This is a genomic window from Arthrobacter oryzae, assembly GCF_030718995.1.
Classification (GTDB): Bacteria; Actinomycetota; Actinomycetes; order Actinomycetales; family Micrococcaceae; genus Arthrobacter; species Arthrobacter oryzae_C.
Window position 1 is genome coordinate 2098879 of the sequence record NZ_CP132204.1, and the last position, 112765, is coordinate 2211643.

The 112765-nt window shown below is 67.7% G+C and carries 101 protein-coding genes and 3 tRNA genes (1 of these 104 cut by a window edge); 69 read left to right on the plus strand and 35 right to left on the minus strand.

Features of this window, described 5'->3' with window-relative positions; all coding sequences use genetic code 11:
• Positions 1–44: 44 nt before the first annotated feature.
• Positions 45–944: a glycerophosphodiester phosphodiesterase family protein gene (locus Q8Z05_RS09685; protein ID WP_305943248.1), complete on the plus strand. Its 900-nt coding sequence runs from the start codon at positions 45–47 to the stop codon at positions 942–944.
• Positions 945–1026: 82 nt separating this feature from the next.
• Here the strand turns inward: Q8Z05_RS09685 and Q8Z05_RS09690 are convergent, their stop codons facing one another.
• Positions 1027–2679 (minus strand): ABC transporter permease, encoded by a 1653-nt coding sequence (locus tag Q8Z05_RS09690; RefSeq protein WP_305943249.1) that lies wholly within the window; start codon positions 2677–2679, stop codon positions 1027–1029.
• On the minus strand, positions 2676–3584 hold the full coding sequence (locus tag Q8Z05_RS09695) for an ABC transporter ATP-binding protein (RefSeq protein WP_305943250.1): 909 nt from the start codon (positions 3582–3584) through the stop codon (positions 2676–2678). The genes Q8Z05_RS09690 and Q8Z05_RS09695 overlap by 4 nt, the downstream gene beginning before the upstream one ends.
• Before the next feature lie 109 nt (positions 3585–3693).
• Between Q8Z05_RS09695 and Q8Z05_RS09700 the strand changes: the two genes are divergently transcribed.
• The 6 genes from Q8Z05_RS09700 to Q8Z05_RS09725 all read left to right on the plus strand — a co-directional run bounded on the left by Q8Z05_RS09700 (position 3694) and on the right by Q8Z05_RS09725 (position 6784).
• Positions 3694–4152, plus strand: a complete 459-nt coding sequence (locus tag Q8Z05_RS09700; RefSeq protein WP_305943251.1) for a DoxX family protein — start codon at positions 3694–3696, stop codon at positions 4150–4152.
• A complete protein-coding gene (locus tag Q8Z05_RS09705; RefSeq protein ID WP_305943252.1) occupies positions 4149–4949 on the plus strand; it encodes an AzlC family ABC transporter permease in 801 nt (266 codons plus the stop codon). Before Q8Z05_RS09700 ends, Q8Z05_RS09705 begins: the two co-directional genes overlap by 4 nt.
• The gene (locus tag Q8Z05_RS09710) at positions 4946–5257 is read left to right on the plus strand and encodes an AzlD domain-containing protein (RefSeq protein WP_305943253.1); all 312 of its coding nucleotides are present in this window, start codon (positions 4946–4948) and stop codon (positions 5255–5257) included. The genes Q8Z05_RS09705 and Q8Z05_RS09710 overlap by 4 nt, the downstream gene beginning before the upstream one ends.
• A 52-nt stretch (positions 5258–5309) precedes the next feature.
• Positions 5310–5642: a hypothetical protein gene (locus tag Q8Z05_RS09715; protein WP_305943254.1), complete on the plus strand. Its 333-nt coding sequence runs from the start codon at positions 5310–5312 to the stop codon at positions 5640–5642.
• A gap of 166 nt (positions 5643–5808) precedes the next feature.
• Complete coding sequence (locus tag Q8Z05_RS09720) at positions 5809–6432, plus strand: GAF domain-containing protein (RefSeq protein WP_305943255.1); 624 nt, start codon at positions 5809–5811, stop codon at positions 6430–6432.
• 79 nt (positions 6433–6511) lie between these two features.
• Positions 6512–6784 (plus strand): hypothetical protein, encoded by a 273-nt coding sequence (locus tag Q8Z05_RS09725; RefSeq protein WP_305943256.1) that lies wholly within the window; start codon positions 6512–6514, stop codon positions 6782–6784.
• On the opposite strand, the gene Q8Z05_RS09730 is transcribed toward Q8Z05_RS09725, so the two are convergent.
• Positions 6767–7402 carry a TetR/AcrR family transcriptional regulator gene (locus tag Q8Z05_RS09730; RefSeq protein ID WP_305943257.1) on the minus strand — a complete coding sequence of 212 codons (636 nt, stop codon included), beginning with the start codon at positions 7400–7402 and terminating at the stop codon, positions 6767–6769. The genes Q8Z05_RS09725 and Q8Z05_RS09730 overlap by 18 nt on opposite strands.
• Positions 7403–7514: 112 nt before the next feature.
• Between Q8Z05_RS09730 and Q8Z05_RS09735 the strand changes: the two genes are divergently transcribed.
• The 8 genes from Q8Z05_RS09735 (at position 7515) to ppsA (ending at position 17876) form a co-directional block, all read left to right on the plus strand.
• Positions 7515–7889, plus strand: coding sequence for a thiamine-binding protein (locus tag Q8Z05_RS09735; protein WP_305943258.1), 375 nt, complete (start codon positions 7515–7517; stop codon positions 7887–7889).
• 67 nt (positions 7890–7956) lie between these two features.
• Complete coding sequence (locus Q8Z05_RS09740) at positions 7957–8634, plus strand: O-methyltransferase (protein ID WP_305943259.1); 678 nt, start codon at positions 7957–7959, stop codon at positions 8632–8634.
• 83 nt (positions 8635–8717) lie between these two features.
• Entirely contained in the window at positions 8718–9197 is a 480-nt protein-coding gene (locus Q8Z05_RS09745; protein WP_305943260.1) for a Dps family protein, read from the plus strand.
• A gap of 113 nt (positions 9198–9310) precedes the next feature.
• Positions 9311–10435, plus strand: a complete 1125-nt coding sequence (locus Q8Z05_RS09750; protein ID WP_371745954.1) for an acyl-CoA dehydrogenase family protein — start codon at positions 9311–9313, stop codon at positions 10433–10435.
• Positions 10429–11796 carry a bifunctional PIG-L family deacetylase/class I SAM-dependent methyltransferase gene (locus tag Q8Z05_RS09755; RefSeq protein ID WP_305943261.1) on the plus strand — a complete coding sequence of 456 codons (1368 nt, stop codon included), beginning with the start codon at positions 10429–10431 and terminating at the stop codon, positions 11794–11796. Before Q8Z05_RS09750 ends, Q8Z05_RS09755 begins: the two co-directional genes overlap by 7 nt.
• A 1-nt stretch (position 11797) precedes the next feature.
• Positions 11798–12679 (plus strand): glycosyltransferase, encoded by an 882-nt coding sequence (locus Q8Z05_RS09760; protein WP_305943262.1) that lies wholly within the window; start codon positions 11798–11800, stop codon positions 12677–12679.
• Positions 12680–12784: 105 nt separating this feature from the next.
• Positions 12785–15502 carry a cation-translocating P-type ATPase gene (locus Q8Z05_RS09765; protein WP_305943523.1) on the plus strand — a complete coding sequence of 906 codons (2718 nt, stop codon included), beginning with the start codon at positions 12785–12787 and terminating at the stop codon, positions 15500–15502.
• Complete coding sequence (gene ppsA / locus Q8Z05_RS09770; RefSeq protein WP_305943263.1) at positions 15468–17876, plus strand: phosphoenolpyruvate synthase; 2409 nt, start codon at positions 15468–15470, stop codon at positions 17874–17876. The genes Q8Z05_RS09765 and ppsA overlap by 35 nt, the downstream gene beginning before the upstream one ends.
• Here ppsA and Q8Z05_RS09775 read toward each other — a convergent pair.
• The gene (locus Q8Z05_RS09775; protein WP_305943264.1) at positions 17828–19825 is read right to left on the minus strand and encodes a heavy metal translocating P-type ATPase; all 1998 of its coding nucleotides are present in this window, start codon (positions 19823–19825) and stop codon (positions 17828–17830) included. The genes ppsA and Q8Z05_RS09775 overlap by 49 nt on opposite strands.
• 252 nt (positions 19826–20077) lie before the next feature.
• On the opposite strand from Q8Z05_RS09775, the gene Q8Z05_RS09780 reads away from it, so the two are divergent.
• Together Q8Z05_RS09780 and Q8Z05_RS09785 are read left to right on the plus strand one after the other, a co-directional pair.
• Positions 20078–21097, plus strand: coding sequence for a polysaccharide deacetylase family protein (locus Q8Z05_RS09780; protein WP_305943265.1), 1020 nt, complete (start codon positions 20078–20080; stop codon positions 21095–21097).
• Positions 21098–21178: 81 nt separating this feature from the next.
• Entirely contained in the window at positions 21179–24346 is a 3168-nt protein-coding gene (locus Q8Z05_RS09785; RefSeq protein ID WP_305943266.1) for a beta-phosphoglucomutase family hydrolase, read from the plus strand.
• 24 nt (positions 24347–24370) lie between these two features.
• On the opposite strand, the gene Q8Z05_RS09790 is transcribed toward Q8Z05_RS09785, so the two are convergent.
• The 7 genes from Q8Z05_RS09790 to Q8Z05_RS09820 form a co-directional block, all read right to left on the minus strand.
• Positions 24371–25372 (minus strand): zinc-dependent alcohol dehydrogenase family protein, encoded by a 1002-nt coding sequence (locus Q8Z05_RS09790; protein ID WP_305943267.1) that lies wholly within the window; start codon positions 25370–25372, stop codon positions 24371–24373.
• Positions 25373–25429: 57 nt separating this feature from the next.
• Positions 25430–26344 (minus strand): universal stress protein, encoded by a 915-nt coding sequence (locus tag Q8Z05_RS09795; protein WP_305943268.1) that lies wholly within the window; start codon positions 26342–26344, stop codon positions 25430–25432.
• 67 nt (positions 26345–26411) lie between these two features.
• Positions 26412–27545, minus strand: a complete 1134-nt coding sequence (locus Q8Z05_RS09800) for a YihY/virulence factor BrkB family protein (RefSeq protein ID WP_305943269.1) — start codon at positions 27543–27545, stop codon at positions 26412–26414.
• A 76-nt stretch (positions 27546–27621) separates the two neighbouring features.
• Positions 27622–28218, minus strand: coding sequence for a DUF3618 domain-containing protein (locus Q8Z05_RS09805; protein ID WP_305943270.1), 597 nt, complete (start codon positions 28216–28218; stop codon positions 27622–27624).
• Positions 28219–28251: 33 nt separating this feature from the next.
• A complete protein-coding gene (locus tag Q8Z05_RS09810) occupies positions 28252–28674 on the minus strand; it encodes a phage holin family protein (protein ID WP_305943271.1) in 423 nt (140 codons plus the stop codon).
• A complete protein-coding gene (locus Q8Z05_RS09815) occupies positions 28671–29645 on the minus strand; it encodes a hypothetical protein (RefSeq protein ID WP_305943272.1) in 975 nt (324 codons plus the stop codon). The genes Q8Z05_RS09810 and Q8Z05_RS09815 overlap by 4 nt, the downstream gene beginning before the upstream one ends.
• A gap of 175 nt (positions 29646–29820) precedes the next feature.
• Positions 29821–30885 carry an NAD-dependent epimerase/dehydratase family protein gene (locus Q8Z05_RS09820; protein WP_305943524.1) on the minus strand — a complete coding sequence of 355 codons (1065 nt, stop codon included), beginning with the start codon at positions 30883–30885 and terminating at the stop codon, positions 29821–29823.
• Positions 30886–31069: 184 nt separating this feature from the next.
• Between Q8Z05_RS09820 and Q8Z05_RS09825 the strand changes: the two genes are divergently transcribed.
• On the plus strand, positions 31070–31927 hold the full coding sequence (locus tag Q8Z05_RS09825) for a sigma-70 family RNA polymerase sigma factor (protein WP_305943273.1): 858 nt from the start codon (positions 31070–31072) through the stop codon (positions 31925–31927).
• Here Q8Z05_RS09825 and Q8Z05_RS09830 read toward each other — a convergent pair.
• The gene (locus Q8Z05_RS09830) at positions 31885–32862 is read right to left on the minus strand and encodes a glycosyltransferase family 9 protein (protein ID WP_305943274.1); all 978 of its coding nucleotides are present in this window, start codon (positions 32860–32862) and stop codon (positions 31885–31887) included. The genes Q8Z05_RS09825 and Q8Z05_RS09830 overlap by 43 nt on opposite strands.
• Before the next feature lie 106 nt (positions 32863–32968).
• On the opposite strand from Q8Z05_RS09830, the gene Q8Z05_RS09835 reads away from it, so the two are divergent.
• From Q8Z05_RS09835 to Q8Z05_RS09865, 7 genes are all read left to right on the plus strand, one after another.
• Positions 32969–33535, plus strand: coding sequence for a D-glycero-alpha-D-manno-heptose-1,7-bisphosphate 7-phosphatase (locus Q8Z05_RS09835; RefSeq protein WP_305943275.1), 567 nt, complete (start codon positions 32969–32971; stop codon positions 33533–33535).
• On the plus strand, positions 33532–34605 hold the full coding sequence (locus tag Q8Z05_RS09840; RefSeq protein WP_305943276.1) for a glycosyltransferase family 9 protein: 1074 nt from the start codon (positions 33532–33534) through the stop codon (positions 34603–34605). Before Q8Z05_RS09835 ends, Q8Z05_RS09840 begins: the two co-directional genes overlap by 4 nt.
• Positions 34602–35615, plus strand: a complete 1014-nt coding sequence (locus tag Q8Z05_RS09845; protein WP_305943277.1) for a glycosyltransferase — start codon at positions 34602–34604, stop codon at positions 35613–35615. The genes Q8Z05_RS09840 and Q8Z05_RS09845 overlap by 4 nt, the downstream gene beginning before the upstream one ends.
• On the plus strand, positions 35615–36865 hold the full coding sequence (locus tag Q8Z05_RS09850; RefSeq protein ID WP_305943278.1) for a glycosyltransferase: 1251 nt from the start codon (positions 35615–35617) through the stop codon (positions 36863–36865). The genes Q8Z05_RS09845 and Q8Z05_RS09850 overlap by 1 nt, the downstream gene beginning before the upstream one ends.
• 107 nt (positions 36866–36972) lie before the next feature.
• Positions 36973–37608, plus strand: coding sequence for a D-sedoheptulose-7-phosphate isomerase (locus Q8Z05_RS09855; protein WP_305943525.1), 636 nt, complete (start codon positions 36973–36975; stop codon positions 37606–37608).
• Positions 37605–39002 (plus strand): PfkB family carbohydrate kinase, encoded by a 1398-nt coding sequence (locus tag Q8Z05_RS09860; protein ID WP_305943279.1) that lies wholly within the window; start codon positions 37605–37607, stop codon positions 39000–39002. Before Q8Z05_RS09855 ends, Q8Z05_RS09860 begins: the two co-directional genes overlap by 4 nt.
• A 34-nt stretch (positions 39003–39036) precedes the next feature.
• Positions 39037–39753 (plus strand): SDR family oxidoreductase, encoded by a 717-nt coding sequence (locus tag Q8Z05_RS09865; RefSeq protein WP_305943280.1) that lies wholly within the window; start codon positions 39037–39039, stop codon positions 39751–39753.
• On the opposite strand, the gene Q8Z05_RS09870 is transcribed toward Q8Z05_RS09865, so the two are convergent.
• Entirely contained in the window at positions 39707–40900 is a 1194-nt protein-coding gene (locus Q8Z05_RS09870; protein ID WP_305943281.1) for a glycosyltransferase family 9 protein, read from the minus strand. The genes Q8Z05_RS09865 and Q8Z05_RS09870 overlap by 47 nt on opposite strands.
• Before the next feature lie 277 nt (positions 40901–41177).
• On the opposite strand from Q8Z05_RS09870, the gene Q8Z05_RS09875 reads away from it, so the two are divergent.
• From Q8Z05_RS09875 to Q8Z05_RS09885, 3 genes are read left to right on the plus strand one after another with little or no spacing between them, the layout of a single operon-like run.
• Positions 41178–42593 carry an aldehyde dehydrogenase family protein gene (locus Q8Z05_RS09875; protein WP_305943282.1) on the plus strand — a complete coding sequence of 472 codons (1416 nt, stop codon included), beginning with the start codon at positions 41178–41180 and terminating at the stop codon, positions 42591–42593.
• Positions 42590–44167 (plus strand): D-glycero-beta-D-manno-heptose 1-phosphate adenylyltransferase, encoded by a 1578-nt coding sequence (rfaE2, locus tag Q8Z05_RS09880; protein WP_305943283.1) that lies wholly within the window; start codon positions 42590–42592, stop codon positions 44165–44167. The genes Q8Z05_RS09875 and rfaE2 overlap by 4 nt, the downstream gene beginning before the upstream one ends.
• A gap of 33 nt (positions 44168–44200) precedes the next feature.
• The gene (locus tag Q8Z05_RS09885; protein ID WP_305943284.1) at positions 44201–45112 is read left to right on the plus strand and encodes a spermidine synthase; all 912 of its coding nucleotides are present in this window, start codon (positions 44201–44203) and stop codon (positions 45110–45112) included.
• A 222-nt stretch (positions 45113–45334) separates the two neighbouring features.
• Here Q8Z05_RS09885 and Q8Z05_RS09890 read toward each other — a convergent pair whose 3' ends face one another.
• Both Q8Z05_RS09890 and Q8Z05_RS09895 read right to left on the minus strand, forming a co-directional pair.
• Positions 45335–46087, minus strand: coding sequence for a GAF and ANTAR domain-containing protein (locus Q8Z05_RS09890; protein WP_305943285.1), 753 nt, complete (start codon positions 46085–46087; stop codon positions 45335–45337).
• A gap of 176 nt (positions 46088–46263) precedes the next feature.
• Positions 46264–47160 carry a LysR family transcriptional regulator gene (locus Q8Z05_RS09895; RefSeq protein WP_305943286.1) on the minus strand — a complete coding sequence of 299 codons (897 nt, stop codon included), beginning with the start codon at positions 47158–47160 and terminating at the stop codon, positions 46264–46266.
• Between the two features lie 133 nt (positions 47161–47293).
• Here Q8Z05_RS09895 and Q8Z05_RS09900 point away from each other — a divergent pair, with 133 nt between their 5' ends.
• Positions 47294–48676 carry an MFS transporter gene (locus Q8Z05_RS09900; RefSeq protein ID WP_305943287.1) on the plus strand — a complete coding sequence of 461 codons (1383 nt, stop codon included), beginning with the start codon at positions 47294–47296 and terminating at the stop codon, positions 48674–48676.
• A gap of 92 nt (positions 48677–48768) precedes the next feature.
• Complete coding sequence (locus Q8Z05_RS09905) at positions 48769–49518, plus strand: 3-hydroxybutyrate dehydrogenase (RefSeq protein ID WP_305943288.1); 750 nt, start codon at positions 48769–48771, stop codon at positions 49516–49518.
• 33 nt (positions 49519–49551) lie between these two features.
• On the opposite strand, the gene Q8Z05_RS09910 is transcribed toward Q8Z05_RS09905, so the two are convergent.
• The 3 genes from Q8Z05_RS09910 to Q8Z05_RS09920 form a co-directional block, all read right to left on the minus strand.
• Positions 49552–50187, minus strand: coding sequence for a LysE family translocator (locus Q8Z05_RS09910; RefSeq protein WP_305943289.1), 636 nt, complete (start codon positions 50185–50187; stop codon positions 49552–49554).
• 66 nt (positions 50188–50253) lie between these two features.
• Complete coding sequence (locus Q8Z05_RS09915) at positions 50254–50532, minus strand: hypothetical protein (protein ID WP_305943290.1); 279 nt, start codon at positions 50530–50532, stop codon at positions 50254–50256.
• 202 nt (positions 50533–50734) lie between these two features.
• Positions 50735–52249 (minus strand): amino acid permease, encoded by a 1515-nt coding sequence (locus Q8Z05_RS09920; RefSeq protein WP_305943291.1) that lies wholly within the window; start codon positions 52247–52249, stop codon positions 50735–50737.
• 226 nt (positions 52250–52475) lie between these two features.
• Here Q8Z05_RS09920 and Q8Z05_RS09925 point away from each other — a divergent pair, with 226 nt between their 5' ends.
• Positions 52476–54125, plus strand: a complete 1650-nt coding sequence (locus Q8Z05_RS09925) for an HNH endonuclease signature motif containing protein (RefSeq protein WP_305943292.1) — start codon at positions 52476–52478, stop codon at positions 54123–54125.
• Here Q8Z05_RS09925 and Q8Z05_RS09930 read toward each other — a convergent pair.
• A complete protein-coding gene (locus Q8Z05_RS09930) occupies positions 54116–55033 on the minus strand; it encodes an SDR family oxidoreductase (protein ID WP_305943293.1) in 918 nt (305 codons plus the stop codon). The two genes, Q8Z05_RS09925 and Q8Z05_RS09930, sit on opposite strands and share 10 nt — an antisense overlap.
• Positions 55034–55060: 27 nt before the next feature.
• Positions 55061–55399, minus strand: a complete 339-nt coding sequence (locus tag Q8Z05_RS09935) for a hypothetical protein (RefSeq protein ID WP_305943294.1) — start codon at positions 55397–55399, stop codon at positions 55061–55063.
• A 228-nt stretch (positions 55400–55627) separates the two neighbouring features.
• On the opposite strand from Q8Z05_RS09935, the gene Q8Z05_RS09940 reads away from it, so the two are divergent.
• The 4 genes from Q8Z05_RS09940 to Q8Z05_RS09955 all read left to right on the plus strand — a co-directional run bounded on the left by Q8Z05_RS09940 (position 55628) and on the right by Q8Z05_RS09955 (position 60360).
• Entirely contained in the window at positions 55628–56455 is an 828-nt protein-coding gene (locus tag Q8Z05_RS09940; protein WP_305943295.1) for an IclR family transcriptional regulator, read from the plus strand.
• Between the two features lie 210 nt (positions 56456–56665).
• Positions 56666–58369: a urocanate hydratase gene (gene hutU, locus Q8Z05_RS09945; RefSeq protein WP_305943296.1), complete on the plus strand. Its 1704-nt coding sequence runs from the start codon at positions 56666–56668 to the stop codon at positions 58367–58369.
• A complete protein-coding gene (hutH, locus tag Q8Z05_RS09950; protein ID WP_305943297.1) occupies positions 58366–59958 on the plus strand; it encodes a histidine ammonia-lyase in 1593 nt (530 codons plus the stop codon). Before hutU ends, hutH begins: the two co-directional genes overlap by 4 nt.
• Before the next feature lie 165 nt (positions 59959–60123).
• Positions 60124–60360 (plus strand): hypothetical protein, encoded by a 237-nt coding sequence (locus tag Q8Z05_RS09955; RefSeq protein WP_305943298.1) that lies wholly within the window; start codon positions 60124–60126, stop codon positions 60358–60360.
• Positions 60361–60395: 35 nt separating this feature from the next.
• On the opposite strand, the gene Q8Z05_RS09960 is transcribed toward Q8Z05_RS09955, so the two are convergent.
• The 3 genes from Q8Z05_RS09960 to Q8Z05_RS09970 all read right to left on the minus strand — a co-directional run bounded on the left by Q8Z05_RS09960 (position 60396) and on the right by Q8Z05_RS09970 (position 62269).
• A complete protein-coding gene (locus tag Q8Z05_RS09960; protein ID WP_305943299.1) occupies positions 60396–60632 on the minus strand; it encodes a hypothetical protein in 237 nt (78 codons plus the stop codon).
• Positions 60633–60764: 132 nt separating this feature from the next.
• Positions 60765–61790 (minus strand): cation diffusion facilitator family transporter, encoded by a 1026-nt coding sequence (locus Q8Z05_RS09965; RefSeq protein ID WP_305943300.1) that lies wholly within the window; start codon positions 61788–61790, stop codon positions 60765–60767.
• Positions 61787–62269 (minus strand): transporter substrate-binding domain-containing protein, encoded by a 483-nt coding sequence (locus tag Q8Z05_RS09970; RefSeq protein WP_305943301.1) that lies wholly within the window; start codon positions 62267–62269, stop codon positions 61787–61789. Before Q8Z05_RS09970 ends, Q8Z05_RS09965 begins: the two co-directional genes overlap by 4 nt.
• A gap of 119 nt (positions 62270–62388) precedes the next feature.
• On the opposite strand from Q8Z05_RS09970, the gene Q8Z05_RS09975 reads away from it, so the two are divergent.
• Positions 62389–63693 carry a cation:proton antiporter gene (locus Q8Z05_RS09975; protein WP_305943302.1) on the plus strand — a complete coding sequence of 435 codons (1305 nt, stop codon included), beginning with the start codon at positions 62389–62391 and terminating at the stop codon, positions 63691–63693.
• Between the two features lie 118 nt (positions 63694–63811).
• Positions 63812–65785, plus strand: a complete 1974-nt coding sequence (locus Q8Z05_RS09980; RefSeq protein WP_305943303.1) for a hypothetical protein — start codon at positions 63812–63814, stop codon at positions 65783–65785.
• A 30-nt stretch (positions 65786–65815) separates the two neighbouring features.
• Here Q8Z05_RS09980 and hutG read toward each other — a convergent pair whose 3' ends face one another.
• Both hutG and Q8Z05_RS09990 read right to left on the minus strand, forming a co-directional pair.
• Positions 65816–66787 (minus strand): formimidoylglutamase, encoded by a 972-nt coding sequence (gene hutG, locus Q8Z05_RS09985; RefSeq protein WP_305943304.1) that lies wholly within the window; start codon positions 66785–66787, stop codon positions 65816–65818.
• A gap of 161 nt (positions 66788–66948) precedes the next feature.
• Complete coding sequence (locus tag Q8Z05_RS09990; protein ID WP_305943305.1) at positions 66949–68391, minus strand: NCS2 family permease; 1443 nt, start codon at positions 68389–68391, stop codon at positions 66949–66951.
• Between the two features lie 112 nt (positions 68392–68503).
• Here Q8Z05_RS09990 and Q8Z05_RS09995 point away from each other — a divergent pair, with 112 nt between their 5' ends.
• Complete coding sequence (locus tag Q8Z05_RS09995) at positions 68504–69151, plus strand: copper resistance CopC family protein (RefSeq protein ID WP_305943306.1); 648 nt, start codon at positions 68504–68506, stop codon at positions 69149–69151.
• On the opposite strand, the gene Q8Z05_RS10000 is transcribed toward Q8Z05_RS09995, so the two are convergent.
• Positions 69148–69792, minus strand: a complete 645-nt coding sequence (locus Q8Z05_RS10000) for an NAD(P)-binding protein (protein ID WP_305943526.1) — start codon at positions 69790–69792, stop codon at positions 69148–69150. The two genes, Q8Z05_RS09995 and Q8Z05_RS10000, sit on opposite strands and share 4 nt — an antisense overlap.
• 457 nt (positions 69793–70249) lie before the next feature.
• Between Q8Z05_RS10000 and Q8Z05_RS10005 the strand changes: the two genes are divergently transcribed.
• From Q8Z05_RS10005 to Q8Z05_RS10025, 5 genes are all read left to right on the plus strand, one after another.
• Positions 70250–71281 (plus strand): universal stress protein, encoded by a 1032-nt coding sequence (locus Q8Z05_RS10005; RefSeq protein ID WP_305943307.1) that lies wholly within the window; start codon positions 70250–70252, stop codon positions 71279–71281.
• A 30-nt stretch (positions 71282–71311) separates the two neighbouring features.
• On the plus strand, positions 71312–74035 hold the full coding sequence (locus Q8Z05_RS10010; protein WP_371745955.1) for a PEP/pyruvate-binding domain-containing protein: 2724 nt from the start codon (positions 71312–71314) through the stop codon (positions 74033–74035).
• Between the two features lie 127 nt (positions 74036–74162).
• Entirely contained in the window at positions 74163–75344 is a 1182-nt protein-coding gene (locus Q8Z05_RS10015) for a LolA family protein (RefSeq protein WP_305943308.1), read from the plus strand.
• Entirely contained in the window at positions 75341–76318 is a 978-nt protein-coding gene (locus Q8Z05_RS10020; RefSeq protein ID WP_371745956.1) for an ABC transporter ATP-binding protein, read from the plus strand. Before Q8Z05_RS10015 ends, Q8Z05_RS10020 begins: the two co-directional genes overlap by 4 nt.
• Positions 76308–77198, plus strand: coding sequence for an ABC transporter permease (locus Q8Z05_RS10025; RefSeq protein WP_371745957.1), 891 nt, complete (start codon positions 76308–76310; stop codon positions 77196–77198). The genes Q8Z05_RS10020 and Q8Z05_RS10025 overlap by 11 nt, the downstream gene beginning before the upstream one ends.
• A 25-nt stretch (positions 77199–77223) precedes the next feature.
• Here Q8Z05_RS10025 and Q8Z05_RS10030 read toward each other — a convergent pair whose 3' ends face one another.
• The 4 genes from Q8Z05_RS10030 to Q8Z05_RS10045 form a co-directional block, all read right to left on the minus strand.
• The gene (locus Q8Z05_RS10030; protein ID WP_305943309.1) at positions 77224–78618 is read right to left on the minus strand and encodes a C40 family peptidase; all 1395 of its coding nucleotides are present in this window, start codon (positions 78616–78618) and stop codon (positions 77224–77226) included.
• A gap of 269 nt (positions 78619–78887) precedes the next feature.
• The gene (locus Q8Z05_RS10035) at positions 78888–79808 is read right to left on the minus strand and encodes a cation diffusion facilitator family transporter (RefSeq protein WP_305943310.1); all 921 of its coding nucleotides are present in this window, start codon (positions 79806–79808) and stop codon (positions 78888–78890) included.
• A gap of 14 nt (positions 79809–79822) precedes the next feature.
• The gene (locus Q8Z05_RS10040) at positions 79823–80251 is read right to left on the minus strand and encodes a metallopeptidase family protein (RefSeq protein WP_305943311.1); all 429 of its coding nucleotides are present in this window, start codon (positions 80249–80251) and stop codon (positions 79823–79825) included.
• A 9-nt stretch (positions 80252–80260) separates the two neighbouring features.
• Entirely contained in the window at positions 80261–81253 is a 993-nt protein-coding gene (locus Q8Z05_RS10045; protein ID WP_305943312.1) for a DMT family transporter, read from the minus strand.
• Between the two features lie 186 nt (positions 81254–81439).
• Between Q8Z05_RS10045 and Q8Z05_RS10050 the strand changes: the two genes are divergently transcribed.
• Entirely contained in the window at positions 81440–81787 is a 348-nt protein-coding gene (locus tag Q8Z05_RS10050; RefSeq protein ID WP_305943313.1) for a VOC family protein, read from the plus strand.
• A gap of 40 nt (positions 81788–81827) precedes the next feature.
• On the opposite strand, the gene Q8Z05_RS10055 is transcribed toward Q8Z05_RS10050, so the two are convergent.
• Positions 81828–82709 (minus strand): ArgP/LysG family DNA-binding transcriptional regulator, encoded by an 882-nt coding sequence (locus Q8Z05_RS10055; RefSeq protein ID WP_305943314.1) that lies wholly within the window; start codon positions 82707–82709, stop codon positions 81828–81830.
• Between the two features lie 69 nt (positions 82710–82778).
• Between Q8Z05_RS10055 and Q8Z05_RS10060 the strand changes: the two genes are divergently transcribed.
• Positions 82779–83381 (plus strand): LysE/ArgO family amino acid transporter, encoded by a 603-nt coding sequence (locus tag Q8Z05_RS10060; protein ID WP_305943315.1) that lies wholly within the window; start codon positions 82779–82781, stop codon positions 83379–83381.
• 19 nt (positions 83382–83400) lie between these two features.
• Here the strand turns inward: Q8Z05_RS10060 and Q8Z05_RS10065 are convergent, their stop codons facing one another.
• Complete coding sequence (locus Q8Z05_RS10065; protein WP_305943316.1) at positions 83401–84435, minus strand: PHP domain-containing protein; 1035 nt, start codon at positions 84433–84435, stop codon at positions 83401–83403.
• A 162-nt stretch (positions 84436–84597) separates the two neighbouring features.
• Between Q8Z05_RS10065 and Q8Z05_RS10070 the strand changes: the two genes are divergently transcribed.
• The 18 genes from Q8Z05_RS10070 (at position 84598) to Q8Z05_RS10155 (ending at position 102929) form a co-directional block, all read left to right on the plus strand.
• Positions 84598–84670 (plus strand) — tRNA-Glu (locus Q8Z05_RS10070).
• 95 nt (positions 84671–84765) lie between these two features.
• Positions 84766–84839: transfer RNA gene (locus Q8Z05_RS10075), tRNA-Asp, on the plus strand.
• A 48-nt stretch (positions 84840–84887) separates the two neighbouring features.
• Positions 84888–84963 (plus strand) — tRNA-Phe (locus tag Q8Z05_RS10080).
• Between the two features lie 482 nt (positions 84964–85445).
• Positions 85446–86531: a LacI family DNA-binding transcriptional regulator gene (locus Q8Z05_RS10085; RefSeq protein WP_305943317.1), complete on the plus strand. Its 1086-nt coding sequence runs from the start codon at positions 85446–85448 to the stop codon at positions 86529–86531.
• Positions 86532–86609: 78 nt separating this feature from the next.
• Positions 86610–88289 carry an ABC transporter substrate-binding protein gene (locus Q8Z05_RS10090; RefSeq protein WP_305943318.1) on the plus strand — a complete coding sequence of 560 codons (1680 nt, stop codon included), beginning with the start codon at positions 86610–86612 and terminating at the stop codon, positions 88287–88289.
• Between the two features lie 97 nt (positions 88290–88386).
• A complete protein-coding gene (locus tag Q8Z05_RS10095; protein WP_305943319.1) occupies positions 88387–89364 on the plus strand; it encodes an ABC transporter permease in 978 nt (325 codons plus the stop codon).
• Between the two features lie 12 nt (positions 89365–89376).
• A complete protein-coding gene (locus tag Q8Z05_RS10100) occupies positions 89377–90405 on the plus strand; it encodes an ABC transporter permease (protein ID WP_305943320.1) in 1029 nt (342 codons plus the stop codon).
• A complete protein-coding gene (locus Q8Z05_RS10105; RefSeq protein ID WP_305943321.1) occupies positions 90402–91355 on the plus strand; it encodes an ABC transporter ATP-binding protein in 954 nt (317 codons plus the stop codon). Before Q8Z05_RS10100 ends, Q8Z05_RS10105 begins: the two co-directional genes overlap by 4 nt.
• Positions 91352–92392: an ABC transporter ATP-binding protein gene (locus Q8Z05_RS10110; protein ID WP_305943322.1), complete on the plus strand. Its 1041-nt coding sequence runs from the start codon at positions 91352–91354 to the stop codon at positions 92390–92392. The genes Q8Z05_RS10105 and Q8Z05_RS10110 overlap by 4 nt, the downstream gene beginning before the upstream one ends.
• Complete coding sequence (locus tag Q8Z05_RS10115; RefSeq protein ID WP_305943323.1) at positions 92389–93963, plus strand: glycoside hydrolase family 32 protein; 1575 nt, start codon at positions 92389–92391, stop codon at positions 93961–93963. The genes Q8Z05_RS10110 and Q8Z05_RS10115 overlap by 4 nt, the downstream gene beginning before the upstream one ends.
• A 127-nt stretch (positions 93964–94090) precedes the next feature.
• The gene (locus tag Q8Z05_RS10120; RefSeq protein ID WP_305943324.1) at positions 94091–97831 is read left to right on the plus strand and encodes a glycoside hydrolase family 32 protein; all 3741 of its coding nucleotides are present in this window, start codon (positions 94091–94093) and stop codon (positions 97829–97831) included.
• Between the two features lie 398 nt (positions 97832–98229).
• Positions 98230–99822 (plus strand): glycoside hydrolase family 68 protein, encoded by a 1593-nt coding sequence (locus Q8Z05_RS10125; protein ID WP_305943325.1) that lies wholly within the window; start codon positions 98230–98232, stop codon positions 99820–99822.
• Positions 99823–100076: 254 nt separating this feature from the next.
• Positions 100077–100526: a hypothetical protein gene (locus Q8Z05_RS10130; RefSeq protein ID WP_305943326.1), complete on the plus strand. Its 450-nt coding sequence runs from the start codon at positions 100077–100079 to the stop codon at positions 100524–100526.
• 88 nt (positions 100527–100614) lie between these two features.
• A complete protein-coding gene (locus Q8Z05_RS10135; RefSeq protein ID WP_305943327.1) occupies positions 100615–101076 on the plus strand; it encodes an Asp23/Gls24 family envelope stress response protein in 462 nt (153 codons plus the stop codon).
• On the plus strand, positions 101073–101264 hold the full coding sequence (locus Q8Z05_RS10140; RefSeq protein WP_028272905.1) for a hypothetical protein: 192 nt from the start codon (positions 101073–101075) through the stop codon (positions 101262–101264). Before Q8Z05_RS10135 ends, Q8Z05_RS10140 begins: the two co-directional genes overlap by 4 nt.
• Positions 101261–101644 carry a hypothetical protein gene (locus tag Q8Z05_RS10145; protein WP_305943328.1) on the plus strand — a complete coding sequence of 128 codons (384 nt, stop codon included), beginning with the start codon at positions 101261–101263 and terminating at the stop codon, positions 101642–101644. The genes Q8Z05_RS10140 and Q8Z05_RS10145 overlap by 4 nt, the downstream gene beginning before the upstream one ends.
• The gene (locus Q8Z05_RS10150; protein ID WP_371745958.1) at positions 101641–102321 is read left to right on the plus strand and encodes a hypothetical protein; all 681 of its coding nucleotides are present in this window, start codon (positions 101641–101643) and stop codon (positions 102319–102321) included. Before Q8Z05_RS10145 ends, Q8Z05_RS10150 begins: the two co-directional genes overlap by 4 nt.
• Positions 102318–102929: a hypothetical protein gene (locus Q8Z05_RS10155; RefSeq protein ID WP_305943329.1), complete on the plus strand. Its 612-nt coding sequence runs from the start codon at positions 102318–102320 to the stop codon at positions 102927–102929. The genes Q8Z05_RS10150 and Q8Z05_RS10155 overlap by 4 nt, the downstream gene beginning before the upstream one ends.
• 120 nt (positions 102930–103049) lie before the next feature.
• On the opposite strand, the gene Q8Z05_RS10160 is transcribed toward Q8Z05_RS10155, so the two are convergent.
• On the minus strand, positions 103050–104957 hold the full coding sequence (locus tag Q8Z05_RS10160) for a glycoside hydrolase family 13 protein (RefSeq protein ID WP_371745959.1): 1908 nt from the start codon (positions 104955–104957) through the stop codon (positions 103050–103052).
• A 111-nt stretch (positions 104958–105068) separates the two neighbouring features.
• Here Q8Z05_RS10160 and Q8Z05_RS10165 point away from each other — a divergent pair, with 111 nt between their 5' ends.
• The 5 genes from Q8Z05_RS10165 to Q8Z05_RS10185 all read left to right on the plus strand — a co-directional run bounded on the left by Q8Z05_RS10165 (position 105069) and on the right by Q8Z05_RS10185 (position 109738).
• Positions 105069–106355 carry an ABC transporter substrate-binding protein gene (locus Q8Z05_RS10165; RefSeq protein ID WP_305943330.1) on the plus strand — a complete coding sequence of 429 codons (1287 nt, stop codon included), beginning with the start codon at positions 105069–105071 and terminating at the stop codon, positions 106353–106355.
• Positions 106356–106361: 6 nt separating this feature from the next.
• The gene (locus tag Q8Z05_RS10170; RefSeq protein ID WP_305943331.1) at positions 106362–107396 is read left to right on the plus strand and encodes a carbohydrate ABC transporter permease; all 1035 of its coding nucleotides are present in this window, start codon (positions 106362–106364) and stop codon (positions 107394–107396) included.
• Positions 107393–108289 carry a carbohydrate ABC transporter permease gene (locus tag Q8Z05_RS10175; protein WP_305943332.1) on the plus strand — a complete coding sequence of 299 codons (897 nt, stop codon included), beginning with the start codon at positions 107393–107395 and terminating at the stop codon, positions 108287–108289. Before Q8Z05_RS10170 ends, Q8Z05_RS10175 begins: the two co-directional genes overlap by 4 nt.
• An 11-nt stretch (positions 108290–108300) precedes the next feature.
• On the plus strand, positions 108301–108555 hold the full coding sequence (locus Q8Z05_RS10180; protein ID WP_305943333.1) for a hypothetical protein: 255 nt from the start codon (positions 108301–108303) through the stop codon (positions 108553–108555).
• A 118-nt stretch (positions 108556–108673) separates the two neighbouring features.
• Positions 108674–109738 carry a LacI family DNA-binding transcriptional regulator gene (locus Q8Z05_RS10185; RefSeq protein WP_305943334.1) on the plus strand — a complete coding sequence of 355 codons (1065 nt, stop codon included), beginning with the start codon at positions 108674–108676 and terminating at the stop codon, positions 109736–109738.
• Between the two features lie 10 nt (positions 109739–109748).
• Here the strand turns inward: Q8Z05_RS10185 and Q8Z05_RS10190 are convergent, their stop codons facing one another.
• Together Q8Z05_RS10190 and Q8Z05_RS10195 are read right to left on the minus strand one after the other, a co-directional pair.
• Positions 109749–110717: a hypothetical protein gene (locus Q8Z05_RS10190; RefSeq protein ID WP_305943335.1), complete on the minus strand. Its 969-nt coding sequence runs from the start codon at positions 110715–110717 to the stop codon at positions 109749–109751.
• 10 nt (positions 110718–110727) lie between these two features.
• Positions 110728–111534 (minus strand): exodeoxyribonuclease III, encoded by an 807-nt coding sequence (locus Q8Z05_RS10195; RefSeq protein WP_305943336.1) that lies wholly within the window; start codon positions 111532–111534, stop codon positions 110728–110730.
• A 305-nt stretch (positions 111535–111839) separates the two neighbouring features.
• On the opposite strand from Q8Z05_RS10195, the gene Q8Z05_RS10200 reads away from it, so the two are divergent.
• Positions 111840–112765: the 5' portion of a CoA-acylating methylmalonate-semialdehyde dehydrogenase gene (locus Q8Z05_RS10200; RefSeq protein WP_305943337.1), read on the plus strand. It continues 574 nt past the right edge of the window; only the first 926 of its 1500 coding nucleotides appear in the window; it begins with the start codon at positions 111840–111842; its stop codon lies off the right edge, out of view.

Sequence of the window (112765 nt, forward strand, 5' to 3'; positions counted from 1 at the left end):
AGCCTAGTCCCGCATCCGCCGCGGGCGTCCGCTAACGTGTCACCATGACTACCGACGAGTCCGCCTTCACCCGGCCGCTGGTCTACGCCCACCGGGGATCCAGCGCCGCCTTCGCCGAGCACACCCGGGCCGCCTACCTGCAGGCGATTGCGGACGGCGCCGACGGCGTGGAATGCGACGTCCACCTCACCCGGGACCAGCATGTAGTCCTGCTGCATGACGCCAACCTGGACCGCACCTCGGACGGCACCGGACCTGTGGCGGACCGGACCCTCGAGGAACTGCGGCTGCTGGACTTTTCCTCGTGGAAGGGCGCCCGCATCCCGCTTGAATACGGAGGGAAGTTCGACCAGTTGCTGACGCTGCCGGAACTGCTGGACGTCCTCCGGAAGGCGGGACGGGAGATCGGACTCGCCATTGAGCTCAAGCATCCCAGCCCCTACCTGCTGCAGCTGGAGGACCGCGTGCTGGAGGTGCTGGAAGCGGAAGGGTGGGATCCCCTTACCTCCCGGGTGGACAACATCAGCGTCTCCTTCATGAGCTTCAGCCCGGACGCCGTCAAGCACCTGCTCAAGACCGTGCCCGCCGAGTTCGTCTGCCAGTTGGTGGACGACATCAACGCGGAGGAAATCCGTGAGGAACTGGGCCTGGGACTCATCACAGGCGGGGCCGTGGCGAACGTCATGCGGGCCGCCCAGGTGGAAGGCGAACGGATCCTGAATGACTGCGAAGTGAGGCTGGCCGGACCGGGCATCAACTACGTCCGGGAGCACGCCCGCACCGTGAAGCGCTGGCTGGATTCCGGCCGGAGGTTCAGGGTGTGGACTGTCGATTCGGACCGGGACGTGGCGCTGTGCCAGGAGCTGGGCATCCACGAAATCACCACCAACCGGCCGGCGCAGGTGCTGGCCCGGCTCGCCGAGAGCAGCCATCCCGTCGGCTGAACAGCCGGTTCGGCCGCGGGGACTGCCCTGGTCAGCGCAGCTCACGCTTCATCAGCGCAGCTCACGCCTCATCAAGCGCAGCTCATGCCTCAAGGTCGCGGCGCCGCCAGCCGGCGTAGCCCAGCGCGCCAAGGACTGCCGCGGCTACCGTGAGGGCAACCAGCGCCGGAACTGACTCGGCATCCACCGGAAGCAGCGGGGTATGCCGGAACGGCGAGAGGTCCATCAGCCATTCCGGAGCGTTCCAGAGCACTCCGAATTCACCCAGCGCGATGAGCCCCAGCAGGAGCACCCAGACGGCTCCGGCCAGGCGAGGTGCCCAGCCGAACACCGCCAGTGCGGCGCTGGTGAGAACCCAGGCAGCCGGAATCTGGGCCAGCGCCGCCACGGTGGACCGGGCAACAAGGTCCACGTCATTGACGGCGGCGGCAGCCCCGATGCCGATGGAGACGCCGGTCAGCAGTTGCAGCAGCGCAACGCCGGCCAGTGCCACGCTGTAGTGGCTGCTGGCCCAGCGGATGCGGGTGGTGGCAGTGCCCAGCAGGGCCTCGGTGTGCCCGGCAGCCTCCTCGCTGCGGAGGTGGTTGGCCGCGGAGATGCCATACGCGGCCGCGATGACGCCCATGATGCTGATCTCGGCAGCGAGGAACGCATCCGTCAGGGCCTGCGGACCGCCCAGCGCCCGCATCAGGTCCTGGGCGCCGGGGGAACTCAGGAAGTCCGCCACATTGCCGACCAGCGAGCCGATCACCACGCCAAAAAGCACGAACGCCACGCACCACGCCACCAGGACGCGGTACTGCAGCCGCACGGCGAGGCCCAGCACGCCCGACAGGTGTCCGCGTGCGGGGCCCGGCCGCTCATCGCGAAGGCCGGCGCCGAGGTCGCGCCGGGACCGCAGGAAGAACGCGACGGGCACCAGCGCAGCGCAGAGCGCCAAGGGTAGCGAAAGCACCCACCAGTGGTCACCGGCGTAGGCACGGATCTGCTGGTTCCACCCGATGGGTGACAGCCAGGACCATACCGACGGGCCGGGCTCGGCGAGGTCGCCCACCGCCCGCAGCCCGTAGGTCACGGCGATGACTCCGATGCTGAACCCGGTGGCGGCGCGGGCGCTGGCCGTGAGCTGGGCCGCCAGGGCCGCCACCGCGCTGTACGCCATCCCCGTGGCTGCCCAGCCCAGACCGAAGGCGAGTGACCCGTTCCCGGGCAAACCGCCGACGGCGAGGGCAGCCGCAGAAAACAGCCCGGTCAGGATGCTGGCGGCAAAGCTGATGGCCAGTGCGGACACCAGCGGCGCGTCGCGTCCCAGCCGGCCCCCACCCAGCAGTTCCAGCCGTCCGCTCTCCTCGTCCCCCCGCGTGTGCCGGATGGTGAGGATGACCATGAGGACCGCAAGGATGGCCGTCATAAAGGCGGTGTATTTGATGAGGGAAAGGGCGCCGAGCGAGGCGGGGTCGTAGATCCGGCCAAAGAGCGCCACCATGGATGCCGTGGCATTCAGCGCGGTGGAGGCCTCCACCCGGCTGGCCGCGTCCGGGTACAGCTCGGCGCCGGCCACTGCTGTCGAGTAAGCAACCAGAGCGAATCCCGCTATCCAGAGCGGCAGCAGCCAGCGGTCCCGCCGCAGGCCAAGCCGGACCAGGACACCGGTTCCGGCCAGCGTGCCGGTCACGGACCCGGACGGCGTGGTGGCGGGCGTCCGGGCTTTGGTTCCGGGCGTGGTGCCGGTCATCGCCGGGCCGCTTCGAACGATCCTGCCGGGCCGTAGTGGCGCAGGAACAAATCCTCCAGGGTGGGCGGCTGGCTGGTCAGCGACTGCAGACCGGCAGCCGTCAGGGCCTGCAGGAACGGCCCCAGCCCAGCGGGGTCCACCTGGGCGGTGACACGGTGGTTCGTCACCACAACGTCGTGGACGCCGGGAAGGAGGTCCAGGCCAAGGGGCACGCGGACGACGTCGGCCGTGACCGACGTGCGCGTCAGGTGCCGCAGCTGCTCCAGGGGCCCGGACTCCACCACCTTGCCGGCGCGAATGATGCTGACCCGGTCCGAGAGGGCCTCGGCCTCGCTCAGGATGTGGCTGCTCAGCAGGACTGTGCGGCCCTGCCCGCGCAGCTCACGGACGCAGCCCCGGAAGGCATCTTCCATCAACGGGTCCAGGCCGCTGGTGGGCTCGTCCAGCAGGAAGAGCTCGGCGTCCGTGGCCAGGGCCGCCACCAGCGCAACCTTTTGCCGGTTGCCCTTGGAATAGGTGCGTGACTTCTTGGTGGGGTCAAGGTCGAAAGTCTGCAGCAGGGCGTCCCGCCGGGCACGGTCCTGTCCGCCTTGGAGCCGGCCCAGCAGGTCGATCACCTCCCCGCCGGTCAGGTTAGGCCAGAGGGCAACGTCCCCTGGCACGTAGGCCAGCCGGCGGTGCAGGGTGGCAACGTCGTGCCAGGGATCCAGGCCCAGCACCCGGATTGACCCGGAGTTGGCCCGGAGCATGCCCAGGAGCAGCCGCAACGTAGTGGACTTGCCGGATCCGTTGGGACCCAGGAAGCCGTGCACTTCGCCCGCCGCCACACTGAAGTCGAGGCCGTCGAGGGCAGTGACGCTTCCGAAACGCTTCACGACGCCGGCCATTTCCACCACGCTGCTCATAATCACAAAGCTACGCCCGGTTGCCTGTCCCTGACCCGGGCGAAAGGTCCTGTTCCTGCGTGACGCCCGCAGTTACCCGGCGCGTCTGCGGCTGTGGTTGCATGGATCCATGCCATTCACCTGGTCCGGCCGGGCCACCCAGACTCTCTCAGCGGCTGCGATGGGCGCACTGCTGCTGACCAGCGCCATGAAGCACTTCCGCGACCCTGCGTTCTTCCACCAGGTGGTTCCCGATGTCCTGTGCCGTGACGATACCGGCGAACGGCCAAACGGTGCGTTTGCCGTGATGACCAGGGATGAATGGGTGGCGTTCAGCGGACTGCTCGAGGCGGGCGCCGCCGTCGGGCTCCTGATCCCGGCAACCCGCCCGGCCGCCGCGTGGGGCGTTACCGCAATGTTTACGGCGTTCCTTGCCGGGCACGCCGATGCACTGCGCCGCGCGTACGGCCCGGCCGGAACTGCGGCGCAGCGGAAAGTGCATACCGCGCGGCTGCCATTGCAGCTGCCGCTGATCGCCTGGGCCTGGAGCCTGCGCAAACCGGGCCAGGCCGCCCGGCGCCAGCAGTGAAGCTCCTGCAGTCTCCGGCCGTGCGGGTGGGTCTGTCCATCAGCATCGCCACCGGGCTGTACGGGATTTCGTTCGGGGCACTCGGCGTCACGTCCGGGCTGGATTTCTGGCAGACCATGGCTCTGAGCCTGCTGCTGTTCAGCGGCGGTTCGCAGTTCGCATTCATCGGCGTGGTGGCGGGCGGCGGATCAGGAGTGGCTGCCATGGGGGCGGCCACGCTCCTGGGAATGCGCAACGGCATTTACGGCATGCAGCTCAACGCGCTGCTGCAGCCGCGCGGGTGGCGCAAGTTCGCCGCGGCCCACGTCACTATCGACGAATCAACAGCCACCAGCACCGGGCAAACGGACCCGGCCGAGCAAAAGCGGGGATTCTGGACCGCGGGCATCGGCATCTTTGTGCTCTGGAACGTGTTCACTGCCGTGGGGGCACTGGCCGGAAGCGCACTGGGTGACCCCAAACAATGGGGGCTCGACGGCGCCGCGGTGGCGGCTTTCCTCGGCCTGCTCTGGCCGCGGCTCAAGGGCCGCGAGCCGGTGGCCATCGCCGTGGTGTGCGCCCTGGCCACGGTACTGGCCGTGCCCTTCGTGCCTGCGGGAATTCCCATCCTGATCGCGGCCTTCGTGGCGGCCGCGATCGGCTGGTTCAGCCACGGCCGCAGCAACGAGGGACTGGAGCCGGATGTGGACCCCTATGCCGAGCACCGGCACGACGAGCACCAGCACGAGCACCAGCACGGGCACCAGCACGGGCACCCGAACCCCCGCAGGCTTCCGCGTTCGGGAGGTGGACAATGAACCTTTGGCTGTGGCTGCTGCTTGCCTGCCTCCTTGGCTACGCCTGGAAACTGGTGGGCTACCTGGTTCCTGCCAGCCTGCTGCGCAACCCGCGGACGTCCCGGATTGCGGGCACCATGACCATCGGACTGCTGGCCTCGCTCACCATGGTGAACGCTGTGGCGTCGGGCCAGTCGCTGGCACTCGATGCCCGGCTGGGCGCTTTGGCTGCGGCCGGAATCGCCCTGTGGTTCCGGGCTCCGTTCCTGGTGGTGGTCCTGGCCGGTGCCGGCGCGGCCGCCGGGCTCCGGCTGCTTGGCTGGAACTGACCACGGCCAGTAGGCCCTAGTGACGAAGCACGTGGTGTGGCAGGATTCGAATATGAGCGAAGAACAAGCGCCCGCCGTTCCTGCTGCCGAAAAAGACTCCAAGTCGAGGCCCTATGTGCCCTCGCCGGGGTCCGAATCCACCCGTGAAATGCGTGAGATGTCCCGCCGCCGCAGGGACGCCGAAGAGAAGCTCCAGCAGCATCTGCAGGAAGCGGACCACCTGCACGAGGAACACATGAAAGCCCACCAGCGGGAGACGCGAGCTGCCCATGAGGACGGGCAGAATGAGGGCGGGGAGCCCGCAAGCGGGGCCGCTCCGGAGGGTGCTGCCACGGAAAGGGAGACTCCGGACAAGGGCGGGTCCGGCCACAATCCGGCCGAGTGACCCGGCCGGGCCAGTACGTTGCGTAACGACTGCAGGACGTGCTGCATACGTTCGACATGACGCCGGGAGCCGCCCGTTTCCACGGCCGGGGACGTACCCATGGCTATGCTTTAAACAGTTCTAGTCAGACGCGCGAAGGGCGGCAAGCAGTGGAACGTGTCCGGCCATGGCGGTGAAGCTGCCCCTCGCCGATGAGCTGGCGGCGGTCTTTGCCCGTGCAACCGAGCTCCTGCTGACAGAGGAGACGGTCTCCCGGGCCCTTGAGCTGATCACCGCCGCCGCGGAAGCTGCAGTTCCCGGTGCCGCTGGTGCCGGCGTCACGCTGATAGACGCGGACGGCCGGAAACACACGGCGAGTGCCTCCAATTCACTGGTGCAGGCGGCCGACGCGCGCCAGTACGATCTGGGCCAAGGGCCCTGCCTCCTGGCGTGGGCCAGCGGCGAACCGGTGCTGGTCCATGATGCCCGGAGTGATGGGCGCTGGCCCGAATGGGCCGACGCAGCGGCAGGATTGGGGCTCCGGTCCTCCGTCAGTACACCGTTGATCGCCGGCGAGTCCGCCCTGGGCGCCGTCAAGCTCTACGCCCGCCAGGAGGACAGCTTCAATCACGCCACCGTTCGCCTCTTGGAACTCTTCGCAGCGCAGGCCACCATTTTCCTGGTCAATGCCCGGCACGGACTGGACGAGGACACGGCCATGCAGGACCTCCTGATGGAGTCACGGCGGTCGAAAAGGTCGCTGCGTGACGTGTCCGCCGAGCTGGTGTCCTCTACCCGGCCGGCCCGGTGAGCGGGGGTGCGCTTTGGCCCTGGGCAAGGACGAAGATGAGCAAAGACTTCGCTTTGAGGAGTTGCTCCGGAACACTGACATGCGCATTGAAGACCTGTGGCTGAGGTATTTCAGCATTGGCGGCATTGCGGGACAGTTTGAAATTGAGGCCTACATCCATGGCGCCATCGCGCTGCCCGCGTTGCAGCGCGACATCCTGGGCCACGCCCTGAACGAACGCCTGGACGAGATTAAAGCCACCGACGGCAGGGCGCCTTACAGCCGCGGGTCCGAGGATGCCGGCCGGCTGCAGGAAGACCGGCCGCACGAAGACAGGGACCGGCCGGAGGACGAATCAGGGCAGGATGATTGAATCGAAGGCCGTGCCCGGCAGGGGCAACTGGGGCGGCAGCGGCCGGCGGGGGCGTTCCGTGCGGATGGCGTCCTCCACCAGCGCCACGGGGCGCCGCCAGGCGTCGGATCCGGCTTCCATGGTGTCCACAACACCGATCAGCATCGCCAGCAGGCGGATGACGTCGGTCATGGAGATGTCGGTGCGCAGGGTTCCCTGAGCCTGGCCGCGGCCCAGCAGGACGGCCACGGACTCAAAGAGGCTGCCGGTAATTCCGGTCAGCAGGCCGCGGCGTCCGGCAACGGCGCCGAGCAGGTTGGCATCCTCGCTGGCCGCTGCCATCAGCGCATCGATCACGCGGAACAGCCCGTCGGCGGCATCAGGTCCGGCCAGGGCGTCGTCGATCACCGGGTCCACCATCAGGCGGAGCTGGCGGTTGAGGGCGGCCAGGACCAGCTGTTCCTTGTCCGCGAAGTTCCGGAAGAGGGTTGCTGGTCCCACGCCGGCCGTGACGGCGATGGTCTGCAAGGGCACGTCCGGGCCATATTCACGGAAGCACTTGCGGGCGGCGGTAATGATCTTGTCCACATTGCGCGCAGCATCCGCACGGAGGGGCTTGCGTTCCACTGCGAGGTTCATTTTTCAAGGTTAGCAACGCTGGGGCTGAGGGCCCGGGTTACTGATTGGTAGCGGCGAATGTACCCGTATATGACGAATATATCGAGGAATTTCCATGTGGCAGACTGGGTCCATGTTGCTCGCATTCTCCGTTGCGCCGTCCGGCCAGCCGCCCCGTCCGGCCGGCGATTCCGGCGCCGTCTCCGCTGTCGCACCCACCGCCGAATCCGCTTCAGCATCCGCTGATGCCTCAGTCCACGACGCCGTCGCTGCCGCCGTTAAGATTGTCCGGGACTCCGGGCTGCCCAACCATACGGATTCCATGTTCACCACCATCGAAGGTGAGTGGGATGAGGTGTTCGCCGTGGTCAAGGCGGCCACGGAGGCCGTGGGCCGGTTCGGCAGCCGCGTGTCGCTGGTGATCAAGGCGGACATCCGCCCCGGGTATTCGGGCGAGCTGACCGGCAAAGTGGAGCGGCTGGAAAACGCCATCGCCGACGCCGGCTGATTTCCGCTTCACCTTTTCTGCGTCGCTTTCCTTCCCACGGAGCAGCGCCAACTGCGAGACTGTGCCCATGATTGAGCACCGGCCCGAACCCCAGTGGGTGTCCGTGGAGACGTTCCTGACCGACGTCGTGGTCCGTCCCGACAGTCCGCTCACGCGGGCGGTCACCTCCGCCGCCGACGCCGGCATGCCGCCCATAGAGGTGGCGCCGAACGCCGGGAAGCTCCTCAAGCTGCTGGTGCAGCTTTCGGGCGCCCGGCGCGTGCTGGAGATCGGTACGCTGGCGGGCTTCAGCACCATCTGGATGGCGCAGGGACTGCCCGACGACGGCGACCTCGTCACGTGCGAATACCTCCCCAAACATGCCCGCGTGGCGCGCCGGAACGTGGACGCCGCGGGCGTCGGGCACAAAGTGGACATCCGTGTGGGGGCCGCGCTGGACACCCTTCCGGGGCTGCAGGGTGACGGCCGCGGACCCTTCGATTTCGTCTTCATCGACGCTGACAAGGAAAACAACCCGCACTATCTGGAATGGGCCATCCGGCTGGGCCGGCCGGGCACTGTGATCGTGATGGACAACGTGGTGTGGGAGGGCGCATTGCTCGATCCGTCCATGGACGAGATCAACGCACCGGGAATCATCACCGCCCTGGAAATGATGGGCGCGGACCCTCGGCTGGACGGAACGGTCATGCAGACCGTGGGGTCGAAGGGCTGGGACGGCTTCGCGCTGGCGCTGGTCAAGTGACGTCCTCCGGCAAGATGCTAAGTATGCTTAGAATAAGCTAGAGCCGGACGAACCCGTCCGCATCGCACGGAGTGGAGGAAGAAATGAAGGCTTCACCGACCCTTGCCAGCAATCTCCAAATGGTCCTCACGGACCTGATCGAACTTCACGTGCAGGGCAAGCAGGCCCACTGGAACATCGTGGGGACCAACTTCCGCGACCTCCACCTGCAGCTCGATGAAATCGTCACCAGCGTCCGGCTGTTCGCGGATGAAACGGCCGAACGCATGCGCGCCCTCCATGCCCTGCCCGACGGCCGGAGCACCACGGTATCCGGTGAGACCCGGCTGGAGCAGTTCCCGGAAGGACTCACCTCCACGAAGGACGCCGTCAAACTGATCACCGCCCGTCTGGAGCGCACCGTGAAGACCATGCGGGACGTCCATGACGAGGTGGACGAGGAAGATCCCACCAGCGCCGACCTGCTCCACGCCGGGATCTCGCGGCTGGAGCAACTGGCCTGGATGGTCAACGCCGAGACCATGACCGCGGCGGCCTCCGTCACCGTGCCGGACGAGAACTGAACGCAGCGGCAGGCGGAATGGATCCCGATAGGCATGGTTCGAACCAGCGTGTGACGAACCGAAGTTCGTTTCAGCCGCAACCCCAGCAACAGCACGAGCCACCACCCCGGGCGGTGCGGATCAGTGCCGGCCCGGACGCCCTGGACAGCTCGGACGCCGTCGATAGCCCGGACGTCCCGGCTCCGTTGCTGGCGGCGGTGCGTGACGCGGTGGGAGACGTGCCGGCGCTGCTGTCACTGGCGCGGGACATCGGACGGACGGCGCCGCGGCCGGGAGAAGGCAACACGGCCGGGCTGTGGGAACTGCTGGCGTCCGTAACCGCCGTGGACGTGGCCGCCGGCCGGGTGCTCGAACCGCACCTTGACGCCGTCGCCATCCTTGCGCAGGCCGGCGAAGAACCTGGTGACGGAGCCACGGACCGGACCACCGACGGAGCATGGGGCGTGTTCGCCGCGGAGGGGCCGGGCATGCGGCTCGAGGCCACGGCGGACGGCTCCGGGAAGTACATCCTGAACGGTTCCAAGCCATGGTGTTCGCTGGCGTCCCAGCTGGACGGCGCCGTGCTGACCGCCCACCTGGCGGCCGGAGACCCGGCATCCGGCGAAACCGGGTCCGGAGGGCCGTCCGGCGGCAGGGCAGCCTTTGCCGTCGACCTGCACGCGCCCGGGGTCTCCTGCGAGACGCCGCAGTGGACCAGCCGGGGCCTGCGCGAAATCCCCAGCGGCACCGTTCACTTCGACGGCGTCAGCGCCGTGCCCGTGGGCGGGACGGGATGGTACTTCCAGCGCCCGGGCTTCGCATGGGGCGGCATGGGCGTTGCGGCCTGCTGGTTCGGCGGAGCCGTTGCCGTAGCCCGTGACTTCAGCTCCATGCTGGCCGCCGCCGCGGACAACGGGCGGGAACCGGACCAGATCGCACTGGCCCACCTGGGCGAAACGGACCGGATCATCACTGCTGTGGCCGGGTACCTGGCGAAAACGGCGGAACGGATCGACGCCGGCGAACTGTCCGGCTCCGGTGCGTGGAGCGAGGCGCTGCGCGTCCGTGGCACCGTCGCGGCCGCCGTCGAACGCATCCAGGAAGTGGTTGCCCGGAACCTGGGCCCCGGCCCCCTTGCCTTTAACGAAACGTATGGAAAGCGCATGGCGGACCTCTCGCTGTACATCCGGCAGCACCACGCCATGCGGGACGACGCCCAGTTGGGCGCACTGACCCTGAAGGGGGACCGCTCGTGGTGACTTTCTCACACGCGGACACCGGCACTGCCGAGTCCGAATGGGAGGCCAGCGGACTGGCTGTCCTTCCGGAACTTCCGCTGGATCCTGCCGAACTCGCGGCCATGACCTTCGTTGTGCTGGCTGCCCATCCCGATGATGAGACCCTGGGCGCCGGAGGGCTCCTGGCCCGGCTGAACGCCGCCGGGGCCGCCATCGAGGTGCTGCTTTGCACGGCGGGGGAGGCCTCGCACCCGGAGTCTCCGACGACGTCGCCGGACCAGCTTGCCGCCGTCCGGCTCAACGAGTTCAGGGCGGCTGTGTCCGGGCTGGCCCCCGGAGCCACCCGGCAGTTCCTGCACTTCCGGGACGGCCACCTGGCGGCCGACCGGGACCGCATCGCCGCCGCCGTCAAGGAATCGATCGCGGCGGCGGGCCGCCCGGCGGAACAGGTGGTTATCGTGGCGCCCTACCGCTCCGACGGCCACACCGACCACGACGTCCTGGGCGCCGTGGCAGCCGAGATGGCGGCGCAGGACGGCCACGGGCTGCTGGAATACCCTGTCTGGTACTGGTTGTGGGCGTCGCCGGCTGATCCCGCCTGGCAGTCGTGGGTCCGCGTGCAGCTGACGCCGGACGAGCAGCGCGCCAAGGCGGCGGCCCTCCTGGCGCACTCCTCCCAGACGCAGCCGCTGTCCGACCAGCCCGGCGATGAGGCGCTTCTCGCGGGCAGCTTCATCGAGCACTTTTCCCGCCCCTGGGAGACGTTCGCCTGGCACGGTCCCGCCGGCGGACGCAACAGCGCGGAGGACGCCGAACGGATCTTCGATGCCGTGCACGGCGGCGATGCCGACCCGTGGAGCTACACCACCAGCTGGTACGAACGGCGCAAACGCGCGCTCACCCTGGCCGTCCTGCCGGAGGCCGCGTACGGTTCCGGCCTGGAAATCGGCTGTTCCATCGGCACGCTGAGCGTGGAACTCGCCGCCCGCTGTCAGGAATTCGTGGCGGTTGACGCCAGCAGCACCGCCCTGGCCCAGGCTGCCGAGCGGCTCTCCGGCCATCCTGCCGCCCGGACCCTGCACCTCACCGTTCCGCAGCAATGGCCCGAGGGCAGCTTCGACCTCGTGGTGGTCTCCGAGACGGGGTACTACCTGACACCGGAGGAGCTGGCCGGACTGTTCACGCGGGTGAAAGCCTCGCTGAATCCGGGCGGGACCCTGGTGCTCTGCCACTGGCGGCACCCGGTATCCGGTTGGGAACTCGACGGGGACACCGTCCATGCCATGGCCCGTCAGCAGCTCCGCTGGCCCACCGAAGGGCTGTACCGCGAAAAGGACTTCGTCCTGGAAGTCTTCACTGCCCCGGCCGGAATCCAGCAGTGACATGACCGGCGAGATGACGGAGCTGGCAGCGCAGTGCCCTGCCGGGGCGGCGGCCGGCTCTTCGGCCGGCTCTTCGGCCGGGGCCCTGTTCGGGGCTGCGGCGGCCGGGCAGCGCATCGACCGGGTGGAGGTTGTGGTGCCCGCCCACAACGAGGACCTGCACCTTGACCGCGCACTGGCTGCGCTCCGTTCCGCCGCCGACGCGCTGCAGGAGGCACGGCCCGACGTGCAGACGGGCATCACCGTGGTGCTGGACAGCTGCACCGACGGCTCCGCGGACATCGCCGCCGGCTATGTTGCCGCGGACCGGCGGTTTTCGGCCCTGCCTGTACTGCTGGGCAGCACCGGAGCCAGCCGCGCGGCCGGGGCCCGGGCCGCCGGAGTCACCATGGGGGAACCGGGCCCCGCCGTCCTGGCCGCTGCCGAGCTGTGGGCGGGCCGCGTCTGGCTGGCCAACACCGATGCGGACTCCGCCGTTCCGCTGAATTGGCTGCTGCGCCAGGTCGAACTGGCCGACGCCGGGGCGGACGCCGTCCTGGGATCCGTGGAACCGGATCCCGCGGGCACGGATCCTGCGATCCTGCGCCGGTGGCTGGCGCGCCACCCTTTCACGGAGGACCACCCGCACATCTACGGCGCGAACTTCGGCGTACGGGCCTCTGCCTACCTTGCGGCCGGAGGATTTCCCCGGATGCGCGTCCACGAGGACCGGATCCTCGTGGAGAACCTGCGCCGGCACGCGTACACGGTATTGGCCACCGACACCATCCGGGTGCTGACCTCGGGCCGCACGCATGCCCGCGCCCCGCAGGGGTTCGGCGCCTACCTCAGGGCGCTGGCGCCGGACCTGCCGGTACCAGACCCCCGCAGTGGTGACCTTTGACCCTAGGACGCTGACTTTCCAGACCGCATCCTCGATCCATGGGGTTACCCCTCAGGGCCGTGGTTTCGTGTGTCCGGCGCTGCCCGTGAACAACGGGCCGCAGCCGTGATCCCTGGCGCCACATCCCTGCCGGAAACTGCCGGCCTCAGCTCAGAGGAGGCCGCCCTCAGGCTGCGGAAGGTCGGGCCCAACCGCCTGCCGCAAGCCCATCCGGTGCCGCACTGGCGCAAGCTGCTGGCCGAACTGACCCACTTCTTCGCCATCATGCTCTGGGTGGCGGCCGTGCTCGCGTACGTGGCCGGCATGCCGCAGCTGGCCGTCGCGATCGTTGTGGTGATCCTGGTCAACGGCCTTTTTGCCTACATCCAGCAGGAACGTGCCCAGCGGGCCGCCGCGAGGCTCCGCGAGCTGCTCCCCGCCATCGTGTCTGTCCGCAGGGACAACCGGATCCTCAAGGTCCACACCACTGAGCTCGTGCCCGACGACGCGGTGATCCTGGTTGCCGGCGACAGGATCCCGGCCGACCTTCGGCTGGCCATCGCGGCCAGCTGCTCCGTGGACGAGTCCATGCTGACCGGCGAAAGCGAGCCGGTGGACAAAATCCGGGGCGACACCGTGTACGGCGGGACCTTCGTGGTGAACGGCCAGGCAGAGGGCCTGGTCACCGTGACGGGCGCCGGGACCCGGCTGGCGGAGATCGCGGCCCTGACCGGCAAGGTGGAGGCGCCGCCCAGTCCGCTGGCACTGGAACTGCGCAGGATTGTCCGGGTCATTGCGGCGGTGGCCCTGGGGATCGGCGCGCTGTTCTTTGTGCTTTCGCTGCTCGTGGGTATTTCCTGGCGGGATGCCTTCCTCTTCGCCATCGGAGTGGCGGTGGCACTGGTGCCCGAAGGGCTGCTGCCCACCGTCACGCTTTCCCTTGCAGTCGGGGCGCAGCGGATGGCGCAGCGCAACGCCCTGGTCCGGAACCTGGAAGCAGTGGAAACCCTGGGTTCCACCACCTTCATCTGCACGGACAAAACCGGCACCCTCACGCAGAACCGGATGAACGCCGTCGAGGTCTGGACCCCGGCCGGCCTGCTCAGCGTCACCGGTGCGGGCTACGGGCCGGAGGCCGAGGTCACCGGGTCGGGTGCCGGGCAGGCCCGGCACCTCAGCACCGCCGCGCTGGCCGCCTCCGACGGGCGGGCCGTGCTCCACGAAGGGCAGTGGATTGCTGAAGGCGACCCGATGGAGGCTGCCATTGATGCGCTCTTCGTCCGGCTGGCCGGCCCCGGGCAACGGCCCGCGGACCCCGAGGTGTCGCACCGTTTCGCGTTCGACCCCCGCCGGCTGCGCGAATCCGCGATCGTGGGCACCACCCTGTTCGTCAAAGGCGCCCCGGAGTCGGTGGTTCCGCTGTGCGTGGGGAACCACGGCACGGCCGCCCTGGGGATGGTGGACGAAATGGCCTCCCGCGGGCTGCGGGTACTTGCCGTGGCCGAGCGCAGCCTGCCTGGCCTGCCGGGTGCCAGCTTCAGGCTCGAGGAGGTGGAGACCGGGCTGACGCTGCTTGGCCTGATCGGCCTCCACGATCCGCCCCGGGCCGAGGTCCGCTTTGCACTGGAGGCGGCCCGCGAGGCGGGGATCAAGGTGGCCATGGTCACCGGCGACCACGCCTTCACCGCGGCCGCCATCGCCCGTGAAACCGGGCTGATCGGCTCACCGGAGCTGGTGCTGGAGGGACACTCCCTGCCGGAGGACGACGCCGTCCTGACAGCCCTGCTGGACCGCGACGGCGTAGTGGTCAGCCGGGTCACCCCGGAGCAGAAACTCCGGGTGGCCCGCCTGCTGCAGCGCCGCGGCCACGTGGTGGCCATGACCGGGGACGGCGTCAACGACGGCCCCGCCCTCCAGCAGGCCGACATCGGCATAGCCATGGGGTTGAGCGGCACGGACGTGGCCCGCGAGGCTGCGGACCTCGTGCTGCTGGATGACGACTTCGCCACCATCATCGCCGCAGTGGAGCAGGGCCGGGCCACGTACGCCAACATCCGGCGGTTCCTGACCTACCACCTGACGGACAACGTGGCCGAGCTCACCCCCTTCGTGATCTGGGCAATCTCCGGCGGCCGCTTCCCGCTGGCGCTGAGCGTGCTGCAGATCCTGGCCCTCGACATCGGCACGGACTTGCTCCCGGCCCTGGCGCTGGGCAGCGAAGCCCCCAGCAAAGGGACGCTGAAACGGCCGCCGGAGCGCAGGCACCTGATGGACCGGGCCCTGATGGTCCGGGTGTTCGGGCTGCTGGGGCCGGTGGAAGCATTCTTCGAAATGACCGCGTACACCGCCGTGCTCCTCGGTGCGGGCTGGCGCCCGGGCGCCGAACTGCCGGCGTCGGACGTCCTGATGGCCGCCTCCGGGGCGGCCTTCACCACGGTGGTGCTGGGGCAGCTGGCCAACGCCTTCGCCTGCCGCAGTGCCAGCACCCCGCCGTGGCGGCTGGGATGGGCGACCAACCGGCTGCTGGTCTGGGCGGTGCTGGCGGAACTCGGGCTCCTGCTCGTGTTCCTGTTCGTCAGCCCGATCGCCACGCTGCTGGGCCACGCGCCGCCGTCGCCCGGGGGCCTTGCGGTGGCGCTCGCCGCCATTCCCGCCGTCATCGTGGCGGACTGGCTCTACAAGGTGGTCCGGCACCGCCGGACCGGTGCCGTAGCGCCGGCGGTGCCAGCCGTACAGTATTCCGCGCCGCAGCAGCAGTTGAGGTCCAAAGCCTCTGACCCGCGGAAACCCGGCACACGAGGATCAATCCATGGAGGACCAAGCAATGGGAGCAGCCGTGACTGAAAGCCATGTGGTGTGGTTCGACGAAATCGGGATGGAGGACGTGCCCCAGGTGGGCGGCAAGAACGCGTCGCTGGGGGAGATGACGCGTTCGCTCAAGTCCCGCGGAGTGCGGGTGCCGGACGGCTTCGCCACCACGGCGGCCGCCTACCGCACGTTCATCGCAGCCAACGGCATCGACGCCGCCATGCGGGCCCGGATCGGGGAATACCGGGCCGGCGAGACGTCCCTGCGGTCCACGGGCGAGGCCATCCGGGAGCTGTTCCTGGACAGTGAATTCCCCGAGGACATCGCCGAATCCATCCGCAGCCACTACCGTACGCTCGCCGGCCGGGCCGGACTGGACCGGCTGTCCGTTGCCGTCCGCAGCAGCGCCACCGCGGAGGACCTTCCGGATGCCAGCTTCGCCGGGCAGCAGGAGACATTCCTGAACATCTCGGGGGAGCGCGAACTCCTGGACGCCTGCCGGCGCTGCTACGCCTCGCTGTTTACGGACCGGGCCATCAGCTACCGCGAAGTTAAGGGATTCGACCACCTGGAGGTGGCACTTTCCATTGGCGTGCAGCGGATGGTGAGGTCCGACGTCGGCGCGTCCGGTGTGATGTTTTCCATCGACACCGATTCGGGGTTCCCCCGCGCGGCGGTGATCAGCGCGGCCTGGGGCCTGGGCGAAACAGTGGTCCAGGGCAGCATCAACCCGGACAAGTACGTGGTGTTCAAGCCGCTGCTGGCGGACCCGGGCCTGTCCCCGATCATCGAGAAGACCCTCGGCTCCAAAGCCCGCAAGATGGTCTACAGCCGGGGCGGCCATGCGCGCACCAGGATGGTGGATACGTCCGCGGAGGAGCGGAGCTCGTTCGTGCTGGCCGACACCGAAATCCTGGACCTTGCCCGCTGGGCGGTGACGGTGGAGGAGCACTACGGCCGCCCCATGGACATGGAATGGGCCCGGGACGGCGCCACCGGTGAGCTGTTCATGGTGCAGGCGCGGCCTGAAACCGTCCAGGCGCTCAAGAGCGGGACGCGCTTCACCATCCACCACCTCCGCGGCACGGGCAACGTCCTGGCCACCGGCGCGGCGATCGGGGATTCCGTCGCGCAGGGCACGGCGTGCGTCATCCGGAGCACCCGGGACATCGACACCTTCCGCGACGGCGCCATCCTGGTGACCGAGATGACGGATCCCGACTGGGTGCCGGTCATGAAACGGGCCTCGGGGATCGTCACGGACCACGGCGGGACCACCAGCCACGCGGCCATTGTGAGCCGGGAACTGGGCGTCCCCGCCGTCGTCGGCACCGGCAACGGGACCAGCGTCCTGGGCGAAGGCCTGGCCGTGACGCTGAGCTGCGCGGAAGGTGACACGGGCCGGGTATATGAGGGCACGGTGCCGTTCGACACCGAGGACGTGGACCTCGGCGCCCTGCCCGCCACCCGCACCGCCATGATGGTGAACATCGCCAGCCCGGGAGCCGCCTTCCAGTGGTGGCGGCTCCCCGCGGCCGGGGTGGGCCTGGCCCGGATGGAATTCATCATCAGCAACCTGATCCGGGTCCACCCCATGGCGCTGGTCCATCCTGAGCGGGTCACGGACGCGGACGAAGCCCGGCAGGTCAAGGAGCTGACCAGCGGCTACGCGGATCCCCGGGAGTACTTTGTGGAGGCGCTGGCGCTGGGCATTGCCAAGATCGCCGCGCCGTACCACCCGCACCCGGTGATCGTCCGGCTCAGCGATTTCAAGACCAACGAGTACGCGCACCTCATTGGCGGCGGCTCCTTCGAACAACCCGAAGAGAACCCCATGCTGGGCTTCCGCGGCGCGTCCCGGTACTACGACGAGCGCTACCGGGAGGGTTTCGCGCTGGAGTGTGCCGCGTTGAAACGTGTGCGGGAAACCATCGGCTTCAGCAACGTCATTGTGATGATCCCGTTCTGCCGCACCCCCGACGAAGCGGACCGCGTGCTGGCGGTCATGGCTGAGAACGGCCTGGTGCGGGGCGAGAACGGGTTGCAGGTGTACATGATGTGCGAGATCCCCTCCAACGTGGTCCTGGCCGAGAAGTTTGCGCCCAAGTTTGACGGCTTCTCCATCGGCTCCAACGACCTCACGCAGCTTGTCCTCGGCGTGGACCGGGATTCGGAGCAGCTGGCCGCCTTGTTCGACGAACGCGACGAGGCTGTCACGGCGATGATCAGCGAAGCCATCCGGAAGGCCCACGCGGCGGGAATCAAGATCGGAATCTGCGGCCAGGGGCCCAGCAACCACCCGGACTTTGCGGCCTTCCTGGTGCGCGAAGGCATCGATTCCATTTCGCTGAACCCGGACAGCTACCTCAAAACGGTCCGGGTGATCGCGGACGTGGAGGGCTCCGCCTGACCTGCGGGCGGTGGCGCCTTGCGGCCAGGGCTCAGCGCACGCAGCGCATTGAGGATGGTGGCGAGGTCCACCAGCTCCTGGGACAGGGCGCCGGCGATGGCCGGCACATAGCCCGCGGCCGCCGCCACCATGAGCCCCACGCTCAGCACAATGCCGATCCAGATGCTTTCCATCGCCACCCGGACGGTCCGCTGCCCGACGCGCACCGCATGCGCGGCCTTGGACAGATCGTCCAGGATGATCACGACGTCGGCAGACTCGCCCGCCGCGGTGGAACCGCGGGCACCCATGGCGATTCCGACGTCGGCCACGGCCAGGACGGGGGCGTCGTTGACGCCGTCGCCCACCATCATCACGGGACGGCGCTTCAGGGACTTTACCGCTTCCACTTTGTCCGGCGGCAGGCACTCGGCACGGACGTCCGTGAGCCCCACCTCGGCCGCGATGTGCCTGGCGGTGGCCAGGGCGTCGCCGGTCAGCATCACCGTTTCGGTGACACCGAGCGCGGACAGCTCAGCCAGCGTCCGGCGGGCCTCGGCGCGCAGGGGGTCGCTCATGACCAGGGCGCCGACGTACACCCCGGCAACTCCCACGTAGATGGCCAGCTGGCCGCTGTGCAGGTCCGTCTCCACCACGCCTGGCGCATATTCGGCCACGAAGGAGGGCTTGCCCACCACCACTTCCCGCCCGTCGAACACGGCGCGCACCCCGTGGGTGGCATGTTCCAGCGCCTCGCTGGCCGTCTCGAAGCGCAGGTCGCGGGCGGTGGCGGCCTCCATCACGGAGGCGGCCAGGACATGGGAGGAGTACTGCTCCGCGGAACCCGCCAGCCGGAGCAGCTCGTCCTGGCCCATGGAGTCTGCCGTCACCACCGCCACCAGCGAAGGCCGGCCGTAGGTGAGCGTCCCCGTCTTGTCGAAGGCTGCAGTGCGCACCTTCCCAAGCTGCTCCAGGACCCCCGCGTACTTGACGATGATCCCTGATTTGGCCGCCTGGCTCATGCCTCCCAGGAAAGCCACCGGCGCCGCGATGAGCAACGGGCAGGGCGTAGCTACCACCAGGACTTCCGCGAATCGGGTGGGGCTGCCGCTGACGATCCAGGCGACGGCACCCAGCGCGTAGGCGAACGCGGTGAAGGGGATGGCGTAGCGGTCGGCCAGGCGCACCATCGGTGCCCGGCTCTCCGAAGCCTCCTTCACGAGCGCCACGATCCGGCTGTACTGGGAGTCCTCCATGACGGCCGTGACGCGCATGCGGATGGCTGCCTCGCCGTTGACGGAGCCGCTCATGATGCCCTCGCCCGCGGTGCGTTCCACTGGCATACTTTCGCCCGTGAGGGACGATTCGTCGAAGGTGCCGGCGTCGGAGAGCAGTACGCCGTCCAGCGGTACCACCTCGCCCGGTTTGACCAGCAGGATGTCTCCCACGCGGACGTCGGTTGCCGCGACGTCTTCGTGGGCGCCGTTTTCCGCTGTGCCGGCCTGGGTGCCGTTAGCGGCGGTGCTGGCGGCCTCGGTGCCATTAGCTTCGGTGCCGTTAGCTTGGGTGCCGTGGCCGGCCGTGTTGTTATTTGCGGTGCCGGTGCGCTCCCGGTGGGCGGTCTGCGGTACCCGCGCCAGCAGGGCGCTGAGTTCGCCTTTTGCCCGGCCGGCCGCGAAGTCTTCGAGGGCGGTGCCGCCGGCCAGCATAAGCACGATGATCATGGACGCAATGAACTCGCCCACCAGCACCGTGCTGACGATGGCGGTCACGGCAAGAATGTCGATACCCCAGTGCCCGCTCCGCAGCCTTCGGATCATGCCGACGGACAGGTACGCCGCCACGGCGAGGGCGTAACCGCTCGCCGCCAGTTGGGCGATCGCCGGCTGGCCGGACATCAGCAGCAGGACGACAGCCGCGAGGGCCAGTACCGTGCCCGTCACGAGCGGATACCGGAGTACTAGCTTCACGGGCAGACCCCCTCCTTCTGGTTAGCTGGCTCGCTGGTGGCCGATTCGCTGGTTGGCTGATACACAGGGCACACGGGATGGGCCCCTGGCTAACACTCCATTCAACTCCGGCTGCGAAGCTAGGGGAATAGGTCCCTGATGGTCCTCCGGCGGGGATGGTCCGCCGGCGCGCGGGGAGGCCCACTGGCAGGGAGGCCGCCGACGGGCCTTTCAGCCCTAGCAGCGGTGCTGCCGCTGCTGTCATGGTTGAACATGGCAGAGCCCTCGGGTAGTTCGGACAATCGGGATCCACGGGCCCGCCGCCGGATGGCGGCACTTGCCCTCGTGGCCGTGGCTGCCATCGCCATGGTTGTCCTCGCGGTGATCCTGGCTGGCCAGCCGTGGAATGCGGACCCGCAGACAGGCCCGCCGTCGGAAAGCCAGGCATCCTCCACCTCGCCGCCTTCGACGCCGGCCAGCCCCGCCCCGTCAGATACCCTGCCGTCGGAGCCCCAGCCGTCTGAGCCCGGACCGTCAGGGCCTCCCGAAACTGCGGGCGGGCCGACCCTCCCGGGCCCTGTTGCCCCGGGCCCCACGCCGCCGCCGCCGGAAACGTTGCCCGCTCCGCAGGACCCGCCGCCCGCCGCTCCGTTCCCCCTTGCCCTGGCCGGCACGGATGTAGAGGTGGTCCCCGGAGCAGGACCGTCGGTGGCTTTGACGTTCGATGCCGGGGCCAACTCTGCTGCCCTCCCCTCGATCCTGCAGACCCTGGCGGGCGCCGGAATCCGCGGGACGTTCTTCCTGACCGGTGCGTGGGCGGCGGCCAATCCTGCCGGAGTGGCCGCCATCGTGGCCGGCGGACACCGCGTGGGCAACCACTCGCAGAGCCACCCGGATTTCACCGGCCTGCCGGACGCCGTGATCGGGGATGAGGTGCGTGCGGCGGAGCAGGCCATCATGGCTGCCGGAGCGGATCCCCGTCCGCTGTTCCGGTTCCCGTTCGGTGCCCGTGACGCGCGCACCATTGCCGCCGTGAACAACCTGGGCTACGTCCCGGTGCGCTGGTCAGTGGACACGCTCGGCTGGAAAGGAACCAGCGGCGGCATTACCGCACAGCAGGTTGCGGACCGTGCGCTGTCTGCCCTGCAGCCCGGCGAAATCGTGCTGATGCACATCGGCTCCAACCCGGACGACGGCTCAACCCTGGACGCTGACGCCCTGCCACAGATGATCGACAGGATGCGCCAGGCGGGCTACGGCTTCGTCACGCTGGACATTCTGCTCGCAGGATAGCCAGCAGGACAGCCAGTAGCCCGCGGCAAGACGGGTCCAATGTCACTGGGCAGGCCGGTGCATGGCTGGTAGGACTGAGCCATGACTGAGTCGCCAACCGTAGCCGCCGCGCTGGCCCCGGTTGACGCCGTGGTGTTCGATCTTGACGGTGTGGTCACGGACACCGCCGAGCTTCACGCCGCCGCCTGGAAGCAACTGTTCGACGCCGTCCTGCAGGACCCGCGGATTCCGCGGGCCGCACGGCGGGATCCCTTCACGGACGCCGACTACCTGCGCTACGTGGACGGCCGCACGAGGGAGGACGGCGTGGCCGCGTTCCTCAGCTCCCGCGGGGTCGCAGTGCCGGCAGGCGCACCCGGGGACGGCCCTGCGGAGTGGACCGCGGTGGGGCTGGGGGCACGTAAGAACGGGATCTTCGAAAAGCTGCTGGGGCTCCGGCCCGTCCCCGTATTCCCCGGGACGCTGGCCCTGCTCGAAAGGCTCCGGGCCGGGAAGGTCCCCGTAGCGCTGGCGACGGCGAGCCGGAACGCCCGTGCGGTCCTCGCGTCCGCGGGCCTCCAGGATGCGTTCGACGTCGTGGTGGACGGGAACACCGCAGCGCGGGTGGGGTTGCCCGGCAAACCGGATCCTGCCCTGTTCCTCCACGCTGCCTCGGAACTCGGGGTGGAGCCTGATCGGGCGGTGGTCATCGAGGATGCCGTAGCAGGAGTGGCGGCCGGCCACCGCGGCGGCTTCGGCCTGGTGGTGGGGATTGACCGCACCGGGCAACGCGCCGAGCTGGAAGCCGCGGGCGCCGACGTCGTCCTTGAAGACGTCAGTGAACTGGACCTGGGCCTGGTCATCGCGGACCCCTGGCAGCTGGTGTACGAGGGGTTCGACCCCGCGCACGAAGGCCACCGGGAGGCCCTGACCACCCTGGGCAACGGCTACATGGCAACGCGCGGGGCGGCCCCCGAGCACCGCAAGGACGGCGTGCACTATCCGGGGACCTACCTGGCCGGCGTCTACAACAGGCTCACCAGCGTGATCCAGGGGCAGGAGACCGAAGACGAGCACATGGTCAACATGCCGGACTGGTTGCCGCTGGATCTCTGCGTGGAGGACGGCCCGTGGTGGTCCGACGGAGGGCTGCGGCTCCGCAGCGAGCGGCGCACCCTGGACCTGAAGCGCGCCCTGCTGACGCGGGAAGCGGTGTTGGAAGACGGCGCCGGGCGGAAGCTCAATGTGGTGCAGCGCCGGCTGGTTTCCATGGCGGAACCGCACCTCGCCGCGCTCGAGATGACGCTGACCGCCGTCGGGTGGGACGGCCGGGTCAGCATCCGCAGCGGCTGTGACACGGACATCACCAACTCGAACGTCCCGGTCGAAGCCCTGCTGTCCAACCGGCACCTGACCGGAGTCACGGTTTCCGGGGCCGACGACGGGCCCGGAGCCGCCACGCAGGTGGTCCTTGCCAGGACGAGCCAGAGCCGGATAGGCATCGCTGTGGCGGTGAGGACAGAAGTGCCCGCCAGCCTGCACCCGGCCCGGCCCGAAGAGCTGGGCGGTCTGTTCGTGCACCGCTTTGACGTGGCGCTGCGTGACGGCGAACCGGCAACCGTCACCAAAACCGTGGCGGTGGTGACCTCGCGCGACCACGCCATATCCTCGCCCCGGACCGCGGCCCTCAACGTCCTGAACCGCGCCAGGGGCGGGTTCGGGGGGCTGCTGGCCAGCCACGAAGCGGCCTGGGCGGGGCTGCTCACGCCCTTCATCATCGAGTTCGACGCCTCTACCCAGGCCGAGCTGATCATGAACCTGCACGTCTTTCACCTGCTCCAGACCATTTCCGCCCACACCGCTGAGCTGGACGCCGGTGTCCCCGCCCGCGGCCTCCATGGCGAGGGCTATCGTGGCCATATTTTCTGGGATGAACTTTTCGTCCTGCCCCTCCTGACCTCCCGGCTGCCCGCCGTGACGCGGGCGCTTCTGGACTACCGGTGGCGCAGGCTGGGGACCGCCCGGGATGCGGCCCGGGACGCCGGGCTCAAGGGGGCCCTCATTCCGTGGCAAAGCGGTAGTGACGGCCGGGAGGAGACCCCCAAACTGCTGTTCAATTCCCGCTCCGGCCGCTGGGTCCCGGACTACTCCCACCTGCAACGCCACTCGGGCCTCACGGTGGCGTACAACGCCTGGCAGTACTTTGAGGCCACCCAGGACCGGGCGTGGCTGACGCACCACGGTGCGGAAATCATCGTCGAAGTGGCCCGGCTGTTCGCGTCGATGGCCGAGCACGATCCTGCCGAGGACAGGTTCCATATCCGGGCGGTGGTGGGTCCCGACGAGTACCACACCGGCTACCCGGACAACCCCGGCGGCGGCCTGGACGACAATGCCTACACCAACGTCATGGCGGCCTGGGTGTGCGACCAGGCGGCGTGGATCATGGGCTCCGTGCGCGGCTTCGACATGGACGATTTCCGGAAACGGCTCAGCGTCACGGACACCGAAATCGACGGCTGGGTGCGGCTGGCGCGCAGGGTGTTTGTGCCCTTCCACGCCGACGGCATTATCAGCCAGTTCGCCGGCTATGAGAACCTCCAGGAGCTGGACTGGGAGCACTACCGCCGCACGTACCGGGATGTGCAGCGCCTGGACCTCATCCTTGAAGCGGAGGGCAGCAGCACCAACCACTACCAGCTGGCCAAGCAGGCGGACGTCCTCATGTTGCTCTACGTTCTGGGCGAGGACCAGCTCCTTGCCTTCCTGGACCGGCTCGGATACGCCGTGACAGCCGGGCAGATCGCCAGGACCGTCGATTTCTACCTGGCCCGGACCGCGCACGGTTCCACTTTGAGCAGGGTGGCACACGCGTCGGTGCTGGCCCAGACCGATCCGGAACGGGCGTGGGAGACGTTCCGCGAAGCACTCGATGCTGACCTGGACGACACCCAGGGCGGCACCACCAGCGCGGGCATCCACCTGGGCGCCATGGCGGGATCCATCGACGTTGTCCAGCGCAGCTTTGCCGGTCTGCGCATCACGAGGGACGCCCTAGTTTTCGCGCCCCGCCTTCCCCGGGAACTCCGCCGGGTCACGTTCAATGTGCGGTACCGGGACCAGCTGCTGGCGGTGTTCCTGGAAAAGGGACGGCTCCGGGTTTCCGCGACGCCGGGGGACGCCTCGCCGGTGATGGTGCGGCTCGGGCAACGACAGGTCCTGCTGCACGCCGGGCAGGAGCACGAATTCCCGCTCGGCACCGGAGCTTAGGCCTCAACCCGGGAGCGTATGGGCCTACGCCATATGCAGGACGGCCGCCCCGGTGATGCGGTCCTCGGCGAGGTCCTGCAGGGCATGGCCGGCAGCCTCCATCCGGTAGGGGACTGTGGTGGGGCGCAGCGGAATGTCCGCCGCGACGCGAAGGAACTCTTCGCCGTCGGACCTGGTATTGGCGGTGACGCTGCGCAGCTGCCGTTCCTGGAACAGCTCGGACCCGTAGTGCAGCGGCGGGATGTCGCTCAGGTGGATGCCCGCCACCGCCAGCGTGCCTCCACGGTCCAGGGCGCGCAGCGCCTGGGGAACGAGCCAGCCCGCCGGGGCGAAAAGGATGGCCGCGTCGAGCGGCACAGGTGGTTCGTCGTCGACGTCCCCGGCGAACGCCGCCCCGAGCTCCAAGGCGAGGCGCCGGGCTTCCTCGGAGCGGGTCATGACGTACACACTGGCTCCGCGGTGCATGGCCACCTGGGCGGCCAGGTGGGCAGAGCCGCCGAAGCCGTAGATTCCGAGGCGGCCGCCGTCGGGAACCTGGGCCCGCCCCAGGGCGCGGTAGCCGATGATGCCCGCGCAGAGCAGGGGTGCTGCCTGCTCGTCCGAAAAGACCTCCGGTATCCGGTAGGCAAAGTCCTCATGGACCGTCACACGGTCCGCGTAGCCGCCGTCCCGGTCCCAGCCGGTGAAGGTGGGGGAGAGGCAGAGGTTCTCCTGCGAGCGGAGGCAGAAACGGCAGTGCCCGCACGTGCTGCCCAGCCAGGCCACCCCCACGCGTTCGCCCATCCGGAACCTGCCGGCGCCTTCACCGAGTGCTACCACTTCGCCCACCACTTCGTGGCCCGGAATAACGCCGGGCCGCCGGGGTGGAAGGTCGCCTTCGGCCAGATGGAGGTCCGTGCGGCACACTCCGCACACACGGACGGCAAGCAGGACCTCACCCGGCCCGGGGCTGGGATCGGGGCGTTCGCCGAACACCAGCGGATGCCCCGCCACGGGACCCGGCTTGCCAACCCACCAAGCACGCATGGCACACTTCCTGTTCTGTTAATCCGGAACGGGCGCCACCCTCATCCGGAGCGGGCCTCAGCGCACGATCAGCACGTTGCACAGCGCCCGCTCCAGCGCCGAGGAGACGGTGCCGCCCGGATGGCCCTCCCGGTGATGGGCGCCCAGGACCAGAACATCGGCCTGCGCGGCGGCCGTCAGGAGGTCCTTGGGCGCGGGGTGGCGCTCCAGGAGGATTCCCTCCACCGGAACGGCGGGGGCGAGGTTCCGGGCCAGCTCCACGGCCTGGTCCAGCAGTTCCTTGCCGTGGAGCGGTGCATGGCGGCCGTGTGGCGCGTGCTGCTGGTCTTCGGTCATGTGGATCAGCTGCAGCGGCACGTTGAGTGCGGCCGCCATGCGGGCAGCCTCGGCTATAACTTGCTCACGCCGCGGTTTCTCGTCTATTCCCGCCGCTATGGGCTGGCCGGGCCGCCCCGGGTAGCGGACCACCATGAAGGGGCACGGCGCATGGACGGCGAGGTCGAGGCAAGCCGAACCCACGAGCTGGCCCAGGAAGCGGCCCATGCCGCGGTGGCCCACGGCGAGTACGCTCGCGCCCTCCGCTGCAGTGCGCAGAACCCGGGCCGGAAGCCCGGGCTCGATCACGCCGTCAATACTCAGCCCGGCGGCCGGCCCGCTTTTCAGCCCGGCCGCGAGCCCGGCTTCCCGGCCGTCATCACGGGCGGCCTCGAGCTCGGCCGCCACAGAGCGGGCGAGGTCCAGACCCTCCTGAAGCGTGGCCTCGGCGGCGTGGCGCAGGCCGCTGCCCTCAACGCCCTTGACGGGGCCAAGGTTCTTGGTGAAGACGGGCCATACCCATGCATGGATGACTTTCAGCTGCCGTCCCGTGGCGGCGGCGTACCCGACGGCCCAGCGGACGGCCAGCTGTGACGGTTCGGATCCGTCGTAGCCTACCGCTACCGGTCCGTCCGGATGTGGTGTTGCAGCCGGCATGCTGCCTCCCCTCCTGGGCGGTGGCGGCGCAATGTCCACCTAGTAGAGTCCGGAGCGGGAGTTCGCGCTAGGGGCTTTGGTCCCGTTCCCTGTCCCGGCGCGCGCGATCGTGGCGTTCGCGGAGGTCGCGTCCCCGCCGGATGTCCTCTTCTTCCTTGACCTGCAGCTTGTCGCTCTGCTTGGTGTCCCTTGGCGGGAGCTGGATGGTTTCCTCGGCTTCGATGCCTGCTTGAAGCTGGCGGCCACGCTCGGTCTCGGCGTCGAACTCGGCGCCGAAGAGCAGCGACATGTTCAGGATCCACAGCCAGAGCAGCGCGATGATGACTCCACCGATTGCGCCGTACGTCTTGTTGTAACTGTTGAAGTTGGCCACGTAGAAGCCGAACGCCAGGGAAGCCAGCAGGAACGCCACAACAGCGATGGCGGATCCCATGCTCATCCAGCGGAACTTGGGCTGTTTAACGTTGGGGGTGGCGTAGTAAAGGATGGCGATCGCCGCGATGACCAGCACCAGCATCACCGGCCACTTGGCGATATTCCAGACAGCCAGGAATGCACCGCCCAAGCCGATGACGTTGCCGACGGACTCTGCCACCGGTCCGCTGAGTACGAGCATCGCGGCCAGCACGACGACGATCAGCAAATTGACGACGGTGACGCCGAGCATTGTCCCCCGGAGCTTGAGGAAGGGCCTGCCCTCATCGACCTCGTAGACCCGGTTCATGGCCCGGCCGAAGGCTCCCACGTAGCCAGAGGCGGACCAGAGTGCCGTGAGGAGGCCGAGGACCAGGGTGAAGCCGGCAGCCGAGGAGCTTGCCAGATCTTCAACCACCGGGCGCATCGTGTTTACCGTGTCGCCCGGCGCGATGCCCTGGACGATGTCGAGCAGTGCGGCGGTGGTTTTCTGGGCGTCTCCGAAAATGCCAAGGAGGGACACGAGCGCCAGCAGCGCCGGGAAGATTGAAAGCACCGAGTAGTAGGTCAGGGCGGCGGCGAGGTCCGGGCACTGGTCTTTGGTGAATTCCCGGAACGTCTTCTTCGCGATGTACTTCCACGATGGCTTGGTCACATCCGTGGGGCTGTCAGGTTTGCGGGAGTCGTCCGGTGCTGGCGCCGTGCGGGCTTTGGCGGTGCTGCTCTCGTCCGTTTCAGCATCGGCGCGGGACGCGGTGCCGTTGTCGGTGGCGGGGTTCTTGGCCATGGGAAATATCCTCAAATCTGCCGGGGCCGGGCCGCCCTGCCGTATGGCGGGGCGGCCCGGCCAGGATCCGGTGTCGTTACACCTGCCGGACGTTGTCCTTGGCGTCTGCGGTGCGGTACTTCACGTCGTCGACGGCGCCCTGGCCTTCGGCCTTAACGTGGTCGCTGGCTTCGGCGGCCGTGGCCTTGACGTTTTCCATGGCGTCCTGCGCGGGGGCCTTCAGGCCTTCGGCGACGTCCTTGGCGGCTTCAGTCAGCTCCGTGGTGAGCGGCTCGGCCTTGGCCTTGAGTGCATCGGCGGCCTCACGCTCCTTCTCACTCGCCGGGATCAGGGACGAGAACAGCATTCCGGCACCGAAGGCGATCAGCCCTGCGGCGAGCGGATTACCCTGCGTCTTGGTGCGGACCTGGCGGGGCGTGTCCCCGATGGCCGACCCTGCGTCCGACAGGTGGGCCCCTGCACTGCCGGTGCCGGAATGCACCCGGTCGGTGGTGTGCTCCGCTGCTCCCATGACTTTCTCCTTCACTCCGAACACGGCGTCCTTAACCTTGTCCGTCTGGCGGTGGACGATGTTCGACGGGGTAACCTTGTCCGCCACGGCGTCGACATTGGTGCCGAGCCGCGCGCGGGTTGCTTCGATGTCGGCGCGGATTGCGTCCGGGTTTTCACTCATCGTGTGTACCTCGAGCTCTCTTTGTACCTGGGTCTAGTGACTGGGTTTGAGGGTGGGGGGTATTTCCTGGAGCGTCTCCGCGGTCTGCGGCATGCCCTTGATCGCGTTGAGCTGCTTGCGGCCAACGGCTGCCAGGACGGCGGCGATGATGCCCCAGAGAACGGCGAGGACGACGGCGGACCAGCCGAGTCCGATGACCGTTCCCAGTGCCCACCAGAGGGCCAGGGAGAGGAACAGCAGGACGAAGTGGCCGGCCACGCCGGCCCCGGCCAGCATCCCGGTGCCTTTTCCGGCACGGCTGGCCGACTGCTTCAGCTCGGCCTTGGCAAGGTCCACCTCCTGGCGCATCAGCGTGGAGATGTCCCGGGTTACGTCGCCCAGCAAATCACCGAGGGACGTGTTATCAGCTTTCGCGTGGGCCGCCGTCGGGGGCGTTTCGGGATACTGGCTGCTCATCGCTGCCCTCCGCGCAGGGGATCGTCACGGTACGGATCGTCGGCGAGGGGGTCCGTGGCCAGAGGATCCTTGGCCAGCGGATCTGCCGCCCACTGGTCCGTCTCGTCACGGCGCGTTCCGTCGTCGTTCAAGGGGTTGGGCGGGTAGGTGTCCGCCTGGTAACCGCCGGTGGTCCTAGCGTCGTCATAAGCCCCAGTGCCTGCATAGGCACCAGCGCCGGCTCCGGCGGCTGACAGGCCCGCAGTGGTTGCGTCGGGGGCCGGCATCTGCACCGGCGGCGGCGGAACCGCAGTTCCGGTGTCGGGAACATAGCCGGGAACGCTGGAGATCGGCGCCGGCGCCGTTCGGGCAGCGGTTGCTGAGCCGCCGGTTGCAGAGCCAAGGGCGGAGTCCGGCGCTCCCGCGGCGAGGCTGCGGGTCAGCCGACCGGCCAGTATTCCTGCTCCTGCTGCCAGCATCAGGAAGGTACCCGGGCGCTGCCGGGCGAAGGACTTCACTTCGTTGAGCAGCGAGCCGGGATCCCGGCCTTCCAGCCAGGACGCCACGGAGGCGGACCGGTCCGCTGCCTGGCGGATCAGGTCTGTGGCCACGCCGGGCTGGTCGGAGGCATCAGCCATGGTGCGCAGTTCCCCGGAAATGGAGTGGAGGCCCTGGGCCACCTTTTGCTGCTGGGCACCTGCCTGGTCCGTGAGGTCTGTCCGTGCCTGGTAGAGCAGGTCCTTGGCGTTTGCCTTGACCTCGCCGGCGACGTTGGCTGCCTCGGCTTTGGCGGTCTGCGCCACATGCTGGGCGGAGTCGGTTGCCTGGTGGGCGATGTCCCCGGCCTCGTGTTTGGCCGCCTCGGTCTTCGACGGTGTGCCTTGCGTTGCCGGATAGGCGGCATCGGTTCCCAGCGTCGCCGGTGCGGTCGGCTGCTCTGCGACCCCAGGGGTGCCGTAGCTACCGTCCTGAGGCCATCGGTTCTCTGTCATCTTCGCGCTCTCTTTCTAAGAAGGTCGGCTGCTGATCAAGAACCAGCAATAACTGGCCCTTAGATAGTAAGCATGATTACTATCAAATAGTAAGCACCCTTGGTGTTTTATTTTTTGGACCCGGACTTCTTCGGCGTTTTTCCGAGGCTTTTGGTTTTTCGATCCGGCTCGCGGATCAGGCCCTCGGGTGCAGCGGCGGAGATCCTGCCGTCCCGCGCCCGGCTCCCATCCCCGCCAGCACCTCCCGGAAGGCGTCAGCAGAGGACATGCGCGGCTCCCATCCGAGCAGCTCCCGCGCGCGGCTGGTATCCATCACGGGGGCACCTTGGGCCATGGCAATCCAGCCGGCGTCCGTTGGCTGCGCGCGAAGCCGCCAGCTGAGGTCCACGGCCGCCCGGATCAGCCCGAAGGAGACGGGCAGCCACCGCCTCGCATGAAGAATCCGCGCCAGTTCCGTCCCTGTGATGACCGGTTCGGCGGCAATGTTGAACGCACCGGCGGCGCGGCGGTCAAGGACGCGCCAGTATGCGTCCGCGACGTCGTCGGCGTGCACCGCCTGAAAGGCCAGTCCGGGGGGAAGCGGAATGATCGGCAGCCTGAGGTTCGCCGGGAGGAGCCGGGGGATCAGCGGGCCGAGGAAATATCTGCCGATCTCGCTGCCCGCCTCCGCCTGGAACGTGAGCGCCGGACGCAGCCGTGAGACGGTGATGGCCGGATTTTCGGCTGCGAAACGGTCCAGGAGGGCTTCCTGCTCGGCTTTGTGCCGGCTGTAGTGCGAGTCCTGGATGCCGCCGGCCGGCCAGTCCTCCGCCCTGCGCGTTTCCTTGCTCGAGCGGCTGTATGCGCCTACGGAAGAGGCGCATACCACGTGTCCCACGCCGGCTTCCTTGGCGGCGCGGAGTACGTTGGCCGTTCCCGTCACGTTGGTCCGGTGGAGGGCAGCCAGGTCGTGGTTCGGCTGGAGGATCCACGCGAGGTGCACCACGGCGTCCGCTCCCGCGAGCGCCGCGCGCAACAGTCCGCCGTCGTCGTCCGCAATGTCCACGGCATGCCATTCCACGCCGGCGTACGGCGCGGCCGTCTGGTTGGGCGGCCGCCGGCCGATGCCCACGAGTTCCAGGTTGTTCGGGCTTGCCGTGTCGGGGTCTTCTGCACCAGAGCGTGGCGCCGGCTGTTGCTGGAGGCGCCGCAGCAGGGCCGTGCCCACATTTCCGCTGGCGCCAGTGATCGCAATCCGCATGTCCATCCGCCCTTCCGAGGGGCTGGAAAGCACCCGACCAACCTTTCCGGTCGGAGCCGGCCAGCGCGTTTGGTTAGGTTTTAAGGCTACCGGCCGTTGTTTAATAAGCAACCTTATGGTTTTCTACTGGTCTAAGTCTTGCCACAGGCTTTCGGTCGCTCCACGGGCAAAGGAACGAGCCAACATGGCGGAATCCCAGCACGCGTTACAGATCCGGCAACTGGACCAGCAGAACAACCACCACGGCCGGATCCGGCAAACTTTCGAAAACCAACTGGTACTTGATTATTTGGACCTCGCTGAGGCACTCGCTGCGCGCTTCCTGGCCCGCGGGCGGGAGCGGGCGGACCTCAACCAGGTTGCGTATCTGGGCCTGGTCAAAGCTGCCCGGGGGTTCGACCCCGGCCGCGGAGCCAGCTTCCCGGCCTACGCGGCGCCAACCATCACCGGGGAGCTCAAGAGGTACCTGCGGGACCGGTGCTGGGTGGTCAGGCCGCCGCGCCAGGTGCAGGATCTGCGTTCGGAGCTCCTCCGGTCGGAACCGGCGCTGGCCCAGGGAATGGGCCGTCCCCCCACGGTTGCCGAACTTGCTCAGGAGCTGGATGTTTCCCCTGACGCCGTGCGGGAGGCAATGGTTGCTGCGGCCAGTCTGCGTCCCGACTCCCTCGACGCCGTTGACGTGCACTCTGACGCTGCCCCGCTTGCCGAAACGCTCCCCTCGGAGGAGGACCCGCTGGACCGGCTCGAGGAACTGATCTGCCTCAACCAGGCCATCCACGAGCTTTCTGCGGAGGATCAGGAGCTGCTGTACCGGCGCTACTTCTGCGAGGAAAGCCAGGCCGAGCTGGGACGCCGGTTCGGCGTCTCGCAGATGCAGGTGTCGAGGCGGCTTTCGCGGGTCCTGGTGCGCCTACAGCGGCTACTGCAGGATTGCGATGAGAGTGAAAACGGCTTGCGGAAAACCTGCGTGCAGGAAAACGGCATGCGGGAAGGGGCCGCTCAGAGCAGTCCCAAGCCGCGAAGGGCAGCGAGTACGTCCTGAACGCCCACCCCCAGCAGGGCAGGGTCCGGCTCGTCTGCGAAGACATCCCCGCGGCGCAGCTCCGCCCGGGTCAGCACCACATGCGGGCCTGCGGGCGGTCCCCAGCGCTCCGGCGGTGCCGGGCCGAAAAGGACAACCGACGGACGGTGGTAGGCGGTTGCCAGGTGTGCCGCGCCGGTGTCCGCGGACACCACCACTCCGGCGTCGGCCACTGTCGCTGCGAAGTCCGCCAGGCGCTGCGTTCCTGCCACGACGGCCGAGTCCGGGAGCCTGGCCTGCCGTGCCACGCGGAGGGCCCGGTCCCGTTCGTCGGCGCTGCCGGTAAACACCACATCGTGCCCGGCCCCGTCCAGGGCCGAAGCGACTGCTGCGAACCGTTTTTCGGGCCACAGCCGGCTGCCGAAGGCCGCGCCGACATGCACCACCGCCGCCGGCCGCGGGCCGGTCGCCTGCACCCCGGATGCCTGCGCCTCGGTCCCTTGCAACCCCGACATCTTAGGTCGCTCCAGGCGGACCTCCCGGGGATCGGCTTCGATGCCGTGCCAGCGCAGGAGCCGGGTCCAGCGTTCCCGTTCATGCATCTGCTCCACCCACGGAGGTCCGCTGGCGGTGCCGTGGGCAATCATCCGGCGGGGCCCTGCGGACTCCAGCAGCGAGGTGCTTTCCGGTCCGCGGCCATGCAGGTTGACGGCAATGTCCACGGTGCCCTGTGTAACGGCGAACGGCTTGTCCAGGGCGGCCGGAAGGAGCTCGAAACCTCCCACCAGGCCAACGATGTCCGCCAGCCACGCCGGACCGGCGTACACCAGCCGGTGGGCCGGGAAGGCCCTGCGGAGGGCATGGAGTGCGGGGACCGCCACCAGGAGGTCACCGAGTTTGAGGGCGCGAAGTACCAGCAGCGTTGGCCGGGCGTCGGCCGCCCCTGTGGACTCCATGTAGCCCCTCCCTTCCGGTTCGCGCTGGCTCCTTGGTTCGGGAGTCTAATCCCGGAACCTGCCCGCAGGGTGTTTGAGCGGCCCCTCGGAGGGGAACAGGGTGGGTATGGGACCTTCCAGCAATCCACCCAAGGCTGTGCTCTTCGACCGGGACGGCACCTTGATCCATGATGTCCCCTACAACGGCGATCCCGGCCTGGTGTCGCCGATGCCCGCTGCGCGGAAGGTGCTGGCAGGGCTACGCCGGCAGGGCATTGCCACCGGCGTGATCACCAACCAGTCGGGGATAGCCCGCGGGCTGCTCACCCGCAGCCAGGTAGACAGCGTCAACCTTCGCATTGATGCGCTGCTGGGTCCCTTCGACATCTGGGAAATTTGCCCGCACGGCACCGAGGACGGCTGCGGCTGCCGCAAACCCGCACCCGGAATGATCCTCAGCGCCTGCCGCCGTCTTGGCATCGCCACGGCTGACGCCGTTTACATCGGCGACATCGGCAGCGACATGGAAGCCGCAGAAGCCGCCGGGTTGAGGGGGATTTTGGTGCCCACCCCCCTCACCCGGCACCAGGAAGTGCACGATGCCCCGGAAGTCGCGACGGACCTCTCCGCCGCGGTGGCGCTCGCGCTGGGGCAGGCGCCCGCGGGGCAGGCGCCGGTGGGGAGCAGGCGATGACCCGGGTGCTCGTGGCCCGGCTGGACAGCGTGGGGGATGTCCTGCTGGCCGGACCGGCGGTCCGGGCCGTTGCCAACGGCCGGCGGACGGACGGAGGTGCGACGAACGACGTCGTGCTTCTTTGCGGCCCGCAGGGCGAGGCCGCCGGCGGCCTGCTGCCCGGCGTGTCCGAGGTGTACAGCTGGGCGTGCCCGTGGATCATCAACCCGGCCCCTGCGGTCGCCACGGAGAACGTGGACCGGCTGGTCAGCTTCATCAGGAACTCCGGGGTCGCAGAGGCGGTGATCCTGACGTCGTTCCACCAGTCACCCCTGCCGCTGGCCCTGCTGCTCCGGCTGGCAGGGGTCCGGCGCATCACCGGCGCGTCCGTGGACTACGCCGGTGCGTTGCTGGATGTCCGGCTCAGGCCCGGGGAGGACTTTGCCGAAGACCAGCCGGAGGCCGAGCGCGCCCTGCTGATCGCCCGGGCCGCCGGATTTGCCCTGCCGCCCGGCGACGACGGCAGGCTCCGGATCACAGACCATCCGGACGCCCGTGAACTCGTGGGCGACGAACCCTACATCGTGGTGCATCCTGGCTCGTCGGCGCCGTCCCGGACCTGGCCCCCGCTGCACCATGCCGCCGCCGTCGAGCTCCTCGAAGGCGCGGGCCACCGGGTGGTGGTCACCGGCGGCCCCGGGGAGACGCAGCTGACGGCCACCGTGGCCGGCCCGTCAGCGCTGGACCTTGGCGGACGGACGGACCTGCGGACCCTCACCGGCGTCATTGCCGGGGCACGCGCCCTGGTAACCGGGAACACCGGTCCCGCCCACATCGCGGCCGCCGTCGGCACTCCTGTTGCCTGCCTGTTTTCCCCGGTGGTTCCTGCCGTCCGGTGGGCCCCTTACGGCGTCCCCTTGGAACTGCTGGGCGACCAGAACTCGCCCTGCAGGCTGAGCCGGGCGCGCGACTGTCCGGTGCCGGGCCATCCCTGCCTCGCGTCAGTTTCCCCGGACGAGGTGGTGGACGCCGTGGAGCGCCTCATCAACGGGGTTTCGTCACTGTCCACCCGGCGGAAGGTTCACAAATGAGAATCCTGCTGTGGCATGTCCACGGGTCCTGGACTGATTCGTTCGTCCGTGGACCACACGACTACCTCCTCCCGGTCCTTCCCGGCGGCGGCACCTGGGGGCTTGGCCGTGCGGGCCGGAACTGGCCCGCGTCGGTCCGCGAGGTGGCCCTGGACAGCCTGGACGCGGACAGCATCGACGCGGTGGTGCTGCAGCGGCCGGAAGAAATGGCCGAGGTGATCCGCGCCCTGGGCCGGCGGCCGGGGCGTGAGCTCCCCGCGGTGTACGTGGAGCACAACACCCCGAAAGGTGACGTGCCGTTCACGGTGCATCCGCTCGCGGACCAGGAGGCCATCCCGGTAGTGCACGTCACGCATTTCAACGCCCTGTTCTGGGACAACGGCTCAGCCGCCACGACAGTGATCGAACACGGTATCCCCGACCCCGGCTACCTGTACAGCGGGGAGCTTCCGGAGCTCGCCGTGGTGGTGAACGAACCCGTCCGGCGCGGGCGCGTCACCGGAACGGACCTGCTCCCGCAGTTCGCCACTGCCGCACCCCTGCAGGTTTTCGGCATGGGCGGGGACGGGCTTCCCGTGCACACGGGCCTGCCGCCCTCCCGGCTGACCGTCCGCGGTGACCTCGCCACGGCCGCGCTACACCGCGAACTGGCACGCTGCCGCGTGTATGTCCACCCGCTCCGCTGGACCTCGCTGGGGCTGGCGCTGCTCGAAGCCATGCACCTTGGTATGCCGGTCCTGGTGCTGGCAACCACCGAAGCCGCGCGGGCGGTTCCGCCCGGGGCCGGTGCAATCTCAACGGATGTCGGGGAGCTGGTCCGTCAGGCCGGGATCCTGGTCGCGAACCCGGACGAAGCCCGGGCCCGGGGACAGGCTGCCCGCCAGGCAGCCCTGGAACGTTACGGCCTGTCGCGGTTCCTCGACGCCTGGGACGCCCTTCTTGATGACCTGGTCTCGCCACGGTTCCGAAAATCCCGGATCCTCATTCCTGCGCACGAAAGGAAGCTCTGATGAGAATTTCCATGGTTTCCGAACATGCCAGCCCCCTGGCGGCGCTGGGAGGGGTGGACGCCGGCGGCCAGAACGTGCACGTGGCCGCGCTGTCCACAGCACTGGCGCGGCTCGGCCACCACGTCACCGTTTACACCCGGAAGGACGACGCCGGGCTCCCGCCCCGCGTCCGCATCCTGCCGCGGCTTGAGGTGGTGCACGTTGCGGCGGGCCCGGCCTGCCACGTTCCCAAGGATGAGCTCCTGCCCCATATGGACAGGCTCGCTGAGGGGATAGCCGATGACTGGGGCGACCGGCCGCCGGACGTAGTACACGCGCATTTTTGGATGTCCGGCCTGGCTGCGCTGGACGCGGCCCGGCGCAGCGGGACGAGTGTGCCGATGGTGCAGACCTTCCATGCACTGGGCACGGTCAAGCGGCGCCATCAGGGATCGGAGGACACCAGTCCCCGGCAGCGGCGATGGCTGGAACCAGCCGTGGGCCGTGCCGCGGACCGCATTATTGCCACCTGTTCGGATGAAGTGTTCGAGCTGAAGGCGATGGGCATCGACACCCCCAAAATTTCCATCGCTCCCTGCGGCGTGGACCTGGATCTGTTCCGCCGCTCCGGGCCTGCCGAACCCCGGCGCCGCAGCCACCGGATCCTCTCCGTCGGCCGTTTGGTCCCGCGCAAGGGCGTGGACCTGGTGATCCGTGCACTGCCCCTGCTTCGTGAGGCGGGATTCGACGACGTCGAACTTCTGGTCGTGGGCGGCGGGGGCGGAGCCGCGGTGCTCGGCGCGGATCCCGAGGCGCGGCGTCTCGATGAACTCGCCCGGGAACTCGGCGTCAAGGACCAGGTGACCCTCCGCGGCCAGGTGCCCCGGGAGGACATGCCCGGCATCCTGCGCAGCGCGGACGCTGTGGTGTGCGCGCCCTGGTACGAGCCCTTCGGCATCGTTCCACTGGAAGCAATGGCCTGCGGCGTCCCTGTGGTGGCCGCCGCCGTTGGCGGACTCACCGACACCGTGGTGCACGGGGTAACCGGCCTGCACGTCCCGCCCAGGGACCCGGCGGCTATCGCGCGCGCCGTCGGCGAACTCCTCGCCAGCCCGGAGCTCCGGCAGGAACTGGGACGGGCCGGCCAGCGGCGGGCGCGCTCCCGCTACTCGTGGGACCGCGTGGCCGCCGAAACAGAAAAGGCCTACCAGCAGGCCCTTGCCGCCACTGCGGATGCCCGGCTGGAACCGATGGAGGGGGCGGCACTGTGACTACTGAATCGCGTCTCCGCGCGGACGAACGTCCGGTCCTGTCGCACCGCGTTGTCCCTCCACCCGCCGCGGCAGCCCCTAACAGGGCCGGATCCGGCAGCACTACCGTGTACGGACTGGCGGCTCAAAACACCCGGCCCGACTCGGTCTACGCCGTCCAGGAACACCTCGACAACCTGGTTCCGGCGCTGGTGTCCCTGCGCAGCCAGGCCTACCATCTGGCGGCCTGGGGCGAGGAACTGGCACGCAGGCTGCTGCGGGGCCAGCGGCTGCTCGCAGCCGGCAACGGCGGCTCGGCCGCGGAAGCCCAGCACCTGACGGCGGAACTGGTGGGCCGCTTCGACGGAGAACGGGTGCCGTTCTCCGCCATCTCCCTCCACGCGGAGACCTCCGCCGTGACCGCGATAGCGAACGACTACGGTTTCGAGGAGCTTTTCGCCCGGCAGGTCCGGGCCCACGGGCGCTCGGGCGACGTGCTGATCCTGCTGTCCACGAGCGGAAAGAGTCCCAACCTCCTGCGCGCCGCCGAGGCCGCCGCGAGGCTGAATGTCACCACGTGGGCGCTCACCGGGCCGGGACCCAACCCCCTGGCGTCCCGCTGCGACGAGGCCGTAACCATTGACGCTCTGTCCGCCAACGCCCAGGAAGGCCATCTCATTGCCCTGCATGCCGTCTGCCGGGCCTTCGACGCGGAGGTGGCCGCGCGCGCCCGGATCGGGTCCTGCCCCGGGAGCATGCCATGAAGATCGTTGTAGTGGGAGATGTGCTCCTGGACGTCGACATCGACGGCGAGGCCACCCGCCTCTGCCCTGACGCGCCGGTTCCCGTGGTGGACGTTTCGAACGTCCGACGGCGGGCCGGCGGCGCCGGGCTTGTGGCCCGGATGCTGGCCGGTGACGGGCACAGTGTCACCCTCCTGACTGTCCTCGCTGACGACGACGCGGCCTTGCATCTCGAACGGGCCCTTGAGGGCATCACCGTGGTGGCAGGAGCGTCGGGGGCACCCACCCCCGTCAAGACGCGGGTGCGGGCCGAGGGCCACCCGGTGGTCCGGTTCGACGAAGGATGCGCCCCGCCGCCACCCCCTGGTGTGTCGCCCGCCATGCTGCACGCACTGGAACGCGCTGCGGTGATCGTGGTGGCGGACTACGGCAGGGGCCTTGCCGCCAATGCGGAGCTGAGGGCCGTGCTCGCTGAGCTCGCCGGGCGTATTCCCATCGTGTGGGATCCCCACCGGGCGGGCGCGCCACCTGTGCCCGGTGTGGCCGTGGTGACGCCCAATCTCGCGGAGGCGAAAGCCTTTGCCCGGACCTTCGCCTTGGCGGCGGGCGGGGCAGAGGGAGGCAGTGACCCCGGAAACGCAGACCCCGGGGCACTCGCCCGGTCCCTCCGGGAGCGCTGGCACAGCAAAGCAGTCATGGTCACCCTGGGCAGCCAGGGCGCGATGCTGGTCCACGACGACGGCCAGCCTCCCTTGCCCATACCGGCGCCGAAAACCACTGTGACCGATCCCTGCGGCGCCGGGGACAGGCTGGCGGCCAGCCTTGCCGTGCACCTGATGGAAGGCCACACGCTCGACGTGGCGGCGGTGGTGGCCGTCCGGGAGGCCGCGTCCTTCCTCCGGCTCGGCGGCGTTGGCGCAATGGCCGGAGAGCCGAAGCCGGTCAAGCTGCACGGACGGTACACGGACGCACTGGCACTGGCCCGCAACGTGCATGAGGCAGGCGGGATCGTTGTGGCCACGGGCGGCTGCTTCGACCTGCTGCACGCAGGGCACACACGTGCCCTGGCCGCGGCCCGCAGCCTTGGCGACTGCCTCATTGTTTGCCTGAACTCCGATGAATCGGTGCGCCGGATCAAGGGCCCGGACCGTCCCATCCTCAACCAGGAAGACCGGACCGAACTGCTGCTGGCACTGGAGTTCGTGGACGCCGTGATGGTGTTCGACGAGGACACGCCCGAAGCCTGCCTGGCCGCGCTGCAGCCCGATTTGTGGGTGAAAGGCGGCGACTATGACGTCACGCAGCTGCCGGAAACAGCCCTGGTGGAAAGCTGGGGCGGACGCTGCACCACTGTGCCCTACCACCCCTCCCGTTCCACCACCGACCTCGCCGACGCGCTCTCGCGCGTCAGCTGAATTCCGAACAGAACTCCCGAATGAAAGGAACACCATGACTGACGAGACTTCCCGCCAGGCTTCTTTCCGTCCCGGGCGGGTGCTGGTGACCGGAGGAGCCTCCGGCCTTGGCGCCGCCGTCGTCGAGGCTGTACTGGGTGCGGGCGGCACGCCCGTGGTGCTGGACCGGGACATCCGCAACGTCGCGGCCGCCAAAGCTTTCGAGGTGGACGTCGCGGACCGCGTTGCCGTCAGCGCGGCAGTGCAGGAAGCGGCCGAAACGCTGGGAGGGCTGGACGCCGTCGTGACTGCCGCCGGAATAGACCGCTGCGGCAAGCTGGAGGACGTCCCGGCCACAGACTGGGAGCAGGTGGTCCTGGTGAACCTGTTCGGCACGGTGTCCGTGGTGCGCGCGGCCCTGCCGTACCTCAAGGCTTCCGGCGGCCGGGTGGTCACCGTGGCCTCAACCCTGGGCAAGCGGGCCCTCCCCGAGGCATCGGCGTACTGCGCTTCGAAGTTCGGGGTGGTGGGCTTCAGCCACGCGCTGGCCGCCGAAACAGGGGGCGAGATCGGCGTGACCACCATGATCCCCGGCGGCATGAAGACCCGGTTCTTCGACGATCGCGCGGAGAAGTACAAGCCCCAGGACGATTCCCGGCTGAACGACCCCGCCAACGTGGCCCGGGCGATCCTTTTCGCACTGTCCCAACCGCGGGGTTGTGAGGTCAGGGAAATGCTGGTCTGCCACGAAGATGAGGGCTCGTGGCCATGAGCAGGCGCACGTCGCTGTAGACATTCTCGGGGCGGACCCCGGCCACCAGCGAACTGTCATGGGCGCAGCGCGGAGCGGTCCAGCCCACCTGCGTAACGTCCGCCCCGCACTCCGGGCAGTGCGTCACCCAGGAGAGGTGGACACGATGCAGGCTCCTGCCCAGGGGGCCGGCGTTGATCAGGTTCCCTGCCCAGTAGATCCCAACGGTGGGCGTTCCCAGGGCCTGGGCAAGGTGGCGCGGACCGCTGTCGTTGGCCACCATGACGTCAGCGCGGACCAGCAGCGCCGCCAGGGTGCCGAGGTCCGCTTCGCCGGCAATCGACCGGACCAGGCCTGCCCCGGCGCCGGCGGACTCGGCGCCGGCCACGATGTCGGCTGCCAGCTGGCGCTCGCTGTGGTCACCCGTTACCAGCACCTGGCAGCCATCGGCAGCACAGGCCGCTGCCAGTTCGGCGAAATGCCCGGCGGGCCAGCGCCGGCGCGGATCCGTCGCACCGGGATGGATCACGACGACGGGACCCGCCTTCCGCCCGGCCGTCCCGGCCCGGGCGTTTGCTGCCTGATCCAGCAGCCCGTCGGCCGCGGCGGCGAACCGGGCCAGGGGTTCTAGGCTTGCCTCCAGCCCCACCGGCGGCGCACCGGCGAGGCCTGCCACTTCGAGCGCCCGCAACGGCTCGTGCTGGTAGTACGCGTAGGGCAGATTGCGCTCCAACGGTGTGGCGTCCGGCGTTTGCGTGCCCACGGTGTGGCGCGCGCCCAGCCGCAGGAGGAACGGATTGGAGTGCCGGCCGCCGCCGTGCAGCTGGAGCGCCAGGTCGAAAGCCTCCCGCCGCATGTCGGCAAAGAAGGTGTCCACGGCGGCCGGATCCTCCTGCCCGGGACGGACGCCCTCCGCGTAGGGCAGGATCCGGACGTCATCGACCGGCCCAGCAGTTCCCTGCACCAGCGAGGCATGCAGCGGGGTCCCCAACACAGTCACGGTGGAACCCGGGTAGGCGGCCTTCAGCGCGGAGACCGCCGGGAGGGCGAACATCAGGTCGCCGAGCCCGCCGCCGCGCAGCACGGCGATGCGGGAAACGCCGTCGAATTTCCCGAGCACGGGGCCCACGCCCCTGCCCGCCGCGTGGTCCCTGATTGTTCCTTCCAAGGCGTTCCCCTCCTGCCGCCGCACGCTGCCGTCCACAGCCCGGAGCGGTGATCCTGTGTGGGGGCCACCATAGTTCGGATCAGGGCGCGTGGCTATCGCCGCTATTGGGCCCCTGGGCAAAACCCGCCGGGGATAACCGCCGGCCAAAATCCGGGGCGTCCGACGGGTGTAAACGGGGCTGCTGCGGGGTACGGGACTGCTCATAGGGGCCGGTTCGCCCGTCAGGCCCTGCAGCTGCCCGGCAGGGTGCCACGGCCGTCTCTTCGGAAGGAGTTCCATGTCCGCGATCGTCCAGCGCATGCACCACAGCGCCAGTGAACTGATAGTCATCCGCGACCCCCGCACCGGCGAGGAAGTGGGTGCAGTGCCCGAAGCTTTGCCCCGCCACGTCCGCACGGCCGTCAATGCCTCGCGGGCAGCTTTTCACAGCTGGGCCGCCACCCCGCCGGCCGATCGGGGTTCGTTCCTCCGGGCAGCAGCGCGTGCCTTGGCTGAAGCAGCCCCGGAACTGGCAAGGATGAACAACCGGGAGACCGGGCGCCCGGTGGACGAAGCACTGGCCGGAATCGAGGCAGGCGTCGCCACCCTGGAACAATACGCGGAACTTGGGCCGGTCCACCGCGGGCACAGCCTCCGGGGCCACCCTCTTGCGTCGGACTACACCGTGGCCGAGCCCCGCGGGGTGGCCGTGGTGCTGACGCCGTGGAATGATCCCGTGGCCGTGGCCTGCGGGCTCATCGGCGCTGCCTTGGTCACCGGTAACACCGTGGTGCATAAGGCCAGCGAGCGCTGCCCGCACCTGGGGACCATGCTGGGGGATGTGCTGGGCGCGGTTTTCCCGCCTGATGTGCTGATTTCGCTGACCGGCGGCTCCGGCGTCGGCGCCCTGCTGACCGAACAGTCCGGCGTGGATGTGGTGGCGCACGTCGGCTCCAGCGCGGCAGGCGCGCGGATCGCCAGAGCCTCGAACCTGACTGGGGCGCATGTCATCCGTGAAAACGGCGGGAACGATCCGCTGGTGGTGGATGACGACGTGGACCCGGACTGGGCAGCGGAGCAGGCGGCCGTGGGCGCGTTCAGCAACAGCGGCCAGATCTGCACGGCCGTTGAACGGATCTACGTGCACCGGGCCATTGCCGGCGCCTTCTGCGAGGCCCTGGAACAGGCAGCCCGCCGGCGGAACCGGGAGGGCGGGCTGGCGCCCCTGGTTGACGTCCGCCTGCGCGACGAAGTCCAACGCCAGGTCTACAACGCGCTCCAGGCGGGTGCGCGCGCCGTCGAAGGCGGGTCAGTGCCGGCCGGGCCAGGGGTTTACTATCCAGCCACGGTGCTGGTGGACTGCACTGCGGACATGGACATCATGGTGGAAGAAACGTTCGGCCCGGTGGCGCCCGTGCAGGTGGTGGACAGCTTTGACGAGGGACTCCTGCTGGCCGCCGAGGGACGCTACGGACTGGCCGCAACGGTCCTGACGGGCAGGATCGCCCACGCGCAGCAGGCCATCGCCTCGCTCCCCGTGGGCACCGTGAAAATCAACGCTGTGTTCGGCGGCGCGCCCGGAGGGGCGGCCCAGCCGCGCGGTGACAGCGGACACGGTTTTGGGTACGGGCCCGAGCTGCTGGACGAGTTCACCCGGGTCAAGGTGGTGCACATGGCGGCGCCGCCCGCGGGCGGCGGAAGCGGCAGGCCATGAGCAGTCATTCGCCCGGGCAGGCGGACGGGACCACCCGCAACGACCGGCAGGACTTGGCAGGGCAGCGTGCCCTGGCGGACTGGTTGCCGGGCCGGCTGGCATCCATTGCGCCGTCCGTAACGGTGGTTGGCGACGTCATGCTGGACGGCTGGTGGCACGGGTCCATCGCCCGCCTCTGCCGGGAGGCTCCGGCTCCGGTCGTGGATATCAGCCGGCGGGCATTTGCACCTGGCGGGGCCGCCAACACCGCCATGAACCTGGCCGCCCTGGGGGCACGGGTCCGCATCGCCGGAGCGGTGGGCTGCGACGATGCCGGCCTGGAGCTGCGGCGGCAGCTCCATGCCGCCGGCGTCAACGTCAGCCACCTCCAGGAACACCCCGGCATGGTCACCACTACCAAGACCCGCATCAGCAGCGCCGGCCAGGTTTTGCTGCGGTTCGACGACGTCGCGCAGCAGGTTCCGCAGGACGCGCTCGCCGCGTTGGCCGTCACCCTGCCCGCAGCCCTGCGGGGACAGGACGCCGTGGTGGTCTGCGACTACGGCCTTGGCGCCCTGGCCGGACCGGTCCGCAGTGCCCTCATTGATGCTCTCGGGGGTGCCGCAGGCAGGCGTCCAGGCTCTCCGCTGACAGTGGTTGACGCCCACGACCCGCGGCCATGGGCGGTGCTTCAGCCGGACCTGGCCACCCCGAATGTGCAGGAAGCTGCCAGGATGCTGGGCCAGACGCTGCCCGCCGGCGCGGACCGTGCAGAGTTCCTGGCAGCGCGCCGGGACGAACTGGCCCGGGCCACCGGTGCGCACGCGGTGGTGGTCACGCTGGACCGGGACGGGACGCTGCTGCTGCCCGCTGCCGGCGATGTCCACCGCACCTGGGCCAGGCCGGCCGCCGAGAAGCAAGCCTCCGGAGCGGGGGACACGTTCGTTGCCGCCTTGACCGTTGCCAGGGCGTCCGCTGTGCCACTGACTACCAGCGTGGACCTTGCCCAAGCAGCGGCTGACGTGGTGGTGCACCACCCCGGCACGTCCGTCTGCAGTTCCGATGACCTCGCCCGGTACCTGGCGAGTTTCGCGGACACGGCCCTCAGCGCCGACGAACTCGCCCGCCATATCGAGGGCGACCGCGCCGAGGGCCGTCGGATCGTGCTGACCAACGGCTGCTTCGATGTGCTGCACCGCGGCCATACCCGCTACCTCAACCAGGCCAAGCAGCTGGGTGACATCCTGGTGGTGGCCCTGAACAGCGACGCGTCGGTGCGGCGGTTGAAAGGTCCGGAGCGGCCCATCAACTCCGTGGCCGACCGCGCAGCCGTCATCGCCGCACTCAGCTGCGTGGATTACGTGACAGTGTTCGACACCCCTGCCCCCATACCGCTGATCGAGAAGATCCGGCCGGAAATCTACGCCAAGGGCGGGGACTACACGCCGGAGATGCTGGCCGAAACCGAAGCGGTGGAACGCTTCGGCGGCAAGGTCACCATCCTGGACTACGTTCCGGACCAGTCCACCACCGGCGTCGTGCAGCGGATCCGCAACGGCGAAGGCGCCGCAGTCGGTGAGTCGCAGGTCAACTAGGGTTGATGCATGACTAACGCGGTGGCCGGCTAAGTGGCGCGGAAGGGCCGGTCTGCCGGCAGGAACGCTGAACGTTCGACGCCGGGAGTCGTGGAAGTGCCGAAGGGAACCCGCCCCGACGGGCCGGCGGAGGGCGTGTACTACATCGACACGGGGGACTGCGAGCTGATCGCGGACCAGGACAATTCGAACGGCTGGCTCCTGCGCATCAACGGCGTGATGAGCTCGCACATTGACCTGGCGGACCCGCTCTTCCTCGATTTCGAGTACATGCGGTGGATGTCGGCCCTGGTGGAATCCCGGTGGCCCCGCGAGACCAGGCCCAAGCTAAGGGCTCTGCACCTGGGCGGGGGTGCGTGCTCGCTGGCGCGCTACTTCCACGCCGCGTACCCGGAAGCCCGCCAGGTGGTGGTGGAACTGGACGGCAAGCTTGCCGAGTACGTCCGCGGCTGGTTCGACCTGCCCAAGGCACCCCTGCTGCGGCTGCGGGTGGGCGAAGCACGCGAGGTCACGGAGTCGCTGACGCCGGAGACGCGGGATGTGATCATCCGCGATGTGTTTGCCGGTGCCCTCACTCCGCGGCCCCTGACCACCGCGGAATTCAACGGGCACGCCAAGCGGGTGCTTGCTCCCGGCGGGATCTACGTGGTTAATTCCGGCGACGCTCCTGATCTGAAGAATGCCCGCGAGGACGCGGCCACCATTGCGGCTGTTTTCGAGCACACGCTGATCATCGCCGACCCCGCCATGCTCAAGGGCCGGCGCTACGGCAACATGGTGATGGCGGGCAGTGACCAGCCGTTCGACGACGACCCCCGGCTTGCCCGCAGGCTCCTGGGCGGTGGCGTGCCGGCCCATATCTGGGATGACGCCAAGGTGCGCGCCTTTGCTGCCGGCGCATCCGTCCGCCACGACCCTGCACCGCCGCCGGGTCCAGTGGACTAAGACGTCCGCCCGTCCGCAACATAAGCGCAACGTTGCCTCAAGAATCGGCTTTTGCGGCCGTTTTTGCCGTTCGCACCCCGAGCACGCTGTAAGTTGGTGGAAGCTCTCCGCTTTCCCCCAAGACCGGAGGGCGTGAAGCCCCCGCGCTTGAGTTCCCTGACTCGCGCGGGGGCTTCCTTCAGTCCTAGCTCTGTTCTGATGATTCCGGCCCTTATTCTGACCCTATTTTGACCTGTATTCTGACCTTCGGTCCTCTCGGACCTCACCGCCTGGCACTTCGGCGCCGGACAGGATATCGGAGGCAATCGTGTGCAGCCTGGCGTTGGTGGCTTGTGCAGCCAGGTGCAGGAGTTCCATCGCATCGTCCCTGCTGCTGCGGTTCTGGAGCATCACCAGGGAGACTGCTGCGTCGATAACAGCCCGCGACTTGAGGGCCGAGCGGAGATGCTCCGGATAGATCTCCGCAGGATGCACGCGGAGCGCCAGGCGGAGGATCCGCGAAATCGAGTCCGTGTGGTCCTCGACGGAGGCGACGGTGGCGTCGTCGAAGGCGTCCGTGCTTCGCGAGTAGCAGTTCAGGGCGGCCGCGGAGCCGGGGTCGGTGCGGATGGGAACCGCCAGGACGGACCGGATGCCTTCTCCCGAAACGGCCTCCGCGTAGCGCTCCCACCGGCTGTCATTTCCGAGGTCGGGGACCAGCACGATGTGCTGCTGCCGGAGGGCTATCAGGCACGGGCCGTCGTCGAAGTCGTACTGCTTCTCGTCCATCCGCAGAGCCTCCTCATCGCTGCTGGCCACCGTTGCCGGGCTGCCGTCCCGCTCCACCGTGATGGCGCACAGCATCGGATGGCGCCCGCCCAGGCGGGACGCGGAGATGGTGGTCAGGCCCAGGAGGAATTCAGTGAACCCCGGGCTTTCCAACAGCAAATCCTGGAGGTTCCGGGTGGTTGGGGTGTCGCCTGTGCCGGGAGCCATGACGGCCTCGATCCTTGAAATGCCGGGTCCTTTGAGGCCGGGCGGCGGCGGCGGACTCTTGATCGCCCGCAGCCACGATGGTGAATGTACACAGATTCGACGCGCTCACACCAGCGAAGGCTCTCCGACATCTCCTACCTTCGACACTACGCCGTGCCGGGTCGTGAACATAGCTCTCAGCGCCTGCCCAGCAGGGATTCCCGGTGCTCCAGCGTCTGGTCCTTGAGGGCCTGCACCACGGCAGCGACAGCCGGGCGCCGCATGGAGTCGGGCCGCAGTACCATCCAGTACGGCAGCCGTTCCGAGAAGACGTCCGGCAGCAACCGGACCAGGTCCTGGTGCAGGTCGCCCATAAAGCAGGGCAGGAATCCGATGCCCGCCCCGGCGCGGGTGGCCTCCACGTGGACAAACACATTGGTGGAGCTCAGCCCGTCCTTCATGGCGGGGACAAGCCTGCGCGGAGCGTCGAGGTCGTCCACCTGAAGCATCGAGTCCACGAAATAGACCAGCGGATGTTCGGACAGTTCCTCCACCGTTGCCGGCGTCCCGTTTTCGGCCAGGTATGCGCGTGAGGCATACATGCCCAGCACGTATTCGCCCAGTTTGAAGGCCTCGGCTCGGTGTACCTGCGGCTCGCCCACCACGACCTCGATGTCCAGTCCGGAGCGCTGCTGGAGGGCCCGCCGGGTGACGGTCACGATCTCCACGCTGAGCCCGGAGTGCTTGCGGCGCAGCCGTGCCACCGCGGGCGCGGCGATGTAGGCGCTGAAGCCGTCTGTGGCGGTCATCCGGACGACTCCTGTGATGGGGTCCGGCGCCTTGCCGGGTTGGCCCAGGCTTTGCACGGCCTGTTCCACCTGCTCGGCCACCAGCACCGCCTCCGCACCGAGCTCCGTCAGTTCCCACGCGCCGGCAGACCGGGAGAGGACGCGACCGCCCAGTGTCTTCTCCAAGGCCGCTATCCGGCGCGAAACAGTGGTGTGGTTCAGCCCCAGGGCCTGCGCCGCCGTCGTGAATTTGGCTGACCGCGAGACGGCCAGCAAGACCAGAAGGTCATCAGGATTAGTGTCCATATCTGCAATTCTGCACACAAGGGGTGCCGGTTTGGCCATTGAACCGCACAGTTTCTGCGGCAATACTCATCTGAGCCCATTCAGTGCTGTGGATCACAGCGCGTGTCGACGTGGACACTAAGGAGAACACAATATGAGCGTAGAACAACGCTCTGCATCACCGGCCGCTTCCGCCCCACAGGGCGCCGGCCTCAAGAAGATCGTCGCAGCCTCCATGGTTGGCACGGTAGTGGAATGGTATGAATTCTTCCTCTACGCCACCGCAGCAACCCTGGTGTTCGGCAAGTACTTCTTCCCCGCCACCGGCAACGAACTGGACGGCATCATCCAGGCCTTCATCACGTACGCCGTGGGCTTCGTGGCCCGGCCCCTCGGCGGGATCGTCTTTGGCCAGATCGGCGACAAACTGGGCCGCAAGCCCACCCTGCAGCTGACCATCGTGATCATCGGTGTGTCCACCTTCCTGATGGGCTGCCTCCCAGGCTTCGCCGAGATCGGCTACCTGGCACCTGCGCTCCTGGTGTTCCTGCGCTTCATCCAGGGCTTCGCACTCGGCGGTGAGTGGGGCGGCGCCGTGCTTCTCGTCGCCGAGCACAGCCCCAACAAGTCCCGCGGATTCTGGTCCAGCTGGCCCCAGTCCGCCGTTCCGGTAGGTAACCTGCTGGCCACCCTGGTGCTGTTTGTGATGTCCAACATCCTGAGCAGTGCCGACTTCCTCAGCTGGGGCTGGCGCGTGGCGTTCTGGCTCTCCGCCGCGATCGTGTTCGTCGGCTACTACATCCGCACCAACGTCTCCGAGTCGCCGATCTTCCTCGAAGCCAAGGCGCAGCTGGAGCAGGAACAGGCCGTCAGCTACGGCGTCGGCGAGGTCATCCGCAAATACCCCAAGGGAATCCTGCAGGCCATGGGCCTCCGGTTCGCGGAAAACATCATGTACTACCTCGTGGTCAGCTTCGCGATCGTGTACCTCAAGAGCGTCCACAAGTACGACACGTCCTCGCTCCTGCTTGCCCTGCTGATCGCGCACCTCATCCACTTCCTGGTCATCCCGCAGGTGGGACGGCTCGTGGACAGCTGGGGCCGGAAGCCCGTATACCTTGTCGGCGCCATCACCGGCGCCACGTGGCCGTTCTTCGCCTTCCCCATGTTCGACACGAAGAACGCGGTGGTCATTGTCCTGGCCGTGACCATCGGCCTGTGCCTGCACGCGTTTATGTACGCCGGCCAGCCTGCCATCATGGCGGAACTCTTCCCCACCCGGATGCGCTACGCCGGGGTGTCGCTGGGCTCGCAGGTCACCTCGATCTTCGCCGGTTCGCTGGCGCCGCTCCTGGCCACCCAGTGGCTCAAGGACACCGGATCGTGGGTTCCCACCGCCATCTACCTGGTGGTGGCGTGTGCCGTCACCACGGTGGCAGTGTTGAGCCTCAAGGAAACAAAGGGCATTGCCCTTGAAGAAGTGGACAGGGCCGACGCCGAACGCGAAGGCCTGGCGGTAGCAGCAACCTCGCGCTGAGCCGATTGAGCTGAGCTGCTTGGATATTGGCCGGCTCCGGCGCTGCTGGAGCCGGCCGGTTCGATGAAAATCTTTGAACTGGAAGGCTGGTTATGGAAAACACGCTGAACGGCCGCAAGGCGCTGGTCACCGGAGGAGCCGGCGGAATCGGGGCTGCCAGTGTGCGGGCCCTCGCCGCACGGGGCGCCAAGGTGGTGATCGCGGACGTCGACGAGGCCGCCGCGGCCGCACTCGCCGATGAAGTAGGCGGCACCGTCTGGGCCGTGGACCTGCTGGACGTCGATGCCCTCGCAGCCCTCAGCCTGGACTGCGACATCCTGGTCAACAATGCCGGGATCCAGCGCATCAGCCCCATTGAGGACTTCGAACCGGCCGATTTCCGCCGGCTCATCACCCTCATGCTGGAGGCGCCGTTCCTGCTGATCCGGGCTGCACTGCCGCACATGTATGCGAACAACTTCGGCCGCATCATCAACCTCTCGTCGGTACACGGAATCCGTGCGTCCCCGTTCAAGAGCGCGTACGTTTCCGCCAAGCACGGCCTGGAAGGGCTCAGCAAGGTGACGGCCCTGGAGGGCGGTCAGCACGGGGTCACGTCCAACTGCATCAACCCCGGCTATGTGCGCACACCGCTGGTGGAATCGCAGATCGCCGACCAGGCCAAGGTCCACGGCATTCCCGAATCCGAGGTGCTGGCCAAGATCATGCTCACCGAATCCGCCGTCAAGCGGCTCGTGGAGCCGGAAGAAGTCGCCTCGCTGGTCGCCTGGCTCGCCTCGAACGACGCCGGCATGGTCACCGGCGCCAGCTACACCATGGACGGCGGCTGGTCGGCGCGGTAGTTTGCTGCCGCCCGCAGTTGCGGGCGGCACAATCTAGTTCTTGGTGCCAGTTAAGGCGAGGGTTCCGCCCAGGGCGATCATCATGGCTCCGCCTGTGCTGCTGAGCGTGGAGATGCGCCTGGGGGAGCGGGCGAACCACTGGCGGGCGGTGCCTGCTGCCAGCGCCCAGATGCTGTCCGAGACGAGGGCGATCAGCAGGAACACCGCCCCCAGGCTGGCCAGCTGCAGCGGTATTCCGCCGGCGGAATACTCTACGAACTGCGGCAGCACCGCAACGAAAAACACCAGCGACTTCGGGTTGGTGGCACCCACGATGAATCCTTCCCGCAGGATACGGAAGGGCGAGCCGGAGCGCGAGGGACCGGCCGCCGTCGTACTTCTTCCGCGGTGCCTGATGGCTTGGATGCCGAGGAACACGAGGTAGGCGGCGCCGGCGAATTTCACCATGGTGAACAGCAGGACCGACTGCGCAAGGGCGACGCCCACACCGAGCGCCACCGCGGCGATCTGCGGGATCATGCCGAGCGCATTTCCCAGGACACTGAGCAGTCCGCCCTTGCGGCCCAAGGCCAGGCTGCGTCCGATCACGAACAGTACGCTTGGCCCGGGGACGGCAATCAGGATGGCCGCGGCCAGGGTGAAAGCCAGGAGATTGCTCAGCGGAACCATGACTGATCTTAGCGCCGCCCGCCTGTGGTGCCGCCCGCCTGTGGTGCCGCCTGCCTGTGGTGCCGCCTAGTCCGGCGTCCTCACCTGGCGGTAGTCGTAGTAGACCACCGCGGGCTCCAGGTCAGGATGGGCGTCAGCGGCCGTCCGCAGGCCCAGCGAGGTGCCTCTGATGACCGTCACCACGCCGAGCCTGCGGCCGTTGAAGGGGTCGTCACCGAGGACAACGTCTCCGATCCTGAACGGTACAGCGGCCGTGCGGACTCTTTCCGCTGCGTCGTTCAGCCAGGAAATCAGGCGGCGCCGGTCGCGGGGGAAGGCGGGCCGGGAGGCTGGAAGATCCTTCATCAAAACCACTCCTTTGAAGTACCTGGATAAGCAGGACTCGCTGGCGGCCCGGAAGCCTCGGTTTGGCGATTAAATCGTCCGGTCTGCGCCTGTTGTCCAACCTAAAGGCCAAACCCCATGCGTCGCATGCGTAACTCCTACCCCTTCTGTACCGTCCAACACTCGAAATTTTTGCTGGACTACTTGCTCCGCCCGCGCGGTCCTACGCCGTTTCGTCCACCAGTTCTGCCCGGGCACGGCCGTGACCGCGGACCCACAGGCGGTAGGCCAGCACCAGGACACCAAGCCACACCGCGCCCACGTAGAGGGCGATCCGGGAGTCCTCGAACGCGCCCAGGACCACGATCACCATGGCCATAAACGCGATGGTCAGGACGGAGGCTGCCGGCCACCAGGGCGACGGGAATTCCGACGCCGGCAGTCCCTTACGTGCGATCTCCCGTTTCATGGCCACGTGTGACGCCAGGATCATGACCCACACCCAGACGGTGGCGAAGGTTGCGATCGAAGCGATCAGCAGGAAGACATCCTTCGGCATGACGGCGTTCAGGACCACGCCCGCCAGCAGGACGACGGCCATCATCACCACGGTCATCCACGGCACCCCGTGACGGGAAACCTTGCCGAAGCTGGCCGGAGCGTGGCCCTGGCGGGCCAGTCCGAAGAGGATGCGGCCGGCACCGAAAATGTCGCTGTTGATTGCAGAGAGGGCTGCGGTAATCACCACGGCGTTGAGGATGTGTGGCGCGGCGGGAATGCCCAGTCCGCTGAAGATCTGCACGAACGGACTGCCGTTGGTTCCCACTTCGTTCCAGGGGAACAGGCTCATCAGGACGGCAAGGGTCAGCACGTAGAAAAGGAGAACGCGCACGGGCACGGTGTTGACTGCCTTGGGGATGACCTTCTTGGGATCGGCCGCTTCACCGGCGGTGACGCCGATGGTCTCGATGCCGCCAAAGGCGAACATCACAACGGCGAATGAAGCCAGCAACCCCTCGAAGCCGTTGGGGAACAGGCCCCCGTGCTCCACGAGATTCCCGATTCCCGGCGTGACAGTTGACCCGCCTGCCTGGAAACCGAAGATGATGATGGCGACGCCGCCGGCGATCATGGCGATGATAGCGACCACCTTGATCAGCGAGAACCAGAACTCCAGCTCGCCGAAAACTTTGACGCTGAGCAGGTTCAGGGCGGCCAGGAAGAAGATGATGGCGAGGACCCAGATCCACCGTTCTACGTCCGGAAACCAGAACCCCATATAGATGCTGAAGGCGGTAACGTCCGCGATGGCCACGATGGCCATCTCGAAGACGTACGTCCAGCCGGTCACGAACCCCGCCAGCGGCCCAAGATAGCGGCTGGCGTACTGGCCGAAGGAGCCGGAGACGGGATGCCGCACCGCCATCTCGCCGAGCGCCCGCATCACCATGAACACGGCGGCGCCGCCGATCATGTACGCGAGGAGGACCGCCGGGCCGGCTTTCTGGATGGCGGATGCCGAACCGTAGAACAGGCCGGTGCCGATGGCTGACCCCAGGGCCATGAAGCGGATGTGGCGGACATTGAGTCCGCGGTTCAGGACGGTGTCGACGGCGGCGCCTGCAGCGGCGCGGACACTGCTCCCGGCGGCTCCGGTGGCGTTAATGCCGTTTACCGCGGTGGTGGTTTCGGGCGCCGTTTGTTCTGGTGCTTGGCTTGCTGTTGGGGCTTGTTGCATGCGAATACCTTCTCGTCATTGGGAGGGGGATCGCTATCCAGCAGACCATTTTCGAGCCTTACGTGATGAGCCTCACGGCGCTTTGGTGTCTTTCATTTCAGACTGTCAGTCGGCGCGAGCGGACAGTTGCGGCCCCGGTGCCGGCGCCGGCCCGCGCGAGCGGACAGTTGCGGCCCTGCTGCCGGCGCCATCATTAAATGTCGGTGCCTGCTGGGATGCTTTGGGTATGGATAGCAGGGCAGTTGCGGAGGCGTTGGAGGCCATCGGGGCTTCCTTCGCTGCGCTGGCTGCGGGGGTCCGCCGCGGTCTGAACGGTCCGGGCGTGGATGGTGCTGACCTTCTTCGGGACCGGGCGGATGCGTGCCTGGACGGGATGGCTCAGCTAGCCGGGATGGAAGCCGGAATGGCCGCCCTGAAAGTCCATCTCGCCGCCGGATACGCTGAAACAGCCGCAGCCCTCGCGCCGCCGGCCGTGTCCCCGCAGGAGCACACCGTCCGGGACATGGCGATCAGGGCTGAGGTCGCGTGCGTTTTGACGGTCAGCGAACGCACGGCCGGGGCGTTGCTGTCCGAGGCGCATGCCCTGACCACCACCTTGCCGCTGACGCTCTCAGCGCTGGGGGCCGGGAGTATTTCGTGGCAGCACGCCAGGGTCCTGGTGGATGAAACCGCGAACCTGGACCGGGCTGGAGCCGCCGGCTTGGAGGCACATTTCCTGGACGCCGACGCACTAAACCCAGCCCGCGGATGCCCGGCCGGGGACCTCGTCCCGTCCCGGTTCCGGGCCAAGGTCCGCACGTGGCGGGAACGCCACCACCCGGTCAGCATCGAAGAACGCCATGCCCGGGGCGTCGCGGAGCGGCGGGTGGAGTACACCCCGGACCGTGACGGGATGGCCTGGCTCTCGGCCTACCTCCCGGCCGACACCGCTGCCGGGATCTGGGACCGCACCACCAGTGCCGCCCGTGCCCTCCAGGGCCCGGACGAGACCAGGACCCTCACCCAGCTCCGCGCCGACGTCGCCGCGACCTGGCTCCTGACGGCCGGCCGCGGACAGGCTCCGGACGCTGTTCCGGGCGGGGACGGCGTGTCTGACGGTCTTGCCCCGGGTGGTGGTGTTCCGTCCCCGGCGGCGCAGGTCCTGATCACCGTTCCGGTGTTCTCGCTGCTCGGCGTGACCGGGGAACCGGCCATGTTGGACGGCTACGGTCCGGTGCCGCCGTCGATGGCGCGTGCGCTCGTGGCCGACGGGGCGTCGTCGTTGCTGAGGGTGCTGACTGACCCGCGGGACGGTTCGCCGTTGGAGATCGGCCGGGCCGCCTACCGGATTCCCAAAGCGCTGCGGCAGTGGTTGCGGCTAAGGGACGGCAAATGCCCGTTCCCGGGCTGCAGCAACCCTTCCCTGGATAACGAGGCAGACCACCTCCTCGCCTGGGCGAACGGCGGGACCACCGGGATCAGCAACCTCGGCCAGCCCTGCCCCAGGCACCACCGCCTCAAGCACGCCACGGCCTGGACCCCCACCGGGGCCAGCGCCAACGATCCGCCCGGCTGGACCTCACCAACAGGCCGCTCCTACGCCAGCGAACAACCCGACTGGGAACCACCCCACTGGCCACCCGAAGCACCGCTACACGACGTCCCGTGGCCCGAAAACCTGCTGCCCGAAAACCTGTGGCCCGAAAACCTGCTGCCCGATAACCTATGGGCCGAAAACCCGCCGCCCGACCTCGAACTAACGGATCAACCATTACCCCAGGACCCGTTCAGCGACTGGGGCACTGTTCTTAACCTCCGAGGCAAACGCGGCCGCCTAGGAAGGGGAGGGACAGGGCGCAGGCGGCCCTGGGAAATACCCTCCGAACCTCAGCGGTAGCCCTTGGCGTCTGCGGGGAGCCCTGCCTCCTGGACCTCCACGAGGTAACGCCAGCAGTCCGGCCGCGAGCCGTCGGTGTCGGTGAAGCCGTATTCTTGTGCCAGCCCGCCTGAGGAAAATGATCCGCCGGAGCGGCGCTGCACGTCCGGGTCGGCAGCCAAGGCGGCAACGGCGCGGCCCACAAAGCGCGGGCTCTCAGCGATGGCGGCGAAGTGGGGCTGGGTCGCCGCGGCCTCCCGCCAGGTCGCTTCAGTGACGCCGAAATGCTCCAGCATCAACTCGGAGCGCATCCAGCCCGGAGTGAGGGCCACCGCAGTGCAGCCAAACGGTTTCAATTCTTCCGCCTGGCTGAAGGCAAGCCGCAACACCGCATTCTTGGCGAGGTCGTAGAACGTCGAAACCCGGTAGTGAACGGCGTTGTACTCACGCGTGCCGTCGGTCATCTCCACTACCAGGCCGCCGGGATTCCGGATAAGCAGCGGCAGCGCGAAGTGGCTGGTAATCAGGTGCGTGTCGACCGCGGTGTGCAGCATCCGCAGGCCGGAACCGAGGTGATGGGACCACACTGGGGCGTCCCATTCAATGAGGCTTTCCCCGCCCCAGATGTCGTTCACCAGGATGTCCAGTCGGCCGTGGTCGTCGTCGACCATGCGCACGAGCGATTGCACGGCGGCCGGATCCAGATGGTCCACTCCCACCGCGATGCCTACTCCGCCGGCGGAACTGACCAGTTCGGCTGTCTCCTCGAGGGTTTCCGGCCGGTCGTAGTCGGACCTGAGTCCCCCGGCGCTGCGGCCGGTGCAGTAGACGGTCGCTCCCGCTTCACCCAGGGCGACGGCGGTGCCCCGGCCTGCGCCGCGCGTGGCCCCCGCCACCAGGGCTACTTTTCCCGCGAGTGGTTTGGTCATGGATGGCTTCCTCGCCCGTTCTTGTTCCTAACCAATTTGCTGCAACGACAGCACGATGATGGCGGCGTTGATGCCGAGCGCGATGAGCCACCACTTATTGAAGGTCAGCAGGAGCAGCGCCGCCGAGATTGCCGCTCCGGCTATGGTCACCGGCGCCCACCACGATGCCCCGCCGATAAGTCCGAGGCCGCCGGCCGCCAAAACAAGGGCGGCAGCCACAGCCAGGACCGCCGCGAGTCGTCTGACGTTGCCCGCGAACGGGGAGTGCCCGGCGTCGAACGGTACTTTCTTATCAGGCTTGGGGAGCCAGATGGCGAGATGGAGCAAGCCGTGGGCGATCAGGAAGAGCCCGGCAATCCAGTGCATGGTGGCCTCCTCGAGCAGTCCGTGCCCTCCATCGAAGCACCGCACCGGGATTCGGGCTAGGGGCGGAAGTCCCCCGGCAGCGGTGCGGAGCCTGTCGGGCAAGGGGGAGTCTGGTATCCCGGACTTCAATGTGGTTGGATGTCGTTCCGGGCGCTGGAGAGTGGGGGACCCTTAAGTACGGGATACCGGACACCACTCATTCGTCCGGCGGCGAACCATGGAGGAAAAATGGCGGACGGCGAGTCCCCCGCACGTGCGGCGCCAAAGACGGTTGCGAAGGTGACGTCGAAAGTGCCGGCGGCAGAAAATACCCTGCGTATCCTGAAACTGCTGGCCTCCAAGCGCGGACCCATGGCGGCGTCGAACATTGCCACCGCACTAGGCCTGCCGCGCTCCAGCGTCTACCACCTGCTCGGCGTCATGGAGGCCAACGGCTTCGTGATGCACCTGCACGAGGAACAGCGGTACGGGCTGGGCATCAGCGCCTTCGAGCTCAGTTCCGCGTATTCGCGACAGGAACCGCTCTCTCGGCTTGGCCGGCCCATGCTCGCCTCGCTGGTGGACGTCATCGGCGAGAGCGCGCACCTGGCGGTGCTCCACGGACGCGACGTGCTGTACATCGTGGAGGAGCGCGCCAAGAACCGGCCGTCCCTGGTGACCGACGTCGGCGTGCGGCTGCCCAGCCACCTCACCGCCAGCGGCCGCGCCATCCTCGCAGCGCTGCCCAAGTCGCAGGTCCGCGCGCTCTACCCGAATGCCGCTGCCTTCACGGCCCGGCATGACGTGGAAGGCGCCATCATGAAGTACTCGGCGCTGTCCTCGCACCTGGACCAGGTCCGGCAGCGCGGCTACGCCACCGAACACGGCGAGGTGACCCCCGGCTTCGGCTCGATTGCCGCCGCGGTGACGGACCACGTGGGATGGCCGACGGCGGCAGTCGCCGTCACTTTCCTCGAGGACAAATTGCCGGCGGACCAATGGCCGGCCCTCGCCGCGCGGATCCGGAAAGTGGCCGACGAACTCTCCGTCCGCATCCACGGCCGCCCGACCAAGTAGGCGCCATCAAGTAGTTCGGCCCAACTAGGTAGCAGCAGGTGTCGTTTTGAGGGCCGAAAACGACACCTGCTGCTACCTAGCCGGGAACATGGGGTGCGTCTGGAATCCCGGACAGCACCCCCTCCAAAGCCCTGTTTCCGGGGCTTCGGACAGGCTTTAGTTGATACAGAACCACATTCCCCGGAACCACCAAGACACGAAGGAGCCCCCATGGCACCCGCCGATTTCACCACCGGTGCCCGCCCGGTCAAAGCAGCCCGCGGCACCGAGCTCACCGCCAAGAGCTGGCAGACGGAAGCCCCGCTGCGCATGCTCATGAACAACCTGGACCCCGAGGTGGCCGAACGCCCCGATGACCTGGTGGTCTACGGCGGCACCGGCCGCGCCGTCCGCAGCTGGGCCGCGTTCGACGCCATCACCCGCACCCTGGAAACCATGGAAAAGGACGAGACCCTGCTGGTCCAGTCCGGCAAGCCGGTGGGCGTTTTCCGCACCAACGAATGGGCGCCGCGCGTGCTCCTGGCCAACTCGAACCTCGTGGGCGACTGGGCCAACTGGCCCGAATTCCGCCGGCTCGAGGCCGAGGGCCTGATGATGTACGGCCAGATGACCGCCGGGTCCTGGATCTACATCGGTACCCAGGGCATCCTGCAGGGCACCTTCGAAACCTTCGCCGCGATCGCCCGCAAGCTTACCGGCGACGAGAACGGCACCCTCGCCGGTACCCTGACCCTCACCGGCGGCTGCGGCGGCATGGGCGGTGCCCAGCCGCTCGCCGTCACCCTGAACGACGGCGCCTGCCTGATCGTCGACGTCGACGAGACCCGCCTGCGCCGCCGCGCCGGCAAGCGCTACCTCGACGAGGTGGAAACCGATCTCGACGCCGCCATCGCCAAAGTGCTCAAGGCCAAGGAGGAGCGCCGCGGCTGGTCCGTGGGCTACGTGGGAAACGCCGCCGAGGTGTTCCCGGAGATCCTGCGCCGCCACAACGCCGGCGAACTCACGGTGGACATCGTCACCGACCAGACCTCCGCGCACGATCCGCTGAGCTACCTCCCCGAGGGCATCTCCGTGGCGGAATGGCACCGCGAGGCCGAGGCTGATCCGGAAGGCTTCACCAAGAAGGCGCAGGCCTCCATGGCCAGGCACGTCCAGGCCATGGTGGAGTTCCAGGACGCCGGCGCCGAGGTGTTCGACTACGGTAACTCCATCCGCGACGAAGCCCGCAAGGGCGGCTACAACCGCGCGTTCGAATTCCCCGGCTTCGTCCCGGCCTACATCCGCCCGCTGTTCTGCGAGGGACTCGGCCCGTTCCGCTGGGTTGCGCTGTCCGGCGACCCGGAGGATATCCGTGTCACCGATGAGGCCATCAAGGAGCTGTTCCCGGAGAACAAGCACCTGCACCGCTGGATCGACGCCGCCCAGGAACGGGTCGAGTTCGAAGGCCTGCCGGCCCGTATCTGCTGGCTCGGCTACGGCGAACGCGCCAAGGCCGGCCTGCTGTTCAACCAGCTGGTCAAGGAAGGCAAGGTCAAAGCGCCCATCGTGATTGGCCGCGACCACCTCGACTCCGGCTCCGTCGCCTCGCCGTACCGCGAAACCGAAGCAATGCAGGACGGCTCGGATGCGATCGCCGACTGGCCCATGCTCAACGCCCTGCTCAACACAGCCTCCGGTGCCACCTGGGTTTCGCTGCACCACGGCGGCGGCGTGGGCATCGGCCGCTCCATCCACGCCGGACAGGTCTCGGTCGCCGACGGCACCGACCTTGCCGCGCAGAAGCTCGAACGCCTCCTCACCAACGATCCCGGCATGGGCGTTATCCGGCACGCCGACGCCGGCTACGACCGCGCACTCGAGGTCGCCAAAGAGCGCGGCGTCCGCATCCCGATGAACGAAGGAACCACAAAGTGACCATCACGACCCACGAACCGCTTACCGTCACCCTCGGCTCCAGCGGCGTCACACCGGAGGACGTCGTCGCCGTCGCCCGCCACGACGCCAGGGTGAGCATCTCCCAGGAAGCCCTGGACACGGTGGCCAAGGTCCGCGCGCACATCGACGACCTCGCGCACAGCGAGACACCCGCCTACGGCATCTCCACCGGCTTCGGCGCGCTGGCCAACCGGCACATCCCCAGCGAGCTGCGCACCCAGCTGCAGAAATCGCTGATCCGCAGCCACGCCGCCGGAATGGGCCCGGCAGTGGAGCGCGAAGTGGTGCGCGGCATCATGTTCCTGCGCGCCAAGACCCTGGCCTCCGGCCGCACGGGGGTCCGCCCGGTGGTGCTGCAGACCATGGTGGACGTCCTCAACGCCGGAATCACGCCGGTGGTCCGCGAATTCGGCTCACTCGGCTGCTCCGGCGACCTCGCCCCGCTGTCCCATTGCGCGCTGGTGCTGATGGGGGAGGGCGAAGCGGAAGGTCCCGACGGCGTGACGTACGGCGGGCGGGGCGAACAACCTGTCGCCGTACTGCTCGCCGAGCACGGGATCGAGCCGGTCACGCTCGCCGAGAAGGAAGGGCTGGCGCTGGTCAACGGCACCGAGGGCATGCTGGGCATGCTGCTGATGGCCATCGCGGACATCCGCCAGCTGCTGACGACGGCGGACATCACCGCCGCGCTCAGCGTCGAGGCGCTGCTCGGCACGGACCAAGTGTTTCTGCCGGAGCTCCACGGGGCCCTCCGCCCGCACCCTGGACAGGCTGCAAGTGCGGACAACATGCTCCGCGTCCTGTCCAACTCGCCGATCGTGGCCTCACACCGGGTGGGCGACTCCAAGGTCCAGGACGCCTACTCGCTGCGCTGCGCACCCCAGGTTGCCGGAGCCGTCCGCGACACCGTGGACCACGCGGCCCTGGTCGCCTCCCGGGAACTTGCCGCAGCCATCGACAACCCCGTGGTGCTGCCGGACGGCCGGGTGAGTTCCAACGGCAATTTCCATGGCGCCCCGGTGGCATATGTTTTGGATTTCCTGGCAATAACGGTGGCCGATTTGAGTTCCATCGCGGAACGCCGCACCGACCGCATGCTGGACCCGGCGCGCTCGCACGGGCTGCCGGCATTCCTTGCGGCTGATCCGGGGGTGGACTCCGGCCTGATGATTGCGCAGTACACGCAGGCCGGACTGGTTTCGGACAACAAGCGGCTCGCCGTCCCGGCGTCGGTGGACTCGATTCCGAGCTCGGCCATGCAGGAGGACCACGTGTCCATGGGCTGGCACGCTGCCCGGAAGCTCAGGAAAGCCGTGGAGAACCTGCGCCGTGTCCTGGCCATTGAGCTGGTGACGTCGGCACGGGCCATTGACATGCGGACCCAGCTGTCCGGGGGAGAGCTGGCCCCAGGCCCGGCCGGCACCGCTGTGCTCGCGGCGCTCCGGAACGTCGTGGAGGGGCCGGGGACGGACAGGTTCCTGTCGCCGGAACTGGAAGCGGCGGACCGGCTTGTCGCCTCAGGCGAAGTCCGCGCGGCAGCCGAATCCGCCGTCGGGATACTGGCCTGAAAGTGAACATTCTGCAGTAAAAATGCGAATTTTCCGGGGCCCCCGAAATACTAAGCGACACAACGCACGGGGCCCCGGAATTTGTAGTAGAACTAAAGATGTAGTGATGAAGTCCACACCAACGATGTTGTGGCGAACGAACATATACAAAGGGGTAGAAGTTCAATGAAAGCACGGGGGACGGTTCTGTCCAGGCGGATGGCATTTGCTGCCACGGTTTCCGACTGGAGGACCCTCAAAGCAGGCGATCGGGTTGAAATCCTCAAGCATGCGCATGTGGTGGCCGCAGGTGAGGTTGAGGAGATTTCCGTCAGCGGAAACGTGCTCTGGCTGGTGCCCTCAGCCCCGTCGGAAACCCAGCTCTTTATGAAGTCCGACGGTGTCCAGGTCCGCAGGACCTAAGCCCTAGGCCATCCAGCAAAGCCTATGCCGCGGTGCTAGGCGGCGATGTCCTCGTAGGTTTCACCGAAAGGGACGGATTCGTCGAGGGCCACGGTGTAGGCTCCCGGCTCGACGCGGGTAACGCGGATGCCGCAGTTGCCGTCTTCGACCGCAGCTTCGATCAGTTCCTTGACGGCGCTGTCCAGGCCGTGGTGGATCTCTTCGGCGGAGGAGAAGGTCAGGTGGATGGACCGAACGTCGGTGGTCTGGGATTCCATGGTTGCTGCAGTCATTGGGGGTCTTTCTCTCAAATAAATGCCAATTGGCCTCAGCCCAGTCTACCGGTGCTGTCAAGAAACATAAGATGTCTGGCATTTGTCCCTCCGGGGTTCGGTGATTCCGAAACCCGGAGGGACAGCCTTTTTTCAGCGCTCGCCCCCGGAAGTGGCCACGCCGGGCAAGTACTCCGAGGGCAGATCCGAGACTGGAATAATCACCATGTCCTGGACCTTCCAGTCCAAGTCGATGCAGGCCTGCCGGGCGTCCTCGAGCTGCTTCATGGAGGGCATCTTCCCGTCCACCGGGACCACGAACGATTCGACATGGAACACGTGGCCTTCGTCGCGGATCCGGGACCTGGCTGTCCCGGTCCAGTCCAGGCTGGAAAGGTAATCGTCTATCTGGCTGCCCAGCGGGTGGGGCTCGGCATCGTCAAAAGTCCTGGCCCGTTTGTCCATCAGGGCGGAAATGGCGGCGCGGGTGTTGCGGATGCCGTCGTGGAGGATGCTGGCTGAGATCACCAGGGCGGCCACCGCGTCAGCCCACCACCAGCCGAGGCCGATCCCCGCCACACCTACCGCGGCCGCCACTGCGGTCATCCAGTCAGCCTTGTTCATGTCGGCGTCCGCGTACAGGACCTTGTCGTGGAGCTTCTCGGCGAGCTTCATTTTCACGTGGCCCAGATAGACCGGTGGTCCTGCCGTCAGGATCATGGCAACGATCATCACCCAACCCAACCAGATGGTCTGGCCGAAGAACTCAAAACCGCCAATCGTTGGGTGCTCGCCGTTCAGCAGGCCAATGCCTGAATCCGCAATCAGGTAGGCGCCCATAACCGTCAGGGCAACCGCGGCCACCACGTGGGCAATGCCCACGGCCCTGTGAAAACCATAGGGGTGTTCTTCGCTTGGGCGCTTGCGGATAGCGCGGGATGCAACCAGGAAGGACAGCGGCGGAAGGAAGGACAACAGATCCTCCACCCAGGCGGCTTTCATCGCCTGTGAGTTGCCCAGGACCACGTACACCAGCGCGGTAGAGGCGGCCAGGAAAGCGAGGGTGATCCACTCAAACTTCACGGCCCTGCGCAGGGCGTCCTGCTGTTCCTGGGGCAGGGTGGTGTGGCCGAAGCGGACGGGTTCGCGTTTCGGTGCGTGGCTCGTGGAAAGTTTCATTTCGCCGTTCCGGAAGCCATGAGGAACCTGTCCAGCTCGAGCAGGAACGCGTTCTCTCCCTTACCCACGAGCATGACGTGTTTGTGGATCTTGCCGCGCCCGTCTGTGGATTCGGCGTATGCACGCGTCAGGCCGGCATCTTTCTCCCACGGCGTTTTGTCATTGAGGCCGCCGACCACCAGGTCCAGCTCGCCGTGTTTGAGGGCTTCAGCCAGCACATGCTCAGTGCCGTCGGACCACTCAATTTCCGCGCCAAGGCGTGCCGCGAAGGCTCTGACGAGATCAGGCTCGCTGCCTTGGGGTTCCCCGCCGTCCGGGAGGATCACCCACTCGCCGTTGGCGCTGGCCCCAACCCGCAGCGTCCCGCCGGTAACGCGGTTGAGTGTTCCTTCCGGATCGGCGGGAAAGGAGTTCCCGCAGGCCGTCAAGGCTAGTGCGCAGGCCAGCAGCGCTGCTGCCAAGCTCTTGGGGATCTTCATGCCTCCGGCCTCCGCCACATGGTTTTGCTGTTTCAGACAGCCTACTTACCGTTTGCCCGATAGGGTGGACAGCAACATCCGGTCTTGTGCACCGTGGCGCAAGCGGAGAGAAGGCGACGATGTTCGAACCTCCCAGCATCATTTTTGTCGCGGCCGGACTCGCTGTCCTGACCGCCGCCGTGTTGCCCAAGCTGCTCCGGAATGCCCCGTTTTCCATGCCCATGGTGTTCCTCGGTTCGGGCATGGTCATCTTCAGCGCCCTCGGTGACCTTCCGGATCCGGATCCGCTCCGGTACGGGACATTCACCCTCCACCTCACCGAGGTGTGCGTGATTATTTCGCTGACCGGTGCGGGCCTGGCCCTCGACCGGCCCGTGGGACGCAGGCGGTGGGCCACCACCTGGCGGATGCTGGGAATCGCCATGCCGGTGTGCATCCTTGCGCTCACCCTTCTGGGGATGTGGCTGCTGGGCCTCGGGCTCGCCGCGGCGCTCCTGGTGGCAGCCGCCGTCGCCCCCACGGACCCCGTCCTGGCCTCGGAAGTCCAGGTGGGTGAGCCTGCGGACAGTGACGAAGAGTCCGACAAGGAAGACGAAGTGCGGTTCGGGCTCACGTCCGAAGCCGGACTCAATGACGGCCTGGCGTTTCCATTTGTCTATCTGGCCATCGCCATCAGCGCAGCCGGCGCCTCGCCGTCCGGGTGGTTCCCGGAGTGGTTCGCCGTGGACGTGCTCTGGCGGATCGGGATCGGCCTCGTGCTGGGCTTCGGCACGGGCAAAGTCCTGGCCCGGCTCTTCTTCTCGTCACGGCACGACAGCATCAGGTTGTCCGAACACTCCGAGGGTTTCGTGGCGCTCACGGCGACATTCCTGGCATACGGAGCAGCGGAAATGATCGAGGGATACGGCTTTGTCGCCGTGTTTGTCTGCGCTGTCACAATCCGCGCCGCCGAGCACACGCACGGGTACCACCGGGTGCTGCACTCCTACGTCGAGCAGCTCGAACGGCTCATGACGGTGGTCATTCTGGTGCTGCTGGGCGGAGCCATCGCCCGCGGCCTGCTTGAGGGCATCGGCTGGGCGGAAGTCGCAGTGGCAGTGGTCTTCCTGGTGCTGGTCCGGCCGCTGTCGGGCGTGCTGGCGCTGGCGGGAGGAAAAACCGGTCCGAGGGAACGGATCGCCATTTCGTTTTTCGGCATCCGCGGGATCGGCTCCCTGTATTACCTCGCCTACGCCCTGGGCAAGGGCCAGTTCACGGACCAGGCCGAGCAGCTGTGGGCCATCGTGGGCCTGGTGGTGGCCGCGTCCGTGGTCCTGCACGGCGCAACCACGGCTCCCGTGATGAACAGGCTGGACCGGCTGCGCCAGCGGAAGGCCGCGGAGAAGTTCGGCGATGAGGACGAGGCGCCGAAGACGGCGGTCTGAGGAGCACGCCCGGTTTCGCGGCCATTGAGCCCCCGCGCCTCTTCCGATATGGTCAAATCCACAGGACCGGCCCAGGGTCAGCTGGGCGCAGTCACCAGCCACCAGAGAGCAGCCTCCCGTGTCTACCGACCACTCCGCAACACTGCACTCCGAAACACTGTCCGCCCAAGCGGTTTCCGACGACCGTCCGCCGCTGGAACGGCGCCTTGATCCGCAGATCCGCAAGCTCGGCGTCGGCGTCTGGACAGCGGAACTGATCGGGGACGAACTGGCGAACATCAGTTACGGGGGCCGGCCCGTGCTCCGCGCCATCAAGGCGGTGGTGCGGGACCACGAATGGCGCACCCTGGCGCCGTCGGTGCGGGATATTGCGGAACTGAAGGACGACGACGGCATCAGCCTCCGCATCCACGTTGACTACGCAGCACCCGGCGCTGAGACGACCGGCGCTGAGACACCCGGCGCTGAGGCGGCGGCCTACGAAGGCATGCTGTTGCTCCGGATTACGCCTGCCATCGTCGAGGTATCGTTCTCCGGCCGGGCCAAGGCGGCATTCCGGCGCAACCGGATCGGGCTGGTGGTCCTTCATCCCACCAGCGAAGCGGGCCGGGACGTCAGTGTAGTGTCGCCGGACGGAGCCGTCACCAGCGGGGCCTTCCCCGCGGACATCAGGCCGGACCTTGTCTTCTCGGACATTTCCTCCATGGAATGGGCCGACGCCGGGACCGCCTTTGATCTCGGCTTCTCCGGGGACATCTTCGAAACCGAGGACCAGCGGAACTGGAGCGACGGTTCTTTCAAGACCTACAGCACGCCCTCCGCGCTTCCCATCCCGGTGGACGTGGCGCCGGGGGACACCGTGAACCAGTCGGTCAGCATCGAGGCCCTCAGCATCGAGACGCCGGACAATCCGCTCCGGGAAAGCCATGAACCGGCAGCCTTCACGGTGGGTGAACCGGCCGGAACCGTTCCCGCGCTTGCGGTGTCCGTGGACTCGCCGCAACCGCCGGCCGGGAATAAGGGGGAGGGGCCGCAACTGCCCGGCCTCGACGCCGTCCTGGTGGAACTCTACGAACCACGGGAAGTGTGGCCCGCCAAGCTGGCCGCCGCAGCCCGGGAAGCGGACCGGCACGGCGCCGCGCTGGACGTGCGGGTCGTCTCCGATTCCGCCGACGGCGTGGCCGAAGCACTCACCGACGCCCTGGGCGGGCAGCTGTCCCGGATTGCCCGGATGGGACTTTTCCACCCGGAGACCGAGTGCACGGACCCGGCGGCCTTCGGCGTGCTGAAAGTGTCGCTGGCGGAAGCAGGGTTCACCGGACAGCTTCTGGCCGGAACCCGCTCACATTTCACGGAACTCAACCGCTGGATTGCAAGCGGCAGCGACGGCAGCGGCACCCCTGTTCCGCAGGATGCCGACGCCGTGACGTTCAGCCTCGCTCCGCAGGTCCACAGCACGGAAGTCCCGCACATCACGGAGACCGTACCGGTCCAGCGGCTTGCCGCGGCCAACGCCGCGAAGCTCGGAGGCGGGCGCCCCGTCCACGTCGGCCCCGTCACGCTCAAGCCCCGCCTTCATGCCCCGGGCCAGCAGGCCCCCGGCGACGAACTCCAGGACCACAGCTTCACCGCCGCCTGGACGTTGGCCAGCCTCGCTGCCCTTACCGTTGACGGCGTCGCCTCCGTCACGTACTTCGAAGCGGGACCGCCCCGCGGCATCGCCACTGCCGAGGGCACGCTGAACCCGGCCGGAGAGCTGCTGCAGAAGCTCGCTGCCTGCAAGGGCGATCCCGTGCTGGCCGCCACGGAAGCCCCAGGGCACCGGCCGGCAGGCAAAAGTCCTGTGACGGTCTACCCGGTGCAGTCGGCTGCCGGCCTGCAACTCTTCGTGGGCAACCTCAGCCCCCGCGAGGTCGTTGCCAACGTCACGCTCCCCCCCGGGACAGCGGAAAGTACTGCTGCGGGACCGGCCGACGTGACAGTCATCGGGGCCGCCGCAAGCGCCCAGGAGCAAGCAGCCCCAGCGAACGACGGCGTCCTGTCGGTAACGCTGGGACCGTGGGCCACCGCCGTCGTCAGCTTCCGGAACTAACGGCGGGCAACAGGCCTGGCCCGGCAGGGCCTAGCCCAGCAGGGTGTTGACCAGCCGCGCGGCCACCCTGGCCGTGCGCTGGTCGATATCGAACTTCGGGTTCAGCTCCGCCACGTCCAGGTGCAGCAGCTTTCCGCTGGCCGCCACCTGCCGGCACACGGCGCTGATCACGGCAAGAGGAACTCCGAACGCGGCCGGGGCGCTGACCCCGGGGGCCACCGCGGCGGGCAGCACGTCCAGGTCGATGGTCAGGTACAGGACGTCCACGCCCGCCAGGAAGTCGGCCACGAACTGTGCGGTGGCCTCCGCCGTGCAGTCCTCGTCGAGAAGATACTTCACGCCCAGCCGTTCGGCGGTCTTGAAGAGCACACGGGTGTTGTTCGGCTCGGAGATTCCGACGACGGCGTAGTCCAGTCTGCGTTCGGCGGCCTCCTCGGCGCGGGCCATCTGCAGGAACGGCGTGCCGGAGGACGGCTCGGGCGCGTCCCGCAGGTCGAAGTGGGCGTCCAGGTTCAGCACCCCCAGCCGCTTGCCGCTGCGGACCGCCTCGGAATTGGCCACGCCAAGGTAGCTGGCGAACGCGGTCTCATGGCCGCCGCCCAGCAGCACGGTGAGGTTGCCGGCGTCGAGCATTTCAGACACGGCCAGCCCGGCACGGGCCTGGGCTGCCTCCAGCGCACCGTCCTTGACGGTCACATCGCCGGCGTCGAACACCTCGCGGGGGAGGTGGAATGCGAGCGGCGACAGGGCTGCCCGGATGGCGCCGGGGCCTGCGGCGGCGCCCACCCGGCCCTTGTTGCGCAGGACGCCGGCATCGCTGCCGAAACCGAGAATGACGGCGGGCCGGCGAAGGGACTCCGGAGCATCGGCACCCGAAGCGGCGTGTCCGTGGCGGTACGGCGTGACGGCCTGCCACCAGCGGCGGTGCTCGGCGCTGTCGCCGTCGAAGCGGCCCCTCCAGGTGAGCGGCGGGATATCGACTGTGAGTGCTGTGTGCGGCATACTCCAAGCTCACCGCAGCCGAGCCTCGAAAACCAGCCCCGCCGCCGCCGGGCTGTCCCGGATCCCGGACACCTTGCTTAAACAGCACCGAGGTGGCATTTCGCGGCAATGTTTTCGAAAAACACTGCCGCGAAATGCCACCTCGGCGGAAGAAAACCGGGCTAGTGGATGCCGAGCGCCTGCTCGATGGGGCCGATGCCGAAGAACAGCAGGAACGCGGCGGCCACGGCCCACATCAGCGGGTGGACCTCCCGGACACGGCCCTGGAAGGTGCGGATCAGCACGTAGGCGATGAATCCGGCTCCAAGGCCGTTGGCGATCGAGTAGGTGAACGGCATGAGGGTGAAGGTCAGGAACGCGGGAATCGCAATGCCCCAGTCCTGCCAGTCGATCTTGCCCACCTGGGCCACCATCATGAAGCCCACCACCACGAGGGCCGGGGCCACGGCCTCGAACGGGACCAGGTTGATCAGCGGCGTGAAGAACATGGCCACCAGGAACAGCAGGCCGGTGACGATCGAGGCGAGGCCCGTGCGGGCACCCTCGCCGATGCCGGCGCCGGATTCAACGTAGATCTGGTTGGAGGAGACGGACGCGCCGCCGCCCACAATTGCACCGAGCGCGTCGACCTGCAGTACGCGGTCCACGTTGGGGATGTTGCCGTCCTTGTCCACGGTGCCGGCCTCGTTGGCCAGGCCCACCATGGTGCCCATGGCGTCGAAGAAGATGCTGAGCAGGATCACGAAAGCCAGCAGCGTTGCAGCGACGAAGCCGAGGTGCTCGAATGCCCCGATGGGGTTGGCCTTGCCGATCAGCGACAGGTCCGGCGCGGCCCACTCGGTGAACTTCGGTGCCACTAGCGACCAGCCCTGCGGGTTGAAGTTCTTGCCGTCGAAGCTCGGACCGATGTGGAGGGTGAATTCAAGGATGACGGCCAGGATGGTGGAAGCGATGATGCCGATCAGGATGGCGCCCTTGACCTTCCGGACCAGCAGGCCGATGGTGAGGATCAGTCCGAAGACGAACACCACGGTGGGCCAGCCCAGGAGCTTGCCGTCGAAGCCAAGGCCCACCGGAACCGTTGTGCCGGCGGCGTCCGGGATGCGCCGCACGAATCCGGCGTTGACCAGGCCGATCAGGGCGATGAACAGGCCGATGCCCACCACGATGGCCGTCTTGAGGCCATCCGGGACAGCCCTGAACACCGCGGTGCGGAAGCCGGTGAGGACCAGGATCAGCATGGTGATGCCGGAGAGGACCACCAGGCCCATCATGTCGGGCCAGGTCAGGCCCGGATTGGTTGCCACCGTGACCGCCACGAAGGCATTGACGCCCAGGCCGGTGGCCATGGCGAACGGGTGCTTGGCCCAGACGCCCATGAGGATGGTCAGGATGCCGGCGGCGAAGGCCGTGACGGCCGCGACGGCGGGGAAGCCCAAGGTTGCACCGCTGGAGTCGGGTCCGGAGAGGATCAGCGGGTTCAGCACCACGATGTAGCTCATGGCGAAGAACGTGGCAAAGCCTCCGCGGATCTCGCGGGAGAAGTTTGACCCCCGCTCGGATATCTTGAAGTACCGGTCCAGTGCAGAGCCCTGCTTAAGCATTAGTCCTCCGGGGAGAGTGTTGGGGGTTACTTGAATCCTAGTAGGTTGCCGGGATGCGACCCCGCGATTTCGCCTAGTCTGTAAGGAAGCCAACACACAGGAGTAACCCCGCATGCGTCCCATCCGCCACTTGCTGAGAGCCCTCATCGGGGCGCTGTTTTTCACGGCCGCCGTGCTGACCGCTGCGGCCCCGGCCTCAGCCCATGACGCCGCCGAGTCCAGTAGCCCGGCGCAGGGCGCTACCGTGGCCGCTCCTCCGGAGACTGTTTCCGTGACCTTCAACAAGGCCCCGCTGGCCCTGGGTTCGCAGTTCCAGGTGAAGGATGCCGCGGGCACCGACTGGGCGGAGGGGCCCGTGGAGATCGTGGACAACGTGGCGTCGCAGAAGCTCCGGACCGGTGCTCCCGCCGGGGAGTTCACCGTGTTGTGGCGCGTGGTCAGTTCCGATTCGCATCCGATCGAGGGCACCTTCACGTTCACAGCCACCGCCGCAGCGGCGGGCGGCCCGGCGCAGAGCACTTCAACGCAAAGCAGTTCAACGCCGGGAAGTACGACGACGGCGGGCCAGGTCCCCACGGCCGGCACCGCCCAGCCCGGCATCCCCGCCGCGCCTGAGCAGGCGCCCGACGCTTCAGAACCGTTCCCCTGGAGCCTGGTGCTGTTCGCCGGAACCGCCCTGGGCATCCTCGTGGCACTGGGTGTGCTGGCGAAGCGGAACCTCAAGTCGACCGACAGTGAGACCAGCGGGCCTGAGGCCTAGGCCGGGGCCCAGACGGGCGCTGGCAGAGCTGCGAAGCTTCCCGTCAGGACTGAGGGAACACTGTCCGGATAGACCTTCGCCGAGATTGCCTGCCCCACCACCTTGGCCTGGCGGAGCACTTCCTTGGGCGTGGGAGTGATGAGTTCCCCTACCCCCACTAGGTAGATGCCGATGGCCCGCATCGCGGCGGCCAGGTTCTGCCCCAGTGCGAGCCCAAGGTCTGCGAGCATGCGGCGCAGCTGGCTGTGCGCGCCGCGGGTCAGGACAATGTGGTGGGCCAGCAGGATGCCGTCCGGTGTGTGGACGGCCCACTGGTGCAGGGATGGCTCGGCGGCCCCGCCTGCCAGCAGGTTGATCTGCACGGCGCGGGTATTGTTGCGGATGTCCAGGTTGTGGCTACTGGCGTAGTTCCTCAGGTGGCGGAGGATTTCGTTCCGCTCCTGCATGGTGGCTGAATTCGGCGCGTCACAACGTGGCAGGGACACGGTGTTGGGGGACTGGATTCCGCCCAGGGTTTCGAGCGCATCCACGGTGATGGAGTCCACGCCGCGCCGCCGGAGTTCGCTGGCAATTGCCAGGCCCGGAAGCCCTGATCCGATGATCACCGCAGTGGTCTGCTCGGTCCCACCATAAATTGGCATGCTCGACACTGCTCGTTCCTCCTCGAATGGTTCACAGTGCAGACCTGGTTCTCCTGCACTCTCCGTAACCCCCAAAGTCCGGCTGCGCGTTAAGCTGGATTGTGTTCTGAAACACATATCTCAGTTTCGCAACGCCTCGACAATACAGAACTTTTCGAGCTCTGGATAGCCCTTGCCGGACAATGGCTACCCCCACGATCTCACACTTGTAATTTGGCTCATCGGAGGTGGGATCTCTATGTTTCAGCGGCGTAAAAAGTGGTAGCTGGCTCAGGTGTCCAAAGCCTCTCAAGGCGTGGTTTTAGGCCGCTTGCTTACTGTTCGGCAACCGAGAATAGTGGTCTAAAAGAGCGGAATTTCGGCCACCACCAGGTCCTTGTCCCCGGTTCACCCGGTGGACGGCCACTTCTGGCAGAATAGCGGCAACATCAGGCAGTATCGCGAGGAGGCGGACCCCATGGGCCGAGATCAGGTGCACCCGTCAAGGGATGACGACGGCGGTTCCGCCGCCCCCGAGGGGATCGTCGTGGGTGTGGACGGTTCCGACCATAGCCAGTGCGCGCTCGTCTGGGCCGCCCGCGAAGCTGAACGCCGCCGCCGCCCCCTGCATATCGTGACCGCTTACTCCGTGCCGATCTTCGCAGCGTCCGGCCTGGACGGCGGCTACGCCACTGTGGATGACTCGGTGATCCGCGAGGGCGCCGAAGCCATCCTCAAGCAGGCTTTGGACAAGGTGGCCCCCTACGACATCGACGTTGACGCCTCCGTGGAGAATGGCGACGCCTCCGGTGTGCTGCTGGAGATGTCCGAAACCGCCGAACTGCTGGTCTTCGGCACCCGCGGCCGGGGCGGCTTCGTGGGCAGGCTCCTGGGCTCGGTCAGCAGCGCCCTCCCGGCTCACGCGAAGTGCCCCACGGTCACCGTGCCGTTGATCTGCGCCGACCGCCTGGGGGAGACCACTGACGACAAACACGTCAAGGCCGAGCAGGCCAAGTCCGGCCACCAGCCTGTTGAACACGTTGTGGTGGTGGGCGTTGACGGTTCGGAACAGGCCCGTGTTGCCGTGCTGGAGGCCGCGGACCAGGCTGAGCGGCTCGGAGCGCCGCTTCGCGTCGTCTGCGCCGTGCCGCAGTACAGCGGATCGCTGGCATGGGTCCCTGCTCCCATGGACCGGGAGGCACTGTTCGCGGACATCCGGGTCCAGCTCGACGCCGGAGTGGCCTGGCTGAAGAGCCACTATCCCAAGCTGACCGTGGAGACCCAGCTCGTGGACGGTTCCCCGGTGGACGTCCTGGTTGAAGCCAGCCGCCACGTGGAACTGGTGGTGGTGGGAACCCGCGGCCGCGGCGGCTTCACGGGAATGCTGCTGGGGTCGACGTCGGACGGCATCCTCCATCACGCCAAGGGGCCGGTGCTGGTGGTTCCGGACCGGGACGACCCCCGGCTCGCGGACCGCGCCAGCTTCGGGCCCATGCTCGGCGCAGCTTAACCCTCCGGCGCGCGAACCGGGGAGGCAGCGGTGAACCAGGTCAGCACTCCGGACGCTTCGGCGGATGGACTGGTGCTGGGCCTGGAACTGATCGATGCCGGCATGCTGGCACGCGTGGGCGGCAAGGCAGCCAACCTGGGCGAGACCACACGTGCCGGGCTGCCGGTGCCGCCGGGCTTCTGCCTGACCACCGAGGCCTACCGGCGGGCCGTGGGCCCTGCGGGGCTCGAAGACGTGCACGGCGCGCTGGCCGCCACCGGTGACCATGACCTGGCGGCCCTGGCCACGCTGGCGGCCCGGGCGCGGGAACTCATCCTGGGGGTGGATGTCCCGCCGGAGATTGCCGCTGCGGTCCGGGAGTCCTACGCCGCACTGGGGACAGACGTACCGGTGGCCGTCAGGTCTTCCGCGACCGCCGAGGACCTGCCTTTGGCGAGTTTCGCGGGGCAGCAGGACACGTACCTCAATGTCGTTGGCGCCGACGCCGTGCTTGACGCTGTCCGGCGGTGCTGGGCGTCGCTGTGGACGGACCGGGCGGTGGCCTACCGTGCCACGCACGGGATCAGCCCGTCAACGGTGGCCCTCGCAGTGGTGGTCCAGCGCATGGTCGATGCCGCCGTGGCGGGCGTCCTGTTCACGGCCAACCCGGTGACGGGACGGCGTCATGAGGCAGTCATCGATGCGAGCCCTGGCCTGGGGGAAGCGGTGGTTTCCGGGGCGGTGAATCCGGACCACTTTGTGGTTGATACGGCCACCGGCGCGATCCCGGAGTGGCGGCCCGGGGACAAGGCCATTTCCATCAGGCCGCTGCCCGGAGGGGGCACGGAACGGACGGTCCTCCCACCGGATTCCGGCCCTTCCCTGGACGATGCACAGGTCCGTGAACTGGCAGCGCTGGGCAGCACGGTGGAGCAGCACTACGGGGCGCCGCAGGACATTGAATGGGCCATTGATGCCGCGGACAAGCTGTGGCTGGTGCAGTCCCGGCCCATCACCACGCTGTATCCCCTGCCGGACCCCCGTCCCGGCCTGCCGGAGCCTGACGGCATACGGGTCTTCCTGTGCTTTAGCCTTGCCCAGGGACTCACCCGCCCGCTCACACCGATGGGCCTGGCCGGGTTCCGGCTGCTCGCCGGTTCCGTGGCCCGCTCCGCCGGCTTTGACCTGCCCGAGCCGCGCAACGGTCCGGCACCCTACCGGCAGGCGGGTCAGCGCCTCTTCGTCGACCTCACCCCGGTGGTCCGCAGCAGCGTGGGCCGCGTAATCGTCCCCCGGGTCTTCGACATTATGGAGGCCAGGTCCGCCACGGTGCTCCGCCGGCTGTTCGCCGACCCCCGGTTCGCCGTGACCACCAGGTCCCCGTGGCGGCTCCTCCGGCACGTGGTTCCGGTGGCGGCGAAGGGGAGGGTCCCGGAGACGTTGCTCCGGGCACTGCTTCGGCCGGAAGCGGCGCTTCAGCGCGCGGAGAGTTTCGGCGGCCGGCTCCGCGCCTCCCTGGCGGTTCCCGCCGACGCCACGGCGTCGGAACGGCTGGACCATGCCGAACGCATCCTGGGCGGGAAGCTTTTCCCGATCGTCCCGGCAGTGCTGCCACTGCCTGCCCTGGGATTCGCGTCCCTGGCTGTCGCCGGGAAGCTGGCCGGGGCCGGCACGAACTCCGGCGCCCTCCAGGCGGTGCTCCGCGGGCTCCCCAACAACGTGACCACGGAAATGGACCTTGCCCTCTGGCACCTCGCCACGGCCATCCGCGCCCAACCCGCCGCAGCCGCGATCTTCGACGGGGCCTCCCCGAAGGAGCTGGCGCGGCAGTACCGCTCCGGCGGGCTTCCCGCCGTCGTGCAGTCCGGGCTGGCGGGCTTCCTGGCACGGTACGGCCACCGGGCAGTGGCGGAAATAGACCTCGGCATGCCCCGCTGGTCGGACGATCCCACGCACATCCTCGGAGTCCTGGCGAACTACCTCAAACTCGACGATCCGGCACTGGCGCCGGACCGGCAGTTCGCCAATGCCGCCCGCGAGGCGGAAGCCCAGATGGAGCGGCTGGTCGCAGTCGCAGGAAGCCGGGGCGGCCCGGCGGGCAGGCTGCGCGCCCGGCTGGTGCGGGGCGCGCTGAGGCGGACGCGGATGTTTGCCGGGTTGCGCGAACTGCCGAAGTACCACATCGTGGAGGGCCTGGCCGCGGTCAGGAAGGAGCTCGCGGCGGTCGGCGCGGAGCTCGCCGCAGACGGGCGGGTCGTCGAGGCCGACGACATCTTTTTCCTCGACTTCGCCGAAGCGCACCGGGCCCTGGCCGGGGCGTCGTTCCGGGAAGTCGTGGCGGAACGCCGGGAAGCCTACGACGCCGAACTGGGCCGCCGCCGCATTCCCCGGGTCCTCCTTTCGGACGGGACGGAACCGGAGGCGCTGCAGGCAGCGGGCACGGGCGCCGCGGCAGGCGTCCTGTCCGGCACACCGGCATCTGCCGGGACTGTCACCGCCAGGGCGCGCGTCATCCTGGACCCGCAGGGTGCTGCTCTGGAACCCGGTGAAATCCTGGTGGCTCCGTCCACTGATCCGGGGTGGACACCGTTGTTCCTTACCGCCGGCGGGCTCGTGATGGAAATGGGCGGACCCAATTCGCACGGTGCGGTGGTGGCCCGCGAGTACGGAATTCCCGCCGTCGTGGGCGTCCCGGACGCCACCGCCATCATCAGCAGCGGGCAGGTGATCACGCTCGACGGCGGGGCCGGCACCGTGGTGCCGGCGGGGGACTGAACCCGCCCGCGGCAGCGTGCTGAGCCGCCCCGGCAACGCCCGCCCGGCCATATCCCAAGGGGGTGTACCGGGCGGGTCCGAGGCGTACTCTGGAATCAATAAGCTGCAAAGTTGGAGCGGAGTTGTCATGACCAAAAAGTGGCTGCGGTGGATGCCTGCCGCTGCCGTGCCGGCCGTTATTGCCGCCGCTGCTTTGGCGGGGTCGTTGCCCGCCAGTGCAGGGGACCCGCTGCCCGCCAAAACGCCCCAGGAAGTCCTGGAGCTTATGGCGCAGCACACGGCTCCGTCCCTCTCCGGGACCCTGGAGCAGACCTCCCAGCTTGGCCTGCCCCAACTCCCGACAACCGGACCGTCGGCAGGGAGCGACGCAGCCTCCGTGCTGGAGTTGTTGAGCGGCCCGCACACTGCCCGGGTATTCCTCGACGGACCGGCCAACGTGCGCGTCCAGGTGCTGGACCGGCTGGCTGAACGCAATGCGGTGCGCAGCGGTGACCAGGTCTGGCTTTACAGCTCCAAGGACAACACCGCCACGCACCTGACACTGCCCGCCGATGGTGGCCAGCACAAGGATTTCGGCCAGTACAAGCATCCGGGTGCCGGCACGGACGGCGTCATGCCGACGCCGGCGGACCTGGCCGCGCGGCTGCTTGCCGCCGCTGATCTCACCACCGAAGTCACAGTGCTTCCGGAGGTCAACGTTGCCGGCCGGGCCGCCTACAACCTGATGATCACCCCACGTACGGAAGGCACCCTGATCGCGTCTGCCGCAATCGCTGTTGACGGCCAGAGCGGACTGCCGCTCAGCGTTGAACTGAAGGCCCGCGGCCAGAACGAACCGGCCTTCACCCTGGCGTTCACCAGCCTGTCACTCGAAGCGCCGGACGCCTCGCTGTTTGCCTTCAGCCCGCCGCCGGGTGCAACCGTCAAGGAAATTGACGTGCCTGCCCATGGCACGGGCGGCTGGCCGGCACACAGTACGGAAAGCGGCGCGGTACCTGACGCGGAGGCGCCGGATGCTGCCGTTCCCGGTGCGGTTCCCGGCTCGAGGGATCCGGACATCGGAAACCCGCGGCCCACGGTGACCGGTACCGGCTGGGAGAGCGTGGTTGAATTCCCCGCCGGCCCCGCGTCCGCGGAAGCCGGGGCGATGGTGTCCAGTGATCCGCTGCTGCAGCAGGCCGCTGTTGCGGTGCCGGGCGGACGGCTGTTCAGCACCGCCGTCGTGAACGTGCTGTTGACCGACGACGGGCGAGTCTTCGCAGGGTCTGTTCCCGCGGAGCGCCTGCTGACCGCTGCTGCCGCGAGGTGACAGCCGCGGGCCGGGGCGTGGAACTGGCCATAGAGACGCGCGGGCTCAGTAAGAAATTCGGCCATCAGCTGGCCGTGGACGGCGTTGACCTTGCCGTGCCGAAGGGCTCCGTGTTCGGCTTCCTGGGCCCGAACGGCTCCGGCAAAACCACCACCATTCGCATGATGCTGGGCCTTGCCGGCGCCACGGAGGGTTCCGTCAGCGTGCTGGGGCTGGAGATGCCGGCCCGCTTCCACGACGTCCTGCCGCGGGTGGGCGCCCTGGTGGAAGGCCCGGCGTTCTACCCGTTCCTGTCCGGGGAAGCCAATCTCCGGAGGCTCGATGCCGCGGACCCCCATGCAGCATCGGCAACGCGGCGTGCGCGCGTGGAGGCTGCGCTGGAACGCGTCGGCCTGACGCACGCCGCCGGAAAGAAGGTCCGTGCTTATTCGCTCGGCATGAAACAGCGCCTGGGCATCGCCAACGCACTCCTCTCACCCCGGGAACTGCTGGTGCTCGACGAGCCCACCAACGGCCTGGATCCGCAGGGAACCCGTGAAGTGCGCTCGCTGGTGCGGTCCCTCGCGGCGGACGGTGCCACGGTTTTCGTCTCCAGCCACCTGCTGGCCGAGGTGGAGCAGATCTGCACCCACGCCGCCGTCATGAGCGCGGGGCGGCTGGTGGCGCAGGGAACGCTCGCAGACCTGCGCGATGCCGGCAAGGCCCGGATCCGCCTGGTAACGCCCGACGCCGGCCTGGCCGACGGCGTCTTCGCCACGTTCGGCATGACCCCCGAGGGAGGCCGGAACAACGGGGCGCTGGTTTACGGGGCACCGCCCGGAAGCCGCGCCGAAGGCGATGGCGTGGAGCCGGAAGCGGTGGTGGCCGCCCTGGTGGCGGCCGGGGTACGGGTCCGCGGCTTCGCCGTGGAGCAGGGCAGCCTGGAGGACCGTTTTGTGGCGCTGACGGGGGAGGGGTTCGACATTGCCCAGTAAAGGCGCGCCCAGCAAGGACCGAGCCGCTGACGTCGGAGAACGCCCGACGCCGGCCGGAAGGCCAACGTCGGGATGGCCGCTGCTGGCTTCCGAACTGAGCGTCCTGTTCCGCCGGCGTCGGACCTGGGCGATGCTGCTGGCGCTCGCCGCCGTTCCGGTGCTGATGGCAGTCGCCGTCCGGCTTTCCTCGGCCGTGCCGCCCGGGCGCGGACCCGCCTTCCTGGACAGGTTCACGCAGAACGGGCTGTTTGTGGGGGTGACGGCGATGCTGGTCTGCGTGCCACTTTTCCTGCCCCTCACCGTGGGGGTGGTGGCCGGCGACACGATCGCCGGCGAAGCCGGCCTGGGCACCCTGCGTTATCTGCTCGTGGCACCGGCCGGCCGCGTGCGGTTGCTGCTGGTCAAATATGCCGGCGCCGCGGCGTTCTGCATCGTTGCCCCGCTGGTGGTGGCGCTGGCCGGGGCGGGCATCGGGGCGGCGCTGTTTCCGGTGGGTCCGGTGACGCTGCTGTCCGGCGACGTGATCACCCCCGGGGAGGCGGTGGTCCGGCTGGTGCTCGTGGCCGCCTACCTCACCGTGTCGCTGCTGGGGCTGTCCGCCGTCGGGCTCTTCCTCTCCACCCTGACGGATGTACCGGTGGGCGCCATGGCGGCCACGATTGTGGCCTCGGTGGTGTCCCAGGTGATGGGGGAGCTGCCCCAGCTGGAATGGCTGCACCCCTGGCTGTTCAGCCATTACTGGTTCGGGTTCGCGGACCTGCTGCGACAGCCCATTGCCTGGGATTCCTTTGCTGCCAACGCGCTGTTGCAGGGTGGATACATCGCGGTCTTCGGGGCGCTCGCCTACGGCAGGTTCGTCACCAAGGACGTGCTGTCCTAGGCGTGCTGTCCTACGACGAAGCCGGCTAATACCGCGCAACGGTGGGGTGCAGCTGCATCCCGGCCATCCAGGCCAGATCCGTCACCGTGATGCCGTCGTCCGGGCTGAGGGCCTGGACCACCCGGCCGCCGCCGAGGTAGATGCCCACGTGGTAGAAATCGGGCGCAGATCCCCAGACAAGGAGGTCGCCCGGCTGTGCCTGCGAGAACGGCACGTGCACGGGTGCCTGCGCGTACTGCTGTGCCGCGGTGCGGGGAAGGTACTTGCCGGCAGCGGCGAAGGCGTTCTGCACCAGCCCGGAACAGTCGAACCCGAGCGGACCGGAGCCGCCGTACTTGTAGAAGTACGGGGACCCGACCTTGCTGAGTGCCACCGAGATGGCGGTCTGGTTTGAGCCGCCCGGGGACGGTGCTGGAACCGGTGCCGGAGCGACAGGCTGGGGTGCCGCGGGCGCCGGCGCCGCTGGAGCAGGAGCCGGCGGCGCGGGCGCCGCTGGAGCAGGAGCCGGCGGCGCGGGCGCCGCTGGAGTAGGAGCTGGCGGCGCCGGGGCGGGTGCGGCGGGCCTGCCCTGCGCGGTGGAGCCCTGCGTCGCCGCGCCGGATGCCGCTGCGGCAGTGACGGCCGCCAGCCGTTCCTGGGCGCGTTGGCGGTCCAGGGCATCAACCCGGGCGGACTCGAGGGCCACCGTGGTGTTTTTCAGGCTGGCAAGTTGGTCCACCAGGACGGTCCGCTGGGCCTTCGCCTCGGACACGGCCCTGGCCTGGGCGGCGTTGGCGCGTTCGGCGTCCAGCTTGCGGTCTTCGGCCGACCTGGCCGCGTCATCCGCGGCCCGGTTGGCGTCCTCCGCAGCGGCCGTCAGTGACTGGGCGGCGGAGGCTGCGTTGTCGGCCGCCTCGAATGCCCGGCTGCGGCTGGCGGAGATGGCCTCAAGCGTGGCGGCCTGCTTGAGCACTTCGCCGTTGCCGCTGACGAAGGTGCTGAGCGCAGGATTGAGGCCGCCGTTTCGGTACAGGTCACCGGCCAGCTGCCCCACCTGTTTGCGCGTCTTTTCCTGTTCGGCCCCGGCGGCAGCCGCTTTCGCCGCAGCGAGGGTGGCTGCGTCCCGGCGGAGCTCGAGCGTGACCAGGGCGTCGCCGTAGGCGTTGTTGGCCTGCATGGCGGCAGCAAAGCTGGCTTCCTGGGCCGCGGCGGCGTCGGCAAGGATCCGGTCGATCCGGGTGACCTGGTCCGCCGTCGCGCTTTCGCTGGCTTTGGCTGCCGCGATCTCTTCGGCGGAGGGGATCTCCGGCGACGCCGGAACGCTGACAGCGGCCACGGAGCCCGGCAGCGGTGCGGCGCCGGCGGGCAGGGCGAGGGATCCGAGGAGTACGACGGCGGTGCACAGCACAGCCGCTTTGCGGCCGGATCCGGTCAAACCCATCAAGTTACCTCGCAGCAGTCAGGCTGGAGTGAGCGAGGAGTTGAAGATTGTCACCCGTGATTTTCACAGGTAGATGCCCCGCCGCGGACACCCAGCAGACACGAGGCTACGTGCCAGGTTGCAACTTTGGCAACACTGGTCACATCAATAACATAAACAACAAGCATGTGATTCGGTCACATTGAGGCACGGCGTGTCGGGATTCCGGGGGCTTGCGGTCAGACGGGATTCTGCGGGCAGGCTGGATGCGGGCCCCCCGCTTCCCAGGCTCAGGCGTGCTGGTGGGACTCGTGCTCGGAGTGGCTCACGGGTTCCAGCTGGAAGGTGCAGTGTTCAGTGTCGAAGTGGGAGCCCAGGCAGGTGCCCAGCTTGTCCAGCACCTGGTCGGCGCCGCTGGCACTCAGCACGGCGTCCTCCACCACCACGTGGGCGGAGAAGACCGGCATGCCGGACGTGATGGTCCAGATGTGGATATCGTGCACGGACACCACGCCCTCCACGGACAGGATGTGCTCGCGGATCATCTGGACTTCCACGCCCTTCGGGGTGGCTTCCAGGAGCACGTCCACCACATCGCGGAGCAGGTGCCAGGCGCGGGGGAGGATCATCACGGCGATGACCATGGATGCGATGGTGTCCGCCGCCTGGAAGCCTGTCAGCATGATCACCACCGCGGCGGCAATGACAGCGAAGGAGCCCAGCAGGTCGCCGAGGACCTCAAGGTACGCGCCGCGAACGTTGAGGCTCTCCTTCTGGGCGCCGCGGAGGATCAGCAGGGACACCACGTTGGCCACCGCACCCAGGACGGCGGCGTAGAGCATCACGTCGGTCTGGACCTCGGGTGCAGAACCGATCCTCCGGACGGCCTCAGTGAAAATCACCACCGAGATGACAATCAGCACCAGCGCATTGGCGAGGGCGGCCAGGACTTCGGCGCGCTGGTACCCGTACGTCCGCAGGTCGCTAGCGGGCCGGGTGGCGATCCACGCCGCCAGGAGCGCGATGAAAACGCCGGCGGCATCGGACAGCATATGGCCGGCGTCGGCCAGCAGTGCCAGGGAACCGGAAATCACCGCGCCGATGACCTGGATCAGGACCACGGCCAGCGTGATGCTGAGGACGGCGATCAGGCGCTTGCGGTGCTTGCCGGTGGCCGTGATGCCGTGCGAATGGCTGTGGTCGTGTCCCATGCGTACAAGGCTAACTAGTCCCAGCCGAGTTCGTGCAGCCGTTCGTCGCTGATGCCGAAGTGGTGGGCAATCTCGTGCGTCACGGTAATGGCCACCTCCTCGATGACTTCCTCACGGGACGAACAGATTTCCAGGATGGGCTGGCGGTAGATGGTGATCCGGTCCGGCAGCGATCCCGCTCCCCACCAGGCATCGCGCTCGGTCAGCGGCACGCCTTCGTAGAGTCCCAGCAGCACGGTCTCCGGGTCCTCGCCCGGCTGCGGGATGTAATCGTCCTCGATGAACACCGCAACGTTGTCCATGGCCCGGGCCACTTCCGGCGGAACGCGTTCCAGGGCGTCGCTGACGGCCGACTCGAAGTCTTCCTCGGTCATGGGGAACGGAACATGATCGTCCGCGCCGTCCGGGACGATCGGCAGGCCGGGCGGCAGGTTGGCGGGCATACCAGCACTCTAGCGGGATTTGCGCCGCGTCAGCCCCACTCCCACCAGGCAGATCGCGCCGCCCACAAGCCCCCACATGGTAGGCACTTCGCCGAGCACCAGCCAGGAGATGAGGATGGTGGTGCCGGGGACCAGGTACGTGGTGGCGGCCAGCTTTCCGGCGTCGATGAGGGACAGGGCGTAGGCCCACGTGGTGAACGCGATGGCCGTCGGGAAGATCCCCAGGTACACCAGCCCGAGGGTGGCCGGAAGCGGGGCCGCCTGGAGTTCGGCCACCAGCTGTCCGCTGAACGGCAGGCAGCAGGCTGCGCCCACCATGATGCCGAACCATGTGGCCTGAGCCGCGGGGAACTTCCGCAGCACCGGCTTCTGGACGATCACGCTGACGGCGGCGAGCACGGCGGCGAGGAGGCAAAGCAGCACGCCGGCCACATCCGCCGTCGAACGCTGGCCCGAACTGAGCGCAATCACGGCGACGCCGGCGAACGCTATCAGGCTGCCGATGATCAGCCAGCGCGGGAAGCCTTCCTTGAGCAGTACGCCCGCCATCACGGCCACCAGGATGGGGTTGACGTTGATGAGCAGGGCTGCGGTGCCGGCGTCCAGCAGGTGTTCGGCGGCGTTGAGGGCCACGTTGTAGCCGCCGAACCACATCACGCCGTAGGCGAGGATGGGCCACCACTCCCGGCCCCGGGGCAGCATCCGGAGCTTCGGCAGCACCACCACGCCAAGTACGACGGCGGCAATCGCCAGCCGTCCCAGCGTCAGGGAACCGGGCGAGAAGCTTGGCCCCACGGCGCGGATGCCCACAAACGCGGAGGCCCACAGGACCACCGTGATAACGACGGCGGCGACGCCGAGCTTGTTGACCGGTGTCCTTCCGGACGAGGTGCCGGCGGCGGACGCTGTGCGTTGGGTCAGAGGTTGCGGACTGGGTGCGTGCGGAGACCCTTCGTGGGAGCCTGCGGACGGCGTGGGGCCGGATTCGGCGGTGGTTGCCATGCTGCCAATCTAGCCCGTGCTGCGGCGGTGCAGCTGGCGGAAATCGGCCACGTCTAGTCGAGATCCTGCCAAAGTTTGCGAGTTGCCCAAGGAGCGCAAGTCCAAACGGGCGCGACCTAGAATCGAGCCAACATGTCGAAAACGTCCATCCCGTGACTGGCAGGTCATGGATGCGGAAGGAGTCCCATGAATCCGATCACGCCGAGAATTGGCACGGTCTTTGTTCCGGTCAGCGATGTGGAAGCTGCCAGGGACTGGTACTGCCGGCTGCTGGGTGTACCGGCCGACGGTGAGATTCTCTTTGGCCACCTCTATGTACTGCCGGTCGAGGGTACCGGGCTCGTCCTGGACAGCAGGATCTACTCACGGGACGCCGTTTTCAAGGTGCCCGCCTTTCATCTCGACACCCAAGACGTCCAGGCAGCGCACGCCTATGCAGTTGAACTGGGCGCCGATCCGGCGGCCATCCAGTATGGGCAATGGTTCAACTTCCGGGATCCTGACGGTAATGCCCTGATGGTCTGCCAGTGCTAGCGTTCTGCTCCGCTGTGGTGTGCTTGCGTAGTTGTATCGTTCACCTCAGCACGCGCGCAGCGTCCTGGATGGCGCCGGCAACGCCGTCCAGCACCGCCGATCCGTAGCGCCACTGCTGCCAGTGCAGCGGGACGTCCACGAAGGATTTGGCGGCCAGGGTCTGCAGTGTTCCCTGGTCCAGGTCGTCGCCGATTTCGAGCTCCGGGAGCAGGCCCCACCCCATCCCGAGCCGGATCGCCTCGCCGAACTCGTGGGCCGCAGGCACGTAGTGGCGCGGCGGCTGGAGGGATTTGCGGCTGAGCCGCCGCAGGTAGCGGTCCTGAAGGTCGTCCTTGCGGTCGTAGATGATGACGGGGGCCTTTGCCAGCGATTCGGCCGTTGCGCCGCCGTCGAGCCAGCGTGCCGCGAACACCGGCGTGCAGACGGGAAGGTAGCGCATCACGCCGAGCCGGCGGGACGTGCAGCCGGGGGCCGGCTTGGCGGTGGCGGTGATGGCAGCCGCCGCAGCGCCGCTGCGGAGGAGCTCCAGCGAATAATCCTGGTCCTCGCGCAGGATTTCCAGCTGGACCGTCCCGGCCACGGCAGCCAGCCCGGCGAGTGCCCACGTGTGCAGCGAGTCGCTGTTGATCACCAGCGTCAGCCGGGTGTCCGGGTGCGCGGTGCCCGGCTGCAGTTCATCGGCGAGGTCCGCCGACAGCATCTCAAGCTGACGGGCGAAGCGCACCACGGCCTGGCCGGACTCCGTGAGCTCAATCGGCCTGGTCCTCCTCAGAACGGGACGGCCCACCGCGACCTCCAAAGCGCGGATGCGCTGGCTGACGGCGGAAGCCGTGACGGACAGGTGGCTGGCGGCGGCGTCGAAGCTTCCCTGCGAGACGATGGCCGCGAGCGTCCGGGCCTGGTCGGGATGAATGTCGATCATTAGCTGATCTTATCTCCCCAAAGAATCTTTAACTGGTTTCATGATCTTCATCCACCTACCGTTGAAAGCGTGATCCTTCCCGTGCTTTCAGGCCTGGCCAGCGGCCTGTCCCTCATCGTCGCCATCGGCGCCCAGAATGCCTTCGTCCTGCGCCAGGGCATCCAGCGCTCGCATGTGGCCCTTGTCATTGCCGTCTGCGCCGTCTCGGACCTCGTACTGATAATCCTCGGCGTCGCCGGCATCGGCGTCCTGATTGAGCGGGCGCCGGGTGTGCTCGACGTGGTGCGCTGGGCGGGAGCCGCATTCCTGGCGGGCTACGGCGCCCTCGCCGCCTGGCGGGCCGTCCGCGGCCAGGCGCTCGGGCAGCTCGGTCCGGCGCGTGCTGCTAGCTGGATGGCCGTCCTGGGCACCGGGCTGGCCTTCACCTGGCTGAACCCGCACGTGTACCTGGACACTGTGCTGCTGCTCGGGTCCCTCGCCAGCACCCACGGCCCGGACGGCCGCTGGTGGTTTGCCGCCGGAGCGGGCGCGGCCAGCATCGCGTGGTTCACGGCCCTGGGGGTCGGCGCACGGTTCCTGGCTCCGGTCTTCCGGCGCCGGAGCGCCTGGCGCATCCTCGACGCCGCCATCGCCGTCGTGATGTTGACGATGGCAATATTCCTGGTGAGCTGAGCATCACTGCCCAGCCGTACTACTTTCCGCGCCCCGCCCACTCCAGCAGCCGGCCCAGCGGCCAAGTGGTCACGATCCGTTCCGCGGGAACTCCGTTTGCCGCAGCGCGGGCTGCGCCGTACTGGAGGAAATCCAGCTGACCCGGGGCATGGGCGTCACTGTCGATACTGAAGAGGCAGCCCGCATCGAGTGCGAGCCGGATCAGGTCGTCCGGCGGATCCTGCCGCTCGGGGCGCGAATTGATCTCGACGGCCACATCCTGTTCCGCGCACGCCGCGAACACCCGCTCGGCGTCAAAATCGGATTGAGGCCGCGTTCCCCTGGAACCCTGGAGCAGCCGGCCCGTGCAATGGCCGAGGACGTTCATGTGCGGATCGCTGATGGCGCCCAGCATCCTGGCGGTCATGGTGCTCCGGTCGGAACGGAGTTTCGAGTGGACGCTCGCCACCACAACATCCAGGCGGTCCAGCATGTCCGCGGACTGGTCCAGGGTCCCGTCCTCCAGGATGTCCACCTCGATGCCGGCCAGCAGGCGGAAGCCTCCGCCGCCGTCGTCGTCGAAGCCGCTGTTGATGCCCGCGACAATATCCAGCTGCTCCGTGAGGCGTTCGGCGGTCAGCCCGTTCGCGATTTTGAGGCTGGGGGAGTGGTCCGTCAGGGCGAGGTACTCCCGGCCCAAGGTGCGGGCGGCGTCCGCCATCAGTTCAATCGGGGACCCGCCGTCGGACCAGTCGCTGTGGCTGTGGAGGTCCCCGCGAAGTGCGGAGTGCAGTTCGGCGCCGCCGTCTGCCAGCGGCTGCTGCCCGCGCTCCCGGAGGCCCTCAAGGTAGTCGGGGACGGCGCCGTCGACCGCCTGCCGGATCACCTCGAAGGTTCGGTCCCCGATTCCCTTCATGCTTTTCAGCCGGCCGTTGCGGGCGCGGGCGGCAACATCTTCCGGATCCAGGGCGGCGATGATGCCGGCGGCCTTCCGGAAGGCCTGGACCTTGAACGTGGGGGCCAGTTCGCGTTCCAGCCAGAACGCGATCTCATTGAGGGCGGCGACGGCATCCATCAGTCCATCTTGCACCGAATCTTGCACCAGTGCGGTGCCGATTTTGGATATTCCCAAGGTCTGCCCTACACTTTTATAGTCCAGTTCGGAGCAACTCGAAAGGGCGGAAACGAAAGGCTTCGGCCCTTTATTTTTGCCCTGAATGAGCCGGATTGAGTTCAGGCCCCCATCGTCTAGCGGCCTAGGACACCGCCCTTTCACGGCGGCGGCACGGGTTCGAATCCCGTTGGGGGTACGCAAGGAAGTGGTCAAACCGGATGAAAAAGTCTGGTAGGCTAAAGGCCTTGAAAAATTGCAGTAGCGATACTGCAGACAGCAAGAAAATAGCAAGGCCCTGTAGCGCAGTTGGTTAGCGCGCCGCCCTGTCACGGCGGAGGTCGCGGGTTCAAGTCCCGTCAGGGTCGCTCTGAGCGCCGGAAGAAATTCCGGTTCTCAAGGTGACATGTCACCTAGGCTCTGTAGCTCAGTTGGTAGAGCGTTCGACTGAAAATCGAAAGGTCACCGGATCGACGCCGGTCGGAGCCACCACTGGGAAGCATCAGTTCTTCGGAACTGGTGCTTTTCTTCTTTAAGCGCATTTGCCGCCGGCTGACTGGGCCTGCGTCACCTATGGCGGAGCCTGGCAGCCTCCCCGCCCATGCAGTTTCGACGCGCAAATGTCCCTGTGACGCGCAAATGCTCCCGCGCCCCCCGTATTCCGGTGTCGCCGGGTAATTTGCGTGTCGCCAAGCGATTTGCGACTCGTGAGGATCAGGCCGGGCCGTATCCCGTGGTGATATTCCTGCGGCTCGGGCCCCGCACCGCGGAAGGGGCCCAACGGGCCCCCACGCAACGGGCCCCAAAAGTCGCCCGCGGGGGAGTAGGCCGTCCCGCGGGAACTTCCCGAAATTGCCCGTTGACAGCAACCAAGTAACGCGCGTAACCTAAATCACACGCTCGAAGTAACGCGCGTTAGTAAAAGATCCCAACTGGCCACGGCGGCCAGTCCCGGCAGGATTTCGGAGCATTCGATGGCGAACAGCACCCCCACAGCGGCGGGCACGGCTCAAGGGCGGAAGCCTGTCGCGGCCACTGCCCAGCGCGGTGTCACCATGGCGGACGTGGCCAAGGCTGCCGGTGTATCCCGCACCGCGGTGTCCTTCGTCCTCAGCAACCGCGGGAACGCCAGCATTTCCGAGGAAACCAGGCAGCGCATCCTCGAAGCCGTCCAGGCCCTCGGGTACCGGCCGAACGCCGGAGCCCGGGCCCTCGCCTCGCAGCGCAGCGACTGGTACGGCATCGTGACCGAGATTGTTACGGCACCGTTCGCCGTCGACATCATCAAAGGCGCCCAGGACCAGGCCTGGCTGGACCGCCGCTTCCTGCTCATCGCGCCCTCGGACCAGGCCGACGCTGCAGGGCCCAACCGGGGCATGGAAGACGCCGCAATCGAGAAGCTGCTGGAACAGCGGGTCGAAGGGCTTCTGTATGCGGCCACGTACCACCGTGGCGTGCATGTCCCGAAGATCGCCAGGGAGGTGCCCACGGTCCTCATCAACTGCTTCGATGCTGACGGAATACTGCCCTCGATCGTCCCGGACGAGCGCGCCGGCGGCCGTGTCGCCGTCGAACGTTTGCTAGAAGCCGGGCACCGGCGCATCGGCGTCATCAACCTCGACCCGGACATTCCCGCAGCCGTCGGGCGGCTGGAGGGGTGCCGCGAGGCGCTCGCCGCCGCCGGGCTGGAACTGGACCCGGAACTGGTCGTGAGCGGGCATGCGACGGCGGACGGCGGCTACGAGGCCGCGTGCCGGATCCTTGACCGGAAGAACAGGCCCACCGCGCTGTTCTGCCTCAACGACCGGATGGCTATGGGCGCGTATGACGCCATCAAGGAGCGCGGGCTCGCCATCCCCCAAGACATCGCCGTGATCGGCTTCGACAACCAGGAACTCATTGCGGCCTACCTCAGGCCAAAACTGACCACGGTTGCGTTGCCCTTCGAGGAGATGGGTGCGCTGGGTGTCCAGACACTCGCAAGCCTTACAGCCGGACAGCCGATCACCGCACATCAGCAAATGGTCGACTGTCCGCTGCTAGAACGCTATTCAGTCTGACGGCAAATCAACTACTGAACAGCAACCCCAACCACACCTTCACCTTCAACAGCGAAGACGAGGAAAGAGATATCCATCATGACACAACCACGATTCCTGAGGTCTGCCCGCATCGCGGCGGCCGGCCTGGCCATAGGCGCTTTGGCGCTCACGGGATGCTCCGCCACTGCGGGCAACAGCGGGTCCGCCAAAGCTGACGCCTCGGCCCAAAGCGCGCTCCTGACCATTCCCCGCGAGGACATGGGCACGTTTGTCCGCAACTTCAACCCGTTCGCCCCCACCGTGGCGCCCATGACCCAGCAGGCCATCTACGAGTCCCTGCTCATCTACAACCCGGCCAAGGGTGACACCACCCCGTGGCTGGCCAGCGAATGGACAGCGGCAGAGGACGGCAAGTCCATCACGTTCACCCTCCGCGACGGCGTGAAATGGTCCGACGGCCAGCCACTGGTTCCGGCCGACGTGGTCACCACTTTCGCCCTGCAGAAAAAGATCAAGGGCGGCTACGACTACCTGGACACGGTGACGGCCGAGGGCACCAACCAGGTGAAATTCAGCTTCAAGACGGCCTGGTCCCCGGCACTGTTCGACCTCGGCCAGCTGAGCATCCTGCCGGACCACGTCTGGTCCAAGATTGCGGACCCGGAGAAGGACGCCAACGAAAAGCCGGTGGGCACCGGACCGTACACCGAAGTGGACACGTTCCAGGCCCAGTCCTTCGTGCTGAAGAAGAATCCCAACTACTGGCAGCCGGAGAAGCAGAAGATCGCCGGCATCAAGATGCTCGCGTTCGCCGGAAACGACGGCGCCAACCTCGCCGCCGCCAACGGCGATGTGGACTGGGCTCCGCAGTACATGCCCAACATCGAGAAGACCTTCATTTCCAAGGACCCGGACCACCGCAAGTACTGGTTCCCGCCCACGGGTTCCATGATCAACTGGCAGCTCAACACCGCCAAGGCCCCGTTCAACGACACGGACGTCCGTAAGGCCCTCAGCATGGCCGTGGACCGTGAGCAGGTCACCAAGATCGGCATGAGCGGCTACACCAAGCCGGCGGACTGCACCGGCCTCTCCGGGAACTACGAAACGTGGAAAAACAAGGACGTCCAGGACAAGTGCGACTGGACCAAGCTCAACGTCGATGAGGCCAACAAGCTCCTGGACAAGGCCGGCTACCCGAAAGGCTCGGACGGCAAGCGCACCTTGAAGGACGGCAAGCCCTTCGAATTCAAGATCTCCGTGGGCGCAGCGTCCTCCGACTGGCTTTCCGTAGCCAACGTGATCGCGCAGAACCTCGCCGAGGTGGGCGTCACGGCCAAGGTTGATTCCCCGGACTGGGCCGCCGTCGTGGCAGGCTACGAGACCGGCGATTTCGATTCGGGCATTGTGTGGAGCGCCAACGACCCCAGCCCGTACAAGTACTTCGCCGGCATGATGGGTACCGCCACGGTCAAGCCGGTGGGGGAGAAGACCTTTGAGAACTACCACCGCTTCGGCGACCCCAAGGCCGACGCCCTGCTGACCGAGTTCGCCGCCGCCGCTGACGAGGACACCCAGCACGACATCGTGGACAAGCTCCAGGAGGAGTACAGCGCGGTTGCCCCGGCCATCCCGCTGTTCGCCGGCCCGGAATGGGGCGCCTACAACAACACCCGCTTTACCGGCTGGCCCACGGAAGAAAACCCGTACGCCACCCTGTCGGTCCGGGCGCCCACCACGGTGCTGGTCCTGACCTCGCTGGAACCGGCCAAGTAGGGCCCCGCAGGCCTCCCGCCAAACTGCACACCCGGCGCTGTTCCCGGCGCCGGGTGTGCTCCCCAAACTTTCCGCACTTCCCGAATGGAGGGAAACCGTGCGCTTTATCCTGCGCCGCCTGGGTTTCTACCTGATCGCCTTCTGGGTGTCCATCACTTTGAATTTCCTGCTCCCGCGCTTTATGCCGGGGGACCCCGTATCCCGCATGTTCGCCCGCACCCAGGACCGCATGCAGCCCGAACAGATCGAGGCCCTGCGCAAGCTGCTCGGCGTCGACGACCGGCCCATCTGGGAGCAGTACGTCGACTACCTGCACAACATGATCACCGGCCAGATGGGCGTCTCCATCTCCCGCTTCCCCACCCCGGTCACCGAAGTGATCGCCTCGCAGGTGGGCTGGACGCTCCTGCTGGGCGGGACCGCACTGGTGATCGCCGCCGTCGTGGGCAACCTGCTGGGCATCCTGGCCGCCTGGCGGCGCGGAGGCGCCATTGACTCCGCGCTCCCTCCGATCCTGATCTTCATCGGGTCCTTCCCGTACTTCTGGCTCGCCATGGGCGCGCTGTACCTGTTCGGCGTCACGCTGGGCTGGTTCCCCATCCGGCATGCGTTCAGCGACACCATTGAGCCCGCCTTCAGCTGGGAGTTCATGTCCGACGTCGGGATGCACCTGGTGCTGCCCGCCCTCACCATCGTGCTTGTTTCGGTGGGCGGCTGGATGCTCGGCATGCGCAACACCATGATCGCCACCAACGCCGAGGACTACATCACCATGGCCGAAGCCAAGGGCCTCCGCCCGGGCCGGATCATGTTCCGCTACGCCGCCCGCAACGCCATGCTGCCGTCCGTCACCAGCTTCGGCATGAGCCTGGGCTTCGTGGTGGGCGGCGCGCTGCTGACCGAGGTGGTGTTCGCCTACCCCGGCGTCGGCTACCAGCTCCTCAACGCCGTGCAGGGGCTGGACTACCCGCTGATGCAGGGCCTCTTCCTGACCATCACCGCGGCCGTGCTGCTGGCCAACTTCCTGGTGGACATCCTCTACGTCCGCCTCGACCCGCGCGTGCGCGCCAACTAGGAAGGACGGACCATGACCACGTCCATCGCAACCACCGCTTCCACCGTTCCGGGGGAGACCCTCGCCGGCGTGCCGGGTAACGCTGGCGGAACGCACGACGGCGGCGCCGGGCTCCCGCCCGAAGCCTCCGTCCGCAGACCCAACCGCAGCCTGCTGCACGGGCTGCTGACGAACAAGAAGGCCATGACCGGCGCGGCCATCCTGTTCATTTTCATCGCCCTCGCGCTCCTGGCCCCCGTCCTCTACCCGGACAACCCCTCCAAGATCACCGGCATGGCGTCCCAGGAGCCCGACGCCGAATTCTGGCTGGGCACCACGGCCAAGGGCCAGGACGTCCTGGCCCTGACCATCCACGGCGCGCGCAGCTCGCTGCTAGTGGGCCTGACCGTGGGCTTCGCCTCCACGTTCATCGGCATCCTGGTGGGCCTGGCCTCGGCGTATTTCGGAAAATTCATCGACGAAGCGCTGTCCCTCACCACCAACGTGTTCCTGCTCCTGCCGGGGCTCCCGCTCCTGGTGATCCTGGCCGCGTTCCTTCCGCCCGGCCTCGGCACCGTGATCCTGGTCCTGGTGGTCACCGGCTGGGCCGGATCCGCACGGGTGCTGCGCTCGCAGGCCCTGTCCATCCGTTCCAAGGACTTCGTGGCTGCGGCCGTGGTCACCGGCGAACGGCCCCTGCGGATCATGTTCCGCGAGATCCTGCCCAACATGGCCTCGATCGTCATGGGGACGCTCCTGGCCTGCATCATCTACGGCATCGGCGCGCAGGCAGGCCTGGAGTTCCTGGGCCTGGGCGACGTCAGCACGGTCTCCTGGGGCAACAACCTCTACTGGGCAGGCAACGAAGGCGCCCTGCTCACCGGCAGCTGGTGGGTCTTTATTCCGTCCGGCCTGTGCATCGCGCTGGTGGCGTTCTCGCTGTCGCTGATCAACTACGCGGTGGACGAGGTTACCAATCCGCGCCTGCGGAAAATACAGGTGCGGAAGATTCGCAAGCCCGCCTCCAAGTCAGCCAAACCCGGAAAGCGAGCATCGGCATGACCGTCTCCCAGACCTCCTTTGGTTCCCACGAACCGGTCCTGGACATCAAGGACCTCACCGTGAAGTACCGCGGCGACACCCGCTCCACCACCGCCGTCGACCGCGTGTCCTTCAGCATCGGCACCGGCGAAATCTTCGGCCTGGCCGGGGAATCCGGCTGCGGCAAATCCACCATCGCCAACACCATCATGCGGCTCCTGCGCGATCCGGCGGAGATCGCCGGCGGCAGCATCAGCTTCGGCGGCAGGGACGTCCTGGCCATGGGCCCGGAGGAGCTGCGGCGCTTCCGGTGGCAGGACGTGGCCATGGTGTTCCAGTCGGCCATGAACTCGCTCAACCCGGTGATGACCATCGGGGACCAGATCGTGGATATCTACACCACCCATGCCGGCTACACCCGGAAGGAGTCGCTGCGGCGGGCTGCCGAGCTGCTGGAGCTGGTCCGCATCGACCCCGCCCGGCTGACGTCCTACCCGCACCAGCTCTCCGGCGGCATGCGGCAGCGCGCAGTCATTGCCATGGCCGTGGCGCTCAAGCCTTCGCTGCTGATCCTGGACGAGCCCACCACCGCGCTGGACGTGGTGGTGCAGCAGGAGATTATGGCCCAGATCAAGGAGCTGCAGCGCGAACTGGGCTTCTCCGTCCTGTTCATCACCCACGACATGTCGCTCATGGTGGAGCTTTCGCACCGGATGGCCGTGATGTACGGCGGCCGGATCGTGGAGACCGCCAGGGCCAAGGACATCCACGCTGCCCCGCTCCACCCCTACACGCAGGCGCTTATGGGTGCGTTCCCTCCGCTCACCGGACCCCGTGTTCCCCTGACTGGCCTGGCCGACGGCGTGAAGTTCAGCAACATCGCCGACCTCCAGGAAGCCTCGCCCGGGCACTTTGTTTCGCCTCTTCCCCAAGACCAGAAGGCCGCCGTCCTCCAAGGAGCATCATCATGAGCGCGCACACAGAAGCTCCGGCCCTCGAGGTGAAGGGCCTGGTCAAGGATTTCTCCAGCGGCGGCCTGTTCTCCCGCGCCTCGGTCCGTGCCCTCGGCGGGGTGGACCTTGCCATCCGGAAGGGCGAAATCGTGGCCCTCGTGGGGGAGTCCGGGTCCGGCAAGAGCACCCTGGCGCGCTGCATTGCCCGGCTGGATAGGCCTACCGAGGGGCAGATCCTGCTTAATGGCACAGACGTGCTAAAAAGGGACCGCTTCCAGGCGTCCCGGGAATACCGCTCTCAGCTGCAGATGGTGTTCCAGGATCCGTTCGGCTCGCTGAACCCGGTGCACCGGATCGAGCACTTCCTCACCCGTTCACTGACCCTGCACGGCAAAGCCGGGACGCCAGTCCAGCTGCGCACCCGCCTGGATGAGCTGATGACCACCGTGGGCCTCACCCCGGACATGCTCAACTCCTACCCCCACGAACTCTCCGGCGGGCAGCGGCAGCGCGTGGCCATCGCCCGGGCACTCGCTGTTGAACCCGACGTGATCCTCGCGGATGAACCCACGTCAATGCTGGATGTCTCCGTGCGGATCGGCATCCTGAACCTGATGCGCCAGCTGCGGGACCAGAAGGGCATTTCCATGCTCTACATCACCCACGATCTCGCTTCGGCCCGCTACCTGGCAGACCGGATCGTCGTTATGTTTGCCGGGGAACTCGTGGAGGAAGGCGAATCGCTTGACCTGCTGGCCAACCCCGCCCACCCCTACACCCGGTTGCTGGTTTCGGCCGTGCCGGACCCCGCCCGCACCGGCTCCTACGATCCCCGTGAGCGTGCGGCACTTCGCGCAGCGGTGATGGAGTCGGCGTCGTGCGCGTTCGACGGCGACGCGGAGCAGCGCTGTTCCGCCACCGAACCCGTCCGGCACCGGGTGGGCGATCCCGGCCACGAACACTGGGTGCGCTGCCACCTCTACCGGCCCCCGGCCACGGCGGCAAGCCACGCGCTCTCGGTCGAACCCCTCACAGAAAACAAGGCTTCCGCATGACTGAACTGACCCACCCCCTGGCCACGGTGCCGCAGGACGAACTCGTGGGCCGCGCCGAGGCAGACCCGCACCGGCCGCGCTTCCACTTCGTCTCGCCCGCCGGCTGGCTTAACGACCCCAACGGTGTCAGCCAGTGGAACGGCACTTACCACCTCTTCTACCAGTACAACCCGGCGGGCGCCTTCCACCACCGCATCCTGTGGGGCCACGCCACCAGCCCGGACCTGGTCAACTGGACCGACCAGCCCGTGGCGCTGGAACCGTCCGAGGGGCCGGACGCCGACGGCTGCTGGTCCGGGGTGCTGGTGAACGACGGCGGTACGCCCACGCTGGTGTACTCCGGCCGGCACGGGGCGCGCGAACTCCCCTGCGTGGCCGTCGGCTCGCCGGACCTCCTGAGCTGGACCAAGGCACCGGAAAACCCCGTCATTCCGGCGCCGCCGGCCGGCGTGGACATCACCGCCTACCGCGACCACTGCGTGTGGCGGGAAGGTGCTCGCTGGCGCCAGCTCGTGGGGTCCGGCATCCGGGGCCGCGGCGGTACGGCGTTCCTGTACGAGTCCGCCGACCTCCGCCGCTGGGACTACATCGGCCCGCTGTTCATTGGCGACGCCGCCTCCGGGGATCCGGCCGCCGCGGACTGGCAGGGCACCATGTGGGAATGCGTGGACCTGTTCCGTGCGGGCGGCGGGGTGCTGGGTGATCCGGTGCCGGGTGACGAAAGCACCGGCCCCGAGGCCAGCACCGACGTCCTGGTCTTCTCTGCCTGGCACGACGGCGACACCCGCCACCCGCTCTACTGGACCGGCCGCTACGCCGGGGATTCGTACACGCCGCGGGACCTCCACCGGCTGGACTACGGCGGCCGCTACTTCTATGCCCCGCAGTCCTTTGCGGACGAGTCCGGTCGGCGGATCATGTTCGGCTGGCTGCAGGAGGGCCGGACGGATGCCGCGATGGTGGAGGCCGGCTGGTCCGGCGTCATGAGCCTGCCCCGGGTGGCCACCCTGGATCCGGACGGGGGGCTGGCCTTTGCTCCCGTTCCCGAGCTGGAATCGCTGCGGCGGGACCACGTCCGCGTCGGTCCGCGCACTCTGGGCGGCAGCGAGATCCTGGCCGGGGTGTCCGGAAACCAGCTGGACCTGGAGTTGGACCTCGAACTGGAGCCGGGGAGTGTCTTCCGGCTGGGCGTGCTGGGAAGCGGCCGGGGTCAGGACCCTGAACCAGCCGAGGAAACGCTCATCGAGGTGGGCTGCGAGGTGGGCAGCGGCGGGTTCGCCCAGTCGTATGTGCTCCTGGACCGCTCCCGCAGCAGCCTGGACCGGACCCTGGACACCGGGCAGAAATCCGGCCCGGTGAACCTCCCCGGCGGCAGGCTCCACCTGCGCGTGCTGGTGGACCGCTCGGCGCTGGAGATCTTCGCCAACGGGAAGCCGCTGACCGCGCGCGCCTACCCGACCCTCGGTGGCGAAGCGGTCCGCCTCTCAGCCGCCGGCACGGTCCGGCTGCTGCGGATGGACGCCTGGCGGATGGAAGGAGTCTTCGTCGGCCCCCGCCCGCTGTTCCCCTGACATCACACCCCTGACATACCCGTCGATTGCTCCCCAACGGCCCTTTTGGGGCTCCATAACGGCCGTTACGGAGCAGTCGATGGGTCCAATCCACCCGAAGCACTATCCGAGATCAAAGGCGATCTGAATGTCCACAAGGTTAGTTGCAGGCTTTACCGCGGCCGCCCTGGGCCTTGGCGTCCTGGGTGCCGGCTCTGTCCTCACCCCGGCCATGCTGGCCTCACCCGCCCAGGCCGTCCCACCAACAGCTCCGATCACGCTGGGCAGCACCACCAGCCCCTTGCCGGACACGGTGCCGGTCAGCGGAAGCTGGACCCGGACGTCCGACGGCGGGCAGACCGCCGTCGCTCCCGCGGACCACAACGCCGCCGCCATCAGCGAACAGCGCATCGACGGCACTGCAAGGTACACCGCGGACGTCACCGTGGACTCCGGCAGCCCCTACGCCGTGGGGGCGCTGGTGTTCCGCGGCGCGGCCGATGCCAGCAGCGGCTACGCAGCCACCATCGATCCGAACCTGGACCGGGTCCGGCTCTTCGACCTGGCCACGGGGGAGGACGTGGCGCCGCCGGTCCCCGTGCCGCTGGACACGGGAAGAGCGTACTCCGTGGACATCCACGTGGACGGTGCGCGGATCTACGTGGCAGTGGACGGCGTTGCCCGAATCGACACCTCGGACCAGCGGTACCAGGGCGGCCACGTGGGCCTGCACGCCTACAACGGCTCGGTGAGCTTCAGCCAGCCCCGGGTCCGCACCGTCGACGCCAACGTCAGCGGCTGGCAGGCGGACGGGACCGGGTGGACCGCCACGGCCACGGGCTTCCGGGGTGCTGCTCAGGATGGCGCCAACCTCAGGGCAGTCGCCACGGACCAGGCGCCCCGGGTCACGGACTTCACGGCCGACATCCAGGTGACGTCCGCGTACGCGGTGGGCGCCGTCCTGTTCCGTGCCAACGGCGCAGGAACCGCCGGGTACGCCGCCGAAGTGGACGCCAACGCCGGCAGGCTGCGGCTCTACCGGATCGAGGACAACGCCACCCTGGGCACCTACGCCACGGACATCACCGTCAACGCGGTGTACCGGCTGCGGGTGACGGCCGACGGCGGGCAGCTCGCCGTGCACTGGCAGACCGACCTGCTGGACCCGAACGGCTTCGCCCCGGCCATCACGGCGGCGGACACAGCCCATGGCTCGGGCCACGTCGGCCTCCTCGCCTTCAACGGCACCACCCTGTTCCAGGGCATGACACTCAAGGGCCTGGACACCTCCCTGCAGGGCTGGCGCACCGCCGCGGGCAGCTGGGAACCCGACGTCCGCGGCGTTCGCGGCGCGTCGGACGGCCTGCCTGCGGGCGCGGACGCCGCGCGTTTCGTCCCGGCGGTAGCGTCCGACGTCGTCGCGTCCCTGGACTTGGACGTCGCCGCCCCGGCAACAGCCGCCGTCGTGGTCCGGAGCGCGCCGGACGGCACCGGCGGTACCGAACTCAGGGTGGACCCGGGCGCCGGGACGGTGCTTCTGGCAGACCGCGGCACGGGAACCGTCCTCGCCAGCGGGGCCGTGCCTCCGGACAGCTTCGCGACTGGGCAGCTGAACCGCGTCCAGTTGACCGTCCGCGGGGCGCAGGCCACGGCGCTGATCAACGGCGTCCAGGCCGTCTCGGGACCCGCCGGATTCGCGGCAGGCACCGGTTTCGGGCTGCGCGCCAACGGCGGGGGTGCCTACTTCCAGAACGTCCGCGCGGACGACGTTGCGACGTACATGAACGGCCTCTACCAGCCTGGCTACCACTACAGCCAGAACTCCGGGAACAGCTCCGACCCCAACGGCCTGGTGTATTTCGACGGCGAATACCACCTCTTCCACCAGGACCGCGGACGCTGGGCACACGCCGTCAGCAGCGACCTGCTGCACTGGAAGCAGTTGCCCATCGCCCTGCCACATTTGGCGGCGGGTGAGTCGTGGTCCGGCTCCGCGGTAGTGGATGCCACCGATTCCAGCGGACTGTTCGACGGCGGGCAGGGGCTTGTTGCGTTCTACACGAGCTTCAACCACGATGCCCCCAACGGCAACCAGTCCGTGCGGGCGGCCTACAGCAAGGACCACGGCCGCACGTGGTCAATCGTGCAGGCCCCGCCCGTGGTGGAGAACCCGGGCGGGCCGGGCGGCAGCTGGGACTTCAGGGACCCGAAAGTCACCTGGGATGCCGCCGCCGGCAAGTGGATCATGGTAGTGGCGGGCGGTGACCACGTGCGTTTCCACACCTCCACAGACCTCATCAACTGGACGTTCACCAGCTCGTTCGGCTACGGCGACTGGGTCCGCGGCGGGGTCTGGGAATGCCCGGACTTCTTTGAACTGCCGGTGGACGGCCAGTCGGGCATGAAACGCTGGGTGCTCTGGTGGAGCACGGGTGCCGTCAGGCCCACCAACGGCTCGTCGGCACAATACGTGACGGGGACGTGGAACGGGACAACCTTCAGTCCGGACACCGGCCCGGAGCAGGTGCTGCAGGCCGATTCAGGCCGTGACTACTACGCAGCCATGAGCTTCTTCGGCGCTCCGGACGGTCGGCGCATCATGCTGGGCTGGATGAGCAACTGGGACTATGCCTTCAGCCCGCCCACCGGGCGCTGGAACGGGCAGTTGAGCGTCCCGCGGCAGCTCGGCCTGAAGGACATTCCGGGCTCCGGGCTCCGGCTGGCGCAGGAGCCGGTGGCCGAACTGGCCGGGCTGCGCACGTCCACGTGGCAGGCGTCGGACATCACCGTTACGCCCGCATCAGCCAACCCGCTGGCCGCAGCCTCGGGGCGGTCCTTCGAACTGGAAGCCGAGGTGGCAATCCCGTCCTCCGGCGGTGCCTCGGCCTTCACCTTCGGGCTTCGGAAAGGACCGGCCGACGACGCATCCGGGGGCACCGCCCAGGAAACCCTGCTCCGCTACGAGGCAGGCTCCGGCGCCATGACGCTGGACCGCGGACAATCCGGCCGGAAGGACTTCACCCGGTACTTCGCCGGAACCGGTGCGGACAACTCCGGCGCACCGTGGAGTTCCGAGACCGTGCCGGCTTCCGGCGGCGGCACCGAGCGGCGGGTCAGGCTGCGGGCGCTGGTGGACGCATCCTCAGTTGAACTCTTCGGCGGAAACGGCACGGCAGCCATCACGTCCCTGGTGTTCCCGGATCCGTCCTCCACCGGGCTGTCCTTCAGCACCAGCGGCGGCAATGCCCGGCTGGTGTCCGTCAAAGTCCACCAGCTGGCGGACACCTCGCGCCTTACCGCCGCGCCGCCGTCGGGCGTCCTGCCGGCAGCTGCCGGCGCCGCACGTCACAACCTGGGTTCCTACTCCGTGGTTCCCGGAGGCCGCTGGGAAAGCACCGGGGCCGGGCTGGCCGGCACGTTCGACAAGGATTCCACTGCCATGAGCGCCGCCACGTACTCGGACGTCCGCGTGGCTGCCACCGTACGTTTCGGCGGCGGGCCCTACGCCGGGGCCATGCGCTCCAGCGACCAGGTGCCGGGGCGCGGCTACGGCGGCGCCGGCTCGGTGCTGCTGCGTGCTTCGGACGACGGCGCCACGGCGTACTACGTCAACCTGGACCCGAACCTGCGGCTTGCCCGGATCTTCAAGCTGCAGAACGGAGTGTTCAATCCCGCCGGCAGCGTCCTGGCCAGTGTCCCGCTGCTGCTCAGCCACGGGGTCAGTTACCGGCTGGAGGTTGCGGCGGCGGGGGAGCGGCTGACCGTGAAGCTCGACGGCGCCGACATCCTGTCCGTCGATGACGCGTCACTGTCCTCCGGCAAGGTGGGAGTGAACGTCTTCGACGGCCGGGCAGCCTATCAGGATGTCCTCGTGACCAGCTCGGGATGAAGGGCGCGGGGCCCGCAGCGGAAGGTGAATTGCGCGTGGCCGGAGGGTGACATTTCACACTAAAGCAGATTTATGATGCAACATTTGACTCGCAGAATTGGCTGTGGCACGCGCGCGCAATGGGCAATGTAAGCGCTTGCACTTTCGGAGCGAAACTCGGTTTTCGGAGCCTCGAAACACGGTTTGATAAGCCTGCTTCAGCGTGCCAGCGTAGAAACCGGCGCAGGAAAGGAATCCTTTCCGGTCCGCCGTCCGGGGCCCTACCCAAGCCCCGTCCCCCTCGACACAAAGGCGTCCTCGATGACGCCTGCCGTGTCGTCGGGAGCGTCGGAGTATCGGGGAATGAGGGCACACGCCCGTCTTCCACGAATGGTCTCAACTCCGCGAGAAGAGCAAAAATGCACAAGCACCCCAATACCCCCCGGATGCTGCGGTGGCGCCCTGCCGCCGCAGCACTGGCGGCGGCCGTGGCGGCCTCCGCTTTCCTGGCAGTTCCGTCGGCCCAGGCCAACGAACCGTCGGACCCGCCCGCCACCGAAATGCCGGCACCCACCCCCGGCTTCCCGCTGCCCACCGAACACAGCCAGAAGGCCTACGACCCGGCAGCGGACTTCACCTCCAAGTGGACCCGCGCCGACGCCAAGCAGATCATGGCGCAGAGCGACTCCACGGTGGCCCCCGGCGAGAACTCCATGAGCCCGGATGTCACCATGCCGGAAATCCCCGAGGATTTCCCCACGATGAACGACGACGTCTGGGTCTGGGACACCTGGTCCCTGACGGACGAGAACGCCAACCAGATCAGCTACAAGGGCTGGGACGTCATCTTCTCCCTGGTCGCCGACCGCAAGGCGGGCTACGGCTTCGACCAGCGCCACTGGAACGCCCGGATCGGCTACTTCTTCCGCAAGACCAACGCCGACCCGGCCAAGGACAAGTGGAACTACGGCGGACACGTCTTCGCTGACGGCGCGTCCATCGGCAACACCGAGTGGTCCGGTTCCACCCGCCTCATGCAGGGCAACCAGGTCAACGTGTTCTACACGGCCACCACGTTCTACGACGTTGCCGAGCGCAACGCCGGCGGCGGCGGCATCGCCCCTGATGCAGCCATCGCCAAGGCGCTGGGTAAGATCCACGCCGACCAGAACGGCGTGACCTTTGACGGCTTCAAGCACACCAAGCTGCTGGAGCCGGACGGCAAGATGTACCAGACCAAGGCACAGAACCCGGGCTTCGCTTTCCGCGACCCGTACACGTTCGCTGACCCGGCCCACCCGGGCAAGACTTTCACGGTCTTCGAAGGCAACACCGGCGGCACCCGCGGCGAATACGAATGCAAGCCCGAGGACCTCGGCTACAAGGCCGGCGACCCGAACGCTGAAAGCCTCAACGAGGTCAACAGCAGCGGCGCCTACTACCAGACGGCCAACGTGGGGCTGGCAGTGGCGGACAACAAGGACCTGACCAAGTGGTCCTTCCTGCCGCCGATCCTCTCGGCCAACTGTGTCAACGACCAGACCGAACGCCCGCAGATCTTCATCCAGAATGAAGGCGGCAAGAACAAGTACTACCTGTTCACCATCAGCCACCAGTTCACCTACGCGGCCGGCATGCGCGGCCCGGACGGCGTCTACGGCTTCGTTGGCGACGGCGTGCGTTCGGACTACCAGCCGATGAACAACAGCGGCCTGGCCCTGGGCTCGCCCACGGACCTGAACCTTCCGTCCGAATCCCCGGAGGCACCCACTCCGAGCCAGAACGGCCGGCAGTTCCAGGCCTACTCGCACTACGTGCAGCCGGGCGGCCTGGTGCAGTCCTTCATCGACAACGTGAACGGCGTCCGCGGCGGATCCCTCTCGCCCACGGTGAAGATCAACTTCCGCGACGGCGTGTCCCAGGTGGACCGCAGCTTCGGCAAGAACGGCCTCGGCCCGTTCGGCTACCTGCCCACCAACCTGAAGGTCGGCGGCGAGGGCCTCTACAAGTAGCCCTCACCGCGGAACTCACCACCCGCAGTAGCCTCAACACCCGCAAGTAAAGCAGGGGCGCCCGGAACTCATCCGGGCGCCCCTGTTTTTTGTACCTCTATATAAGGACAAATCCACAGAGGGACAAATTGCGCGATGCCGCGTGGAATCCCGCAGTCCATCCGGGCTAGACTCGCACGCCGGGGACAGAACGCCATTGCCGCCCGCGGCCGGATACGGATCGGGCGGCGCAATCTCAACCAGAAAAGTGACCTTTGAAAAACCTTTCACGCCCTCTGACCGCAGCCGCCCTCTTCGCCGCACTGGCACTCACCGGATGCTCCGCCCCGGAAGCCGGCAGCGCGCCGTCGTCGTCCGCCCCGGAAACAGCCGAAGCAGACGCGACGCCGAGCCCCAGCAAGAGCTCCGGCCCGTACGGGGACTTTCCGTCCGCCGCTGAGGCGTGCACCACCATCTCCGAGCAGGCCACCGGGGCTTCCCTGTTCCCGCTCTCGGCCGCGCAAGGCAAAACCGCTGAACTGGAACAGCTCAAGGCGGAGCTCAGCGAAACCGCGGAACGCGTCCCGGACGACCTCAAGGCCGACTTCGCCAACCTCAACGAGGTGGCCGTCGCAGGGCTGAGCGACCAGACAGTGTACTCCAGCGGAAAGTTCGACGCCGCCATGACACCGGTTACTGCGTGGCTCGCCGCCAACTGCGCCTAGCACTTTTCGGCCCGGCGATTTTCCCTGGCGTCCGGCCGCTTGTCGCAGCCAAGGGATAGGGTGGTGTTCAAGAGAAGGGGAGTGCTTGATGGAATACCAGAATCCACATCCCGCGCCGGGGGCCCACGCTGATCCAGCCGTTGCCCTCACGGCCGGAACCGGACGAACCGTCATTTCCGAAACAGCTGTCGCCAAGGTTGCCGGCATCGCAGCCCGCGCCGTTCCGGGGGTGTATTCGCTCGGCACCGGTCCGTCCCGTGCCCTCGGAGCCATCCGGGACGCCGTCGGCAGCTCGGACCACGCCGCCGGAGTCCACGCGGAAGTCGGCGAGACGCAGGTGGCCGTGGACATCAACCTCGTGGCTGTCTACGGGACGCCGCTGCATTCCTTGGCGGACCAGGTCCGCGCCGCCGTCTATGCTGCCGTGGAGGAGCTCGTGGGCCTGCAGGTCATCGAGGTCAACGTGGAGATCAACGACGTCTACGTGGCGGGGCCCGCAAAGCCCGGCCTGCCCGTGGAAGCCCCGGTTCAAAGGGAGGCCCTGCAGTGAACCTGACCGTGGTGGGAATAGCGGTAGGCGCCTTCGTGGCGTTTATGTCTTTCCAGTTCGGCGTCTGGGGCTTCCTGGTCTCGCTGCTGTTCATGGGGATCGGTGCCCTTTTTGGCCGCGCTGCGGAAGGAAAGCTTGACCTGCGCAGCGTGTTCGATGCCATTACAGGCCGGCGCTCCTCCTCATGAGCAGCACGGCCGGAACCGTGGCCGGTGGCTCCGTGATGGCCGGGCACAACCGCATCAGTACGCAGGCGCTCACCAGCCTGGCACGGGCCGCCGCCGCTGAAGCGCTGGGCGTCCCGGCGCATGACGTCCGGGCTGAGTGGTCCGACGACGACGGTCTGCTGGCCCTCTCGCTGGTCCTTCCCGTCAGGATCCCGCCGCTGACCACGGTCCTGCGCGACCCTGGCCGTGTCGCCGGCTTCGGCGGGTCCATCCGGGACCGCGCCCTGGCCGCCAGACCGGTGATCCTGCACCGCGTTGCGGAACTTAGCGGGGCGCAACTGAGCCGGGTGGATATCCGGGTCAGCGGCGTCGCCATCAGCGAAGGGGGAAGGGTCCAGTGAACAACGCCACCGACGTCCGCTTCAAGGGTAGCCACGCGGCGGGAAACGGCGGCTCCGGTCCTGCTGCTGGTTCCCTTTCCGGCGCGGGAACCCCGGACTCCCGGGGTGCCGGCATGCGCCGGATCCTTGACCGCGAAACCCGCTCATCCCGTGCCGCCGTGTCGGGGATCGCCGCGGTCCTCGTGATCATCCTGTGCGGATACGGGCTACTCGAAGCCGCGGTGCGCGCTATCGGCCAGCCGCCGTGGCTTATCGATCCGCAGACCGCGGCGGAACGCATCATCGCCCTCCCGCAGGGAATGCCGCCGCTGCTGCTCGGCGTCATCGGAGCGGTGACGGCCATGGCGGGCCTGTTCTTTTTCCTCAACGCAGTGCTGCCCGGCCGCCGCGCCAGGCACCTGCTTCCGGACCGCCGCGCGGGGGTGGTGGTTGACGATGAAGTGATCGCCTCGGCCCTGGCCCGCTGTGCCCGGCTCGCCGCGAACGTCACACAGGAGCAAGTGATGGTCATCGTGGCGCAGCGCCAGGTGACCGTCAACGTGCGGCCCACCTCGGGCGTCCCAGTCAGCGAGAATGCTGTCCTGGCAGCCGTCCTCGACGAACTGCGCGAGATGGCTCCGGAACCCATGCCCGAAGTGCGCGTCAACGTGGCTGCGTCAGGGGTGATCGGAGCATGAACAACACCCCCAGAACACTGAACAGGATCCTGATCGGAATCCTCGGACTGAAGCTGCTGGTCATCGGGCTGCTGCTGGTGCTGCTGGCGGCCGTCCCGCCGGTGGCGCAGTGGTGGCAGCAGTGGTCAGCCGGTGTGTGGAGCGGAATGAGCCAGCTCTTCCAGCGCACCGCCGTTCCGGGCCGCGGGGAAAGCTGGCTGTGGGCCGTCATCGCCCTGCTGCTGGCCGTGGTTATTGCCCTGATGGTCGCCTGGGTGGCCCAGCAGGGCAAAGGCCGCGCCAGCCTGATCCTCGCCGAGGACGACGCCGAAGGATTTCCCGGCAACGTGCGGATCGGCGGCGGTGTTGCCGAACAGGCGTTGCGGGCGGCGTTGGCCGGGCGGCAGGACCTGGCCGGTGCCACGGTGGCAACCTACGAAATCCGCGGCGAACCCGCCCTGAAGATCCGGCTGCAGCCCCGCCAAGGCGTGCCCCCGCACCTGCTCGCAGCGGAGGTATCCGCCCTCGTGGAGGCGCTGGACGCCGTGGTCGGAAACCGGATTCCGGTGCTGATCCATATTGGCGTGGGTGCACGTTCGCGGTTCAGCCGGGCCGAACGGGTGCGCTGAGTGCAGCCGTAGCAGCACCGTTCCAACATCAAGGGCAGGGGCGCCTCCTTCCTTCCGGAAGGGGGCGCCCCTGCTGTACCGCGGCCCCTGCTCTGCGCGGTCGAGCCGCCTGCTCGCGGGTTAGCCGGCTACAAGGTAGGCCGCCGAGTTCGGCGCGAGGTTCCGGGTGTTACCCGTGCCCGGCGCAGCGTGGGCCGGTCCGCCCGTGACGGCCTCCCGGCTGCTTGCGAGGGCAACCCGGTAGCCCTCCGGCAGGGGTGCGGCAGCAAGGCCCATGTTGGCGACCACCAGCACGTCCCCGTTGTGGAAGGCAAGGACGCCGTCCGCAGGCGCGTGCACGTCAGCCCAGCGGAAGCTTCCGGCGCCCAGCCGGTGTTCCTTGCGGAGCGCCAGGGCGGAACGGTACAGCTCCAGGGTGGAACCTTCGACGCCGTCCTGCCGGTCCGCGGCCAGTTCGCCGAAGGACTCCGGCTGGGGGAGCCAAGGGGCGGCCGGCGCGCTGACTGCGGACACGGACGCGAAGCCGTAGCCGGGCTTGTCGGCTTTCCACGGCAGGGGCACACGGCAGCCGTCGCGTCCCCGCTCCACGCCGTTGGTCCGGAAGAAGGTGGGGTCCTGGCGGGCCTCGGCAGGGACCGTGGTGTGTTCCGGCAGGCCCAGTTCCTCTCCCTGGTAGAGGTAGGCCGAACCCGGGAGGGCCAGCGAAACCATGGTGGCGGCGCGGGCCCGGGCCAGGCCCAGCCGGGCGTCGGGCTGCTCGTCCTCGGCGGCAATGCCCTTCGGGAAGGTGGTGGGGTCCTTCAGCCCGAAACGGGTGGTGTGCCGGACCGTGTCGTGGTTGCTGAGGACCCAGGTGGTGGTTGCCCCCACCGTGGCGGCGGCGCGAAGCGAGTCCTCAATGGCCACAGCCGTGCGTTCCGCATCCCAGCCGGCCAGCAGGAAATCGAAGTTGAACGCCTGCTGCATTTCGTCGGGCCTTACGTACCTGGCCAGGCGTTCGGCCGGTTCAACCCAGGCCTCGGCCACCATCATGCGGTCGCCGTCGTATTCGGCCAGCACCCGGTGCCAGTCCCGGTAGATGTCGTGCACGCCGTCCTGGTCAAAGAAGGGCGACGGCGGGTAGAGCGGCGAGACTGCCTGGTGTTCGTCGTCGGCTGCTGCTGCGGGCGCGTCGGCGCCAGCGCCGACTGCTGCAGTGGCCGGTGCAGGGTGCGCGCGGTGCGGCTCCTCGGCTTCGGAGTGGCCGCCATGGGCTTCGCCCGGAAGGTCGGTGGCTCCTTCCACCATGGCTGCCGAACCGTCCCAGTCCGGCAGGCCCGCTTCCTTGACCATGCCGTGGGCCACGTCCACGCGGAAGCCGTCCACGCCGCGGTCCAGCCAAAACCGCAGCACCGAGCGCATTTCCTCTTGGACCTCGGCGTTGTCCCAGTTCAGGTCCGGCTGCTTGGTGTCGAAGAGGTGCAGGTACCATTCGCCGGGTGTGCCGTCAGACTCGGTGACGCGGGTCCAGGCCGGTCCGCCGAAGATGGATTTCCAGTTGTTCGGCGCCAGGGCTCCGTCTCCGGACCCGGGGACGGAATCTTTGCCGGGACGGAACATGTACCGGTCCCGTTCGCGGGAACCCGGCGGCGCAGCGAGGGCTTCCTGGAACCAGGCGTGTTCGTCCGAGGTGTGGTTGGGAACGAGGTCAACAATGACCTTCATCCCCAGCCCGTGAGCTTTCTGCAACATTTCGTCGAAGTCAGCCAGGCTGCCGAAGAGCGGATCCACTTCGCGGTAGTCGGCGACGTCGTACCCGGCGTCGGCCTGCGGCGATTTGTAGAAGGGGGACAGCCAGACGGCGTCCACCCCGAGCCGGTTCAGATGGTCCAAATGCGCCGTCACACCGCGGAGATCGCCCATTCCGTCGCCGTCCGCATCGGCAAAGGACCGGGGGTAGACCTGGTACACCACGGCCGTGGCCCACCATGCCGGGATTGAGGAGCCGTCTGTCGGTACTGGGCTGTGTGCCACAGATATCCTTTCCATAAACTTCGGTGTAAACGCTTGCATTTCTCACCGCAACGTTACTAGTGTGATGGGCACCACTTCAACCGCACCGCCGAATTTTGCTCGACACTCAGCGAGGAGTCTCTTCCTATGAAAACCCCTAAGTTCTTACTGCCGGTAGCCACCGCCGGTGTCCTGGCGTTAACCCTTTCCGCCTGCGCCGGCGGAGGCGGTGGCGGCACCACGGCCGGCGGCGGCGACGCTGAACAAGGCCTCGACGGCCGCGGCCCCATCACCTACGTCCAGGGCAAGGACAACAGCAACGTCGTCCGCCCGCTCGTGGAAAAGTGGAACGCCGCCCACCCGGACGAAAAGGTCACGTTCAAGGAACAGACCGACCAGGCAGACCAGCAGCACGATGACCTGGTCCAGAACTACCAGGCCAAGAACCCCAACTACGACGTCGCGAGCGTCGACGTTGTGTGGACCGCGGAATTCGCCGCCAAGGGCTGGCTGCAGCCGCTCAAGGACAAGATGAAGGTAGATACGGCGGGCATGCTGGAGCCCACCGTTGCAGCCGGCTCCTACAAGGGCACTCTCTACGCAGCGCCGGTGTCTTCCGACGGCGGCATCCTGTACTACCGCAAGGACCTCGTTCCCACCCCGCCCAAGACGTGGGAAGAAATGATGGAGATGTGCTCCATCGCCAAGGAAAACAACATTGGCTGCTACTCCGGCCAGTACAAGCAGTACGAAGGCCTCACGGTCAACGCCTCCGAGGCAATCAACTCCTTCGGCGGTTCCGTGCTGGACAAGGACGGCAAGCCCAGCCTGAACACCCCCGAGGCCAAGGAAGGCCTGGAGAACCTGGTGAAGGCGTTCGCTGACGGGAACATCCCGAAGGAAGCCATCACTTACCAGGAAGAAGAAAGCCGCCGTGCTTTCCAGGACGGCAACCTCCTGTTCCACCGCAACTGGCCGTACGTCTACAACCTTGCCACCACTGAAGGATCCTCAAAGGTCAAGGACGTTCTCGGCATGACGGCCCTCCCGGGCAAGGACGGCCCCGGCGCGTCGTCACTGGGCGGCCACAGCGCAGCTATCAGCGTGTACTCCAAGAACAAGGCAACGGCCCTTGACTTCGTGAAGTTCCTGGTCGAAGAAGAGCAGCAGAAGTTCTTCGCCACCCAGGGCTCGCTGGCCCCCGTGATCGGTGCGCTCTACGAGGACCAGGAACTCGTTGCCAAGCTGCCGTACCTGCCGGTACTGAAGACCTCCATCGAGAATGCCGTGCCGCGTCCGGTCACGCCGTTCTACCCGGCTGTCACCCAGGCCATCCAGGAAAACTCGTACGCTGCGCTCAAGGGCGAAAAGTCGGTGGAACAGGCTCTGTCTGACATGCAGAAGTCCATCGAAACCGCCGGTGCGGGATCGTAGCCAACCATGGCAACCGAATTGGGCCCGACGCCGGTCAAGCCGGCGTCGGGCGGTACCCCGGTCCACCACGGCCCTAAGGGCGTCGGGGAGGACAACAAGATCCTGAGCCAGGGCAAATGGGCTTCCTGGCTCCTTGCCCCCACCATCATTGCCCTCGCGGTGGTGATCGTTTACCCGATCATCAGCGCAATCGTGATGTCCTTCCAGAAGGATGCCGGGCTGGATCCCGTCACCGGGCTTTTCACAGCCGGCGGCCCCGCAGGTGTCCAGAACTACGTCAACTGGATCGCGCAGCAGTGTGCGGCTCCCGGCGGCGGCACGGTTGCCTGCCCGCCCGGAACCCTTGGTGCCCAGTTCTGGTCCGCAACGGCCACCACGTTCCTCTTTACTGTCATCACGGTGACGTTCGAGACCATTCTCGGTTTCTGGATGGCAATGATCATGGCCCGCACGTTCAAGGGCCGCAGCCTCGTCCGGGCAGCCGTCCTCGTTCCGTGGGCGATTCCTACGGCCGTCACCGCCCAGCTGTGGCTGTTTATCTTCGCCTTCGAGGGCATCGCCAACAAGATGTTCAACGCCAGTATCCTCTGGACCGGCAGCGAATGGCCCGCAAAGTGGGCAGTGATCATCGCGGATACCTGGAAAACCACGCCGTTCATGGCGCTTCTGATCCTCGCCGGCCTGCAGATGATCCCGGCCGAGGTCTACGAAGCAGCCAAGGTGGACGGTGCCACTGCCTGGCAGCGGTTCCGCCTGATCACGCTTCCGCTGGTCAAGCCGGCGCTGATGGTGGCCGTGCTGTTCCGTACCCTGGACGCCCTGCGTATGTTCGACCTCCCTTACATCCTGACGGGCGGCGCGAACAACACCACCACGCTGTCCATCCTGGTGATCAACCAGATCAGGCAAGGGTTCAACGCGGCGGCGGCGCTATCCACCATCACGTTCATCATCATCTTCATCGTCGCCTTCATTTTCGTCCGCTTCCTGGGTGCGAATGTCGTGGAACAAAGCGGCGCTACGGGTAAGGGGAAGAAATGAGCACCGGGACAGCTCCCACTGCCCTCAGGGCAGAACAGGACCGGGGCCGCAGGGCTTCCCAGAACCGGGAAAAGTGGGCGCAGGCGCGCACCTACATCAGTGCCGCCGTGATCCTGATCTGGTGCCTGGCGCCCGCGTACTGGATGGTGGTGACGGCGTTCAGGGAAGTGGGCTTCACCTACGACACCTCGTTGCTGCCCACCCACGTGACACTGGACAACTTCATCACCGCGTTCGACACCTCGTTTGGCAACAGGTTCGGGCAGGCACTGCTGAACAGCATTTTCATCGGCGTCACGGTGACAGTCATTTCGCTTGTGATCGGCGTGTTCGCCGCTTACGCCCTGGCACGCCTGAACTTCCGGTTCAAGTACCTGGTGCTGGGCTTCATCCTGGGCGCATCAATGTTCCCGGGCGTTGCCCTCATCACCCCGCTGTTCCAGCTCTTCACCAATATCGGCTGGATGGGCACCTACCAGGCGCTGATCATCCCGAACATTTCGTTCGTGCTGCCGCTGACCGTCTACACCATGACGTCCTTCTTCCGCGAAATGCCGTGGGAGCTGGAGGAATCGGCCCGCGTGGACGGCTGCACCCAGGGGCAGGCGTTCCGGAAGGTCATCATGCCGCTGGCGGCACCGGCCATCTTTACTACGGCCATCCTGGCGTTCATCTCCTCCTGGAATGAGTTCCTGATCGCCAGCCAGCTGTCCAGCGACGCTACGCAGCCGGTAACGGTTGCCATCGCAAGCTTCGCTGGCGCACAACCGAACCAGATCCCGTACACGGCCATCATGGCCGCCGGAACCATCGTCACCATTCCCTTGGTGATCCTGGTCCTGGTCTTCCAGCGCAAGATTGTTGCCGGCCTCACCGCCGGTGCCGTCAAGTGACAGGTTCGGCCGTGCGCGGAGAACAGAACCACGGACGGGTCCGCAGCGAACACCGGCGGGCCCGCTCCGGCGAGGACTTCGACATCATCATCGGATTCCTCGGGTTCTGGGCCGTTGTCCTGCTGGTGGTCACCGTCTGGATGGAGGTGACCGCCCAGCCGGCCCTCGGCTGGGCGCTGGGACTGCTGGCCACACTATTGGCGCTGTACGGGATGGTGCGGCTTCGTCGCCGCCTGCCCGCAAGGACCGCTACGCGTAAAAAATAGGAGCCGGTCAAGGGCTCAAAGCGGGGCAGAAGAGCAAGGCTGGGCAGAATAGACTGGTTTGTTGCCGCAGGCAAGCACAGGTAAGCAAGAATCTGCGAACAGCTAGCAAGGGGAAACCGTGGCACGCACAACAGACAGGGCTCAACGGGGCGGCCACTCCGGCGTCAGTATTGAGGACGTCGCAGCGGCAGCCGGGGTTTCCACCGCCACAGTTTCGCGCGCAGTCCGCGGACTGCCCAGGGTTTCACCGGCCACCCGGGAAAAGATTCTCGAGGTGGCCGGTGCGCTGGGCTATGTGGCATCGTCATCCGCGTCGGGCCTGGCCACCGGCCGGACCAAAACCATCGGAGTGCTGGCCCCGTTCGTCAGCCGCTGGTTCTTCTCCAAAGCCATTGAAGGCGCGGACCGGGAACTGCACGCCCGCCAGTACAACCTCTCCTTGTTCAATTTGGGCGGCCACGGCAGTAACCGTGAGCGGCTCTTCAGCAAGACCATGGTCTACAAGCAGATTGATGCCCTGCTGGTGCTTTGTATGGCACTGACCCATGAGGAACTCGAGCATCTGCAAAAAATCGACATCCCACTGGTGGTGGTTGGCGGCCACGTGGAGGAGTGCCCCTACATCGGGATTGACGACTACGCGGCAGCGTCCACTGCCGTCCGGCACCTGATCAGCCTGGGCCACAAGGACATTGCCCTGCTGCACGGCGACGACGAAACCGACCTAAACTTCGATGTTCCCCGCGTCCGCATCAAGGCGTTCCAGGATGTCATGGCGGGATCCGGGCTGACTGTACGCCCGGAATGGGACGAGTGGGGAGATTTCACCGTCCGCAGCGGGCAGGAGGCCTTCACCAGGATGTGGTCCCGGCCCGGGCCGAAGCCCACCGCGATCTTCTGCGCCTCGGACGAGATGGCCATGGGCGTGATCTTCGAAGCCAACAAGACGGGCGTCCGCATACCCGAGGACCTGTCCGTCATCGGGATCGACGACCATGATTTCTCGGACGCCATGGGGCTGACCACCGTGCGTCAGCGGCCTGACGAGCAGGCCGAACTCGGCACCAAGATGCTGCTGGATGAGCTGGACGGCGCTACGGGTGCCGTCCATTCAGAGGTGGCGCCGCACCAGTTGATCGTCCGGCGGACGACGGCGCCGCCCCCGTCCGCGGGGCACTCCTAGGCCGCACGGCTTAGGACGCGCGCGCCAACTGCCTGATGGGGATCCACCGCGAAGCCAGCCTGCGGTAGGCCGCCGCGGCTCCGGTCATGTCGCCCTCTGCCAGGCATTCGATACCCAGGCGCACATCCATCGGGGACTCATCGGGATAGACCTTGTCCGCCACGGCACCATAATCAAGTTCCACCACTGAACCGGGGTGGAAGAGTTCCAGCCATTCGGTCAGCTGGGTCATGTCGTCCAGCATGTCCAGGTCCGGAGCGGCGAGGGCCAGGTTGGCCACGGCATACCGGACGCGTTCCAGGGCCGCACCGATGGGTGCCCACACGCGGACCGTGACGATCCGCCCGTCCGCTTCCACCACGTCCTGGGGATCGGATTCCTGGAAGAGTGAAAACCAGCTGAAAGGGATGCCCCAGGTGGAGGCGCGGGTGTGCACGCGAGTGGTGCCTTCGCGGGCTTTGACCAGGTCGATGCGTTCCTGGTGCTTGTCCCGCTGCTCCTCCGGGATCAACAGTTCCGCGAGAGGGCCGTGGATGCCTTCCATCAGGGCATTGGCGGCCAGTCCTGCCCGCAGCACCAGCTGGCTGGGGCAGTACAGCAGTGCCTGGTCCGCACTTCCGGCATCCGCACTGTTGGCGCCGGCAATGGCGTCACCCGGCCCGCCGGCGTCGGACGCTGCGGCAGTATCCGGTGCGCCGGACGCCTTTCGCTGCTGCGGCTGCTCCGGTTCAGCGGGAGCCGGAATAACGCGCACCAGGTCGGTGCGCCCGGTGGGGAAGGGATCGCCGCCCGGGCGGGTGATCCGCCCGAGGGAGGCCTGGAGTTCGGCGTTTTCCACGGCTGCACGGGACGCCGCCCGGGCGCCCGCCGCCCGCAGCGCGGCACGCTGCTCTTCCGGGAAGGCAGAGAGCGGCTCGTAGATCCGCAGCGCGGAGGAAAAGGGCAGTCCTGCCTGGCCCCGGTAAATGTTGCCCGTCATCGCGGCCCCATCAGTCGGCCAGCTCCACGATGACCGGTGCGTGGTCCGAAGCGCCCTTGCCCTTGCGTTCCTCGCGGTCAATGGACGCGCCGGTCACGCGGGCAGCGAGTGCGGGGGAGGCGAGGACGAAGTCGATCCGCATGCCTTCCTTCTTGGGGAAGCGGAGCTGGGTGTAGTCCCAGTACGTGTAGACGCCCGGGCCTGGAGTGTGCGGGCGGACCACGTCCTGGAATCCGGCGGCTTCGAAGGCGTGGAAGGCGGCACGTTCGGGCTCGCTGACGTGGGTCATGGCGTTGGCGCGGAAAAAGTCGATGTCCCAGACGTCGTCATCCTGCGGGGCGATGTTCCAGTCGCCCATCAGGGCAATCTGCGCTTCGGGATTTTCGGTGACCCAGGCCTGCGCGTGGGTTTTCAGCATGTCCAGCCAGCTGAGCTTGTAGGGCATGTGTTCGTCGTCGAGCGACCGGCCGTTGGGAACATAGAGGCTCCACACCCGGACGCCGCCGCACGTGGCGCCGATGGCGCGGGCTTCCTGCACGGGGTCCTTGCCGTTCTTGCCGAAGACGGGCTGGTCCAGGAAGGAGCGTTCCACGTCTTCCAGCCCGACGCGGGAAACGATGGCCACGCCGTTCCACTGGCTGACGCCGAAGTGGGCCACCTCGTAGCCCATGCGCTCAAAGAGTTCCCAGGGGAAGTTGTCGTCCTTGCACTTGGTTTCCTGGATGGCCAGGACGTCGCAGTCGCTGCGCTCAAGCCACGCCTCCACACGGTCGGCACGGGCACGGAGGGAGTTCACATTCCAGGTAGCAATCTTCACAGTCCCTAACTTACCGAACTTGGGCGCCCGGCATCTGTCCAGCGCAGCCGTTTGCCGCCGCTGCGGCCAAATTGGGGCACTTCGGCACGGACACGCCGCCGGTTAGGGCTCTGCGGCCGGGAATCCACGTCAAAGTGCCCCGCGACGGCGGCACCCCCCAAAGCACGACGGCGGCGGCACGCCACCAACGCACGACGGCGGCGGGGCGCCTGTGGGTGTCCGCCCGCAGTCTGGAATTTAGTAGGAAGTCCGAGTATATTCAGCAACGAGGATGATGTAGGTCACATGCAAAGGAGCATTCCGCCATGGTTCGCGAGCTTTCCCATTACATAGACGGGCAACGGGTTGACGGCACCTCCGGGCGCTTCAGCGACGTCTACGATCCCTGCACCGGGCAGGTCCAGGCCAGGCTGCCGCTGGCCAGCGCCGAGGAAGTCCGCAATGCCATCGCCAGCGCGGAGAAGGCCCAGGTTGAGTGGGGCGCCATGAATCCGCAGCGCCGCGGCCGGATCCTGCTGAAGTTCGTGGACCTGGTGAACGAGCACATCGACGAACTTGCCGCGCTGCTCTCCTCCGAACACGGCAAGACTCTCCCGGACGCCAGGGGGGACATCCAGCGCGGCATTGAGGTGGTGGAATTTGCCGCCGGCGCCCCGCACCTGCTCAAGGGCGAGTTCTCGGACAATGCCGGGACCGGCATTGATGTGCATTCGCTGCGCCAGCCGCTCGGCGTGGTGGCGGGGATTACGCCGTTCAACTTCCCCGCGATGATTCCGCTGTGGAAGTCCGGGCCGGCCCTGGCCGCAGGCAACGCGTTCATCCTCAAGCCCTCGGAGCGTGACCCCTCCGTACCGCTGCGCCTCGCCGAACTCTTCACCGAGGCGGGCGTTCCGGACGGGGTGTTCAACGTGGTCAACGGGGACAAGGAAGCCGTGGATGCGCTGCTCGAGGATGAGCGTGTCAAGGCCATCGGCTTCGTGGGGTCCACCCCGATCGCCCAGTACATCTACGCCACGGCGGCCGCCCACGGCAAACGGGCACAGTGCTTCGGCGGCGCCAAGAACCACATGGTGATCATGCCGGACGCGGACCTCGACATGGCGGTGGATGCGCTGATGGGTGCAGGTTACGGGTCAGCCGGCGAACGGTGCATGGCCATCTCCGTGGCCGTCCCGGTGGGCAAGGAAACGGCAGATGCCCTGGTGTCCAAGCTCGAAGAACGGGTCAAGCA

Bases quoted from the DNA above. Each gene is read 5' to 3' on its own strand.
- Q8Z05_RS09685 (WP_305943248.1), top strand. From the start codon at position 45: ATGACTACCGACGAGTCCGCCTTCACCCGGCCGCTGGTCTACGCCCAC.
- Q8Z05_RS09690 (WP_305943249.1), bottom strand. From the start codon at position 2,679: ATGACCGGCACCACGCCCGGAACCAAAGCCCGGACGCCCGCCACCACG.
- Q8Z05_RS09695 (WP_305943250.1), bottom strand. From the start codon at position 3,584: ATGAGCAGCGTGGTGGAAATGGCCGGCGTCGTGAAGCGTTTCGGAAGC.
- Q8Z05_RS09700 (WP_305943251.1), top strand. From the start codon at position 3,694: ATGCCATTCACCTGGTCCGGCCGGGCCACCCAGACTCTCTCAGCGGCT.
- Q8Z05_RS09710 (WP_305943253.1), top strand. From the start codon at position 4,946: ATGAACCTTTGGCTGTGGCTGCTGCTTGCCTGCCTCCTTGGCTACGCC.
- Q8Z05_RS09715 (WP_305943254.1), top strand. From the start codon at position 5,310: ATGAGCGAAGAACAAGCGCCCGCCGTTCCTGCTGCCGAAAAAGACTCC.
- Q8Z05_RS09720 (WP_305943255.1), top strand. From the start codon at position 5,809: ATGGCGGTGAAGCTGCCCCTCGCCGATGAGCTGGCGGCGGTCTTTGCC.
- Q8Z05_RS09725 (WP_305943256.1), top strand. From the start codon at position 6,512: ATGCGCATTGAAGACCTGTGGCTGAGGTATTTCAGCATTGGCGGCATT.
- Q8Z05_RS09730 (WP_305943257.1), bottom strand. From the start codon at position 7,402: ATGAACCTCGCAGTGGAACGCAAGCCCCTCCGTGCGGATGCTGCGCGC.
- Q8Z05_RS09735 (WP_305943258.1), top strand. From the start codon at position 7,515: ATGTTGCTCGCATTCTCCGTTGCGCCGTCCGGCCAGCCGCCCCGTCCG.
- Q8Z05_RS09740 (WP_305943259.1), top strand. From the start codon at position 7,957: ATGATTGAGCACCGGCCCGAACCCCAGTGGGTGTCCGTGGAGACGTTC.
- Q8Z05_RS09745 (WP_305943260.1), top strand. From the start codon at position 8,718: ATGAAGGCTTCACCGACCCTTGCCAGCAATCTCCAAATGGTCCTCACG.
- Q8Z05_RS09760 (WP_305943262.1), top strand. From the start codon at position 11,798: ATGACCGGCGAGATGACGGAGCTGGCAGCGCAGTGCCCTGCCGGGGCG.
- ppsA (WP_305943263.1), top strand. From the start codon at position 15,468: ATGGAGGACCAAGCAATGGGAGCAGCCGTGACTGAAAGCCATGTGGTG.
- Q8Z05_RS09780 (WP_305943265.1), top strand. From the start codon at position 20,078: ATGGCAGAGCCCTCGGGTAGTTCGGACAATCGGGATCCACGGGCCCGC.
- Q8Z05_RS09785 (WP_305943266.1), top strand. From the start codon at position 21,179: ATGACTGAGTCGCCAACCGTAGCCGCCGCGCTGGCCCCGGTTGACGCC.
- Q8Z05_RS09790 (WP_305943267.1), bottom strand. From the start codon at position 25,372: ATGCGTGCTTGGTGGGTTGGCAAGCCGGGTCCCGTGGCGGGGCATCCG.
- Q8Z05_RS09795 (WP_305943268.1), bottom strand. From the start codon at position 26,344: ATGCCGGCTGCAACACCACATCCGGACGGACCGGTAGCGGTAGGCTAC.
- Q8Z05_RS09800 (WP_305943269.1), bottom strand. From the start codon at position 27,545: ATGGCCAAGAACCCCGCCACCGACAACGGCACCGCGTCCCGCGCCGAT.
- Q8Z05_RS09805 (WP_305943270.1), bottom strand. From the start codon at position 28,218: ATGAGTGAAAACCCGGACGCAATCCGCGCCGACATCGAAGCAACCCGC.
- Q8Z05_RS09810 (WP_305943271.1), bottom strand. From the start codon at position 28,674: ATGAGCAGCCAGTATCCCGAAACGCCCCCGACGGCGGCCCACGCGAAA.
- Q8Z05_RS09815 (WP_305943272.1), bottom strand. From the start codon at position 29,645: ATGACAGAGAACCGATGGCCTCAGGACGGTAGCTACGGCACCCCTGGG.
- Q8Z05_RS09820 (WP_305943524.1), bottom strand. From the start codon at position 30,885: ATGCGGATTGCGATCACTGGCGCCAGCGGAAATGTGGGCACGGCCCTG.
- Q8Z05_RS09825 (WP_305943273.1), top strand. From the start codon at position 31,070: ATGGCGGAATCCCAGCACGCGTTACAGATCCGGCAACTGGACCAGCAG.
- Q8Z05_RS09830 (WP_305943274.1), bottom strand. From the start codon at position 32,862: ATGGAGTCCACAGGGGCGGCCGACGCCCGGCCAACGCTGCTGGTACTT.
- Q8Z05_RS09835 (WP_305943275.1), top strand. From the start codon at position 32,969: ATGGGACCTTCCAGCAATCCACCCAAGGCTGTGCTCTTCGACCGGGAC.
- Q8Z05_RS09840 (WP_305943276.1), top strand. From the start codon at position 33,532: ATGACCCGGGTGCTCGTGGCCCGGCTGGACAGCGTGGGGGATGTCCTG.
- Q8Z05_RS09845 (WP_305943277.1), top strand. From the start codon at position 34,602: ATGAGAATCCTGCTGTGGCATGTCCACGGGTCCTGGACTGATTCGTTC.
- Q8Z05_RS09850 (WP_305943278.1), top strand. From the start codon at position 35,615: ATGAGAATTTCCATGGTTTCCGAACATGCCAGCCCCCTGGCGGCGCTG.
- Q8Z05_RS09860 (WP_305943279.1), top strand. From the start codon at position 37,605: ATGAAGATCGTTGTAGTGGGAGATGTGCTCCTGGACGTCGACATCGAC.
- Q8Z05_RS09865 (WP_305943280.1), top strand. From the start codon at position 39,037: ATGACTGACGAGACTTCCCGCCAGGCTTCTTTCCGTCCCGGGCGGGTG.
- Q8Z05_RS09875 (WP_305943282.1), top strand. From the start codon at position 41,178: ATGTCCGCGATCGTCCAGCGCATGCACCACAGCGCCAGTGAACTGATA.
- rfaE2 (WP_305943283.1), top strand. From the start codon at position 42,590: ATGAGCAGTCATTCGCCCGGGCAGGCGGACGGGACCACCCGCAACGAC.
- Q8Z05_RS09890 (WP_305943285.1), bottom strand. From the start codon at position 46,087: ATGGCTCCCGGCACAGGCGACACCCCAACCACCCGGAACCTCCAGGAT.
- Q8Z05_RS09895 (WP_305943286.1), bottom strand. From the start codon at position 47,160: ATGGACACTAATCCTGATGACCTTCTGGTCTTGCTGGCCGTCTCGCGG.
- Q8Z05_RS09900 (WP_305943287.1), top strand. From the start codon at position 47,294: ATGAGCGTAGAACAACGCTCTGCATCACCGGCCGCTTCCGCCCCACAG.
- Q8Z05_RS09905 (WP_305943288.1), top strand. From the start codon at position 48,769: ATGGAAAACACGCTGAACGGCCGCAAGGCGCTGGTCACCGGAGGAGCC.
- Q8Z05_RS09910 (WP_305943289.1), bottom strand. From the start codon at position 50,187: ATGGTTCCGCTGAGCAATCTCCTGGCTTTCACCCTGGCCGCGGCCATC.
- Q8Z05_RS09915 (WP_305943290.1), bottom strand. From the start codon at position 50,532: ATGAAGGATCTTCCAGCCTCCCGGCCCGCCTTCCCCCGCGACCGGCGC.
- Q8Z05_RS09920 (WP_305943291.1), bottom strand. From the start codon at position 52,249: ATGCAACAAGCCCCAACAGCAAGCCAAGCACCAGAACAAACGGCGCCC.
- Q8Z05_RS09925 (WP_305943292.1), top strand. From the start codon at position 52,476: ATGGATAGCAGGGCAGTTGCGGAGGCGTTGGAGGCCATCGGGGCTTCC.
- Q8Z05_RS09930 (WP_305943293.1), bottom strand. From the start codon at position 55,033: ATGACCAAACCACTCGCGGGAAAAGTAGCCCTGGTGGCGGGGGCCACG.
- Q8Z05_RS09935 (WP_305943294.1), bottom strand. From the start codon at position 55,399: ATGCACTGGATTGCCGGGCTCTTCCTGATCGCCCACGGCTTGCTCCAT.
- Q8Z05_RS09940 (WP_305943295.1), top strand. From the start codon at position 55,628: ATGGCGGACGGCGAGTCCCCCGCACGTGCGGCGCCAAAGACGGTTGCG.
- hutU (WP_305943296.1), top strand. From the start codon at position 56,666: ATGGCACCCGCCGATTTCACCACCGGTGCCCGCCCGGTCAAAGCAGCC.
- Q8Z05_RS09955 (WP_305943298.1), top strand. From the start codon at position 60,124: ATGAAAGCACGGGGGACGGTTCTGTCCAGGCGGATGGCATTTGCTGCC.
- Q8Z05_RS09960 (WP_305943299.1), bottom strand. From the start codon at position 60,632: ATGACTGCAGCAACCATGGAATCCCAGACCACCGACGTTCGGTCCATC.
- Q8Z05_RS09965 (WP_305943300.1), bottom strand. From the start codon at position 61,790: ATGAAACTTTCCACGAGCCACGCACCGAAACGCGAACCCGTCCGCTTC.
- Q8Z05_RS09970 (WP_305943301.1), bottom strand. From the start codon at position 62,269: ATGAAGATCCCCAAGAGCTTGGCAGCAGCGCTGCTGGCCTGCGCACTA.
- Q8Z05_RS09975 (WP_305943302.1), top strand. From the start codon at position 62,389: ATGTTCGAACCTCCCAGCATCATTTTTGTCGCGGCCGGACTCGCTGTC.
- hutG (WP_305943304.1), bottom strand. From the start codon at position 66,787: ATGCCGCACACAGCACTCACAGTCGATATCCCGCCGCTCACCTGGAGG.
- Q8Z05_RS09990 (WP_305943305.1), bottom strand. From the start codon at position 68,391: ATGCTTAAGCAGGGCTCTGCACTGGACCGGTACTTCAAGATATCCGAG.
- Q8Z05_RS09995 (WP_305943306.1), top strand. From the start codon at position 68,504: ATGCGTCCCATCCGCCACTTGCTGAGAGCCCTCATCGGGGCGCTGTTT.
- Q8Z05_RS10000 (WP_305943526.1), bottom strand. From the start codon at position 69,792: ATGCCAATTTATGGTGGGACCGAGCAGACCACTGCGGTGATCATCGGA.
- Q8Z05_RS10005 (WP_305943307.1), top strand. From the start codon at position 70,250: ATGGGCCGAGATCAGGTGCACCCGTCAAGGGATGACGACGGCGGTTCC.
- Q8Z05_RS10015 (WP_305943308.1), top strand. From the start codon at position 74,163: ATGACCAAAAAGTGGCTGCGGTGGATGCCTGCCGCTGCCGTGCCGGCC.
- Q8Z05_RS10030 (WP_305943309.1), bottom strand. From the start codon at position 78,618: ATGGGTTTGACCGGATCCGGCCGCAAAGCGGCTGTGCTGTGCACCGCC.
- Q8Z05_RS10035 (WP_305943310.1), bottom strand. From the start codon at position 79,808: ATGGGACACGACCACAGCCATTCGCACGGCATCACGGCCACCGGCAAG.
- Q8Z05_RS10040 (WP_305943311.1), bottom strand. From the start codon at position 80,251: ATGCCCGCCAACCTGCCGCCCGGCCTGCCGATCGTCCCGGACGGCGCG.
- Q8Z05_RS10045 (WP_305943312.1), bottom strand. From the start codon at position 81,253: ATGGCAACCACCGCCGAATCCGGCCCCACGCCGTCCGCAGGCTCCCAC.
- Q8Z05_RS10050 (WP_305943313.1), top strand. From the start codon at position 81,440: ATGAATCCGATCACGCCGAGAATTGGCACGGTCTTTGTTCCGGTCAGC.
- Q8Z05_RS10055 (WP_305943314.1), bottom strand. From the start codon at position 82,709: ATGATCGACATTCATCCCGACCAGGCCCGGACGCTCGCGGCCATCGTC.
- Q8Z05_RS10065 (WP_305943316.1), bottom strand. From the start codon at position 84,435: ATGGATGCCGTCGCCGCCCTCAATGAGATCGCGTTCTGGCTGGAACGC.
- Q8Z05_RS10085 (WP_305943317.1), top strand. From the start codon at position 85,446: ATGGCGAACAGCACCCCCACAGCGGCGGGCACGGCTCAAGGGCGGAAG.
- Q8Z05_RS10090 (WP_305943318.1), top strand. From the start codon at position 86,610: ATGACACAACCACGATTCCTGAGGTCTGCCCGCATCGCGGCGGCCGGC.
- Q8Z05_RS10100 (WP_305943320.1), top strand. From the start codon at position 89,377: ATGACCACGTCCATCGCAACCACCGCTTCCACCGTTCCGGGGGAGACC.
- Q8Z05_RS10105 (WP_305943321.1), top strand. From the start codon at position 90,402: ATGACCGTCTCCCAGACCTCCTTTGGTTCCCACGAACCGGTCCTGGAC.
- Q8Z05_RS10110 (WP_305943322.1), top strand. From the start codon at position 91,352: ATGAGCGCGCACACAGAAGCTCCGGCCCTCGAGGTGAAGGGCCTGGTC.
- Q8Z05_RS10115 (WP_305943323.1), top strand. From the start codon at position 92,389: ATGACTGAACTGACCCACCCCCTGGCCACGGTGCCGCAGGACGAACTC.
- Q8Z05_RS10120 (WP_305943324.1), top strand. From the start codon at position 94,091: ATGTCCACAAGGTTAGTTGCAGGCTTTACCGCGGCCGCCCTGGGCCTT.
- Q8Z05_RS10125 (WP_305943325.1), top strand. From the start codon at position 98,230: ATGCACAAGCACCCCAATACCCCCCGGATGCTGCGGTGGCGCCCTGCC.
- Q8Z05_RS10135 (WP_305943327.1), top strand. From the start codon at position 100,615: ATGGAATACCAGAATCCACATCCCGCGCCGGGGGCCCACGCTGATCCA.
- Q8Z05_RS10145 (WP_305943328.1), top strand. From the start codon at position 101,261: ATGAGCAGCACGGCCGGAACCGTGGCCGGTGGCTCCGTGATGGCCGGG.
- Q8Z05_RS10155 (WP_305943329.1), top strand. From the start codon at position 102,318: ATGAACAACACCCCCAGAACACTGAACAGGATCCTGATCGGAATCCTC.
- Q8Z05_RS10160 (WP_371745959.1), bottom strand. From the start codon at position 104,957: ATGGAAAGGATATCTGTGGCACACAGCCCAGTACCGACAGACGGCTCC.
- Q8Z05_RS10165 (WP_305943330.1), top strand. From the start codon at position 105,069: ATGAAAACCCCTAAGTTCTTACTGCCGGTAGCCACCGCCGGTGTCCTG.
- Q8Z05_RS10170 (WP_305943331.1), top strand. From the start codon at position 106,362: ATGGCAACCGAATTGGGCCCGACGCCGGTCAAGCCGGCGTCGGGCGGT.
- Q8Z05_RS10175 (WP_305943332.1), top strand. From the start codon at position 107,393: ATGAGCACCGGGACAGCTCCCACTGCCCTCAGGGCAGAACAGGACCGG.
- Q8Z05_RS10190 (WP_305943335.1), bottom strand. From the start codon at position 110,717: ATGACGGGCAACATTTACCGGGGCCAGGCAGGACTGCCCTTTTCCTCC.